Annotated in this window: 104 protein-coding genes and 1 tRNA gene (1 of these 105 running past the window's edge); 49 read left to right on the top strand and 56 right to left on the bottom strand. The window is 72.4% G+C overall.

Annotation, left to right across the window (positions count from 1 at the left end; translation table 11 throughout):
* Positions 1–267: 267 nt before the first annotated feature.
* From O7603_RS12265 to O7603_RS12230, 8 genes are all read right to left on the bottom strand, one after another.
* The gene (locus O7603_RS12265) at positions 268–1233 is read right to left on the bottom strand and encodes an aminoglycoside phosphotransferase family protein (protein ID WP_281575840.1); all 966 of its coding nucleotides are present in this window, start codon (positions 1231–1233) and stop codon (positions 268–270) included.
* Positions 1234–1338: 105 nt separating this feature from the next.
* On the bottom strand, positions 1339–1695 hold the full coding sequence (locus tag O7603_RS12260) for a VOC family protein (RefSeq protein WP_281575839.1): 357 nt from the start codon (positions 1693–1695) through the stop codon (positions 1339–1341).
* Between the two features lie 461 nt (positions 1696–2156).
* Positions 2157–2696 (bottom strand): MauE/DoxX family redox-associated membrane protein, encoded by a 540-nt coding sequence (locus O7603_RS12255; protein WP_281575838.1) that lies wholly within the window; start codon positions 2694–2696, stop codon positions 2157–2159.
* Positions 2690–3088 (bottom strand): hypothetical protein, encoded by a 399-nt coding sequence (locus O7603_RS12250; protein WP_281575837.1) that lies wholly within the window; start codon positions 3086–3088, stop codon positions 2690–2692. The genes O7603_RS12255 and O7603_RS12250 overlap by 7 nt, the downstream gene beginning before the upstream one ends.
* A 168-nt stretch (positions 3089–3256) precedes the next feature.
* Entirely contained in the window at positions 3257–3430 is a 174-nt protein-coding gene (locus O7603_RS12245) for a hypothetical protein (RefSeq protein WP_281575836.1), read from the bottom strand.
* A gap of 2 nt (positions 3431–3432) precedes the next feature.
* Complete coding sequence (locus tag O7603_RS12240) at positions 3433–3927, bottom strand: hypothetical protein (RefSeq protein WP_281575835.1); 495 nt, start codon at positions 3925–3927, stop codon at positions 3433–3435.
* A 21-nt stretch (positions 3928–3948) separates the two neighbouring features.
* Complete coding sequence (locus O7603_RS12235; protein ID WP_281575834.1) at positions 3949–4461, bottom strand: hypothetical protein; 513 nt, start codon at positions 4459–4461, stop codon at positions 3949–3951.
* 11 nt (positions 4462–4472) lie between these two features.
* Positions 4473–5111, bottom strand: coding sequence for a hypothetical protein (locus O7603_RS12230; RefSeq protein ID WP_281575833.1), 639 nt, complete (start codon positions 5109–5111; stop codon positions 4473–4475).
* 331 nt (positions 5112–5442) lie between these two features.
* On the opposite strand from O7603_RS12230, the gene O7603_RS12225 reads away from it, so the two are divergent.
* The 4 genes from O7603_RS12225 to O7603_RS12210 all read left to right on the top strand — a co-directional run bounded on the left by O7603_RS12225 (position 5443) and on the right by O7603_RS12210 (position 10343).
* Positions 5443–5538, top strand: a tRNA-Sec gene (locus O7603_RS12225).
* A 128-nt stretch (positions 5539–5666) separates the two neighbouring features.
* The gene (locus tag O7603_RS12220) at positions 5667–7394 is read left to right on the top strand and encodes a SelB C-terminal domain-containing protein (protein ID WP_281575832.1); all 1728 of its coding nucleotides are present in this window, start codon (positions 5667–5669) and stop codon (positions 7392–7394) included.
* A gap of 11 nt (positions 7395–7405) precedes the next feature.
* Complete coding sequence (locus O7603_RS12215; RefSeq protein WP_281575831.1) at positions 7406–8161, top strand: SUMF1/EgtB/PvdO family nonheme iron enzyme; 756 nt, start codon at positions 7406–7408, stop codon at positions 8159–8161.
* Between the two features lie 292 nt (positions 8162–8453).
* Positions 8454–10343 (top strand): glycoside hydrolase family 15 protein, encoded by a 1890-nt coding sequence (locus O7603_RS12210; RefSeq protein WP_281575830.1) that lies wholly within the window; start codon positions 8454–8456, stop codon positions 10341–10343.
* A 31-nt stretch (positions 10344–10374) separates the two neighbouring features.
* On the opposite strand, the gene O7603_RS12205 is transcribed toward O7603_RS12210, so the two are convergent.
* The 6 genes from O7603_RS12205 to O7603_RS12180 all read right to left on the bottom strand — a co-directional run bounded on the left by O7603_RS12205 (position 10375) and on the right by O7603_RS12180 (position 13819).
* Entirely contained in the window at positions 10375–10797 is a 423-nt protein-coding gene (locus O7603_RS12205; protein ID WP_281575829.1) for a YbaB/EbfC family nucleoid-associated protein, read from the bottom strand.
* Positions 10798–10842: 45 nt separating this feature from the next.
* Positions 10843–11406, bottom strand: coding sequence for a suppressor of fused domain protein (locus O7603_RS12200; RefSeq protein WP_281575828.1), 564 nt, complete (start codon positions 11404–11406; stop codon positions 10843–10845).
* 33 nt (positions 11407–11439) lie between these two features.
* On the bottom strand, positions 11440–12186 hold the full coding sequence (locus O7603_RS12195; RefSeq protein ID WP_281575827.1) for an HNH/ENDO VII family nuclease: 747 nt from the start codon (positions 12184–12186) through the stop codon (positions 11440–11442).
* The gene (locus tag O7603_RS12190) at positions 12179–12673 is read right to left on the bottom strand and encodes a hypothetical protein (protein WP_281575826.1); all 495 of its coding nucleotides are present in this window, start codon (positions 12671–12673) and stop codon (positions 12179–12181) included. Before O7603_RS12190 ends, O7603_RS12195 begins: the two co-directional genes overlap by 8 nt.
* 7 nt (positions 12674–12680) lie before the next feature.
* Positions 12681–13004, bottom strand: a complete 324-nt coding sequence (locus O7603_RS12185; RefSeq protein ID WP_281575825.1) for a hypothetical protein — start codon at positions 13002–13004, stop codon at positions 12681–12683.
* A 188-nt stretch (positions 13005–13192) separates the two neighbouring features.
* On the bottom strand, positions 13193–13819 hold the full coding sequence (locus O7603_RS12180; protein ID WP_281575824.1) for a TetR/AcrR family transcriptional regulator: 627 nt from the start codon (positions 13817–13819) through the stop codon (positions 13193–13195).
* A gap of 170 nt (positions 13820–13989) precedes the next feature.
* Between O7603_RS12180 and O7603_RS12175 the strand changes: the two genes are divergently transcribed.
* From O7603_RS12175 to O7603_RS12155, 5 genes are all read left to right on the top strand, one after another.
* The gene (locus O7603_RS12175) at positions 13990–14397 is read left to right on the top strand and encodes a Dabb family protein (protein ID WP_281575823.1); all 408 of its coding nucleotides are present in this window, start codon (positions 13990–13992) and stop codon (positions 14395–14397) included.
* Between the two features lie 79 nt (positions 14398–14476).
* Complete coding sequence (locus tag O7603_RS12170) at positions 14477–15913, top strand: MFS transporter (RefSeq protein ID WP_281575822.1); 1437 nt, start codon at positions 14477–14479, stop codon at positions 15911–15913.
* Between the two features lie 3 nt (positions 15914–15916).
* A complete protein-coding gene (locus tag O7603_RS12165; RefSeq protein WP_281575821.1) occupies positions 15917–16600 on the top strand; it encodes a hypothetical protein in 684 nt (227 codons plus the stop codon).
* A complete protein-coding gene (locus tag O7603_RS12160) occupies positions 16597–17163 on the top strand; it encodes a hypothetical protein (protein WP_281575820.1) in 567 nt (188 codons plus the stop codon). The genes O7603_RS12165 and O7603_RS12160 overlap by 4 nt, the downstream gene beginning before the upstream one ends.
* The gene (locus O7603_RS12155; RefSeq protein ID WP_281575819.1) at positions 17160–19499 is read left to right on the top strand and encodes a GMC family oxidoreductase; all 2340 of its coding nucleotides are present in this window, start codon (positions 17160–17162) and stop codon (positions 19497–19499) included. Before O7603_RS12160 ends, O7603_RS12155 begins: the two co-directional genes overlap by 4 nt.
* A 62-nt stretch (positions 19500–19561) precedes the next feature.
* Here O7603_RS12155 and O7603_RS12150 read toward each other — a convergent pair whose 3' ends face one another.
* Together O7603_RS12150 and O7603_RS12145 are read right to left on the bottom strand one after the other, a co-directional pair.
* A complete protein-coding gene (locus O7603_RS12150) occupies positions 19562–21610 on the bottom strand; it encodes a glycogen debranching N-terminal domain-containing protein (RefSeq protein ID WP_281576673.1) in 2049 nt (682 codons plus the stop codon).
* An 8-nt stretch (positions 21611–21618) separates the two neighbouring features.
* Positions 21619–21981 carry an SCP2 sterol-binding domain-containing protein gene (locus O7603_RS12145; protein WP_281575818.1) on the bottom strand — a complete coding sequence of 121 codons (363 nt, stop codon included), beginning with the start codon at positions 21979–21981 and terminating at the stop codon, positions 21619–21621.
* A gap of 309 nt (positions 21982–22290) precedes the next feature.
* On the opposite strand from O7603_RS12145, the gene O7603_RS12140 reads away from it, so the two are divergent.
* From O7603_RS12140 to O7603_RS12130, 3 genes are all read left to right on the top strand, one after another.
* A complete protein-coding gene (locus O7603_RS12140) occupies positions 22291–23331 on the top strand; it encodes a hypothetical protein (protein WP_281575817.1) in 1041 nt (346 codons plus the stop codon).
* Positions 23332–23432: 101 nt separating this feature from the next.
* Entirely contained in the window at positions 23433–25211 is a 1779-nt protein-coding gene (locus O7603_RS12135) for a glycoside hydrolase family 15 protein (protein ID WP_281575816.1), read from the top strand.
* Positions 25212–25285: 74 nt separating this feature from the next.
* Positions 25286–25666 carry a nuclear transport factor 2 family protein gene (locus tag O7603_RS12130; RefSeq protein WP_281575815.1) on the top strand — a complete coding sequence of 127 codons (381 nt, stop codon included), beginning with the start codon at positions 25286–25288 and terminating at the stop codon, positions 25664–25666.
* Between the two features lie 7 nt (positions 25667–25673).
* Here O7603_RS12130 and O7603_RS12125 read toward each other — a convergent pair whose 3' ends face one another.
* Positions 25674–26633 (bottom strand): nitronate monooxygenase, encoded by a 960-nt coding sequence (locus tag O7603_RS12125; RefSeq protein ID WP_281575814.1) that lies wholly within the window; start codon positions 26631–26633, stop codon positions 25674–25676.
* Between the two features lie 121 nt (positions 26634–26754).
* On the opposite strand from O7603_RS12125, the gene O7603_RS12120 reads away from it, so the two are divergent.
* The 3 genes from O7603_RS12120 to O7603_RS12110 are packed head-to-tail and all read left to right on the top strand — an operon-like array spanning position 26755 to position 30171.
* Positions 26755–27303 (top strand): PadR family transcriptional regulator, encoded by a 549-nt coding sequence (locus O7603_RS12120; RefSeq protein WP_281575813.1) that lies wholly within the window; start codon positions 26755–26757, stop codon positions 27301–27303.
* A complete protein-coding gene (locus O7603_RS12115) occupies positions 27278–28036 on the top strand; it encodes an ABC transporter ATP-binding protein (protein WP_281575812.1) in 759 nt (252 codons plus the stop codon). The genes O7603_RS12120 and O7603_RS12115 overlap by 26 nt, the downstream gene beginning before the upstream one ends.
* Positions 28033–30171 (top strand): FtsX-like permease family protein, encoded by a 2139-nt coding sequence (locus O7603_RS12110; RefSeq protein ID WP_281575811.1) that lies wholly within the window; start codon positions 28033–28035, stop codon positions 30169–30171. Before O7603_RS12115 ends, O7603_RS12110 begins: the two co-directional genes overlap by 4 nt.
* Positions 30172–30224: 53 nt before the next feature.
* On the opposite strand, the gene O7603_RS12105 is transcribed toward O7603_RS12110, so the two are convergent.
* Positions 30225–30653, bottom strand: a complete 429-nt coding sequence (locus O7603_RS12105; RefSeq protein WP_281575810.1) for an ester cyclase — start codon at positions 30651–30653, stop codon at positions 30225–30227.
* A gap of 136 nt (positions 30654–30789) precedes the next feature.
* Between O7603_RS12105 and O7603_RS12100 the strand changes: the two genes are divergently transcribed.
* Positions 30790–31257 (top strand): hypothetical protein, encoded by a 468-nt coding sequence (locus O7603_RS12100; protein WP_281575809.1) that lies wholly within the window; start codon positions 30790–30792, stop codon positions 31255–31257.
* Between the two features lie 42 nt (positions 31258–31299).
* On the opposite strand, the gene O7603_RS12095 is transcribed toward O7603_RS12100, so the two are convergent.
* Entirely contained in the window at positions 31300–31695 is a 396-nt protein-coding gene (locus tag O7603_RS12095; protein ID WP_281575808.1) for a VOC family protein, read from the bottom strand.
* Positions 31696–31790: 95 nt separating this feature from the next.
* Between O7603_RS12095 and O7603_RS12090 the strand changes: the two genes are divergently transcribed.
* The 3 genes from O7603_RS12090 to O7603_RS12080 are packed head-to-tail and all read left to right on the top strand — an operon-like array spanning position 31791 to position 32685.
* On the top strand, positions 31791–32270 hold the full coding sequence (locus O7603_RS12090) for a DUF2975 domain-containing protein (protein ID WP_281575807.1): 480 nt from the start codon (positions 31791–31793) through the stop codon (positions 32268–32270).
* A complete protein-coding gene (locus tag O7603_RS12085; protein ID WP_120681966.1) occupies positions 32270–32476 on the top strand; it encodes a helix-turn-helix transcriptional regulator in 207 nt (68 codons plus the stop codon). Before O7603_RS12090 ends, O7603_RS12085 begins: the two co-directional genes overlap by 1 nt.
* Positions 32477–32520: 44 nt before the next feature.
* Positions 32521–32685 (top strand): hypothetical protein, encoded by a 165-nt coding sequence (locus O7603_RS12080; RefSeq protein ID WP_281575806.1) that lies wholly within the window; start codon positions 32521–32523, stop codon positions 32683–32685.
* Between the two features lie 55 nt (positions 32686–32740).
* Here O7603_RS12080 and O7603_RS12075 read toward each other — a convergent pair whose 3' ends face one another.
* On the bottom strand, positions 32741–33949 hold the full coding sequence (locus tag O7603_RS12075) for a low temperature requirement protein A (RefSeq protein ID WP_281575805.1): 1209 nt from the start codon (positions 33947–33949) through the stop codon (positions 32741–32743).
* Between the two features lie 200 nt (positions 33950–34149).
* On the opposite strand from O7603_RS12075, the gene O7603_RS12070 reads away from it, so the two are divergent.
* Together O7603_RS12070 and O7603_RS12065 are read left to right on the top strand one after the other, a co-directional pair.
* Positions 34150–35676: an alkaline phosphatase D family protein gene (locus O7603_RS12070; RefSeq protein WP_281575804.1), complete on the top strand. Its 1527-nt coding sequence runs from the start codon at positions 34150–34152 to the stop codon at positions 35674–35676.
* Positions 35677–35688: 12 nt separating this feature from the next.
* Positions 35689–37020, top strand: coding sequence for a hypothetical protein (locus O7603_RS12065; protein ID WP_281575803.1), 1332 nt, complete (start codon positions 35689–35691; stop codon positions 37018–37020).
* 54 nt (positions 37021–37074) lie between these two features.
* Here the strand turns inward: O7603_RS12065 and O7603_RS12060 are convergent, their stop codons facing one another.
* Entirely contained in the window at positions 37075–37737 is a 663-nt protein-coding gene (locus O7603_RS12060; protein WP_281575802.1) for a hypothetical protein, read from the bottom strand.
* 175 nt (positions 37738–37912) lie between these two features.
* Here O7603_RS12060 and O7603_RS12055 point away from each other — a divergent pair, with 175 nt between their 5' ends.
* From O7603_RS12055 to O7603_RS12030, 6 genes are all read left to right on the top strand, one after another.
* Complete coding sequence (locus O7603_RS12055) at positions 37913–39130, top strand: HupE/UreJ family protein (RefSeq protein ID WP_281575801.1); 1218 nt, start codon at positions 37913–37915, stop codon at positions 39128–39130.
* A gap of 142 nt (positions 39131–39272) precedes the next feature.
* Positions 39273–41246, top strand: a complete 1974-nt coding sequence (locus O7603_RS12050) for a metallophosphoesterase family protein (RefSeq protein WP_281575800.1) — start codon at positions 39273–39275, stop codon at positions 41244–41246.
* Positions 41247–41338: 92 nt separating this feature from the next.
* Complete coding sequence (locus O7603_RS12045; protein ID WP_281575799.1) at positions 41339–42409, top strand: DUF916 domain-containing protein; 1071 nt, start codon at positions 41339–41341, stop codon at positions 42407–42409.
* 71 nt (positions 42410–42480) lie between these two features.
* Positions 42481–43395: an NADP-dependent oxidoreductase gene (locus O7603_RS12040; protein WP_281575798.1), complete on the top strand. Its 915-nt coding sequence runs from the start codon at positions 42481–42483 to the stop codon at positions 43393–43395.
* Between the two features lie 219 nt (positions 43396–43614).
* Entirely contained in the window at positions 43615–45594 is a 1980-nt protein-coding gene (locus O7603_RS12035; protein WP_281575797.1) for an ATP-binding cassette domain-containing protein, read from the top strand.
* 169 nt (positions 45595–45763) lie between these two features.
* On the top strand, positions 45764–46192 hold the full coding sequence (locus O7603_RS12030) for a DUF1801 domain-containing protein (protein WP_281575796.1): 429 nt from the start codon (positions 45764–45766) through the stop codon (positions 46190–46192).
* Here the strand turns inward: O7603_RS12030 and O7603_RS12025 are convergent.
* Positions 46149–47057, bottom strand: coding sequence for a hypothetical protein (locus O7603_RS12025; RefSeq protein WP_281575795.1), 909 nt, complete (start codon positions 47055–47057; stop codon positions 46149–46151). The two genes, O7603_RS12030 and O7603_RS12025, sit on opposite strands and share 44 nt — an antisense overlap.
* Positions 47058–47226: 169 nt before the next feature.
* A complete protein-coding gene (locus tag O7603_RS12020) occupies positions 47227–48216 on the bottom strand; it encodes a glycosyl hydrolase (RefSeq protein ID WP_281575794.1) in 990 nt (329 codons plus the stop codon).
* 398 nt (positions 48217–48614) lie between these two features.
* On the opposite strand from O7603_RS12020, the gene O7603_RS12015 reads away from it, so the two are divergent.
* Complete coding sequence (locus tag O7603_RS12015) at positions 48615–50933, top strand: trypsin-like serine protease (RefSeq protein ID WP_281575793.1); 2319 nt, start codon at positions 48615–48617, stop codon at positions 50931–50933.
* A gap of 76 nt (positions 50934–51009) precedes the next feature.
* Here O7603_RS12015 and O7603_RS12010 read toward each other — a convergent pair whose 3' ends face one another.
* Both O7603_RS12010 and O7603_RS12005 read right to left on the bottom strand, forming a co-directional pair.
* Positions 51010–51612 (bottom strand): dihydrofolate reductase family protein, encoded by a 603-nt coding sequence (locus O7603_RS12010; RefSeq protein WP_281575792.1) that lies wholly within the window; start codon positions 51610–51612, stop codon positions 51010–51012.
* A gap of 250 nt (positions 51613–51862) precedes the next feature.
* Complete coding sequence (locus O7603_RS12005; RefSeq protein ID WP_281575791.1) at positions 51863–54310, bottom strand: CehA/McbA family metallohydrolase; 2448 nt, start codon at positions 54308–54310, stop codon at positions 51863–51865.
* A 298-nt stretch (positions 54311–54608) separates the two neighbouring features.
* Between O7603_RS12005 and O7603_RS12000 the strand changes: the two genes are divergently transcribed.
* Positions 54609–55046: a hypothetical protein gene (locus O7603_RS12000; RefSeq protein ID WP_281575790.1), complete on the top strand. Its 438-nt coding sequence runs from the start codon at positions 54609–54611 to the stop codon at positions 55044–55046.
* A 114-nt stretch (positions 55047–55160) separates the two neighbouring features.
* On the opposite strand, the gene O7603_RS11995 is transcribed toward O7603_RS12000, so the two are convergent.
* Entirely contained in the window at positions 55161–57422 is a 2262-nt protein-coding gene (locus O7603_RS11995; RefSeq protein WP_281575789.1) for a catalase, read from the bottom strand.
* A 380-nt stretch (positions 57423–57802) separates the two neighbouring features.
* Here O7603_RS11995 and O7603_RS11990 point away from each other — a divergent pair, with 380 nt between their 5' ends.
* Positions 57803–59887, top strand: coding sequence for an NPCBM/NEW2 domain-containing protein (locus O7603_RS11990; RefSeq protein WP_281575788.1), 2085 nt, complete (start codon positions 57803–57805; stop codon positions 59885–59887).
* 71 nt (positions 59888–59958) lie between these two features.
* Here the strand turns inward: O7603_RS11990 and O7603_RS11985 are convergent, their stop codons facing one another.
* Both O7603_RS11985 and O7603_RS11980 read right to left on the bottom strand, forming a co-directional pair.
* A complete protein-coding gene (locus O7603_RS11985) occupies positions 59959–60843 on the bottom strand; it encodes an alpha/beta hydrolase (protein WP_281575787.1) in 885 nt (294 codons plus the stop codon).
* Positions 60844–60955: 112 nt separating this feature from the next.
* Positions 60956–61906, bottom strand: a complete 951-nt coding sequence (locus O7603_RS11980; RefSeq protein WP_281575786.1) for a sigma-70 family RNA polymerase sigma factor — start codon at positions 61904–61906, stop codon at positions 60956–60958.
* Between the two features lie 307 nt (positions 61907–62213).
* Between O7603_RS11980 and O7603_RS11975 the strand changes: the two genes are divergently transcribed.
* Positions 62214–63314, top strand: coding sequence for an aldo/keto reductase (locus tag O7603_RS11975; RefSeq protein ID WP_281575785.1), 1101 nt, complete (start codon positions 62214–62216; stop codon positions 63312–63314).
* An 80-nt stretch (positions 63315–63394) separates the two neighbouring features.
* Here O7603_RS11975 and O7603_RS11970 read toward each other — a convergent pair whose 3' ends face one another.
* The 6 genes from O7603_RS11970 to O7603_RS11945 all read right to left on the bottom strand — a co-directional run bounded on the left by O7603_RS11970 (position 63395) and on the right by O7603_RS11945 (position 69278).
* Positions 63395–64417, bottom strand: a complete 1023-nt coding sequence (locus O7603_RS11970) for a DUF4331 family protein (protein WP_281575784.1) — start codon at positions 64415–64417, stop codon at positions 63395–63397.
* 152 nt (positions 64418–64569) lie between these two features.
* Positions 64570–64857, bottom strand: coding sequence for a DUF1905 domain-containing protein (locus tag O7603_RS11965; RefSeq protein WP_281575783.1), 288 nt, complete (start codon positions 64855–64857; stop codon positions 64570–64572).
* 41 nt (positions 64858–64898) lie between these two features.
* Positions 64899–65603: a dihydrofolate reductase family protein gene (locus tag O7603_RS11960; RefSeq protein WP_281575782.1), complete on the bottom strand. Its 705-nt coding sequence runs from the start codon at positions 65601–65603 to the stop codon at positions 64899–64901.
* A gap of 151 nt (positions 65604–65754) precedes the next feature.
* Positions 65755–66435 carry a spermidine synthase gene (locus tag O7603_RS11955; protein WP_281575781.1) on the bottom strand — a complete coding sequence of 227 codons (681 nt, stop codon included), beginning with the start codon at positions 66433–66435 and terminating at the stop codon, positions 65755–65757.
* Between the two features lie 56 nt (positions 66436–66491).
* Complete coding sequence (locus O7603_RS11950) at positions 66492–68057, bottom strand: Na+/H+ antiporter (protein ID WP_281575780.1); 1566 nt, start codon at positions 68055–68057, stop codon at positions 66492–66494.
* 96 nt (positions 68058–68153) lie between these two features.
* Positions 68154–69278: a PQQ-dependent sugar dehydrogenase gene (locus O7603_RS11945; protein ID WP_281575779.1), complete on the bottom strand. Its 1125-nt coding sequence runs from the start codon at positions 69276–69278 to the stop codon at positions 68154–68156.
* 165 nt (positions 69279–69443) lie between these two features.
* Here O7603_RS11945 and O7603_RS11940 point away from each other — a divergent pair, with 165 nt between their 5' ends.
* Positions 69444–70130 (top strand): DUF305 domain-containing protein, encoded by a 687-nt coding sequence (locus O7603_RS11940; protein WP_281575778.1) that lies wholly within the window; start codon positions 69444–69446, stop codon positions 70128–70130.
* A 228-nt stretch (positions 70131–70358) separates the two neighbouring features.
* Here the strand turns inward: O7603_RS11940 and O7603_RS11935 are convergent, their stop codons facing one another.
* From O7603_RS11935 to O7603_RS11925, 3 genes are all read right to left on the bottom strand, one after another.
* Entirely contained in the window at positions 70359–72335 is a 1977-nt protein-coding gene (locus O7603_RS11935; RefSeq protein WP_281575777.1) for a hypothetical protein, read from the bottom strand.
* Between the two features lie 222 nt (positions 72336–72557).
* Positions 72558–72938, bottom strand: a complete 381-nt coding sequence (locus tag O7603_RS11930) for a YccF domain-containing protein (protein WP_281575776.1) — start codon at positions 72936–72938, stop codon at positions 72558–72560.
* 150 nt (positions 72939–73088) lie between these two features.
* A complete protein-coding gene (locus tag O7603_RS11925) occupies positions 73089–74129 on the bottom strand; it encodes a cation transporter (protein ID WP_281575775.1) in 1041 nt (346 codons plus the stop codon).
* Positions 74130–74245: 116 nt separating this feature from the next.
* On the opposite strand from O7603_RS11925, the gene O7603_RS11920 reads away from it, so the two are divergent.
* Positions 74246–75565: a hemolysin family protein gene (locus O7603_RS11920; RefSeq protein WP_281575774.1), complete on the top strand. Its 1320-nt coding sequence runs from the start codon at positions 74246–74248 to the stop codon at positions 75563–75565.
* 65 nt (positions 75566–75630) lie between these two features.
* The gene (locus O7603_RS11915) at positions 75631–76725 is read left to right on the top strand and encodes a hypothetical protein (RefSeq protein WP_281575773.1); all 1095 of its coding nucleotides are present in this window, start codon (positions 75631–75633) and stop codon (positions 76723–76725) included.
* A 42-nt stretch (positions 76726–76767) separates the two neighbouring features.
* Here the strand turns inward: O7603_RS11915 and O7603_RS11910 are convergent, their stop codons facing one another.
* From O7603_RS11910 to O7603_RS11890, 5 genes are all read right to left on the bottom strand, one after another.
* Complete coding sequence (locus O7603_RS11910) at positions 76768–77943, bottom strand: glutathione-independent formaldehyde dehydrogenase (protein ID WP_281575772.1); 1176 nt, start codon at positions 77941–77943, stop codon at positions 76768–76770.
* 10 nt (positions 77944–77953) lie between these two features.
* Positions 77954–78664: a YoaK family protein gene (locus tag O7603_RS11905; RefSeq protein ID WP_281575771.1), complete on the bottom strand. Its 711-nt coding sequence runs from the start codon at positions 78662–78664 to the stop codon at positions 77954–77956.
* A 174-nt stretch (positions 78665–78838) separates the two neighbouring features.
* The gene (locus tag O7603_RS11900; RefSeq protein WP_281575770.1) at positions 78839–79351 is read right to left on the bottom strand and encodes a hypothetical protein; all 513 of its coding nucleotides are present in this window, start codon (positions 79349–79351) and stop codon (positions 78839–78841) included.
* Between the two features lie 219 nt (positions 79352–79570).
* Entirely contained in the window at positions 79571–80401 is an 831-nt protein-coding gene (locus O7603_RS11895; protein ID WP_281575769.1) for an SDR family NAD(P)-dependent oxidoreductase, read from the bottom strand.
* A 99-nt stretch (positions 80402–80500) separates the two neighbouring features.
* The gene (locus tag O7603_RS11890) at positions 80501–80725 is read right to left on the bottom strand and encodes a hypothetical protein (protein ID WP_281575768.1); all 225 of its coding nucleotides are present in this window, start codon (positions 80723–80725) and stop codon (positions 80501–80503) included.
* 424 nt (positions 80726–81149) lie between these two features.
* Here O7603_RS11890 and O7603_RS11885 point away from each other — a divergent pair, with 424 nt between their 5' ends.
* From O7603_RS11885 to O7603_RS11875, 3 genes are read left to right on the top strand one after another with little or no spacing between them, the layout of a single operon-like run.
* A complete protein-coding gene (locus O7603_RS11885) occupies positions 81150–81539 on the top strand; it encodes a metalloregulator ArsR/SmtB family transcription factor (RefSeq protein WP_281575767.1) in 390 nt (129 codons plus the stop codon).
* 23 nt (positions 81540–81562) lie between these two features.
* Complete coding sequence (locus O7603_RS11880; RefSeq protein ID WP_281576672.1) at positions 81563–82042, top strand: SRPBCC family protein; 480 nt, start codon at positions 81563–81565, stop codon at positions 82040–82042.
* Positions 82039–82446, top strand: a complete 408-nt coding sequence (locus tag O7603_RS11875; RefSeq protein WP_281575766.1) for a VOC family protein — start codon at positions 82039–82041, stop codon at positions 82444–82446. The genes O7603_RS11880 and O7603_RS11875 overlap by 4 nt, the downstream gene beginning before the upstream one ends.
* A gap of 286 nt (positions 82447–82732) precedes the next feature.
* Here O7603_RS11875 and O7603_RS11870 read toward each other — a convergent pair whose 3' ends face one another.
* Positions 82733–83326, bottom strand: coding sequence for a TetR family transcriptional regulator (locus O7603_RS11870; protein WP_281575765.1), 594 nt, complete (start codon positions 83324–83326; stop codon positions 82733–82735).
* Positions 83327–83429: 103 nt separating this feature from the next.
* On the opposite strand from O7603_RS11870, the gene O7603_RS11865 reads away from it, so the two are divergent.
* Together O7603_RS11865 and O7603_RS11860 are read left to right on the top strand one after the other, a co-directional pair.
* Complete coding sequence (locus tag O7603_RS11865; protein ID WP_281575764.1) at positions 83430–83921, top strand: MarR family transcriptional regulator; 492 nt, start codon at positions 83430–83432, stop codon at positions 83919–83921.
* A complete protein-coding gene (locus tag O7603_RS11860) occupies positions 83918–85558 on the top strand; it encodes an MDR family MFS transporter (protein ID WP_281575763.1) in 1641 nt (546 codons plus the stop codon). Before O7603_RS11865 ends, O7603_RS11860 begins: the two co-directional genes overlap by 4 nt.
* 102 nt (positions 85559–85660) lie before the next feature.
* Here the strand turns inward: O7603_RS11860 and O7603_RS11855 are convergent, their stop codons facing one another.
* Positions 85661–86992, bottom strand: coding sequence for a low temperature requirement protein A (locus O7603_RS11855; protein ID WP_281575762.1), 1332 nt, complete (start codon positions 86990–86992; stop codon positions 85661–85663).
* Between the two features lie 273 nt (positions 86993–87265).
* On the opposite strand from O7603_RS11855, the gene O7603_RS11850 reads away from it, so the two are divergent.
* The 3 genes from O7603_RS11850 to O7603_RS11840 are packed head-to-tail and all read left to right on the top strand — an operon-like array spanning position 87266 to position 89566.
* Complete coding sequence (locus O7603_RS11850; protein ID WP_281575761.1) at positions 87266–87682, top strand: GntR family transcriptional regulator; 417 nt, start codon at positions 87266–87268, stop codon at positions 87680–87682.
* A gap of 10 nt (positions 87683–87692) precedes the next feature.
* Entirely contained in the window at positions 87693–88583 is an 891-nt protein-coding gene (locus tag O7603_RS11845) for an ABC transporter ATP-binding protein (RefSeq protein ID WP_281575760.1), read from the top strand.
* Positions 88580–89566 carry a transporter gene (locus O7603_RS11840; RefSeq protein ID WP_281575759.1) on the top strand — a complete coding sequence of 329 codons (987 nt, stop codon included), beginning with the start codon at positions 88580–88582 and terminating at the stop codon, positions 89564–89566. The genes O7603_RS11845 and O7603_RS11840 overlap by 4 nt, the downstream gene beginning before the upstream one ends.
* 68 nt (positions 89567–89634) lie before the next feature.
* Here O7603_RS11840 and O7603_RS11835 read toward each other — a convergent pair whose 3' ends face one another.
* Positions 89635–90210 carry a DoxX family membrane protein gene (locus O7603_RS11835; protein WP_281575758.1) on the bottom strand — a complete coding sequence of 192 codons (576 nt, stop codon included), beginning with the start codon at positions 90208–90210 and terminating at the stop codon, positions 89635–89637.
* A gap of 330 nt (positions 90211–90540) precedes the next feature.
* The gene (locus O7603_RS11830) at positions 90541–90822 is read right to left on the bottom strand and encodes a hypothetical protein (RefSeq protein WP_281575757.1); all 282 of its coding nucleotides are present in this window, start codon (positions 90820–90822) and stop codon (positions 90541–90543) included.
* A gap of 139 nt (positions 90823–90961) precedes the next feature.
* Between O7603_RS11830 and O7603_RS11825 the strand changes: the two genes are divergently transcribed.
* On the top strand, positions 90962–91507 hold the full coding sequence (locus tag O7603_RS11825) for a hypothetical protein (protein ID WP_281575756.1): 546 nt from the start codon (positions 90962–90964) through the stop codon (positions 91505–91507).
* Positions 91508–91553: 46 nt separating this feature from the next.
* Positions 91554–92708, top strand: a complete 1155-nt coding sequence (locus O7603_RS11820; RefSeq protein WP_281575755.1) for a low temperature requirement protein A — start codon at positions 91554–91556, stop codon at positions 92706–92708.
* 158 nt (positions 92709–92866) lie between these two features.
* Here the strand turns inward: O7603_RS11820 and O7603_RS11815 are convergent, their stop codons facing one another.
* The 7 genes from O7603_RS11815 to O7603_RS11785 form a co-directional block, all read right to left on the bottom strand.
* Positions 92867–95170, bottom strand: a complete 2304-nt coding sequence (locus O7603_RS11815; RefSeq protein ID WP_281575754.1) for a M64 family metallopeptidase — start codon at positions 95168–95170, stop codon at positions 92867–92869.
* 191 nt (positions 95171–95361) lie between these two features.
* A complete protein-coding gene (locus tag O7603_RS11810; RefSeq protein WP_281575753.1) occupies positions 95362–96477 on the bottom strand; it encodes a low temperature requirement protein A in 1116 nt (371 codons plus the stop codon).
* 154 nt (positions 96478–96631) lie between these two features.
* Positions 96632–97276, bottom strand: a complete 645-nt coding sequence (locus tag O7603_RS11805) for a TetR/AcrR family transcriptional regulator (protein WP_281575752.1) — start codon at positions 97274–97276, stop codon at positions 96632–96634.
* Positions 97277–97380: 104 nt separating this feature from the next.
* The gene (zwf, locus tag O7603_RS11800; protein ID WP_281575751.1) at positions 97381–98760 is read right to left on the bottom strand and encodes a glucose-6-phosphate dehydrogenase; all 1380 of its coding nucleotides are present in this window, start codon (positions 98758–98760) and stop codon (positions 97381–97383) included.
* A gap of 173 nt (positions 98761–98933) precedes the next feature.
* The gene (locus tag O7603_RS11795; RefSeq protein WP_281575750.1) at positions 98934–101753 is read right to left on the bottom strand and encodes a M14 family zinc carboxypeptidase; all 2820 of its coding nucleotides are present in this window, start codon (positions 101751–101753) and stop codon (positions 98934–98936) included.
* 148 nt (positions 101754–101901) lie between these two features.
* Positions 101902–103770, bottom strand: coding sequence for an adenylyl cyclase (locus tag O7603_RS11790; RefSeq protein ID WP_281575749.1), 1869 nt, complete (start codon positions 103768–103770; stop codon positions 101902–101904).
* 166 nt (positions 103771–103936) lie between these two features.
* Positions 103937–104458 (bottom strand): helix-turn-helix domain-containing protein, encoded by a 522-nt coding sequence (locus O7603_RS11785; RefSeq protein ID WP_281575748.1) that lies wholly within the window; start codon positions 104456–104458, stop codon positions 103937–103939.
* Between the two features lie 120 nt (positions 104459–104578).
* On the opposite strand from O7603_RS11785, the gene O7603_RS11780 reads away from it, so the two are divergent.
* The 4 genes from O7603_RS11780 to O7603_RS11765 all read left to right on the top strand — a co-directional run bounded on the left by O7603_RS11780 (position 104579) and on the right by O7603_RS11765 (position 108882).
* On the top strand, positions 104579–104902 hold the full coding sequence (locus O7603_RS11780; protein ID WP_281575747.1) for a nuclear transport factor 2 family protein: 324 nt from the start codon (positions 104579–104581) through the stop codon (positions 104900–104902).
* 52 nt (positions 104903–104954) lie between these two features.
* Entirely contained in the window at positions 104955–105743 is a 789-nt protein-coding gene (locus O7603_RS11775) for an FkbM family methyltransferase (RefSeq protein WP_281575746.1), read from the top strand.
* 77 nt (positions 105744–105820) lie between these two features.
* On the top strand, positions 105821–108220 hold the full coding sequence (locus O7603_RS11770) for a PEP/pyruvate-binding domain-containing protein (RefSeq protein ID WP_281575745.1): 2400 nt from the start codon (positions 105821–105823) through the stop codon (positions 108218–108220).
* A 71-nt stretch (positions 108221–108291) separates the two neighbouring features.
* Positions 108292–108882, top strand: coding sequence for a TetR family transcriptional regulator C-terminal domain-containing protein (locus O7603_RS11765; RefSeq protein ID WP_281575744.1), 591 nt, complete (start codon positions 108292–108294; stop codon positions 108880–108882).
* A gap of 339 nt (positions 108883–109221) precedes the next feature.
* On the opposite strand, the gene O7603_RS11760 is transcribed toward O7603_RS11765, so the two are convergent.
* The 3 genes from O7603_RS11760 to O7603_RS11750 all read right to left on the bottom strand — a co-directional run bounded on the left by O7603_RS11760 (position 109222) and on the right by O7603_RS11750 (position 114302).
* Positions 109222–110085, bottom strand: coding sequence for an ABC transporter permease (locus tag O7603_RS11760; RefSeq protein ID WP_281575743.1), 864 nt, complete (start codon positions 110083–110085; stop codon positions 109222–109224).
* Positions 110082–111056, bottom strand: coding sequence for an ATP-binding cassette domain-containing protein (locus tag O7603_RS11755; protein ID WP_281575742.1), 975 nt, complete (start codon positions 111054–111056; stop codon positions 110082–110084). The genes O7603_RS11760 and O7603_RS11755 overlap by 4 nt, the downstream gene beginning before the upstream one ends.
* Before the next feature lie 66 nt (positions 111057–111122).
* On the bottom strand, positions 111123–114302 hold the full coding sequence (locus O7603_RS11750) for a BTAD domain-containing putative transcriptional regulator (protein ID WP_281575741.1): 3180 nt from the start codon (positions 114300–114302) through the stop codon (positions 111123–111125).
* Between the two features lie 152 nt (positions 114303–114454).
* Here O7603_RS11750 and ctaD point away from each other — a divergent pair, with 152 nt between their 5' ends.
* On the top strand, positions 114455–114599 hold the 5' end (the start) of the coding sequence (ctaD, locus tag O7603_RS11745; RefSeq protein WP_281576671.1) for a cytochrome c oxidase subunit I. It continues 1850 nt past the right edge of the window; the window shows 145 of its 1995 coding nt (coding positions 1–145); its start codon is at positions 114455–114457; the stop codon falls past the right edge of the window.

The following is a 114599-nucleotide window of genomic DNA, read 5'->3' as shown; positions in this document are numbered from 1 at the left end:
AGCAGGATGATCTCCGGGAGGAGGGGCGCGATCGCCGCGGCGATCACCGATCGGCGTGCGGAAGCCATCATCTGGCACCACCTGCCCTGTTCCGCGGCCCGGCCATCCGGTTCGGCGGCGCGGCCGTCAGGATCGGGTGTTGCCGCGGCCGCGTTTGAGGCGGGGGATCTCACCCTTGCCTACGGGCGCGTTGAGTGTCCCTCCTGCGGTTCTCGCCCGAACCCATGTGCTGCCGGCACGTCCTGGATCCCGCCGGTCGGGAGAGGATCAGGCCGCGTAGCTGGGGTCGGCGACGGTCGCGGCGACGCGGGTCAACCAGTGCAGGTCGTTGGCCTGAGATTCTGGACTGGCCTCGGTATTGAGGATGCTGTGGAGAAAGGTGGCGGCATCGTCGAGGTGCCGTTCGCCGCGGTAGTAGCTCAGCAGGGTCTGGTCCGGTTCCAGCGGCCCATAGCCTCGGCGGAAGAGTTCGGCGCGGTGCGCGTTGATCGGGTGGTCACCGAAGTCCTGGCTGAAGACGAACATCAGGTCCCGCTCGCGCGGTGCGAGGATCGGCGCGTCCCAGTCCACGACGTACAGTGGACCGTCGCCGTCAGCGAGCAGGTTGCCGGGGTGGATGTCGGCGTGGCAGATGACGTTCTGGCCTCGTATCGCACGGGAGGCGAGTTCGTCGACAGTCTTCGACAACCGATGCAGCGCGGCGCCGTACCGATCCCAGAAAGCCCCGAGGGCCTCGCTCGCCGCGGCCTGCCCGCCGAGGGTTCGCAGCCGATCGCCGGCGCTCGATCGGTACGTCTCGACCGGTAAGACCGCGGCGATGTCGGCGCTCGGCGTGACCGCGTGCAGCCGACCCAGGAACTCGCCGTACTGGATCCACTGGCAATCGGTGAGGCCACGGTCCCACCGGCTGCCGCCGTCGTGGAACGGATAGAGCAGCAGCTGGTGGTCCCCGAACCCGCGACTGACTCCGCCGTCGGGCAGGTCGATCGGCGCCACGACCTGTCCGAGGCCTTGCGCTCGAAGGAAGCCGGGCAGCAGGACGGCCGCCCGAGTGAACTCGCCGCGGCGCATTTTCAGGAAGTAGCGCTTGCCGTCAGACGTGTCTACCCGGTACGCCCATGCGTGCCCGTCGAGCCCGATCGGCATGAACACGAGATCGGCAATGTCCACGGCCCAGCCTGCGGCCACCTCCGCCGCGAGCGACCGCTCGTCAATGCCAGGCCTGTCGATCACGGTCGAAGGGTCGCAGCCGGCAGTCCGGTCAGCAAGGCGATTCCGCCGGCCCCGAATTCACCGCCGTGGCGGCGTGGCGGGCCGGCGGATGTGTCAGCGTCAGCGTCAGCTGTAGTACTGGACCAGGCAGAACTCGTGGTCCTCCGGGTCGGTCATCACGACGACCACACCCTCGTCATAGTCGTGCCGTTCACCGGTGAAGCGGCCGCCGAGATCGATGGCCACCGCCATAGCCTCGTCGATGTCGTCGACGGAGACGTCGAGGTGAATCCGCACCTTGCCGGTTCGGGGCTCGCGCACCGGCTGGAACACCAGCCGCGGCTGAGGGTCGCCCCGCTCGCCGAGGTAGACCCAACCGTCCTGCGACGGCCCGGGCTCGCGACCGAGCAGGCGGCTCCAGAATCGGGCTACCCGCTCGGGGTCGAGGCAGTCGATCGTGACACCGGACCAGACCCTCGTCATGTCCTGATCCTGGCAGAGGTCCGATCGGCGACTCAACGCCCGCCGCGCCGCCGGTCGGTCGACAACCGCTGGCCGGGATGGCTGCGCTGCTCGCCGCCGCGGCGCGTCGGCAGGCCACGAACGAACTCGACGACGTCACCATCGACGTCGACCAGCCCGACACCAAGGTGCAGGTGTTCTGCGAGTGACACACGCACTGCGACGGACGCCCGCCCGGACCACGCGCTCGGGTGGCCGACCGGCGCCGGGGCGGTCAATCACGCAACCGTTCAGTGGGGCATCGCCCGTGCGTGACGCTCGGCCAGGCCGAGGAGACGCTGCCGATCGCTGTCCGGGTCGAACGCGTCGCGGAGTGAGACATCGCGGCTGTCCCGCGCTGTCGGCTGTCCGAGCGCCGGCACGTCGCGGCCGCTGCGCTGGACCATCACGAGTGCGGCGGGCAGGTATCCCTCCAGCACGTGTCACGCGCTGGTCGTCCGCAGCTCGGCGAGCGTGTCCAGGACGGCGACGAGATAAACGGCGAAGCCGGCGACCGTTGCGGCCGCGGCCAGCGCCCCCAGCCGCTCCGGCACGCCGAGGCCGGCCGGGGGCAGCGCCGCGGCCAGCCCAGCTGCCAGGGCAAAGCCGGCCGCCCGCACGATGGCGGGCGTACCCGCGCGACCGCGTTCGCCGAAGCAGCCACACGGCACTGTCCCGTAGCGCCGACGCAGCGCGAACAGGTAGGCGGCGAATCCGGCGTACTGGACGGCGGCGGCTAGACACGCGTACACCCAGGCGGCCTGGCCGCCGGCCAGGAGCGCGACCGCGCCGGCCAGGCCGGTGACCAGGTGGACGACCTCGATGCCGGCCGCCGCCGCGGCCCGGCGCAGACCGGACGGCAGCAACGCGTGCCGGTCCAGCGTGCGCCGCAGCGGAACCCGGGTCGCCAGCCGCTGGACGACGGCGGCGACCAGCAGCAGGTGGCCGGCGAGGGCCACCACCGCGAACGGGACGCTCACCATGTCCGATGCAACGCCAGCGCCACGACGAGCGCCAGGAAGCCGACCGCGACGAGCTGGCCGACCAGCCGCAGCACGTCGAGCAGTCGATCGTCCCAATCCGCCGGGTTCTCGTGGCTGGACCGGACCAGCGGCATCAACGCGCGCCCGATCCCGAATCCGAGACCGGCGGCGAGGCCCGGACCGACCCCGCCCACGAGCACCACCGCGGCGACGAGCGCGTGCGGCAGCGCGGTCGGCATGAACGTCCGGACGCCGGTGCCCATCTCGAACCCGAACTGGAGGGGTCCGGACACGTCAGCCTGCGGAATGATCGTCTGCGGCACGGCCCGGCGGTTCTGCGGCAGCGAGAGCGGTCGGCCGGCCACCTCGAACCCGAGGAGTACCGCCATCACGACCGCGAACGCACCCCAGCGCACCGCGCCTGGGACGACTGAGACGATCCCACCCAGGATCCCGGCGACGAGCCCGCTGAGCAGCGCACCGGCCAGTAGGCCGGTGACGAAGTACTTCTGCTGTCCTCGCCAGACCGACGACGTCAGCAGATCGGCGGAGTTGAAGCTTCAAACCGAGCCGGAGATGGAGTAGCCGGCGGTGACCCCGAGCAGCGTCCACACCAGCACGGTGAGCGCCAGCGGCCGAGCCGGGAGGACGGCCAGCAGGGTCGCCGCGCTCAGTGCGAGCGCGGCGACCGCTGGCGTTACCGGGTGTACGAGCGCTCGTCTGACCGTCGTCATGCTCAGGGGTTCGACCAGGAGCAGATGCGGAACGTGGCGCTGGGCTCGCCCCGTGCCTGCTGGTAGCCGTCGGCGCACCGGTACGGAGTGCCGTTGTGCGTCCACCGCCAGGCGTTGCGCTTACCGCCGGTCGGGCCGCATGCCTTGACCGGCCCGCTGGAGAAGACGCTGTCGTGGTAGTTGAGGAACCATCCGTCGCTGCCGCAGTAGTTGCGGCTGTACGGCCCGCCGACGCAGATGATGCCGTCGTAGGAGTAGACGCTGCAGTTGCCGTACTCGTTGCCCACCGTCGCGTGCGCCGGCTTCGAGCCGGACGTCGGCACCCAACTCAGCACGTTGAGCGCGAGCGCACCACCGAGAGCGCCGGCGGTCTTGAACAACGTGCGCCGCTGAGCCCGCAGCTTGGTGTGCAGCACGGCGCTGGCGGTCCCGGTGGCGCCGGCAGGAGCGGGGTCGTCGACGGATGGCACGTCGGCCCAGAAGTCCTTGTCGTTCATGGTGTCCTCCCGTGATGTTGGCTACGGCGCGTCGGCGGGAACGATGTCGAGCAGGTCGTACAGGTCCTCCGTGGAACCCACCACGCGGCGCCACTGCTCGGCGCCATCCGGGGCGTACTTGACGATCGACGGGGTCACGCCGACGGCGATCCGCCCGAGGAGGACGGCGTCCACGACGACGCGCACATGTTCGCCGGGGAACCAGTCGCGGCATGCGGCGTCGGCGGTCAGTACCGCCAGGTGCCCACCGGTGTAGCTGGCGGCCAGGCCGACCAACTCGCTCGCCCGGTCTCGGCATGCCGGACACGCCGAGTGGACGACCATGACGTAGGTCGGCTTGGCGTCCGGCGCGGCGAAGTCGGCCACCGTCCGCACGGCCGGGGCGCGAAACTGCGCCGGACCGCCGGCCGCCTGCGCCTCGACGAGGCCGGCCTGCAGGTCACGGATCATCTTCAACATCGCCGCGCTGGCGAACAGCAGGAGCACCACACCGAGCAGCGCCAGCACCGCGACCGAGTTGAACAGGTTCTGCATGCCCGGCCCCGCTAGGAGAGGCTGAACTTGACGGACCGGGCCAGCGATGCCAGCCCGTCGTGGGTGGGGTCGAAGGCGGTGACGAACGCGGCCGTGCTCTCGTTGGCCAGCAGCACCGTGCGCTGCGCGACGTTGCCGTCGGCGGCAAGGAGGTCGTCGCGCCACAGCTGCCCACCGGGCACGGTCTTGCCGCCGCTCTGCGGGATCTGCACCGTCGCGGTCTCCAACGGCTTCAGGGTCACCGTGCCGACGTCCGTGACGACATTGGCGCCCAGCGTGTATTCCACCGACGCGCCGGTGCCGCGGCGGGCGCGGATCACGATTCCGTCCCGGGAGTCGGTGATGGACAACGGGGCCAGCATCGCGGGCAGCGCGTCCAGGGAGACCTTGGTGCCGTGCACGTACGTGAAGACCTCGTGGAAGTCGCTCTGCAGCACCAGCGTCGTGCCGTCCTGCCCGACGTGCTCGATCGCGACCAGCCGGTTTCTGCCCAGGCTCGCTTCCCGGATGGTGACGGGCTCGGGATCCTTCCGGTAGAAGCCCTCCTGGCCGCCGCGGATCCCGGCGTGCAGCCGGTAGCGGTTGCTCTGATGCTGGACCCAGAGCATGTAGAGCCATGGCGCCGAGAGACCGTAGGGATTTCCGGACACGGTCAACGTCCGGCCGTCAGGGAAAGTTGTTTGCATGGCGCGCCCCCAGTTTGTAAACGCTTGCCAAGACGCAGCGATCGTATCGATTGACGTCCACATAATCCAGGCTCAGTAGTTGAGACGACAGTCGCCGATTCCCTTGCGCCGCAACATCGGAGCGGTCGCACCGCTCTCCCAAGCCTCGCCGGCAACGGCACCGCCGCCCGCGACCGGTTGCCAACAGCTCGCCAGACCGCACCCTGCCGACGCATCGACCGTCGTCAGGCTCATCGCGGCACACGGAGTCGTGCGTCGTGCTTATGATCGGCGTCGCGGGTCCGCGAAGCGGCCTGGAGGCGGGCGGGTGCCTGGTGGCCCTCACGGTCTTCAAAACCGATGCGGCCGGGTCGCCCGGTCGGGCGGGTTCGACTCCCGTACGCCTCCGCCACGCTCGTCCAGCCTCGAACCGGGGAGTTCCCGAAATGACGGACCCACGGCACGACACGTCACAGCGAGCCGTCGTCGACGCGGCGCCCACCGACGGCGTGGCAGCGGGCACCTGGCAGCGTTGATCCCATGCACGTCGTCGCCACCGCCGGCCACGTCGACCACGGCAAGTCCACGCTGATCCGTGCGCTCACCGGTATGGAGCCCGACCGGCTGGCCGCCGAACGTTCCCGCGGAATGTCCATCGACCTCGGCTTCTGCTGGACCACGACGGCCCAAGGCCAGACAGTGGCCTTCGTCGACGTGCCGGGACACGAGCGCTATCTCGGCAACGCACTGGCCGGGGTGGGACCGGCCCCGGCCGTCCTGTTCACCGTCGCGGCGGACGAGGGGTGGATGCCCCAGGCCGAGGAGCACCTGACCGGCATCGACGCCTTCGGCATCCGCCACGGCGTACTAGCCGTCACCCGAGCCGACCTCGCCGACCCGGCGACCGCCATGGCGCAGGCCCGCAACCGCCTGGCCCGTACCAGCCTGCGAGACATTCCGGCGCTGGCAGTCAGCGCCGTGTCCGGTGACGGCGTGGACACCCTGCTGTCCGTCCTGGACGATCAGCTCGCCCGGCTGACGCCACCGGGCCCCGCCGCGCCGACGCGGCTGTGGGTCGACCGCTCCTTCAGCGCCCGAGGATCGGGCACCGTGGTCACCGGCACGCTGACCGGCGGCACGATAACCGCCGGCGACGAGGTGTACGTGCCGCGACTGGATCGGACGCTGCGGGTACGCGGCCTGCAGTGCCTCGGTCAACCCGTGGACGACGCCCCGGCCACCGCGCGGGTCGCGGTCAACCTCCGCCACATCCACGCCGGTGACCTGACCCGCGGCGACAGCCTGGTGAGTCCGACGCACTGGCTCCGGGTCGCCACCGCCGACGTCCGCTGTCACGGCGATTCGGGTTACGACCTGCCGCGGGAGATCCTCGTACACGCCGGCACCGCCGCGATCGCCGCCGCCACACGACCACTGGGCGCGGACACCGTCCGCCTCCACCTGTCGACCCCGCTACCGCTGCACATCGGAGACCGGATCGCGCTGCGCGCGCCCGGTAGCCGCCGGATCACCGGGGCAACCGTCCTCGATCCGCAGCCTCCGGCGCTTCGCCGTCGCGGCGCAGCCAGGACGCGGGCCGCGGAGCTGGCAACCGCCACCGGAATCCCGGACACGAACGCCGAACTGGACCGGCGCGGGCCGGTCCGGGAGGGCCTGCTCCGCGCGCTCGGCGCGCCACCGGCAACCAGCCCGCTGGTCGGCGACTGGCACGTCTCGGCCAGCCACATCGCCACGATCGGGGCGGCCATCCACGCAGTCGTCCTCGCCGCGCCAGGGCCGCTCAGCGTGGAGGCGATCCGGCAGCAGTTGGAGCTTCCCGACGCCCGCCTGGTGGCGGGCCTGCTGCCCGACACGGTACGGCTGCGTGCCGGGCTCGTGGAGCCGACCAACGGCCCACCCCTCCCGCCGGGCGCCCAGGCTGCGCTCGACCGTCTGGAAGCCCGCCTGGCCGCGGCCCCCTTCGACGCGCCCGACGGGACGGAACTGGCCCACCTCGGAGTGGACCACGACACTCTGGATGCCGCCGTCCGTCAAGGCAGACTCGTCCGCATCGGCGCGAACTACCTCCTGCCGGACGCGCCCGACCGTGCCATCGAGGCGCTGCGCGGCCTGCCGCAGCCGTTCACCGCCAGTGAGGCGCGACTGGCCCTGCGCACCAGCCGCCGCGTGATCATCCCCCTGCTGGAACACCTCGACCAACTCGGCGCGACCGAGTGCCGTCCCGATCGCCGCCGCGCCATGAGCTAGCGTTCGGCGCCATGTGGACCGAGGAGATCGTGGCGGGGCGTCCGGCATGGCGGCACACCGCGTCGGGCGTGGTGTTCCGGGAGGTGCCGCGCGGCACGTTCCGCATGGGCCTGTCCGACGCGGAACTGGACGCGGTACGCGCCATCGAGCGCAGCGGCGGCGCCGAGGACGCTCTCGAGCCCTTCTTCGCCGGCGCCGGGGATGCCCGGCCGGTACGCGAGGTGCGGGTCGAACCGTTCCTGATCGCCCGGCACCCGCTGACGGTCGCGCAGGTCCGGCATTGGCTGCCCGAGTACGAGGACGACTACGCCGACACGGACTCCGGCGTGGCCCGGCTCGAAGACGACCTGGACGACCTGCTCGAGGCCCTGCCGTTCCGGCTGCCCAGCGAGGCCGAGTGGGAGTACGCGGCCCGGGCCGGCACCACCACGCTGTCCTTCCGCGGCGACGAGAAACCCAGCGAGGACCAGATCCTCGACGACTTCGGTGACGAGGAGCGGACAGCGGCCGGGGAGAACAGGTTCGGCTTGGCGGCGATGGGCTCGGCGAATGAGGTCTGCGCCGATGTGTGGATTCCCGGTTTCGCGGGCGCGCCGGCCGACGCCCGGCCACGCATTGGCGACGGCCACCGAACCGTACGCGGCGGCGCCGCCGACGTCTACCCGTGGCAGGGCTGCGACGAGTGGCTACTGCTGCTTTCCGCCACCCGGTACGAGCACGCCCAGTTCACCGCAGTCCGCCCGGTCGCACCACTGCCATCCCGTTGAGTCCGTCTCCTGCTGGACTTGACGGATACGCGGGTGACGAATGGCTGCGGTGGCTTGTCACGGCGGCGTGAAGGCAGTGGCTGAAGCGGACCAACGGTAATGCTGGGATGTCCTCCACCTCCGTGAGTTGCTTCTGCCCGGGTGGGGTCTCCTGTTCGCGACGGCATGCGCCGCGAACCTGACGGCATTCACCGCGACCCTCACGCGCGCCCTGACGATACGCGCCTGCTGGGCCTCGGCCAGCGGTTACGGTGAGGAGGGTTGCCGGAGTCCCGGGGGATGAGGTCGGACCGTGAAGTCTTATCCGTTCGTCGAGTCGCACGGCTTGATCGGCGACCTGCAGACGGCGGCGCTGATCGCGGATGATGGCACTCTCGACTGGTTCTGCGCGCCGCGATTCGACTCGCCCAGCATTTTCGGTGGACTGCTGGACATCAACAAGGGCGGCTATTTCCGAATCACGCCCCATGGAGTGGCCAACGTCCGAACCAAGCAGTTGTACCTGCCGAAGACACCGATTCTGATCACCCGTTTCCTGTCGCCCGAAGGGGTGGGTGAGCTGATCGACTTCATGCCGGTAGTCGGCGACGTCGCCACCGATCGCCATCGCATCTTCCGGCTGTTCCATGTGGTGCGCGGCGCCATGCGGTTCCGGATCGACGTCCAGCCCCGATTCAACTACGGTCTCGACCAGCACGAGCTCGAAATGCACACCGACGGTGTCGTCTTCCGCAGTCCGACGCTCGACATCACGCTGCATCGGGTCCGTCACCACGACCAGCCCCCGCAGGAAGTCGAGATCGAACGCGACGGCCACGGGGTACGCGCCTTCGTCACCCTGGGCGAGGGCGCCACCAGCGGGGCCATCGTCGAAACCGGGTCGACAGGGCCACCCCGGCTCATCGAGCCTCGTGAGATCCGTGCGATGTACGAGGAGACCCGCAGCTACTGGCGGAGCTGGATCGGCCGCTCCTGCTATCGCGGACGCTGGCGGGAAGCGGTGGAGCGCTCGGCGGTGACGCTGAAGCTCTTGACGTACGCGCCGACCGGTGCCCTGATCGCGGCGCCTACCGCCGGCCTACCGGAGCAGATCGGCGGGGCGCGGAACTGGGACTACCGGTACGCCTGGATCCGCGACGCCTCCTGGTCGGTCACCTCGCTGCTCAGTCTCGGCCTTACCGAGGAAGCGCGCCAATACCTTCGCTGGCTCAACGATCGGATCTGCGAGGCGGCCGGAGGGGCGACGCCGCTGCACCACCTGTACCGCGTCGACGGCTCGACCGACCTCGACGAGCATGCGCTCGACCATCTTGAGGGCTACCGAGGGTCCCGCCCCGTACGGATCGGCAACGCCGCCGCCGACCAGCTCCAGCTCGACATCTACGGCGAGGCACTGGGCGCCATCCACTTCGCGGACGCCTATGGACTGCGCAGCTCCTACCAGGCGTGGCTCAACACCGTGAAGCTCATCGACTGGCTCTGCGAGCACTGGGACAGACCCGACGAAGGGATCTGGGAGACCCGCGGCGGCCCCAAGCACTTCACCTTCGGTCGCCTCATGTCGTGGGTGGCTGTCGATCGGGCCATCCGCCTCGCCGAGCGGCACGGAGCACCCGCCGAGATCGACCTCTGGACCACCGCGCGAACCCGGGTCTACCGCCAGATCATGACCCGGGGATATCACCCCGCGCGCCGCGCGTTCGTGCAGCACTACGACAGCGACGTCCTGGACGCGGCGCTGCTCACGATGCCGAACGTCGGGTTCATCGCGCCCGACGATCCGATGTGGGAGTCCACGCTGCGCGCGATCGACGACGAACTCGTCTCCGACAGCCTCGTCTACCGGTACAACCCGTCCGCGTCGCCCGATGGCCTGGCCGGTAATGAAGGCACCTTCAGCATGTGCACCTTCTGGTATGTCGAGGCCCTGGCCCGCTCGGGCCGCATCAACGACGCGCTGATCGCCTTCGAGAAGATGCTCACCTACGGGACCCATCTGGGTCTGTTCGGGGAGGAGATCGCCCCGACCGGCGAGCAGCTCGGCAATTTCCCCCAGGCCTTCAGTCATCTCGCGCTGATCAACGCCGCGATCACCCTCGATCGTGTCATGGACGTCGCGCCCGCACCGTGCCGCGCGCCCCTCGAGTCCCTCGGTACGCTCGATCCAGCGGCTGAGAAATGACTCGTGGTGGCGCCGCTTGACCACCCGGTTGTCAGCGTGTCTCGTCGCGGCGGGCGGAGAGCCGGTTCTGCGCCTGCGTGATCGCCTCGATGAAGCCGCTCATCTGGCGTACCGAGGTTTCCTGCAGCTTCTCCAACTGCGCGCTGAGCGCGTTCGGGTCGATGGGCAGCGTGGAGTTCGCAGGAGCGGACGCCTGCAGGGAACGCAGGGCCTCGTTGACGGCGTCGCGGAGTTCCTCGGCGAGCGTCTCGGAGGGCAGACGCATCACGCGGGGGTCCAGGTCGATGCGTTCGATCTGGCCCCCGGTGACGGCGGTGACCTCGATCATGCCGTCGGCCGCGGTGCCGGTGCCGGTCACCGGCTCGCTCGCGGACCGGGCCATGTTCTGGCGGATGGTCGAACGGAGCGTCTCCAGGAGCTGCCCGAGGTCTTCGTTGCTGTGCGGGGCGGACACGGTGCGGTCACCATCCAAGGGTCGTGATCGGACGCGGGGCGTGGCTCAGATCGCCGACCGTCGGTGCATGTCGAGCAGATCGGTGGCCTGGTCCTCCCACGCGGTGAAGAGGGCGTCGACGCTGTTGTCCCGGGCGTAGGTGAGTTCCGCGCGCGTCGCCGGCAGCAGCGTGATCAGCTGTAGCTCCGGCTTTCCGTCGGCGTCCGGCAGAGCGTCGAAACCGTCGGCGGCGTACGGGTGGGTGCCGGCCACGACCCCGGCGATCTCGGTGCCGGGGATGACCGGGCCCTGATCCGCGGACATGATCACCTCGTCGAGCCCGAGCCCGGCGCGGCGCCCCATCACGATCTCGGCGGTCAACGGCACCAGCAGGTGTGCCTCCTTCCGCTGCTCCTCGTGCACGGTGCAGACCAGTTCCTGCGGCAGCACCACGGTGATCCGCTGGAATCGCAGGCCGTTGGTGACCACCGAGACGAGATTGTTCGGCGCGTAGCAGAAGAACAGGCCGTAGCCGCGGTTGCGGCCGAGGGCGGTCGGTTCCTCGAACTCCCGAGCCTCACCCAGGTAGCGCTGCAGGTGCGGCAGGAAGCCGGCGAATCGTTCGGTCATGGGAGGGATCCTTCCGGGCCCGGTGGCCGCTGCCTATCGTCGGATTCTGGGCCGGCTGGTGTCCATCGGCTCGGTCGAGCCGGAGGGAGACGAGCCGCCGTTACCCGTGGCCGCCGCGGTGCTGTCTGTCGTGGTGGTCTGCTGGGGCACCATGTGGTCGTAGTGACCATAGCCGGGTGCGGTGGATTCCGAGCCGTGGCTGACGTTCGTCGGCGGGTCCTCGACCTGATAGTGGTCGGGGTTGTTGTACTCGTCCCGGAACTGCTTGTTGGTCACCGTGCCGGGGTGGTCCTCGACGACCTGGATGAGCCGCCGGTACTCGGCGTCCTCGACGTGCCCGAAGTGGTAGACCGCGGGCTGGCCCGACGTGCTGGGCGGGTTGTCGACCGGGTGCGTGTAGCCGTTCGGGTCGGGCTGGCCGCGGTCGTTGAACAGGAGCGCGTTGCCGTCCGCGTCCCGCTTGCAGGGAATGATCGCGCCGGAGTTCGGGCAGACGAAGTCCTCGCCGTTGGGCGCTCGCTTGGCGTCCTTGAACACGGCGCGCTTGGTCGTGGTGCGCAGCTTGGGGCGATTCTCGGCCAGGACGGCAGGATCGGCCGGATCGTTGGGACGGTACTTGCGCCGCTGGGGCCGGACCTGCGCGCCGGCCGCCGGCAGCAGAGGTCCGCCGCCGGACGGTTGCTCGGGCGGGTCCTGGCGCCCCCGCCCGCCGCTTCCGCCGGAGGTCCGCCCGGAGCCGCCCGACCCCGATGAGCTGCCGCTGCCCCTGCGCCTACCCACCGAGCAACATCCCCACCGCCTGGTCGATCAGCATGCCGACGACGGCCCGCGCGATCGCCTGGAAGACCGGAATCTCCAGCAGCGACGCGCCGAACGTGACAACCGCCGTCGCGATCGCCTGCGCCACCTGGACCGCGAGGATGATCAGCTGGACGATCATCTGCACCTTGAGGAAGAGCACCACGGCGGCGCAGACCATCAGCCCCGCACCCAGCATCAGCGCGGCGGTGGCACCGCTCGCGATCGCCGGCACCGGGCTCTCGGACGCCTCCCACCAGGCGCGGAACGCGTTAATCGCGTCGCCGCTGTTCTGCGCGAGCACCGACAGCGCCGCGCCGGTCGAGTCGCTCACCGTCTGCTCGATGGTGCCGGCGAAGCCGAGCCACGTCCGGCCCATCTCGAACAGCGCGGTCTCGTCGGCGTCCGGCCAGTCGTAGCCGATCCAGCTCAGCGCCGTGACCAGCTCGCCGGGAAGCTCGAGTCCCATCGGCGGCCTACCCGAGCTGCCGGCTGATCGAGGTGAACATCCGGCCGACCTCGTCCTCGACGGCCTGGTACGCGTCCGCCATGTCGACCAGGTCGTCGCCACCGAGCGCCAGCTCGTCGGCGGCCACGTACAGGCAGCCGATGATGTAGTCGGCGGCCTGCTGGTAGGCGGGGCCGATCAGCGAAGCCAGGTCACCGCTGCCCCACGGCGCGCCGTAACCGGCGAGGGTCGCCTCGAACGTCTCCACCGCGTCGGCGAACCGGTTGCCGGCCTCGGCCAACCGGTTGCCGCCGTCGCGCAGCGGCTCGGGCACCACGTCGAATCCCGCCACAGCGTCCCCCTGTCCGACTGTCCTACATCGACGCTGCTCTCCGCGGGCGAGTCTACAAGAGCGGGTCGAGGGCGCTCCCGGTCGCGGCGAGCAGTGGGTCGGGGGTGGGGTTGGCCCGACAACTGGCCGGGCGGGGAGCCGGAGAGCAGTGTCGGGTGCAGGTGGTCACCAGGTGCCGTGGACCGCGCCTACCGGCGCCGGACGCCGCTGAGGACGAAGTCGGCGGTCCGCTCCAGGAACTCGTCGGTGAGGGGCTCGCCGAGCATGAGCCAGCGGAAGTAGAGCGGCCCGGCGGCGGCCTGTACCAGGTAGTCGGGGTCGAGGTCGTCAACAAGTTCTCCGCGCCTCATCCCGCGCAGGAAGATCTCCCGCGAGTGGCGGAACCGCTGTGGCCAGACCTTGTCGAGTACCTCGTGCACGCCGTCGTTCTGCGGGGTGCGGGGTCCGAGTTCGCGGATGAGCGCGGCGATCCACGGGCTGTCGAAGCCCCGTCGGATCTCCCGGAACAGGGCGAGCAGATCCTCTCGTACGCTGCCGGTGTCCGCTGGCGGTGAAACGTCCTCCTGCCGTTCGACGAAGGCCGCCGAGACGAGGTTGGGCTTGTCGCCCCATCGCCGGTAGATCGTCGCCCGGTTCACGCCCGCGCGCTCGGCCACCGCTTCGATGCGCAGGGCCGTGTAGCCGACCTCGCTCAGCTCGGCGATGGTCGCGTCCATGACGGCCCGCCCGACACGCGCCGTCCGTCCGCCCGGCCGCGCCTGGGCGGAATCGGTGGGCGGCGGGCCGACCTGCTCGTCCGGCGTTCTCCTCGGCACCTCATGGACGATACGCAGCGCGTCGGCTTGATGCCACGACCTGTCGCTTTAGTGTGACCGAGACGACTAAAGCGTCAGACTGTTGCGTTAGACCTTCCGCCGGGCTAGCGTCACTAACGCAACAGGTTGTCGCAATCAAGGCTCGGTTCACGGCAATGAGGAGAGACAGGATGATCTACCACCAGATCCGCATCTCGATGAAGCCCGACGCGCCCAAGGGCGACGTCGCCCACGCCCTCGAGATGCTGCGCCGGCTGGGCCGCGAGCTCGACGTGGTCGAGCAGTGGGCGGTCGGCCGCGACTTCGGCGGCGAGTTCGAGTACGGCGCGATGTACGCGCTGAAGGACATCGACGCCTACCGGGCCTACATGTACGCCCCGCTCCACCGCAAGATCGACGAGATCGGCCTGCCGCTGGTCGACAACATGGTGTCGCTTGACCTCACCGACGACGAGGATCCGGCGATCGGCGACAAGATCGCGCAGATCCACGCCGAACGCTTCGCCGGCGACGCCGCCCTCACGTCCCTCGTCGAGGGCCTCGGCTCCTACGAGGGCAGCGGAACCACGCCCGCGTAGCACCCACCTCGGTTGTCAGCCGGGGCGCCGGACGAACCTGTCCACGTCCGGCACCCCGGTCGCGCTCAGGAGGCCACACATGACCGGTCGTCCAACCCCGACATTCCTCGTCCTCGCCGCGGGGGCGTTGTCGTTCGCGATGCTGCAGTCACTGATCGCGCCGGTGCTGCCGACGATCCAGACCGAACTGCAGACGACCCAGGAGGCCGTCACCTGGGTGATGACGGCGAACCTTCTGTCGGCCGCCATATTCACGCCGATCCTCGGGCGGGTCGGTGACCTGGCGGGCAAGAAGGGCACCTACGTCGCCGTTCTCGCCGTCCTGGCCGCCGGCTGTCTCCTGGCGGCCTTCGCCACCGACCTCCGGACACTGGTCGCCGCACGCGTCATCCAGGGCGCCGCGGGGGCCGTCTTCCCGCTCGCGTACGGCATCATCCGGGACGAGTTCCCTGCGGCCCGTGTCCCCGCCGCGGTGGGCGCGGTCTCGGCAGTCATCGCCGCCGGCGGCGGCATCGGCATCGTGCTCGCCGGACCGATCGTCGCATCGTTGGGGCTCACCTGGCTCTTCATCATCCCCGCGATCGTCGTGATCGTGGCTGCCGTCGCGGGACACCTGGTCATTTCCGCGTATCCGCCCACGCGGCCCGGCCGGATCAACTGGCTCGCCGCCGCCCTGCTGGCCGGAGGTCTCCTCTGCCTGCTCCTGGCCACCAGCAAGGGCGCCGGCTGGGGTTGGGCATCCGCCCAAACCGTGACACTCGTCGTGACCGCGGCCGTCCTCGTCGGCGCGTGGGTCCGCACCGAGGCCCGGTCAACGCAGCCGCTGGTGGACATGCGCATCATGCGTCTTCCCACGGTGTGGACGACCAACCTGGTCGCCCTGCTGTTCGGTGCCGGATGGTTCGCCGTCTTCGCCTTCCTGCCGCAGTTCGTGCAGGTGCCCAGCACGGCCGGGTACGGCTTCGGCGCCGACGTCACCGAGGCGGGGCTACTGATGCTGCCGATGGTCGTCACCATGTCGGCGGCGGGAGTCATCAGCGGCCGGGTCGTGCGGTGGTTCGGCTCGAAGGCGCAGTTGGTCACCGCATCGGTCCTCAGCGCTTTGGCCACCGCCACGCTCGCCCTGGCTCATCAGCAGATCTGGCAGATCAGCTTCGCCACCGCGATGTTCGGACTGGCCGCCGGTCTCGCCTTCTCCGCCATGGCCAACCTCATCGTCGGCAACGTGCCCGCCGCCCACACCGGCGTCGCCAGCGGCATGAACGCCAACTTCCGCACGATCGGTGGATCCATCGGAGCTGCCCTCATGGGGGCCGTCGTCACGAGCGGCGTCCAGTCGACCGGTCTGCCCACCGAGGCCGCGTACGTCAGTGGCTTCCTGGTGCTGACGGCCACCTCGGTGGCCGCGGCAGCCGCCGCGGTGCTGGTCCCGGGAACCCGCCGGCCACCGCGGGCCGACGCCCCGGCGGACGGGCTGGCGGCGCCCCGGACCCCCGAACCGGCTCCACGCTCATGACCGGTGAATGTCGGCCCGGCCCGGCAAGCCCGACCCGAAGCGCGTTCGCGTTTCTCCTGCGGTCCCGGTGCGGAACTCGGTACGGTGTTGGCGTCGTTTGCGCAGCTGGGAGGGCGGGTGAGCCACGACTACGTTGCCTCGTGGGAGGGCTTCGCCCTCGCCCTCGTCGGGGCGGCGGCCGTGCTGGCCGGTCTCGTCTTCGTGGCTGTGTCGATCAACATCGACCGCATCCTGGCCATCCGCGGCCTGCCCGGGCGGGCCGGGGAGAGCGTGATCCTCTTCCTCGCCGTGTTGTGCGAGTGCGCCTTCGTACTCATCCCGAATCAACCGGTCTCGGCGCTCGGTCTGGAGTTGCTGGTCGCCGGACTGCTGGTCTGGGCTGTCGGTGTGGCGATCGCCGTCCCCGGGTTGCGCGGGCCGACCAGGCAACCGGCCAGTTGGCGTCTCACCCGCTTGATCGGCGTTCATCTGGCCACCGTGCCGGCCGCCCTCGCCGGTGCGTCGCTGCTGGGGTGGCTTCCCGGCGGGCTGTACTGGCTGGCCGGGGCAGTGCTCACCGCCCTTGTCGTCGCGACGGGCAACGCCTGGGTCCTCCTCGTCGAGGTGGTGCGCGACTCGCGCTATCGTCCCGCCGGGCAGGCGGGCGAGACACGCCGCGGATCGCCGGAGCGCGGCGAACCGGCATGAGCGACCAGCCGCGGCGGTTCGCCGAACGCCTCCTCCACCAGCTGCGCCGGGCTCCGGCCGGTCGGATCGCGGCGCTTGCTCACCGCGAGTTCCGCGACACGCTGACCAGCCGGCAGCGCTCGGCGTTGGTCGCCTATCTCACGTACGCGATCACCGTCGCGGCAGTCCGTGGCGTCACGGTCTCCGTCCGCAAGAAGCAGCTGGGACTGCGCGACGTGGTCGTCGGGCCCGTGCACATTCATCACTATCTGCCGGGCATCGCCCTGCTCGCCACGGCCGGGGCCCTCGGGGTGCGTGGGAGCGACAAGCTCGTCGTGCATTGCCTGGCCGGCGCCACCTACGGGGCAGGCTGCGGTCTCGTGACTGACGAGCTGCCGTTGCTCCTTGCCCTGCGCGACGTGTACTGGACCGAGGAAGGCCGGTGGGCGACGGAGCTCATCCTGTCGATCGTCGGCCTCGTCGGGGCCTACTTCACCGCTGTCCCGTTCTGGCGGGCGCTTCGCGTCGACCTGGCTGCCGTGCGCTGGAGAGCGCCGGTCAAACGGTCGGAGGAGGACGCGTGACGCCGACCGCAGCCAGCGCGTCGCGCGCCTCCGACGACGGAGAGTATCTGAGCCGCGACCACGTCGAGGCGCTCGTCATCGGCAGTGGCTTCGGTGGGGCGGTAGCCACCTGCCGGTTGGCGCAGGCCGGCGTGGACGTCGCCGTCATCGAGCGCGGTCGACGCTGGCGGCCGGGCACCTTTCCACGCGATCTGTCCCGTCTCGACGACGGCTGGTTGTGGGTGTGCGAGCACGGGCTCTACGACGTCCGGCCGCTCAACGACATCCTCGCGGTGCAGGCCGCCGGCTACGGCGGTGGCTCGCTGGTCTACGCCAACGTGGCGGCCCGGCCACCGCAGGAGGTCTTCGACGCGGCGCCGTGGCCCGAACCGTACAGCCGAGACATGCTTGAGCCGTACTACGACCTCGTGGCGCACATGCTGGACGTCAGGCCGATACCGCCCGATCCGCGGACCGGCGACCTGCCGCCGAAGACCCGGCTCATGGCACGCGCGGCCGACCAGCTGGGCTTCGCGGCCGGCTTCTTCCATCCCAACCTCGCGATCACGTTCGCGGACGAGGGCCCGGACCAGGTGAACAAGTTCGGCGTCCCGCAGCGCGGCTGCACCTTCGTCGGCGAATGCGACATCGGCTGCAACGTCGGGGCCAAGAACAGCCTTGACCTGAACTACCTGGCCCTCGCCGAGCGGCACGGCGCCCTGGTGGGCACGCGCACCGAGGCCGTACACCTGGCCCGCACCGACGACGGTGGCTACCGCGTCCGCCTGCGCGAGCACGGACGGCCCGGGGCGGGCCGTGACGGCGTCCGGCGCGACATCACCGCCAGATACGTGTTCGTCTGCGCCGGCGCGTTGGGAACCACCGAACTCCTCCTGCGGAGCCGGGACCAGTACCAGACCCTTCCGCATCTCCCTGCCGCGCTCGGCGAGGGGTACTCGGGCAACGGGGATTTCCTCAGTTTCGGGCAGGACATGCGGGAGGTGTTCGAGCCCGGGTCCGGGCCGACCATCACCACCGCTTCGGTGATCCGGGCCGGCGGACGAGAGAAGGACGAGGAGCACTGGTTCGTCCTGGAGGACGGCGGCTACTCCCAACACCTCGCCAAGCTCGTCCACGGGCTTGACCCCGCGCGCCTGCCACCGGAGGTGGGACGCGCCATCAGCACGGGCACCCGGCGGCTTCTCGCCGCCATCCGCGGCACCGGGGCAACCCTCGACCCCGACCGGCGTGACGTCGCCGTCCTGCTCGCCATGGGCCGCGACAACGCTGAGGGGCGCATCGAGTTGAGAGGCGCGAACCACCGCCTGCGCATCACCTGGGACACGACCCGTAGCCACCCGCTGTACGCCGAGGAGCAGGCATTCTCCGCCGACGTCGTGCGGGCGTTCGGCGGGCGTCCGTTCGTGACTCCGACCTGGCGGATGTTCCGTCAGCCGATCACGGTGCACAATCTCGGCGGCGCGCGGATGGGAACGGATCCGAGCACCGGCGTGGTGAACGCCGACGGTGAAGTCTTCGGGCATCCCGGCCTGTACGTCCTGGACGGCGCCGCGCTGCCCGGCCCGACGGGCGGGAATCCGTCCCTCACGATCGCGGCCGTCGCCGAGAGGTGCATCGAGGTGGCCATCCGACGCATCGTCGAGGGCACCCCGGACTGGGTGGCACCGCAGCGGGCACAGGTCGTACGCGGCCCGGTGCCGGAGGACGCGGCCACCCGGGCCGTGGTCGCCCAGCCGCCCCGGCGCCGATCCGGCGCCGGTGTGCGGTTCCGCGAGACCTTGCGGGGCGGCCTGATCACGTCGGCCGGTGACGGTGCGCCGGGCGGGCGGCGAAGGGTCGCGGTGCGGTTGCACGTCGAGGTACCGGACCTCGAACTGTTCCTGGCCGATCCGGCGCACACGGCACGCCTACGCGGAACGGCGCAGGTCGACGGGTTGACCGGGCAGCCCGCGCCGGTCGAAGGCGGCACCCTGCACCTCCTCCCGGCCGTCGACGGCGGGCCACGGCGCACGATGGACTACTCGTTGCCGTTCCGGGACGACCGGGGGGTGCGGTGGCTGCTCCGGGGGTCCAAGCAGGTGGGGCGGCACACGGGTCGGGGGCCGTGGCGGGCGACAACCGTGCTCGACGTGGCCCTCACCAGTCCGGACGACCGGTACGAGTCGTTGGTGCCCACCGGCCGGTTGACCATCTCCGTCGCCGACGTGGTGCGCCTGCTCGCCAGTCTTCGCGCCACCGAGACCACCGGCCGGGAAACGACGGCGACGGTCTTTCGATTCGTCCGGTTCTTCACCACCGAGGTCGCCCGCGCACTGCTCTCCCGACGGGTGAATTGAAAAGCCGCCCACCGGCTGCCCCGTCGTCGACGCGCCGCTGCCGAGGGGTGGTTTCCCGCAACCTACGACTCGACCATGACCGTGCCGCGGCCGTAGGCGTCGCGGCGACCCCACCGCCCGGGTATGTCGAGCAGCTCGATGTGACCGATGTGCTGGGGAAGGGCCGGATTGACCACCAGATTCTCACCTGACGTCTCCAGGCCCAGCATCGTTCGCAAGAGCAGCAGGGGCGCTCCCGCCGACCAGGCCTGCGGGCTGCAGGCGGTCGGAAACTCGACCGGATACCGCGTACGCGTACGGTCGTGCCCCGCGAACGCCTCCGGCAGTCGCCACCCGAAGTAGGGGGCCGCGTCGAGGATTCCGGCGGCGACGCGGGCAGCCTCCGCCTCGTAGCCGTAGCGACGCAGCCCCCACGCGATGAACGAGTTGTCGAACGGCCAGACCGTGCCGACGTGGTAGCCGACCGGGTTGTACCTGCCCTCACCCGTCCCCAAGGTGCGTACCCCCCAGCCTGAGAACAGTGCCGGACCGAGCAGGTGCCGCACCACGGCGTCCGCCTTCTCCGCGTCGACGATGCCGCTCCAGAGCAGGTGCCCCATGTTCGAGGCGAGCGCGTCGATCCTGCTGCCGTCGGCGTCCAGGCCGAGGGCGTAACACTGCCGTTCGTCGAGCCAGAACTCGTCGTTGAAGCGCCGTTTGAGATCGGCGGCCTCCGCCTCCAGCTTCTCGGCGAAGGCCCCGTCGTCCCAGAAGAGGCGAGCCAGCCGGGCGGCACGCGTCTTCGCGTCGTACGCGTAGCCCTGAAGCTCGCAGGTCGCCCGCGGAAATCCGGGCAGCCGACCGTCCCGGTAGGAGATCGCGTCCCACGAGTCCTTCCAGCACTGGTTCTCCAAGCCGGTCTGCTCATTGCGACGCCGATAGGAGAGGTAGCCGTTGCCCATGAGGTCGCCGTGCTCGTCGATCCACTCCAGCGCCGCCCGGGCCTCGTACTCGAACTGGCGCACGAGGTCGGCGTCGCCGGTCCACCGTTCGTACTCGTCGAGCAGCACGACGAACAGCGGTGTCGCGTCCGCGCTGCCGTAATAGGGCGAGTGGGGCTGCTCCTCGAACGCGGCCGTCTCCCCGAACCGCAGCTCGTGGACGATCCGTCCGCGTTCCTCCTCGCGGAAATCGTCCCGGCGGGTTCCCTGCCGCGATCCCAGCTCCCGTAGAGCCGTCGCCGCGAGTTCCGGCTGGAACGGCAGCGCCTGCAAGCTGGTGAAGATGCTGTCGCGCCCGAAGATGCTCATGAACCACGGCAGGCCGGCGGCCGGCAGGCTCTGCCCCGCGGAGGTGGGCGCCACGAAGCGCAGCGCGGCGAGGTCGACCAGGCTGCGTTCGTACGTGTGCTTCAACGGATCCCAGTCACACTCCAGGCGCGGCGCCCTCGCCAGCCAATCGTGCAGATCCTCGGCCCTAGTCCGGCCGGCGCGCGCCCGACTCTCCTCCGGCATCAACCGCAGCTTCCGTCCGGCCAGGCCGATGATCGTGGGGACTACCCGTAGCTCCGTCGTCCACTCCTGCTTCGGCTCGATGTGGACGGTGAAGGTCAGTCCATGCTCGTCGACCTGAGCCGGTGCCGTGGCCGAGACGACGGTCTGGCGGTGGAACTGCTCGCGGGTGTACTCGAGCACCAAGCGCCCGTCCTCCGCCTGCGCGTGGTACGTGCCCTTCTTCGCCAGGGAACCCTTGACCTCGAACAGATCGGCGAAGTCGCAGGCCGCCCGGAATCGGACCGTGAGGTCGACCGGCTCCTCGCCGTGGTTGAGGATCGTGAGCTCCTCGCGGAACCCCTCGGATACCGCGCGCTGGCGGATCACCGAAACCTTCGGGTCGACGCCCACCCGTCCGGAGTCCAGGACGAGGAAGAACCGGGTCTCGAAGTACTGCAGGTCATCGAGCGATTGAGCGGTCAACCGCCTACCGTCGATGGTCATGACCCACGTGGACAGAAAACGGGTGTCAAAGGAGAAGAGCCCACTCGGGTCGGTGGGCGAGGCGTCGATGTCACCACGGGTGTCACTGACCACGAACGTGTTTCCGGCCAGGATGTTGACCCGGTCTCCAGCCATCGCCACGGTCATCCTCCGCTCGTGGCCAGCCACCTCTCGGCCGACGCGTGTGGCCCGGGAAAGAGCCGTTCGAGCAGAACGAGCAGCGCGATGTCCCCTTCGGCGGACATCTCGCCGCGGAGCAACGCGGTCATCAGGTTCTGTCCGCCGCCGGCGATACGGTCGAACAACTCCCAGCCGGCGCGCACCACTCCGTCGGCTTCCATGTTCTCCCGTGACACCCGGATTGCGCCGTTGTCGACCCTGACGTACCAGTGTTGGGTGCAGAGCCCCCGCACGATCTCGAAACGCACCGTGCCGGTCGCCTTCGCCAACAGCGGCTCGAATCCGCGCCGGTCCAACGCGTCGAAGAAGGCTTCGGTGCGACTCATGACGCCGACTACCCTTCAGTCCGCGCCATTAAGCCTGGAGTTCGGCCGGCACGGGCCGACGGCAGCGGGCTGCGCTCGCCGCTCCGGCCGATCGTGCGGGTCGTTGCGACGTTCGGCCTGCGGTGATGACGTCACGACAGGTCTCGTCGCCTTTCGCGGGATGACGGTATGGACTTTTGGCCCATGGTGAGTAAGGTCAACTAGCTGTCCGCACCTGCGCTCACCCGGAGGCCGGCGACCGTGGCCGAGAGATCGACCCCTCGTTCCGCCGAACGGGCTGACCAAGATCACGACGACCCGGCGCGAGTCGTGGACAGCTGGATCTCTCGACGCTCGCGGCTGGAAGCAAGTGATTCCGACCCGTCGTTCGGCTGGCAGAACAGCGGCGCGCCGCAGGGGCACGAGGCCGTGTCCGCCCCGTACGAGGAGGCGTACCCGCCCGCGGACGCGTACCCGGAGCCCGAAGCGCGACACGCACGGCACCGGGCGCACCCGCCGCACGAGGCTGAGCGCGAGCTGTACGAGCAGGCCCAGCGGTGGGCGGAACCGCAGGCCTACCCGGAAGCGGCGTACTACGCGCCCGACCAGTACGACGCGCAGCAGGTCGGGTACGCCCAATCGGAGGCGGACCACGCCCACGAGGACCCCCGCGACGGTCACGCCAGCCGCGACGAGTACCGCCAGGGGGCGGGCGCCCCGGACCCGAGGGCGGACGAGGGGCGGCCCGGGCGCAAGCACGCTCGGGACGTCCCGGTTCCCCCGCCGCCGGCCACCCACCGGCGGCGCTGGCTGATCCCGGTCGGCGCGCTCGCGTTGGGGGCGCTGCTCGGCTCTCTGATGTTCACCTGGGGGGCCGGTCGGTCGCCGGAAGGCGGACTGCCCGTGGCGGCGGCCACCATCCCGGCGGGCCCGGCCGACGAGCCGATCACCTTTCCGGAGCTCTCGTCGACGCCGCCCGACTCCGCGACACCACCCAGCCCCTCCGCCACGCCCAGCGCCACACCGTCGGTCACGCCGTCCGCCACGCCCAGCGCCACACCGTCGGTCACGCCGTCCGCCAGGCCGACCCCGACGCCCGGTGGGGCCACGCCCACACCGACCGCGAGCGCCGGCCCCGTCCTGCTCGGCCCGTCGGGCAGGCGCGGGGTCGAGAACATGGCGCAGCGGTACTGCGATCAGCACGTCGGCGGGTCGGCGGACGCCCGCAGCGACGGTCGTTGGCAATGTACGAGGCTTCTCTCCTCGTCCATCGTCGACATGGACGTCGCCTGCCGCGACTCGTACGATCCAGCCGCCTTCGCACGGAACTCCGACCCGGGTGACGCGTACGCCTGGCGGTGCTTCCGCTGATCACTCCGGACCGACCGGTCGTCTAGCTGCTCGACGTGGTGGGCAAGCCGGGCGGCTGAGCCACGAGGCATAGCGGGCCAGAACCGGGGTAGTCGCGCCGGGTGTCCGAGTTCGCCATCGCCGACTACGGTCTGCTGTCCGACTGCGCGTCGGCGGCGCTGGTCAGCCGGGGCGGCTCGATCGACTGGTGGTGCCCGGGCCGGTTCGACGCGCCGTCGGTCTTCGGCCGGCTGCTCGATCCCGAGGCGGGGCATTGGGCGCTCAGTCCGGTGGCGGCCGGGTCGGGTGGGCGCAGTGAGCGGGCCTACGTCGACGGCACGTTGGTGTTGCGGACCGTGCACCACACCGGCGGCGGCAAAGTCGCGGTGACCGAGGCGCTGGTGGCCGAGCCGGGCGCGCGCGGGCACGAACTGGGCCGCAACTCGCCGGCGGTGCTGGCCCGGGTCGTCGAGGGGCTGACCGGCACGGTGCGGATGCGCTGCGAGTTCGTTCCCCGTCCGGAGTACGGGCTGGTCACGCCGTATCTGCACTGTGCGGGCGGCCGGGTGCAGGTCGGCGCGGGTCCGCTGGAACTGACGCTGCGGGCTCCGGTGCGCCTGGACTGTGCGCACGGCCGGGCGTACGGCGAGTTCGACGTCGTCGCCGGCCAGGTGCTGGGTTTCGACCTGGCACACGCGCCGGCGTACGGCCCCCCGCCGCGGGAGTTGGATCCGGTGGCGTCGCTCGCCGACACGGTGGAGGCGTGGCGCGCTCTGCGGGAGATGCACGAGTACGACGGCCGCTACGCCGACCTCGTCCGGCGCAGCGCCCTGGTGGTGCAGGGCCTGACCTACCGGCCCAGTGGTGCGGTGGTCGCCGCCGTCACCACCTCGCTGCCGGAGCGGCTCGGCGGCAGGGACAACTATGACTACCGGTACGCCTGGCTGCGGGATTTCGACGTGACGATGCGCGCCCTCTGGGTGGCCGCCTGCCCGGACGACACCAGCCGGCTCTTCGACTGGGCCGCCCGCTCCGCCGGTCGCAGCGGCGACGAACCGGTGCCGATCATGTACGGGGTCGCGGGCGAGCGGGACCTCTCCGAGTATTCCCTCGACCACCTGCGCGGGTACGCCGGCAGCCGCCCGGTGCGGGTCGGCAACGACGCCTGGCGGCAGCGGCAGCAGGACGTGCCCGGCGGCGTGCTGCTCAGCGCGTATCTGATCCGCGACCGGCTCGGCGAACTCTCGCCGGAGTCGCAGGCGCTGCTGGTCGGTCTCGCCGAGCAGGCCACCCAGTGGCGGAAGGCGGACGCCGGCATGTGGGAGGCACGCGGGCCGGGGCGGCACTACCTGGCGTCGAAGGCGTTGTGCTGGGGTGCGCTGGACGGCGCGGTCAAGCTCGCGCCGATGCTCGGCCAGCGCGCGGATCCGCAGCGATGGGCGGCCATCCGCGACGAGATCCGGACCGTGGTGCTGCGGGACGGCTGGAACGAGCAGGTCGGCGCCTACACCGGAGCCATCGGCTCCGCGGAGCTGGACGCGTCGGTCCTCGTCCTGCCGTTCACCGGCATCGTGTCGGCCACCGAACCCCGGATGCGCGCCACCATCGACGCCATCGCGGAGCGGTTGACGACCAACGGGCTGGTCCGGCGCTGGCCCGACGACCCGGCCGGCTTCGTGGTGTGCACGTTCTGGCTGGTCGAGTGTCTGGCGATGGCCGGCGAGATGGAGCGCGCCACCGACCTGTTCGAACGCACCGCCGCCCGCGCCAACGACCTCGGGCTGTTCGCCGAACAGATCGACCCCCACACCGGAGCGCACGTCGGCAACACCCCGCTGGCGCTCTCCCACGCCGGTCTCATCGGCGCGGCCTGGCGGCTCACCACGCCCAGCTTCCGTTGACCCACGGGGCAGTGTCGCCACGCATGGCCCGAATCCCCGGTCGGACGCCTCGTTCCGTGGCAAGGTGGGTGCTCGTGGACAGAGAGCAGGTGACCGGCTGGCTCGGGGCCTACGAACAGGCGTGGCGGGCGCCGGGGACGGAGCGGCTCGCCACGATCTTCACCGCGGACGCGAGCTATCTGCAGGGCCCGTACCGGACGCCGGTCATCGGCCTGCCGGACATCGCCAGGATGTGGGAAGACGAGCGCGAGGGCCCGGACGAGGTGTTCCGGATGAGGAGCGACATCGTCGCGGTCGACGGCGACACGGCGGTGGTGCGGGTGGAAGTCCGCTACGGCGACCCGGTCGACCAGGAGTACCGCGACCTGTGGGTCATGCGTTTCGCCGCGGACGGGCGCTGCAGGTCGTTCGAGGAGTGGCCCTTCTGGCCGGCGCAGCCGACCGCCGGCGGCTGACCCTCGGTCACTGCCGTCCGGCTCGGGCCAGGGCCTGCTCGGCCTGAGCGGCGAGGGCGGCAACAAGATCAGCCGCCGGGGGCAGGTCGGTGACGAGGTCGAGGGCCTCGCCGGCCCAGATCGGCAGAGGCGGCAGCTCGCCTCGCGCCACCCCGGCCTGATACGCCTGTTGCGCCCCGGCGTCGGCGGCGAGTTCGACCTCCCGGTCCCGCCACTGGTCAAGGTACGGATGGCCGAGCGTGCGCGCCGTGTACTTCGACGGCCAGCGGGACCCTCGTGCGATATCGAGGACGCGGCTGCGCTCCGTGTCCTGCCCGCGTCCGCGGACGATCGCCTGGGAGATCGAGGGGTCGACGAGGGCCTCGGTGGTGGCCTGGAATCGGGTGCCGATGAGCGCCCCGGCGGCCCCCAGCGCCAGGGCGGCGGCCACGCCCCGGCCGTCGGCGATCCCACCGGCCGCGAGCACCGGCACCGGTGCCGCCAGGTCCACCACGATCGGCACGAACGGCAGCGTGGAACGCCCCTGCCGGGCGCCGTGCCCACCGCTCTCGGTGCCCTGCGCCACGATGACGTCGGCGCCCAGGTCCACCGCCTCCCTGGCCTCCTCCAGGTCGGTGACCTGAATGATCAGCGCCGCGCCGGCGTCACGGACGAGTTCGACGAACGGCCTCGGGTCTCCGAAGGACAACATCACAGCGGCGGGGTTGTGCTCCAGCGCCTGCTCGACCGCCTCGACACCCGCCGCCCAGCTCAGGAACCCGACACCCCACGGCTTCGCGCATTCCGCCACGATCGGCAGCTCGCGGGCCAGCCAGTCCCGATCCCCGTTCGCACCGCCCAGCAACCCCAGCCCGCCGCCGCGAGAGACGGCCGCGGCCAGCGCGCCACCGGCCGATCCGCCCATCGGCGCCACCGCGATCGGGTGCCGCACGCCGAACAACGTGGTGAAAGCCGTCGACAACGCCATGGCCGTCATCATCGCCCCGCTGACCCCTCGCGGCCAGGATCTTCGCGCCCGCCGACCGTGCGACCTCTCGTCGATGCCGAACGTATTGTCTGCGGGTATACCCGATGGGTATAGTCCGGACGTGACCATCTCCTACGCGTTGCTCGGGCTGCTCGAGGGGGCGAACCGGCACGGCTACGACCTCAAGCAGTCGTACGACCGGCGGTTCGCCGCCGCCAAGCCGATCCGGTTCGGCCAGGTCTACCGCACGCTGGCCCAGCTCGAGCGCGACGGCCGGGTGACGGTCGTCGGGGTCGAGGCCGGCGCCGGGCCCGACCGCAAGCGCTACTCCATCACGCCCGAGGGCGTCACCGACCTCGACAGCTGGCTGGCCGAGCCGGAGGCGCCGCAACCCCAGCTCCAGTCCGTGCTGTTCACCAAGGTCGTGCTGGCGCTGATGTCCGGCCGCCCGGCGGCCGAATACCTGGACGCGCAGCGGACCACGCATCTCGCCGCGATGAAGGAGCTGACCGCGGCCCGGCGCCGGGCGGGGTCCACGCAGGACTCTCTGCTCCACGACTACCAGCTGTTCCACATCGAGGCGGATCTGCGCTGGCTCGACCACACCGAGTCGCGCCTGTCGACCCTGGCCGAGGAGGTGCGCGATGGCACCGATTCTCGTCGGGCGTGAGCTGCACAAATCCTACGGCCTGACCCCGGCGCTGCGTGGCGCCAGCATCGCGGTGGACGAGGGGGAGATCGTCGCGGTGATGGGGGCCAGCGGCTCCGGCAAGTCGACCCTGCTGCACTGTCTCGCCGGCGTCCTCGGACCGGACAAGGGCGAGGTGTACTTCGCCGGCAAGCGGATCGACCGGCTGCCGGACCGGCGCCGGGTGCAGTTGCGGCGTGGCGCCTTCGGGCTCGTGTACCAGTTCGGGCAGTTGGTGCCGGAGCTGCCGGCCGTGGAGAACATCGCGCTCCCGCTGCTGCTCGCCGGGCAACCTCGGCGTACGGGTGTCTCCGAGGCGCGGGCATGGCTGACCCGGATGGGCCTGTCCGGCCTGGGGGACCGCCTGCCGGGCGAACTCTCCGGCGGGCAGGGCCAGCGGGTCGCCCTGGCGAGGGCGCTGATCGGGCGGCCGAGGGTGGTCTTCGCCGACGAGCCGACGGGCTCGCTCGACTCGGTCGGCGCCGACCAGGTGATGGAGTTGCTCGTCGACACGGCGAGAGAGCAGGGCAGCACCGTGCTCGTGGTCACCCACGAGCCGCGCGTGGCGGGTTTCGCCGACCGTACGGTCCTGATGCGCGACGGCGTCGAGTCGGTTCGGGTCAACATCGTCGATCCGACGGTCGCCACCGGTGGTGACTCGGTGCGGGTCACCGCGTCGGACGTGGACCTGCCGGCCGACAGGATGTCGTGGTGAGCCGGACGCTGCGCCTCGGGCTGCGGCTGGCCCTGGGCGGTGGCCGGGAAGGTCTCGTCCGACTGGTCTTCATGGCGGTCGGGGTCGGCCTCGGCGTCGCGCTGCTGCTGCTTAGCCTGACCGCACCGCACGCCCTGTCCGGCCGGTTCGAGCGCATGGCCTGGCAGGACGCGGCCTACTCCGCGCTGAGCCCGGAGACCGACGACGACCCGGTCGCGGAGTCGGCCGACGGGGCGCTGTTCCTCGCGGTGAGCGACTACCACGACGGTCGGCCGATGACCCGCGCCTACCTGGCGGCGCTCGGGGACGACCCGCCCGTGCCGCCGGGCCTCTCCCGCGCGCCCGGGCCGGGCGAGATCGCCGCATCACCGGCACTGGTCCGACTGCTGGGGTCCACTCCGGACGAGGAACTCGACGCCCGGTTCCCGGGCCGGGTCACGATGGTGATCGGCCCCGAGGGGCTGGCCCACGACAACGAGCTCGTCGGTGTCATCGGCCGGACGCCGCAGCAGTTGGCGGGCGTGCGCTCGGTCGGCGAGGTGCACGGGTTCGCCGAGGTACGCCCGGGCGGGTGGGCGATCGTCGCCATCCTGGCGTTCTTCGTGCTCGCGGGCTCGACGCTGGTCCTGGTCCCGGTCGTGATCCTCATCGTCGTGGTGACCCGGGTCGCCTGGCGGCAGCGGGAACAGCGACTCGCCGCGATCCGGCTCGTCGGCGCCACCCAGTCCCAGATCTCGCTGGTGGCCGCGGCCGAGGTCGGGGTCGCGGCCGTCGGGGGATCCGCCCTGGGCTGGGCGCTCTACGAGGTGGGCCGGCGGACACTGTCCGCCACCATCACGTTCCAGTACGGGCACTTCTGGCTCCCGGACGTGGCCGTGCCACCGTCCTGGCTGGTCGGGATCCTGCTGGGCGCGCCGCTACTGGTGATGCTCACGGCCATCGCGTCGCTGCGCGGCGTCCACGTGCGTCCGCTCGCGGTGCAGCGGCAGTCGCGGCGGCGCCGCCCGTCGCCCTGGTTGGTCGCGCTGCTGGTCCTGGCGCTCGGTGGACAGTTCGCCGTCCTGCCCTTCCGGGACCGGCTGACGGCACCCACCGAGGACGGGTCCCCACCGCCGCTCGCGGCGATCGGGGCGCTGCTGGCCCTGTCGGCCGTCGTGGGCTTCGTCCTCGTCGGGCCGTGGCTCGTCACCGTGGTCGGCCGGGGCGTCGCACGGCTGAGCCGGTCAGTGCCCAGCCTGCTGGCCGCACGCCGCATCGCCGAGAACCCGCAGGCCACGTTCTACTCGGTCGCCGCCGTAGGGCTGGCCGCCCTCGGACTGGCCTACCTCAGCTGCACGGTCGCGATCACCGCCGGTCCGAACACGTCCGGCGACCTGGACGGGCCGTGGACCGCGTCGATGCGCCCCGGCGTGGTCTCGGTCATGACCGGCGGCGTGTCGACCGAGACGGTCCAGCCGTTGCTGTCCGACGGCGCGGTGGCGCTCCGGCGGGGCTACGGCGGTGACCTGACCGTACGATGCGCCGAACTCACCCGCGTGCTCTCCGTCACCTGCCCGTTGACTCCGAACAACGGGTTCGCCGAGCAGTTCTCCGACTCCAGCGCCTCCATCGACCTCATCCTCGTCCCCACCGATGGGTCGCTGGCGGCGGAGAACCGCGTCCGGACCCGGGCGGCGAATCTCGTGCCGAACGCGATCATCAACAGCAACCGTGACCCCATCGACTACAACCTGGAGACGTTCTTCCGGGACCTGGACCGCCTGGCGGCGGTGGCCGCCCTGTTCGTGCTGCTCGTGGGGGCCTTCGGGCTGGCGGCGTCGATGGTCGGTGGTGTCGTCGAGCGCCGGCGGCCGTTCGCGCTGCTGCGCGCCTCCGGCGTGTACCTCGGCGAGCTGCGCCGCGCGGTGATGCTGGAGACCGCGGCGACCATGGCGGTGGTATCGGTCGCCGGTGTCGGGATCGGCATGCTGCTCGCGTACGGCTCGGCCCGCCAGGGCGGTGTGGACTGGCGCTGGCCGGTGCCGGAGATGTACGCCTTCATCGGTGGCGGAGTGCTCGCCGCGCTGCTCTTCTCGACCCTCGCCCTGCCCCTGCTGAGCCTCACCACCCGGCACGACACCGTCCGCTTCGAGTAGCCCCCGAACGGCGACAGTCGGTGGTCGGGTTGTGCCGGCGGGCCGCGCACCCGTCAGGAATCGTCCCGGAGTTGGGCGAGCAGACCGGCCCGGTCGATCTGCATCCAGTACTCCGTGATCAGCCCGTCCTCGACCTGGTAGACGACGGAGTTGATCTGGCGCACGGTCCGGCCGGTCGGGAGGATCCCGTCCACGGTCTCGAGGTGACGGCCCACCTGAGCCAGCCGGACATACGCACGCGCGCCATCAACCAGGAACTCTTCGACGGTGACGTCGAAGGCACCCCAGGTGGCGGTCATTTCTCGGACGTGCTCGGCGTAGTCGTCCGGGGTCCGTTCGATGGTGGCCAGGTCCTCGGACTGCACCTGGTGGGCACGCACCACCGGGCTCATGAACTCCGCCGCCCGCTGCGGCTCTCGCCCGGAGCGGACGTGCCGAAGGAAGTCCCCGACGACGCGACGCGTCACCTCGCTGTTGCTCATGACGTCACCCTGGCATCGGCGCGATCGGGACGGGAAGCGTGTCGCGAGGTGCCCTCACTCACCCCACACGGACGTATGCTTGCCGGCCGAAGATCGAACGATGGTGGGGCGTGTGCCGGTGAGTCGGGTCCGCGTGGTGAGCCACGCTGTCATGGTGGCCGTGGTGGGCTTGTCCGTCGGCGGCTGTGGCCGGCTGGGCGACGCCATGTCGGGGGATCCCGCCCGCGACTGTCATCCGGATCCGGAGACGGTCGCCGCGCTGCGTCAGGAGCCGGTGTTGACCCGGACGCCACCAGGCGCCGTCCCGACATCGGTAACCGAGTCCGTCAGCTGCGGTTGGGACGGTACGCACACGCCCGACCTTGGAATGCTCGAACGGGAGATCGCCGGCGCCGGCGCCGCCGGGGACGTCTCCCGCTTCTATGCCGATCTCGCCCGATCCAGCGGCTGGGAGGCGTTCGACCAGCCCAGCCACGTCTACGACGCCAACAAGTCGGACGGGACGGCGTGCACGTGGCTCCTCCAGGTGCTCAGCGCCGCCGAGGGGACATATCGCGTGCGGATCACCTACACGCCTCGGGACCTGCGCCCCACCTGCCTCTGACTCCGCTCGCTGACTCCGCGCGGATCTCCCGACGGACGCGGCTCAGCCGGTCGCCCGGCCCGGCGCCGGCCGAGGGCAGAGGCAGAACGGGTGGCCGGCGGGGTCGGCCAGCACGCGGAAGGCCGCGCCGTCGGGTTGCCCGGCCAACATCGTCCCACCGAGTTCGAGGACCATCCGCTCGGCCTCGTCCAGGTCGTCGACGCGCAGGTGCAGGTGGAACTGCATGGACGAGGCGGGGTCGGGCCAGGTCGGCGGTTGGTGCCCGGGCGCCAACTGGAACGAGAGGTGCAGTGGAGCGTCCGCACTCGGCCCGATGGAATACCAGTCCGGGGAGGCGTACACGACCGGCCAGCCGGTGACCGCGCTGTAGAAGGCGGCCAGCGCGGCCGGGTCGGGGCACTCCAGGGCGATGCCGCTGAGTTGGCCGATGCCTGCCACGCGCTGAGCGTACCGCCGCGTAGCGCGAGGAGGTGGCTGCCGCCTGATGAACCGAACCTATTGACTTTCGATAGGTAACGAGCGAAACTCGATACATGTTGACAGAGCACCGCGCGGTGGGCCCGCTCAAGATCTTCCTTGCGTTGCTGTTCGGGATCCTGGTCGTGTTCCAGACCCTCTCGCTTCCCGGGCAGTTCGCGCACATGGCCGAGGAGTCCCCGGACTCTGCCTACCTCAGGTGGCCGGCGACCGCCGTGACGGTGTTCTGGGTGCTGTGCATCCAGGTGGTGATCGTCTGCACCTGGAAGCTGCTCACCCTGGTCAAGAAGGACCGCATCTTCAGCGAGGCCTCCATGGCGTGGGTGGACGCGATCGTCTGGGCGATCGTCGCCGCCTGGGTGGTGCTGCTGGGCGTGTTCCTGTACGTCGGCGTCAACGCGGACGACCCCGGGCTGCCGCTCCTGCTGTTCCTGATGCTGGTCGGGGTCGCGGTGCTGGGGCTGCTGATGGTGGTGATGCGCGCGCTGCTGCGGCAGGCCACCACGCTGCGCACCGACATGGAAGCGGTGATCTGATGCCCATCGTCGTGCGCATCGACGTCCAACTGGCCAAACGCAAGATGAGCGTCGGCGAGTTCGCCGAACGCGTCGGGCTCACCCCGGCCAACGTCGCCGTGCTGAAGAACGGCCGTGCCAAGGCCGTCCGGTTCAGCACCCTGGAGGCCATGTGCCGGGTGCTCGACTGCCAGCCCGGCGACCTGCTCGAGTGGGTCGACGAATGAACCGTGACACGCCGGCGGGTTCCGTCGCCGAGAAGGAGAGCACCATGAAATACGTCCTTGCCCTCGTCGCCCTCCTCGCCATCGCGATCGGCGTCGGCGGCATCCTGTACGGCGAGGCCGATGACTCGCCGGGCCTCCAACTCCTGGGTGGAGCGCTCGTGGTCGGCGCGTTCGCGTTCGGCGTGCGGATCGCCCGACGCGACAGGTAGCGCGGGGCGGCACGCGGATGGTGTGGGTGCCGACGCGGCGTCGGCGCCACCGCCGTCAGGCGCGCAGGGCCTGTCGCAGGTCGGCGTAGCGCACCGTCTCCGCGGCGATGAGGGCCGCGAGGATGACGACCACGACGGCCAGCCCGACCAGCGGCGGAAGGGCGGCGGCGGCCGGCAGCCACGCCAGGAGGGCCAGGGTGGTGACCAGCCGCCCGACGTGTGGCCCGTAGTGCATGCGGTTGGCGAACAGCAGGTGACCGACGAGGTAGGCGGCGAGCCCGCCGCACAGGGCCGCCGCGTAGAACCACCCGAGAGGCTTGGCGTCGCCGGCGTGGGCCAGGACTCCCTCGATGCCGAGCGCCGCGAGGATGATGCCGGCGATGATCGGGAAATGGCCGTACGTGTACGCCTCGGCCGCCAGCAGCGTCCGCGCCTGTCCCTGCGCCTGCTCCAGCCGGTGCTCGTAGGCGGGTGACACCAGGTCGAAGTAGAGCCACCACAGGCCGATGGCGGCGGCGATGCCCAGGACGGCCGCGACAATGAGCGGCGCGTTGATCGGCTGGTTCGCGGCGCCGACGCCGATCGCGAGGATCGACTCACCGATCGCCAGGATGACGAACAGCCCGTGTCGCTCCGTCCAGTGGCTGGCGCTGTGGACGCGCCAGTTGCCCCGGCGCGAGGTGAGGTAGACGACGCCCCAGTCCACGGCGAGGGCACCCGCGAACAGCAGGGTCTGGCGCCAGCTGCCGAGGAGGGCACCCGCCAGCAGCAGGGCGGCGCCCGCCAGGGTGGGGATCCAGGTGATGGCGAGTTGATGGCGGAGGCCCGGATCGCCGGCCGCCGCCACCGTGTACACGATCAGGTGAACGGCGCGGACGACGAGGTAGGCGCACACCAGGACCAGCGGGCCGTCCAGGCCGCCGGGCGCGTCCTGCCACGCCTCCGGGATGGTCAGGTCGACGACGAAGATCGCGGCCATCGCGACCGACATGCCCAACCGGAGCAGACCGCTGTCGGCGCGGGCCTGGTTGCCGAGCCAGGTGTACCCGGACCAGGTCCACCACAACAGCGCGAGCAGCAGGAGACCCTGGACGACGCCGACCGCGCTGTGGGCCTCGGCCAGGTAGCCGGTGACGCGGGTGACCGCGAAGACGTAGACCAGGTCGAACAGCAGCTCGAACCGGGTCACCCGCTGCCCCTCGCCGGTCTGGTCGACGCCACCGAGGACCCGGCGGCCCCTTCGACGGCCACTCCCGTCCGGCATCCCGGCCTCCCGCTCTCGGCTCGATCCGACGTACCGATCAAACCGGTTTTCCGGGGAGCAGGCGGCCGGTTCGGCGTTCCCCTTGGGCCGTGTCACGGAGGGTGACGACACCAGACGGCCTTGGCGCGGACAGCGTCGTGTCACCTCAGATTCCGCGCCGCACCGGACGCCGTTCATCGACGATGTTGAAGGTATGGCACATGACAAGGCTTAGCCGTCGCATCTTCGTCCTCGGTGGACTCGCCGCCGCGGGCGCCGCGGTCGCACCCTGGCAGGGTGCCCGGGCCGCGGTGCCGTACCCCTTCAAACTCGGTGTGGCGTCCGGCGATCCGGCGCCGGACAGCATCGTCCTCTGGACCCGGCTGGCGCCCTCACCGCTCAACGCCGACGGGCAGGGCGGCATGGCCAACGCCGACGTGACCGTCGACTGGCAGGTGTCGACCAGCGCGAGCTTCTCCTCGCTGGTCGCCTCCGGCTCGGTGGTCGCCCGCTACGCCGACGCGCACTCGGTGCACGTGGTCGCCGGCGGGCTCGCGGCCGACTCCGACTACTACTACCGCTTCCGGGCCCAGGGACACATCTCCGCGGTGGGGCGGACGCGTACCGCCCCGGCGGTCGGCACCTTCGGCCGCGACCTGGTGATGGCCTTCGCCTCCTGCGCCCACTACGAGGCCGGCTACTACACGGCCTACCGACGGATGGCCGAGGAGAACCCCGGTCTGATCCTGCACCTCGGCGACTACATCTACGAGGGCGGCGTCAACACCTCCGCCGTCCGGCAGCACGTCGGCAGCGAGATCGTGTCGCTGGCCGACTACCGCCGCCGGTACGCGCTCTATAAGTCGGACCCGGATCTGCAGGCGGCGCACGCGGCGGCGCCGTGGCTGGTGGTGCCGGACGACCACGAGGTGGAGAACAACTACGCCAACATGGTCCGCGCCGACAGCAGCCCGACGCTGACCGCCGCGCAGTGGACCGCCCGGCGGACCGCGGCGTACCGGGCGTACTACGAGAACATGCCGCTGCGGCCGTCGTCCGCGCCGAGCGGCAACAGCATCCCGCTGTACCGCCGCGTCCGCTGGGGGCAGCTCGCCACCTTCCACATGCTCGACACCCGCCAGTTCCGCGACGACCAGGCCTGCGGCGACGGCTGGAAGGTCTGCACGGACGCCGACCTGGCCGCCCGGTCGCTGACCGGCGCGACGCAGGAGGCCTGGCTGCTCGACGGGCTGGCCCAGCACTACGGGACCTGGGACATCCTCGGCCAGCAGGTCTTCTTCGCCCGACAGTTCGAGGCCAACGGGGCGGCGAACATGGACGCCTGGGACGGCTACCGGGCCTCCCGCAGCCGCATCCAGACCGGCTGGCAGCAGCGCGCGGTGCGCAACCCGCTGGTGCTCACCGGCGACGTCCACCGGGCCTGGGCCAACGATCTCAAGGCCGACTACGCGAACCCGTCCTCCGCGACGATCGGCACCGAACTGGTCTGCACCTCGATCACCTCGGGTGGCAACGGCAGCGGCAGCACCACCATCCCGAACGCGGCGACCAACCCGCACCTCAGGTTCCACTCGGACCGGCGTGGCTACGTCCGGACCACGATCAGCCGCAGTCAGGTCCGCGCGGACTTCCGCGCGGTGAGCACGGTGACCGAGCACGGCGCGGCGGCGTCCACGGTCCGTTCGTTCGTCATTCTCGACGGCCAGCCCGGCCTGCAGGCCGGGTAGGAGGAGTCACCGATGAGCACATTCACGTCACTGCTGGCCGCGTCCGTTCTCGCGGTACCGGCCGTCACCCCCGTCGGCGCGCTCGCCGCCGGGCCGACCGCAGTCACCGCCGCGGCGGTCACCTGGACCACGGCGAACAGCACCGCCACCGGCGACCAGGACGTGCCCGCCATCGCCATGAACCGCAACGGTCACGTCGCGGTCGTGTGGGAGGACGACCGGGACGGCACTGCACCCGAGGACGACATCCACAGCGAGATCTACCTGCGCCTGTTCACCAACGGCACGTCCGCCTACGAGGTGAAGCTGTCCGGCGGCGGCACCAGCGGGGCCGCCTGGCGGCACATCAGCCCGGACGTGGGGCTCGACGACCGGGGCAACGCGGTGGTGGTCTGGGCCGCCGACGGCGACGGCAACGGCGTCTACAACATCCAGTACCGGGTGGTGTCGCCCGCCGGCGCGGTGCTCGGCTCGGGGCAGGTCAACGCCAACGACGCCGGCCAGCAGATCTGGCCGAAGGTGGCGGTCGACCCCGACGGCGCGCCCACCACCGCGGCGGTCGGCTTCGCCGTGGTCTGGGAGGACGTGCAGGGCAGCGCTCCCGCCACCGTCAAGGCCGCCGGCTACACGGCCGCCGCCACGAAGGCGTACGAGGTGACGGCCTCGCAGACGACGGGCGCGCACCACCGCCCCGACGTGGCGGTTTCCGCCTCCGGCGAGGCGCTGGTGGTCTGGGACGAGGACGCCGACGCGAACGGCGCGTACAACATCGGGCTGACCCGGCTGGCGCGGTCCAACGGGTCGGTGGTGCTGTCGCGGCGGACGGCCAACACGCAGAGCGGCGGGCAGCAGCAGCGGGCCTCGATCGCGGCCAACTTCGCCGGTGACTTCACCGTGGCGTGGGAGTCCGACCACACCGGCACCCGGGGCGTCTGGGAGCGCTCGTTCACCGCCGCCGCAGTCGCGCGGCACGCGGAGGTCGAGGTCTCCACGGGTACCGGCGCCACGGCCCCGGGCGTCGGCATCGACGACCAGGACAACGTCGTGGTGGGCTGGACGGTGCGGGGGAGCACCCCCGACGTGTGGGCCCGGGGTCTCAACCCGGACGGCACGGCCACCGGCCGGCTGGCGACCCAGGCGTTGAGCCAGACGACGACGGGCCGCCAGGAGCAGATGGCGGTCGCCGCGTCCCCGTGGGGCGAGGTCGCCGCCTGCTACACCGACGACAACGACGGCAACACCTTCGACCAGGTGCTCCTCGGCCTCGGCGCGACGAACTCCACCTGGCTGATGTCGGCCGAGGAGCTGCGCCGGCTGAAGGCGCGGGCCGCCACGACGGGCTGAGCCGAAGTGTGGCTCGGTGACCTCGCCGGATCCGGCGAGGTCACCGAGCACGGGTCAGTCGAGCCAGACCACGATCCCGGTCAGGTCGTGGAGCACGGCCGCGACACCCGCCCGGACGGCCGCCGCGCAGCGCTCCGGGGTGAACGAGTTCGGGTCGTACGTCGAGGACATGCCGAGCCCTTCACCCCGGAACGACGCGCCGGACCAGTCGACGGCGGTGACGTTGTGGGTGGGCTCGGCCAGTTCCGCGCCCACGACGAGGAACTGCTGCGACAGGTGGCTCGCGGTGACCAGCGCGAGCGGGTCGACGAGGTCGTTGCCCGCGCTCACGATGAGGTCCGGGCGCATGTCGACGGCCTTCACGATGCCGGGTACGGGGTCGTGCGCGTCGGCGACCACGGTCCGGAGGTCGGCGTCCTCGTCGTCGGCCCAGCCCTTCACCGCCGTCACGAGGGCCTTGGTCGTGGGCTCGTCACCGACGGTGAGCAGCACCACGCGGTAGTCCTTCGACGGGTGGACCCCACTCCACGAGCCGGGCCGGGGCGTGAGGGTCCCCTCCGGCGCGGGCCGGGTGGACGGGTCGACGAACCCCGGGCCGAAGGTGCCGACGGGGGAGGGCTTGGCATGCGGCCGCGACCAGTCGTCGCCGGAGCCGCATCCGGTGATCAGTGCGGTCGCGGCGGCCAGCATGGCAACGGCCCGAAGCGGGCGACGCAAGGCGGAGTCCTCTCCGGCGAGGGGGAAACTGCGGATACCTTCTTATCCCAATTCCGGTCGCCGTGAAATCGGCGGGCCGCCGTTCCCGCGGTTTGTTCGCCGGTGGTTCGCCGACGGTGGGACTGGTGTTCATCCCTGGCGTGCAACGTGCACTCGCCAAAAACGAGGGAGCACCATGTCGCGTACCATTCGCCGTGCCGTTATCACCTTCGTCGTCGGAATCGTGGCCGCGTGGCTGACACTTCTGGGTGCCACGCCGGCGCTTGCCCATGGATTTTCGTCGACGGTTTACGCGAACATCACACCGGGAGACGAGGGTCACATTCGGACGGAGTTGGAACTCGAATACGACCTTTTCGTCGTCTCCGCCGCCGACTACGAGCACGACGACCCGCTCTTCAAGGCGGGCACCGCCGCGTTCGAGGCCGGTGACGCCGCCGCGCAGGCCGCGGCGCTCAACACCCACCTGGCGGCGGCCGCGAGGTACGTCACCGAGCGCTTCTCGGTGACCTCGGGCGGCGGCGCGTGCGCGCCGACGCGGGTCGGCGACGTCACGATGGGCGTGCAGGAGGGTGTGCCGTACGCGCGTCTGCTGCTCGACTGGGCCTGCCCCGAGCAGGTCGACGCGCACGAGGTGCGCAGTGGTCTGTTCCCCGACTCCGAGGGCTACGTCAAGGGCACCAAGACGATCGTTACCTACGACCTCGACGGTCACTCCGGCAGCGCCGCGCTCGACGCCGATAGTCCGTCATTCTCGACCGGCCAGGCGTGGTACGACCGCTTTCGGGAGTTCTTCGTCCTGGGCGCCGAGCACCTGCTGACGGGGATCGACCACATCCTGTTCCTGCTGGCGCTCATCGCCGGGTCGCGGCGCCTGCGCGAGATCGTGCTCGCGGCCACGAGCTTCACCCTGGCGCACTCGGTGACGTTCATGGTCGCCGCCCTGGGCCTGGTCGACGTGCCCGCGGCGGTCGTGGAGCCCGTCATCGCGCTGTCCATCGCCGTGGTCGCCGGCTGGCACCTGTGGGGGATCTGGCGGCGCGGCGACCACGCGACGGACCTCGAGACGGCCGGAGGCGGCCACTTCAGCCTGGACCGTTCGGGCTGGCTTCGGCTCGGCGTCGTGTTCTGCTTCGGCCTCGTGCACGGCCTGGGCTTCGCCGGCGCGTTGGGCATCGACGAGGCGTGGTCGTGGACCCTGCTGTGGTCGCTGCTGGTGTTTAACGTCGGCATCGAGGCCGTGCAGTTGGCCGTCATCGGAGTCGTCTTTCCGGTGCTGATTGTGGTGCGGCGCACATTCCCGAGAGTCGGCCTCTGGGTCACCGGCGCGATTGCTGCTGGCGTGTCCATTATGGGCCTGGTCTGGTTCGTGCAGCGGGTTCTCGCATCCTGAGACACTGGCAGGAATTCCGGGACGTGCAACTGTCTGCCAGATCGCATTCATGGCCGGTTCATGATGCGGGTAAAGCGTGAGGAGGCTTTTTCGTTGCCTCGGGAAAGCATCCCGTATCCCATCGAAAAAAGGAAAGTAATCGATGGAATTCAGCACCACGACGCGAGCCTCCGGGCTGGTGCGGCGTCGCGTGGCCGCAGGGGCCACCGCGGGCGTGCTGGGTCTGACCGTAGCCCTCGGTAGCGGCCTGTGGGCCGCCGCCAGCGCGGCCGACCCCACGACGCTCAGCGGCGTCGTCCTCGGTGTCGGCGCCAACGAGACCCAGCGGATCGTCACCTGGTACTCGTCGGCCGACACCGCGCAGAAGATCCAGGTCGCCCCGACCGCCGAGATCGTCAACGGTGAGTTCCCGGCCAACGCCGTCAGCTTCGACGCTGTCGGTGGGGCGAACACCTCCACCAGCGGTTTCAACCGCCACGCCACGATCACCAACCTGCGGGAGAACACGGCGTACTCGTACCGTGTCGGCTCCGAGGGCAGCTGGTCGCCGGCGTACTCGTTCAAGACGCAGGACTTCGAGGGCGACTACGACTTCCTGTTCTTCGGCGACCCGCAGATCGGCTCGTCCGGTGACCGGCTGAAGGACCAGGCCGGCTGGGAGGAGACCCTGAAGGTCGCCACCGGCGCCAACCCGAACGCCGAACTGCTGGTGTCGGGCGGCGACCACGTGGAGAGCGCCAACGACGAGGGCCAGTGGACCTCGTTCATGGCGCCCGACCAGCTGCGTCAGTATCCGCTCGTCGCCACCATCGGTAACCACGATGTCGGCGGCAAGTCCTACGAGCAGCACCACTTCACCCCGAACACCGACCGCTCGGCCCAGTACTACAGCGGGGACCAGGCGACCCGGTCCGGCGGTGACTACTGGTTCGTCTACAAGGACGTGCTGTTCATCGACATCAACAGCAACAGCTACGTCAACCCCGCCGACGGCTCCCTCGGCGGCGACGCGGCGCACGTCGCGTACGTCACCGACGTCGTCAACAAGCACGGCGCCGAGGCCAAGTGGAAGGTGCTGGTCTACCACCACTCCATCTACTCTCCGGCCAGCCACGCCACCGACAGCGACAACAAGCAGCGGCGTGAGGACTTCACGACCGCCTTCTCCAACCTCGGCATCGACATGGTGCTGCAGGGTCACGACCACAGCTACTCCCGCAGCTACGCCATCAAGAACGGCCAGAAGGCGAACCCCGCGGAGCAGCCCGGCGCGGCCGAGGTCTACCCCGGTCCGGGCGGCGTCATCTACGTGACGGCGAATTCGGCCTCCGGCTCGAAGTACTACGACATCAAGAAGCCGGACAGCAGCGGTACGGGCATCCGAGGCAACGGACCCGATCCGCTGGACCCGAACAAGTACTGGTACAACTCGGTGCAGAACCAGGAGCACGTCCGCAGCTACGTCAAGGTGCAGGTGCGCTCGAACAAGCTGGTCCTCGAGAACGTCCGCAGCGGCACCTGTTCGGCGCCGAACGCGGCGGTCGAGAAGGGCCTGTCCTGCACCAACACCCCGGAGGGGCAGCCGGTCGGCTCGATCGTCGACAACGTGACGGTGCACCCCTACCACGGCTCGGGCCAGGACATCCAGGTCAACGTGCCCAACCCGGCCCCGGGTGAGTTCGGCTGGACGATCGACGGCTACAACGGTCTGGTCGACCTCGGCACCGCGCAGGAGCGCGACGGCGCCTACTTCGCGGCGAACGGCAAGATCAACCCGATCCTCGTGTCGGACAGCCGCCGCTCGCTCGCCCCGTGGTCGATCTCGGCCAGCGTGGGTGACTTCACCGACGGCGACAAGACCTTCTCCGGCTCGTACCTGGGTTGGACGCCGTACGTGCTCGACGCCGGTGCCGGCGCCGAGGCCGGGGCTCCGGTCCTGTCGTCCTACGACGACCAGGGCAAGGGCCTCTCGGTGTCGAGCGGTCTCGGCTCGGCCGCGCAGGGCCACCCCCGGGGCGGGGCGAAGCTCGGCGCCGACCTGGATCTGAAGATCCCGGACAGCGTCACCAAGGGCAGCTACCGCACCACCCTCACGATCACTGCGCTGAGCAGCTGATCGAACCGGCTCCATCGTGCGGGGTAGGCGCCTTCGGGCGCCTACCCCGCCACCCGTTCGCCACCTTCGCAAGATCACCCAGAGGACGAGAGATGCACGCGCCCGTACCGCGCTGGAAGACCAGGACCGCCACGCTCCTCCGTACGACCGCCCTGTCCCTGCTCGCCGTCGTCGCGGCCGCCGGTGTCGGCGCCGGCCCCGCCCTGGCCGCCGACGGCGACGTCGCCTGGACGGTCCGGACGGCCTCCAACGGTTACGGGGCCGACCGGTCCAGCTACAGCTACAACGTCAACCCCGGTGGTGTGGTCGAGGACGCCATGGTGGTGGCCAACCGGGGACCGGCGCCACTGACCCTCGCCGTGTACGCCGCCGACGGCTTCACCACCGACGCGGGCCAGCTCGACCTGTTCACCAAGGACAAGAAGTCGATCGCGATCGGCGCCTGGGCCCACGCCGGCACCGCCACCGTCACCATCCAGCCGGGAAAGACCGCCCAGGTCCCCTTCACCATCAGCGTCCCGGGCAGCGCCACGCCCGGTGACTACGTCGGCGGAGTCCTCACCTCGCTGACCCAGCCCGACCAGGCGCAGGGCGTCAACGTGGACCGGCGCCTCGGCATCCGGATCAAGATGCGCGTCGGCGGCGAGCTGAAGCCGAGCCTCGCGGTCGAGGACGTCCACGTGGACTACGCCGGCACGGTCAACCCGTTCGGCAAGAGCGACGCCACCGTCACCTACACGATCCACAACACCGGCAACGCGGCCCTGTCGAGCAAGCAGAACGCGACTGTCGCCGGGCCGTTCGGGTGGCTGCGCACCCAGGCCGGCGCGATCCAGGCGTCCCCGGAGCTGCTTCCCGGCGAGAGCTGGAAGGTGACGGTGCCGGTGGACGGCGTCGCGCCGGCGGTCTGGCTGGCGGCGACCACGACCATCACGCCGCTGCTCACCGACGCTTCGGGCTCCACCACCTCGCTGGAGCCGGTCCGTGCCACGGCGCACGGCCTGGCCCTCCCGTGGACGCTGGTGCTGCTGGTCGTCGTGGTGGTCGCCGTCGTGGTCGTGGCGCGCCTGCTCGCGCGGCGCAACCGGGCGCGGCGCAAGCGGCACGAGGACGACCGCGTGCAGAAGGCCGTCGAGCAGGCGCTGCGCGACCAGACCGCGTGAGAGCGAAGCCGGCTGTTGCCAAGCCGGAACCGCCGCGGCGAGGATGAGTGCCACGCGGAGGGAGTGATCACGTGCGCGCGGTGGCGGTGACGGCGGTCGGCGGTCCGGAGGTGCTCCGCCTGGTCGAGTGGCCCGAGCCGGTCGTGGGGCCGGGACAGGTGCTGGTGCGCGTCCGAGCGGCCAGCGTGAACCCCGCCGACCTGGGCTCCCGCGCCGGGGTCGTGGTCGGTGCACCCATCGCGCCGCCGTTCGTGCTGGGCTGGGACTTCGCCGGCGAGGTCGTCGGGTGTGGCGACGGGGTCACCGACCTGCGTCCCGGCGGGCGGGTCGCCGGCATGGTCACCTGGTACGAGACCCGGGGCGCCTTCGGGGCGTACGCCGAACTGGTCTCGGTCGACCGGGACTCGGTGGTCCCGATCCCGGACGACCTCGATCCGGCCGCCGCCGCGACCGTCCCGTTGAACGCGCTCACCGCGCGGCAGGCGCTGTCGCTGATGGACCTTGCCCCCGGCTCGACCGTACTGGTCAACGGGGTGAGCGGCGGCGTGGGCGGGTTCGCCGCCCAGCTCGCGGCGCGGGCCGGGCACCGGGTGCTCGCGGTGGCGGGCCAGGGCGACGAGGAGTGGGTGCGCGGCCTCGGCGTCGCCGAGGTGCTGCCCCGCACGACCGACCTGGCCACGGTCGGGCCGGTCCCGGCCGTCCTCGACGCGGTGCCGGTCGGTGCCCCGGCGGCGGCCGCGGTCGCCGACGGCGGCGTGCTGGTGACGACCCGTCCGACGCCGCCGGTGGATCCGGCCCGAGGGGTCCGCCAACACCTCGTCCTGATCCGGCTCGACCAGCCGATGCTTGCCGAGCTGATGGCGGCGGTGGCGGACGGCTCGCTGCGGACCCGGGTGGCGGCGACCGTGCCGCTGACCGACGCGGCGCACGCCCACCGGCTGGTGGAGGCCGGTGGGCTGCGCGGCAAGGTCGTCCTCGTCCCGTAGCGACCGGGTCGGAACGGCGGACCCGGACGAAGCCGGGCCCACCGCTGCGGCTCCGTGCGCTGGCCGAGAAGGAACAGCACCAGCGTGCCCCGCCGCGCTTGCGCGACTTTTTCGCCTCGATAACTGTCGGTGTCGTGGCTGATGCTATGAGCTACGAGAGGTGTCCTGGGCTCCAGAGGTTCACGACGACGGCCTGCCCCACCGCCAGGGAGGTACTCCATGACCGACACCGCCACCGCCGACGAGCAGCGAACTCCGACTCGGCAACCGGGCCCGGTCCGGGCGGAGTCCGTGTTGCCGGAGTTGCGGGCGATGTGGTGGGAGACGGGGGTGCGGGCGCGGGCGGAGGCGGGTCTGCTCGCCGTGTTCGCCGAGCTGCCCCGGCTGGTCTGGGGGGCGCTGCGGGTCAGCTGGCGCGCCGACCGGGCCCGCACCGGGGTGGTGGCCGCCGCCACGGTCGGCGCCGGGGTGATGGCCGCCTTCGGCCTGCTGGCGACGCAGCGCGTGCTGGTGGAGCTGTTCGCCAACGGGCCGACCGCGGACAAGGTGGTCGCCGCGCTCCCCGCGCTGGCGGCGCTGGCGGGCGTGACGGCCCTGCGGGCGGGCATGGGGACGGCGATGGGCTACGCCCAGAACGGGCTGAGCCCGAAGGTGGACCGGGAGGTCGAGCGGGGCTTCTTCGAGGTGACCACCGAGGTGCGGCTGGAGGCGTTCGACGCCGACGCGTTCGCCGACGACATGGAACGCGCGTCGCGCGGCGCCGAGTCGACGACCGACCTCGTGGAGGCGTCGATGAACCTGCTCGCCGGGCTGGCCGGCCTCCTCGCCGTCACGGTCGCCGTCGTGGTGATCCATCCGCTGCTGCTGCTGGCGTTGCTGGTCGCGACGGTGCCGAACGCCTGGGGGTCGCTGCGGGCCGGTCACCTGCGGTACGAGACCTACGCGGCCGGCTCGGTCCGGCGGCGGCGGATCTGGCTGCTCCACCGGCTGATGGCCGAGCGCGCCTCGGCCCCGGAGCTGCGCTCCTACGGGCTGCGCCGGTTCCTGCTCGACCAGTACGACCGGGTGATGGGCGTCGAGACCGACATCCAGCTCCGGCTGGCCCGCCGGGTCACCACGACCACCACGGTCGGGGCGATGATCGGGGGAGCCGCCACCGGCGCGGTCTACGTCCTGCTCGGGCTGCTGCTCGTCGACGGGCAGATCCCGCTCGCCGCGGCGGCGACCTGCGTGATCGCCGTGCAGGCCGCGCAGCGCGCGTTGGCCATCGTGACGGTCCACGTCGACCGCGTCTACACCGAGGGCCAGCACTTCGGCGACTACACCGGGTTCATGTCCCGCGCCGCCGCCTACCTGCCCGACCCGGCTTCGGACACGCCCGACGACGTGCCCGGTCCCGCGCCCGAGCCGCTGCGGGAGTTGGCGGTCCGCGACGTCAGCCTGCGCTACCCCGACCGGGACGCCCCGGCCGTCGACCGCGTGTCGCTGACGATCGAGGCGGGGCAGACGGTGGCGTTCGTCGGGGAGAACGGCTCCGGCAAGACCACCCTGGCCGCGATGATCGCCACCCTGCGGGCGCCCGACGAGGGCGTCATCTGCTGGAACGCGCGGCCGCTGTCCGAATGGGACCCGCAGGCGCTGCAGGCCCGCATCGCCGTGGTCACCCAGGAGTACCACAAGTGGCCGTTCACCGCGGCGACGAACATCGCCATCGGCGACGTCGACACCGAGCCCCGGCAGGACCGGATCGAGACCGCCGCCGCCCTCGCTGTCGCCCACGACATGATCAACGAGCTGCCGCACGGGTACGAGACGCTGCTCGACCGCACGTTCGCCAAGGGCCAGGACCTCTCCGGCGGCCAGTGGCAACGCATCACGGCCGCCCGCGGCTTCCTCCGCGACGCCGAACTGTTGATCATGGATGAGCCGTCGTCCGCCCTCGACCCCCGCGCCGAGGACGCGCTGTTCCAGGCCATCCGGGACCGGCGCGGCCGGGCGACGACGATCCTCATCACCCACCGGCTGGCCAACGTCCGTCACGCCGACCGCATCTTCGTCCTGCACCAGGGCGCGCTGGTCGAGGCCGGGAGCCACGACGAACTCGTCGCCGCCGGCGGCCGCTACGCCGAGTTGTTCGCCCTCCAGGCCGCCGGCTACGACGCCACCCACACGGACCCCGGCGCCGCACGTTTCCGATGAGCGGCCTGGACGAGCGCCCTGCGGCCTTGGGCGAGGCGCGCCCTGCGGCCTTGGACGAGGCGCGCCCGCGGCCCGAGCGGCGAACCCTGCCGGCGCGGCGCGGCGCCGGCGACGCGCGGGAGCGCGGGTGTCGGCCTCCGTGTCGTATCCGTCTGGGAGCATGACCGGCATGGCGACTTCGAAGCAGCCGGTGACCGTGCCGACCGACGCGAGCGTCGACGACTTCCTCGCCGCGGTCCCCGACGAGCGCCGTCGCGCCGACGCGGCGCGCCTCCGCGCGATCATGGGGGAGCTGACCGGCGAACCCGCGGTGATGTGGGGCCCGAGCATCGTCGGCTTCGGCAGCTATCGCTACACCTACGAGAGCGGGCGCGCGGGCGACTGGCCACTGGTCGGCTTCTCGCCGCGCAAGCAGCAACTCGTCGTCTACCTGGTGGGCGGCTTCGAGGAGCGGCACGCGTCGGTGCTCGCCCGGCTCGGCCCGTACAAGGCCGGGAAGGGCTGTCTCTACCTGAAGCGGCTCGACGGCGTCGACGAGGGCGCGCTGCGTGAGCTCATCGACCGGACGGTGCGGGTGCACCGGGGCGTCGGGCGATAGCGACCGCGACCGCGCAGCCGAGCACCAGCGTGGTGAGGATGACGGGCACCGCGTAGACGATGCCCGGGAACATGCCGACGCCCGGATAGTTGGCGGCCACCAGGGTCACCGCCCCGGCCACCAGCGCCACCAGGGGCACCTGCCACACCGTTGCCCGGCGGCGGGGCCCGCGGACCACGGCCGCGACCGCTCCCGCCGCCCCGACCAGCAGCACCACCGTCCCGACCGCATACCAGGTCAGGTCGAGTGGGCGGGGGTCGGTGCTCAATCGCGGGGGCAGCTCGAAGTAGTAGCCCTCGCCTCCCTGCGGATACCCCAGCCGGTGCCACCCACCGGCGACGTCTCGGTAGAGCACGCCGTCGCGGCCGTTGGCGACGAACACCACATGGCCTTCGCCGACCTTGTGCACGACCAGCGACCGTGACGACAGGTGGGCCGCCGGATCGCCGAGTTCCGGCAGCGCCCGCGCGAGCCGGCGGTACTCGGTACCGCTGATCTCCCACGCCACGGTGTACCCGGCTGCATCGCCGCGCCGGTGGTCCACGCGCAGTTGGCCGGGCACCACGCGGTAGCAGTCGTCGTCCGCGCAATCCTCGGTGCGGGCGGGCCGCGGCTGGTCGATGGACCGGTCCTCTCCCGAGCCGCCGTCGTCCAGCCCCCAGAGCGTCGATCGGTGGTGGCCGCCGACCCGACTGTCGACCCGCACCTGCACCGTGTCTGCTCCGTTACCGTCCCGGACCTCGGTCACCTCGTAGAGGTTCGGGCCACGGGCGAGTGGGACGAGGACGGGGGCGGCGACGGCGAGGCCGCAGACCGACAGCACGACCGCGACGAGCGCACCCAGGATCACCCGTTGCTGACTCATGGCGTCACGGTGCCCGACGTGGGCGGACCGTTGGGTCTCGCGACTGTCACGTTCCCGCTACGTACCGCTGTGTCGCCCGCCCGCCCGCCCACTGCCCGGCCCGCCCGGCCCGCCGCCGCCGCGGCGGCCAGGGTCGGCGAGTCGCACCGGGCGGGCTCCGTCAGTGGCGTCAGCGCGCGGCCCGGAAGGCGCGGCCCACCGCCGTCGCCTCGACGCCGGTCCGGAAGAGCCCGGTCTGGTCCTTGTCCGTGGCGGGCAGGCCGAACCAGGCGTACCGGTGCAACCAGGGCAGCCCGCTCAGCATCCGGGTCGCGGCGGTGAGGAACGCGGCCTGCTGGTCCTGGCGGGGGAACCGAACCCCGTCGGCGAAGTCGATCAGCGCGAACTCGGTGAGCCAGATCGGCAGCCCGTACCGGTCGTGGACCGCCTCAAGGTAGGACCTGAGCTGGTTGACCGCGTTGGTGGTCGAGAAGTCGCCGCCGTACCAGTGCAGGGCGATGAAGTCGACCCGGTAGCCGCGCTGCTTCGCACCGGACATGAACCGGTCGAGCCACCCGCCTGGCCGGTCCCCGCCCCAGGCCACCGCCGGGCTGCCCAGCGGGAGACCGGTCGCCTCCAGTTGCGGCCACAGGTCCAGGGCCTGCTCCACGCTCATGTTGGCCTGGCCGCCCATGTCCGGCTCGTTGAACCCGAGCAGGTAGCGGCCGTTTCCCCTGGCCTGCTGCAGGTTGCTCGCCGTGACGCTCTTCGCCCCCCAGATCATCGGCACGAACTCGGCGCCCTTCGGGGTCGTGACGCCCTGATGGCCGACGTTCCAGGTGTAGTACCAACCCGCCGTGGAGTTGGCCAGGGCCTGGCTGACGCCGTCGAACGTCCAGACGCCGACGCCCTTCTTCGTCGAGGTGACCGAGGGCGCCGGGGCGGCCGGCCGGGCCGGCGTCGGCTTCGTCGAGGGCTTCGGCGTCGGCGTCGAGGTCGCCGGGGACGGCGTCGCGGCAGGCATGGTCGCCGCGGGCGGGCTGACGAGTGGAGTCGCGGACGGCAGCGCCTCGACCGCCTGCGTCGCCGTCGCAGCTGGTGTCGATCCGCCCGGCCGGAACACGACGATCGCCCCGGCCGCCAGGACGGCGACCGCGGCAGCCGCCAGGACCGGTGCCACCACCCTCTTCGAGGTCCGGCGCCCCAGGCCACCCGACGGTGCCGCGTGGGCACCCCGTCGCGCCCCGCCACCCGAGGGCCCGGTGCGCCCGCGTGCCTCGTCGGTGTCGGCGGCACCCCGACCTGTTCCGTGCATCGTCTCCACTCCCTGGGGTCGCGCCGTCGTCGGCGGGGGGCGCCGGTGGAAATCCCACCGACGCCTCCCCTCAGGAGACCGGCCGGCCGCGCGGGGATAACAGTTCTCCGCGCCGGCGAGCCGCAGTCGGTCCATACCGGACGCTCGGGCGATGAATTGCCCGCTTCATCCTCGCGGGGCGCGGCGACGCATCGACGTCAGTAACCTGCGGTGGCCGGCCGGACACCGGCGGGCAACAGTCACGGGAGACGGGAAGAACGATCTTGTCACGTAGGTCTGCACGCACCTGGGGCGCGGCCCTGCTGGTGGCCGGGCTGGCCGCCGGAGTGCTCGCCGGCGGCGCCGCCTCGGCGGTCTCGGGCGGTGAGGACGTCCCCGACGGCGGCTACCCGTTCACCGCCAAGGTGACCTTCGGCGACCTGCGCAGCTGCACCGGCGCCCTCGTCGCCAGCCGGTGGCTCGTCACCGCGAAGACCTGCCTCACCGACGGCACGACTCCGGTCGTCGAGGGAGCGCCCAGCCGTCCGACGAGCGCGCTCGTCGGACGGACGAACCTCGCCGGCGCCGCAGGGCACCGACTGGCGGTCACGACCGTCGTTCCACACCCGACCCGCAACGTCGCGCTCGCCGAGCTGTCCGCACCGGTCACCGACGTGGCGCCGGTGGCGTGGTCCGCCGCGCCGCCCGCGGCCGCGGAGACCCTGCGCGTCACCGGCTACGGCCGCACCGCGACCGAGTGGGTGCCCGACCGGCTGCACACCGCCACGTTCAGCGTCGGCACGGTGGGCGCCACGACGATCGACGTCACCGGCACCTCCGCCGGGGCCACGATCTGCAAGGGGGACGCGGGCGGCCCGGCCTTCCGTGAGAGCGGCGCGCAGGTCGAACTGGTGGCGCTCAACAACACCAGCTGGCAGCACGGCTGCCTCGGCGAGACCGAGACACGCGTCGGCGCCACCCAGACCCGGCTCGACGACCTGGGCGACTGGTTCCGGCAGAGCACCCGCTACCAGCCGTACGCGCTGTCCAACACGGTCGTCGGGGAGTTCACGCGGGACGGCCGCGACGACCTGATCGCCGTGGAGCCGGGCACCGGCCGGCTGTGGCTCCGCCCCGGCACGTCCACGGACCTGGTCTGGGGCGACCCGGTGCGGATCGAGCCGGAGACCAACTGGAGCGGCTACCGCGACCTGGTCGCCGGCCAGTTCGACGGCGACGCGTACGACGACCTGCTCGGCATCGAGACGTCCACCAACACCCTCTGGCTGTTCCCCGGCACGCCCGGCGGCGGGTTCGGCGACCGGGTGGTGGCCGGCGTCAACTGGCAGGACGTCAGCGACCTGGTCGTCGGCCGGTTCAACCGGGACGGCTACGAGGACCTGGCCGGCGTCCAGCTCTCCACCGGCAAGCTCAAGCTGTACCCTGGCACGGCCGCGGGCGGCTCACTCTGGGGCACCATCGACGACATCGGCTTCAGCGGCTGGACGGGCAAGCGTGAGCTGGTCGCCGGTCGGTTCAACCGGGACAGCTACGACGACCTGGTGACGGTGGACAAGGCCAGCGGCGACCTCATGATGTACCCGGGCACCGCCGCCGGCGGATCGAACTGGGGCGCGGTGGCCACCATCGCCACCGGCGGGAAGGGGCTGACCGCGGTCGCGGCCGGCCGGCTCAACCCGGACGGCTACGACGACCTGATCGCGGTCGAAGGTGACCAGGTGTGGCTCTACCCCGGCACGACCGCCGGCGGCGCGCTGGGCGCCCGGGTGCAGCCGGTCGGCCGCGTGCCCTCCCTCCAGCCGCACGGCCTGCTCGAGACCGTGACCGGTGAGTTCAACCGCGACCAGTACGCCGACCTGATCGGCGTCGAGAAGGGGACCGGGCGGCTGTGGCTCTACCCGGGCACCGGCGCCGGCACCTGGGGCCGGCGGATCGCCGTCGGCAGCGGCTGGAACGGCTACCGGGACCTCACGGTCGGTCGCTTCAACCGCGACGCGTACGACGACCTGCTGGCCATCGAGATGAGCACGGGCAGCCTGTGGCTCTACCCCGGCACGGCGGCCGGCACCTACTGGGGCGGGCGCGGTGACAAGCCGGTCGGGACGAACTGGCTGGGGCTGGAGCGGCTGACCGCGGGCCGGTTCAACGCCGACGAGTACGACGACGTGGCGGGCGTGGAGAAGTCCACCGGGAAGCTGCGGCTCTACCCGGGGACCGCCGCCGGCAGCAGTTGGGGCGCGAGCGCCATCATCGAGTCCGGCAACTGGAACGACCTCGGCGCGGTGGCGCGCGGCCGGTTCAACCGGGACGCGTACGACGACATGGTCGCCGTGGAGAAGGCGACCGGCAAGCTGTGGCTCTACCCCGGCACCGCCGCCGGAGGCTCGCTCGGCGGTCGGGTCGAGATCGCCGCCGGCGGCTGGGCGGGCCGTGACGAGCTCGCCGCGCTCCGGTTCGACCAGGACAGCTACGACGACCTCGTCGCGGGGGAGGCCGCCACCGGGCGGGTCCTGCTCTATCCCGGCACCCCGGCGGGCGGCGGTGCGTGGGGCGACCCGACGGCGTTCGGGCCGATCTCCTGACCGGCCGAGGCTGACACGTGTGGGGCTGACGGCGACCGCCGTCAGCCCCACACACGTCTGGCACCGGGGCGGCGCGTCAGCCCGCGCTGCGGACCCGGTACGCGAGGTGCGTCACGCCGGTGCCCTCGACGACGCGCGTCGGCCCGTCGAGCAGGACGGGCGCGATCCCCAGGTCGGCGAAGAGCGGGATGCCGCCACCGAGCAGCACCGGCACGAGGTCGACGTGGACCTCGTCGAGCAGGCCGGCCTCGATGACCTGCGTCGCGATCGTGCCGCCGTTGACGCCGACGTGCTTGTCGCCCGCGATGGCCTTCGCACGCGCGATCGCGCGCTCGATGCCGTCGGTGACGAAGACGAACGACTCGTTCTCGCGCTCCCAGCCGTCGGGCACGTGGTGCGTGACGACGACGACCGGCACGTCCATCGGGTGCCGGCCACCCCACCCCTTGGTGATGTCGAACAGGCGGCGGCCGACGACCAGCGCGCCGGTCCTCTCGTTCAGCTCGCGCAGGTGCCGCGCGCTCGCCGCCGAGGTGCGGAAGGTCATCGTCGGATCCGCCGTCGGCGTCTCGACGTCGCCGTTGGCGTACCACTGGAAGAGGTGTTCGAACCCGCCGTGGGACGCGTCCGCGATGTAGCCGTCGAGCGACATCGTCGCCCCGGTCATGACCGTCGTCATCGATCCGCTCCTTCGTCTCCGTCGGCCCGGCCGGGCCGCCCTCTACCCGGTGGTCGAGGCCGGGGGAGCCCCGTTCGACATCCGACCCGGAGATTTCTCGATCGGGTCGCCGCAGGACCGTGCCAGGAGGGGACGGGCTCAGAGCATCACGCCGAGCGGGCCGCCGGTGGGTGATCGGGTATTCACCGTGAATGTCAGCCGGTGGCGTGGGTGGGGCGCCGACGCGGCCGGCCGGCGCCCCACCGCCCCGTCAGTGCTGCCGCACCAGGTAGATCTCCTGGGTGCCGTCGCGCTGGCTGCGCTCGGCGCGGCGGTCGCTGGTGAAGACCACCACTCCGTTGTCGACGGCCGGCCAGGTGTTGTTGCCGAGGGTGCCGGCCGGCAGCGGAGGCGTCCAGCCCGACGCCGTCCGGCGGGAGGTGAGGACCTTCCAGCGCCAGTCGGCGGAGCGGGAGTCGTACCAGACGACGCGAATCGCGCCGTCGGGGTCGGCGGCGACCCGGGGCCGCTGGCTCATCGCGTTCGGGTCGAGCGCGACAGCCTCGGCAGCGGACCAGGTCACGCCGTCGGTGGACCGGCTCGCGCGCAGGGTGAGATTCACTCCGGCGGCGGAGAGCGCCTTAGTCTCCCAGACCACCACGTACGCGCCGTCCCGGTCCACCGCCACGGCCGGGTGCCGGTCGGCGGCGTCGTCGTTGGCGCTGACCCGCACCGGCGAACCCCAGCGGCGGCCCGAACCGGGCCGCACCGCGGCCAGGATCTCCCAGTTGTCGGGGTTGGTGCCGCCGCCGGCGGGCTGGCCGGCGGGCGGGGTGTGACCGGTCCAGCCCGCGTCGGGGTCGAACCGGTTGTCCTGCCAGGTCACCACGATCCGCCCGGCCCGGGTCACCGCGACCGCGGGGAACAGGGAAGCCGGGTGGATCGGCGAGCGGGCGTCCTCGGGCGTGCCGGGGACGATGACCTTGCCGGCCGCCGAGACGTTGACCGGTGCCCGGTCGACGCCGACGACCTGGACGTGCACGTCGAACGCGCCGCCGCTGTTCTCCGCCCAGGCGACCACCGGGTGCCGGCCGTCGAGGACGGCGAGCGCCGGCTGCTCGGCGCGACCATGCCCGGTGCTCAGCTTCACCGCCGGCGCGAAGCTGCGGCCGCCGTTGCCGCTGTGGCGCAGCCAGATGCCCGGCCGGTGCGGCCGCTCCTGGCCCCGCGCGTCCTGCCAGACCACCCAGACGTCGTCGCCGGAGGCCACCACCCGCGGAGCCCGGGCCGTGCCGGACTGGCCGGACAGCGTTTCGCCCTTGTCCGCGTGCCGGTCTCCGTGCCCGTCGAGCCGGCGGTAGACCACCGCCGTCCGGTGACCCTCGTGGACCTCGGCGACGACGTGGGTGATCCGACCCTCGACGGCGACGTCGGCGAACCCGGCGAAGCCGCTCCGCTCGCCCAGCACCAGGTCGGCCCGGTCGGCCGCGCCGGCGGGCGCCGGGAGCGCGATCTCGGGAGCCGGTACGGCGGGCCGTTTCACCGACACGAAGACCGGCGACGTGGCGGCGCGCAGCTGGTCGGGCAGGTTCGGGTCGGCCTCGCGCCCGGAGAGCTCACCGGGGGCGCGGACCTCCACCCGGTACCAGGTGTGGTCGCCGCTCAGCGTGAGCGGGAGCAGGTAGGTCTGGTCGTCGGCCGCCGGGACGTAGGTGGCGACCGGCCCGGCCGAGCGGCCCGGGGCGGCGTACACGAGCACCCGCATGCCGGCGGCGGCCTTGACCCGCACCCGCAGCGTGGCCCGCTTCGGCAGGCGGCGGTCGCCGACGATCACCTCGTCGCCGCCGATCGCCTCGAAGCGGCCGTCGCCGTCCACGTCGGCCTCGATCGTCGCGAAGGGCCCGTCCGGGCCGAGTGACAGCGTCGTACGACCGGCCTTCAGCGCGTCGAGGATGGCGCGGACCGAGCGCTCGGCGGCGAAGACCCAGGTGGTGGGCCGCCCCGGAGCGCTGGCCGGGCGCAGCTCCTTGAAGTGGCTGTCGCTGGCCGCGACCCCACCGAAGCGGAAGCCGTGGTTCCAGCGGTTCTCGGCGTACTCGATCTCGACGTCCGGGTTGCTGCTCGCGTTCCAGAGCTCGACGGCGTCGACTCCCTGGGCGCTGGCGTTGTCGTTCGGCCCGGTGGCCGAGGTGTACTCGCCGTCGTCCGGGTGGGCGACGGACCAGAACGCGTTCTGCGCGTGCGCGTCCCAGATGGACTGCTGAACGTGCCGGAACGCCGCCGAGCCGGGCGGGTTGGCGCCGTCCACCACCGTGTCGACGGCGCCGAGCACGACGGCGTGCGGCGAGCCGTTCACCTCCTCACCGGTGAGGAGCAGCAGCTTGTCCGAGCGCCACAGCGGGTCCCAGTGCTGGTCGAACGTGCGGTGGTCGGTGAGCGGCAGGAAGGCCAGGCCGACCGACTCGGCGTAGCTGATCTGGTCGCTGACCGGGAGGTTCCCCGGGTCGCGCTGGTCGGACAGCTGACGCGGCGCGCTGCCGTCCGACGAGTGGTCGTCGTGGACGTGGGTGTCACCCGGCAGCCACATGCCCTCCGGCTCGCCGTGTCCGCCGTGCTCGCGCTCGTCGCCCGCGTCCGCCTGGGCGGCGGTGCCGGGCAGCAGCCCGGCGGCGGCGACGGCGCCACCGATGGCGATGAACCGCCTGCGATCAAGTTCCATGTCGCCCTCATCTCCTGCGAACCCGCGCCATCGGCGCGCGGGTCCGCGGCTCGGGCGTCGGTGGGTGAGTTCGGTTGATCATGCGAGGACGACGCTAGCCAGCGGATCGTGCCGGTCTCGTGAATCATCCGTGAAGACGGCATGGCGACGAACGGAGCTACCGCGAAGTACCCGTCGTCAGGCCGCAAACCCGCACCGCGTTGCCGCGCTGTGGCAGGCTCCAGCCAGGGCTGCGGTGTCACATCCAGGCCCGCCCGGCCGTCCGGCCTGACGGGGGCGAGGCGGGAGAGGAGCGCGCATGTCGGCGACGAAGAAGCTCCTGGTGCGGGGATCGCCCGGACCGCAGCCCGGCCGGTGGTGGCTCGTGTCGGCGCTGTTGGCCGCCGTCGTGGCGGGCCTGCTGCTCGTGCTGCTTCCGGTGAGCACGACGGTCGAGTCCCGTGCGCGACCGTCGTCGCCGGCGGCCACGCCCACCGCGGCACCGGTGGCTCCCGAGGAGAGGCGGCGGGAGAGCCTCCTCGCCCGGGACGGTTGGCGGGTGGCGGCTGTCGCCGCCGTCCCGGTGGCGCTGTGCGCGGCACCGCTGCTCGCGCCACGGCGGGGGCGGCGCGCGGTGGCCGCGGGCACGACGGGTCTGCTCGCCGTGGGAGTGCTGGTCGGCGCGGCGTCGGTCGGCCTCTTCTTCCTGCCGAGCCTGCTGCTGATGGGCGTCGCCGCGGCGAGGCTGCGGGCGTGAGAGGCGTCGCCCGGTGACATCGTGACCGAGCGCTGCCGCGCTCGTCGACGGCCCCAGACGCCTGGGGTCGTCCTCCCGGGAGGGAGGACGACCCCGCGAGGGCGACCGGCGGCCTCAGGCGATCGACGCGGGGAACCGTTCCCACACGCGGTGGGCGGCCATCAGCCGCTGCACGTCGGCGAGCACGTCCGTCCCGCTGTCGCCCGTGACGACGCCGGGCGTGTCGGTCAGGCCCGCCTGCCGCAGCGCGGGCACGCCGGCCCCCCAGGCGCCGATCGCTTTGGCGTGCCGCCAGGCCTCGTCGATCAGGAGCAGGACCCGTGGATCAGTCGCCACCGTGTTCGTCGCGCCGGCCTTGTCGTCGCGCGCGGCCACCGCGTCCGGTGCCGGTGCCGGGGTCGCGGCCAGCAGCACCGCGTCGAACTCGACCGATCGGGCGGTCGCGAACGTCCGCTGCACGGGCAGGTCGCCCACCCGGCCGCCGTGCGGGGCGATCAGAAGCGGCACCATGCCGGCGGCGGTCACGGCCCGGCGTACCTGGCCGACCGCGTCGAGGTCGCTGTCGGAGTCGACGACGATCCCGACGGTCCGGCCGTCGGCCGGCCACTCCCTGCCCACCTGCGACAGGGCGGGGCTGGGCTCGACGTCGGCGAGCGGCACGGTCGGCTCCGGCGCGGGCAGCCCCAGCCCGGTCGCCACCTGCCGGCACAGCACCGGGTCGATGTTCGCGAGGCACTGGAGCTGACGTTCCCGCATCGCCTGGTGGTAGCACTTGCCCAGCTCGAAGGTGTAGGCGCGGACGATGTGCTCCTTCTCGACCGGCGACATGCTCAGCCAGAACAGCCGGACCTGGCTGAAGTGGTCGTCGAACGACGACGGGTTCGCGCGTACCTTGGGCGCCTCCGCCACCGTGACCGGCACGTCGACGAATGCGTTCTCGCCGTCACCGGCGCGGAACGGGTTGCCGCCGTCGAGGGAGTTCGGCCGGTACGGCGCGACTCCCGCGTGGACGGCGTGCTGGTGGAAGCCGTCTCGCAGCATGTCGTTGACCGGAGCGTGCGGGCGGTTGATCGGGATCTGCGGGAAGTTCGGGCCGCCGAGCCGCGTGAGCTGCGTGTCGACGTACGAGAAGAGCCGCCCCTGGAGCAGCGGGTCGTTCGTGACGTCGATGCCGGGCGGCAGGTGGCCGAGATGGAAGGCGACCTGCTCGGTCTCGGCGAAGAAGTTGGTGGGGGTCCGGTTGAGCGTCAACCGTCCCACCGGCTGGACCGGTGCGAGCTCCTCCGGCACGATCTTCGTCGGGTCGAGCAGGTCGATCCCGGCGAAGGTCTCCTCCGGGGTGTCGGGGAAGACCTGGATGCCGAGTTCCCACTCGGGGAACGCGCCGGCCTCGATTGCGTCGTACAGGTCCCGGCGGTGGAAGTCCGGGTCCACACCGCCCAGGAGTTGCGCCTCCTCCCAGGTCAGCGAGTGCACGCCCAGCTTGGGCTTCCAGTGGAACTTGGCCAGCGCCGTCTCCCCGGCCGCGTTGACGAGGCGGAAGGTGTGCACGCCGAAGCCCTCCATCGTCCGGTACGAGCGCGGGATGCCCCGGTCGGACATGTTCCACATCGTGTGGTGCTGAGCCTCGGTGTGCAGGGACACGAAGTCCCAGAACGTGTCGTGCGCGCTCTGGGCCTGCGGGATCTCCCGGTCGGGATGCGGCTTCGCGGCGTGGATGATGTCCGGGAACTTGATGGCGTCCTGGATGAAGAAGACCGGCATGTTGTTGCCGACGAGATCGAAGGTGCCCTCGTCGGTGTAGAACTTCGTCGCGAAGCCGCGGGTGTCGCGGACCGTGTCGGCCGACCCGCGCGAGCCGAGCACCGTGGAGAACCGGACGAAGACCGGCGTCTCTCGGCCCTTGGCGAGGAAGCCGGCCCTGGTGACGCCCTCGGCAGTGCCGTAGCTCGTGAACACGCCGTGCGCCCCGGCGCCACGGGCGTGCACCACCCGCTCCGGAATGCGTTCGTGGTCGAAGTGCGTGATCTTCTCGCGTAGGTGGTGGTCCTGGAGCAGGACCGGGCCGCGCGGCCCGGCCTTCAGCGAGTGGTCCGTGTCACGCAGCCGCGCGCCCTGCGCGGTGGTGAGGAAGGCCCCCTGCTGACCGTTCGCGGTCGCGGGCGCGCCGGTCTCGGCTCCGGTGGGCGTACGGGTCTCCGGTGAACCCTGTTCCTTCTTCGGGGGCAGTGGGTCGTGCGGTGCGGTCGGCTCGTCGACGGTCGGCGCGGCGCTGCCCGGCGCGCCGGGCACATCCGGCGTCAGGGCGTCGGCCACCTTCCCCGCGGCGGCCTCGACGACGTCCTTGACCGCCTTCGCGGGCTTGCTGGAATCCACTGGACGAATACCTCCATGGAGCTGGGCTGAGCAGGCCTTTTCGCCCTACCCCCGGTCCCGCCGGCGAAACACGCGACCCCGCCGGTCCTGGCCCGCTGCCCAGGCACTCCACACACCGAGGGCGACCATCCACAGTGCCGGCACGCGGAAGCGGGGTCGTCGTCACCGCCACCGTCCGGCCTCGCGACCTGGTCGAGCCGAATGCCCACCGGTCGCCGACCAGCCATGAACTCGTAATTTACGAATTAATATTGACACCTTGCCGTAACGCATGCAAGATCCTGGAAACAAAGCTCAGGAGTGCCGGCGGTGCGGCGCCTCGCGTCCGCGCCGCCGGCCCGTGGCGTCCGCCCGTCCCCCCGGCAGCAAAGGATTCCAATGTGAAACGACCTGTGCTCACCGCCCTGTTCGCGCTCACGGCCGGTCTGCTGACCGTGCCCGCACCCGCCCAGGCCGCCCCCGCGGCCGGCCCGGGAGCCGGCGCGGCGCCGGCCGCTCAGCAACTGCTGAGCCCCACGCCGTACCAGGGCTGGAACACGTACTTCGGCCTCGGCGGCAACTTCTCGGAGCAGTCGGTGCGGGAGGTCTCGGACGCCCTGGTCGACCGCGGTCTCGCGAAGGCCGGCTACGACATCGTCTGGCTGGACGGCGGCTGGCAGGACCCGGAGCCCCGGACCGCCGCCGGTGACCTGCAGGCCGACCGGACCCGCTTCCCGAACGGGTTGAAGCCGCTGGTCGACTACATCCATGGCAAGGGCCTGCGGGCGGGCATCTACACCGACGCCGGACCGTACATCCCGGGCAAGTGCGGGCTCGGCAGCGGCGGCTACTACCAGCGCGACGCGGACCAGTTCGCCGCCTGGGAGTTCGACGCGGTGAAGGTGGACTTCCTCTGCGGGATCGCCGCGGACCTGGACCCGAAGACGGTCTTCACCGAGTTCGCGCACGCGCTGCGGAACAACGCCAGCGGCCGTCAGATCATCTTCAACCTGTGCAACCCGGTGACCTCCCCCGACTGGGGCGACTACCCGGAGGAGCAGCAGTCGACGTACTCCTGGACCTACGCGCCGGCGATCGCGCAGTCCTGGCGCACGTACACCGACGTGGGCTTCGTCGGGGACATCAAGTTCAAGGACGTGCTGCGCAACTACGACGCGAACGCGCGGCACCCCGAGGTCGCCGGACCGGGTCACTTCAACGACCCGGACTACGTCGCGCCCGAACTCGGGATGACCGACGAGGAGTTCCGTACGCAGATGTCGCTGTGGGCCGTCGCCGCCGCGCCACTGGTGATCGGTAGCGACGTCCGCAAGCTCAGCCAGACCTCGGTCGACATCCTCGCCGACGCGGACATGCTCGCCGTCAACCAGGACAAGGCCGGCGTCCAGGCCGTCCGCGTCGGTCCCGCCGGCACGACCGAGACCTGGGTGAAGCGGCTCGCCGACGGCGGCCGTGCCGTGGTGCTGCTCAACCGGGGCGAGAGCCCGACCGTGCAGACCACCACGGGCGCCAAGATCGGCCTGTCCGGGTCGCGGTTCACCGTGAAGAACGCCTGGACCAACACGGTCACCGAGAGCGCCGGCACGATCAGCGCGGCCGTGCCCGCCCACGGCGCGGCGCTGCTGCGGATCACACCGGCCCGCGGCCTGCCGGGTGTCCCGCACGTGACCGCCAGCCTGCCCAAGGTCACGCAGGTCGGCGGCGCTCCGACGCCGGACGGTTCGGCGCCGGTGCTCGCCGGCGGCGACGAGGCGCGGGTCGAAATCGCCGTGCGCAACGACGGCCTGCTGCCGGTGTTCACGCCGAAGGTCGTGCTGGCGACGCCGGCCGGCTGGACGGTCCGGCCCCTGAACCGGGCGCCGCTGCTGCTGGCTCCGGGCGGCCGTACCACATACGCGTTCACGGTGTCCCCGCCGGCCTCCGCCGCCGCCGGCACCGCGTCGGTGACCGCGACCACGTCGTACGACGTGCTCGGGCACGGTCGGCTGAAGCAGCAGACGGCGTCGAGCCTGGTGATCGCACCGGTGCCACCGGACGGTGCGGTCGTGCTGTCGCACCACACCTGGATCAGCGCCACCAGCGGCTGGATGAGCCCGACCGTCGACCTCAGCGTCGGCGGCTGGTCCCCGATCAGCATGCTCGGCCAGGTGCACCCCACCGGCCTCGGCGTCGCGTCCCCGTCCACGGTCCGCTACTACGTCGGCGACCAGTGCAGCCGGCTGACCGCGCTCGTCGGCATCGACGACGCGGTGCGCAACGTCGGCCCCGAGGGCGGGACCGCCACCTTCCAGGTGGTCGGCGACGGTCGGGTGCTGTTCGACAGCGGCGTGGTGACCCGCGACGCCACCCAGCAGGTCGACGTCGACCTGTCCGGCGTCCGGGTGCTCGACCTGGTGGTCGGTGACGCCGGCGACGGCGGCTACAACGACCGTGCCAACTGGGCCGGCCTGAACGCCACCTGCTGAGGAACGCCGGCGCTGACAGCGGACGGTCGCACCCGGGTGACGTCTCACCCGGGTGCGACCGTCGCCGACGCTCAGCGGTCCAGCAGCTCGACGACCGCCGCGGCGAACTCCGCCGGCTGCTCCAGGTGCCCGAAGTGGCCGCTGCGCCCCAGCACCACGAGGCGCGAGTCCTTGATGCCCTCGTGCAGTTGCTCCGCCCACCGCGGGCCGCAGATGAAGTCGTCCGCGCCGACGATCACCACGGTCGGCGCGATGATCTCGCCGAGCCGGTCCCGGACGTCGAACGGTGTCGGGTCCTGGGCGCCCGCCGGCTCCGCCCAGACCCGGACCGCCGCCTGGAACGCGGCGAACTCGTCCTGGCGGGACCAGAAGTCCGCGAAGTAGACCGGCATGGCGGCGCGGAGGGCGGCGCTCAGCGCGTCGTCGTCGGTGGCGGTGACGGCCTCCTGGAAGGCGGCCGGGACCGCGGCGGCCTCGGGGCGGTCCGGGTGCCGCTGCGGGTACGCGGCCAGACCGGCCATCGCCTCGGCCCAGAACTCGGCGCCGGTGACCGCCGAGGTGTCGTAGAGGACGAGGCCGGCGACCCGGTCCGGGTGCGCCAGCGCGTACGTCTGGACGACGAAACCGCCGTGCGAGTGGCCGAGCAGGTGGACCCGGGGCACGCCGAGGTGGTCGACCACCGCGCCGAGGAACCGGACGTACGTGTCGAGGCGGTAGTCGTCCCGGCTGGCGAGCCGCCCCGAGGCGCCGGTGCCGACCGGCTCGACGTACACCGTGGTGAAGTGCTCCTCGATGCGGGGCATCCGCAGGTACGCCCAGGCGATGCCGGGGCCGCCGCTGTGCACCACGCACACCGGGCCGGTGCCGGCGACGTGGTAGACCTGCCGGACGCCGTCGACGGTGAACTCGTGCGTGCCCGGGGTGAGGACGCCGGCGTCGTGGCTGGTGGAACCCATGACTTGTCTCCCGATCCGTGGCCCGCGCGGTGCCTGCCCGCGCGGGAGTTGGGTGTTGGCGCGGACCGGACGCGTGGGCCGACCGGAAAGTTCGCCCGGCGGCGAGGATTTCTCAGGCAGCCGCCGGCTGGGCGCCCGCCCGGGCCGGGGTCGGGTGGAAGAGCCGCATCTGCCGCACCCGTCCCTCCCGCAACAGCTGCAACCAGAGCGCGCCGGGCGGGCAGTGGTCCGGGTCGTCGGGCGGGCTGATCAGGTCGGTCTCCCAGATCAGCACGTCGCGGCTGGCCACGACGTTGCGCAGGCGCTGGCGTACGCCGTCGGCCAGGTCCTTCGCCATGCCGCGGACCGCGAAGTCGCGGCCACCGCGCCGCCCGCCGGGGACCAGCAGCTCGGCGTCCGGCCACCAGCTGTCGCGGACCACGCGGTCGAAGTCCCCGCGCATTGCCGCGGCGATCATGTCCCGGCCCTCGCGCCACCGCGCGTCGGCCGACGCCGTCGCGTCGGCGTGCGCCGCCGTCGCCGACGTGTGCAGACCCTCGGCGAGCGTGCGTCGGGCGTGGCTGAGACGGCTGCGGACGGTGCCGACCGGCACCCCGCACAGGGCCGCGATGTGGTCGTACGAGGACGCGTCGCTGAAGTACCGGAGCAGGGTCACCAGCCGGTCGGGCTCGGAGAGGCCGCCGATCGCGTGCCAGACCCAGTCGCGCAGCGCGCCCCGGTCCAGCGCCTCCTCCGGGGTGGGCGTGCCGGCCGGGAGGGCGAACCACTCGGGCTCGGCGACCGGCGTCGGTCGGGACGCGCGCAGCGCCATCCGGCAGTTGTTCCGGACGATGGCCCGCAGCCAGGAGCCGACGGACGCGGGGTCACGGACCTCGCCGACGCGGCGCAGCGCCACCACCATCGCGTCCTGCACCGCGTCCTCGGCCTCCGGTCCGTAGCCGAGCACGCTCAGGGCGACCGCGCGCATCCCGGCCTCGTGGCGTCCCAGCAGCACGCCGAGCGCGGCCACGTCGCCCGACTGGGCCAGCCGGACGAGGTCCGCGTCGTCTTCGGCCACGCTCATGATTCGCTCCACCCGTCTTGATCGCGGTGCTCGGCGCCGGGCGGCCGGCGTGCCGGTCAGGAAGCCGAGTCGATCGTGCCGCGACCGGACGGCGGGTTGCCCGCCCGCGTGCCCGGGCTGTGGCGGAGCTAACGGGGCGGGGACGGTTCCTCCGCCCGTCCCGCGCCGTCCGCGCCCACGTGGATGGCGACCCGCCGCGGTCGCCAGCTTTTGGACTTGCCGGTCCAATTTTGCCGGAGCACCGTTGCGGACCGGGAGCCCGACCCGGGCTGTCGTGAGTCGTCCGACGAGGGAAGCTGAGATACCAATGCACTACTACCTGCTCGGCCGGTCCGGGCTGCGGGTGAGCCGCCTGGCGCTGGGCACGATGAACTTCGGCACCGGCGGCTTCCACGCCGCGTACGGCAAGACCGAGGCGGAGGCCGAGCCGATCTTCCGGCGCTACCTGGAGGCCGGCGGCAACTTCATCGACACGGCGGACTTCTACACCGCCGGTGAGAGCGAACAGATCCTCGGCCGGCTGATCGCGTCCGCCGGAGCGCGCGACCGGCTCGTGCTGACCAGCAAGTTCACCAACACCGTCGACCCCGTCGACCCGAACGCCAGCGGCAACGGCCGCAAGCACATCATCCGCGCGCTGGACGCGTCGCTGCGTCGGCTCGGCACCGACTACCTCGACCTGTACCTGCTGCACACCTGGGACCGGATCACCCCGGTCGAGGAGGTCGTGCGTACCTTCGACGACCTGGTGCGGGCGGGCAAGATCCGGTACGCCGGCCTGTCCGACGTGCCCGCCTGGTACGCCGCCCGGGCGCAGAGCGTCGCCGAGGCGCACGCGCTGACGCCGATGATCAACCTGCAACTGCCGTACTCCCTGGTCGCCCGGGGCATCGAGCCGGAGTTCCTGCCGATGGCGCAGTCGCTCGGGATGGGACTCACCGCGTGGAGTCCCATCGGCGGCGGACTGCTCAGCGGCAAGTACCGGCGGACCGAGGACGGGCTGACCGGTGCGGGTCGGCTCGGCACCGCGGGCGCGAACGGGCGACCGGTGAGCGACCGGGACTGGCGGGTGATCGACGCGCTCGAGCGCGTGGCCGGCGAGCTGGGCCGGAGCATGGCCCAGGTGGCAATCAACTGGGTGGCGACCCAACCCGCCGTCGGCTCCGTGATCATCGGGGCGAGCAGCCCCGATCAGGTCGACGGCAACCTGGCCGCGCTCGACTTCGCGATCCCGCGCGAGCTGCGCGCCCGGCTCGACGAGGCCAGCGCCGAACCGCTGGCCGGGCCGTACGCGATGTTCACCCCGGAGTACCAGTCCTGGATCGTCAGCCCGGGCCTGGGCGTCGGCGACAAGCCGGCCGGGTACGCCCCGCCGGTGTGGAACGGCGCCGCCCGGCCGGTCGGCTGACACCACCGTGGACGCGGCCGCCGGCCCCGGGGTCCCGACCCGGGGGCGGCGGCCGCGAGGGCGGGCGTCCGTCGCGGCGGTCAGGCCGCCACGACGTACGGGAAGGTGTCGGAGCGGGCGTCCTTGGTCACGTCCGAGGTGAGCCCGGAGGTCATCCCGGTGTTCAGCACCAGCGAGAACATCACCTCGGGCACGTTGTCCAGCATGGTGCGCCCGTTGCGGACCGCGAAGCCGTAGTTCGCCGGAGTGCCGATCTGGTACGTCAGCAGGTCCGGGTAGACCGCCCGGGCCACGCTCCAGCCGTACGCCTCCGGGTCCGGCGCGGTCCCGTTCGCCGCCACGACCCGTCCGACCGTCGCCGCAATCCCGGAGCCGTCCGCCCGCAGGTCGTCGCAGGGGTGCCGGACGTTCGCCGGGTCGGAGAAGTCGACGTCGGTGGGCCAGAAGATGGGCCACATCATGGGGTGGCCGGCGCGGTTGATCTGCCGCCACCCGCCCGCGTCGGTGGCCAGCATGGTGCGGCACCAGACGCCGATCGGGCCGCTGTCGCGCAGCGTCTTCTCGCCCTTGGCGACCTCTAGGACGATCGACTCGACGGTGGTGCCGGCGAAGGTGTTCTTCGCGTTCTCCGGCCGCCACGACTTCCGGTCCAGCTTCGCGCCGTTCTTGAACGCGTCGTTGACGGTCGCGAGCTGGTCGAGGTCGATGAAGAACGGGTCGCGGATGCGGCCCGCCCACAGTCGGAGGGTGTCCGTGCTCGCGGTCTCGCCGGTCCGGCCTTCCACCAGCATGGTGCCGGTCGCCCCGTCGTCCCGCGCCTCGGCGCCGGTCACCGCGTGCAGGGTCATCGGCTGCCGGCCCTGCGCGTCCGCGTCCCCGAAGGACAGCCGGTAGGTCAGGTCCTCCATCTCGTGCCCGTCAAAGTGGATTTTGAACTCGTAGCGCGACTCCGTCTGGAAGCCGGACTTGATGTCGGCCCCGGTGATCGAGCTGTTCACGTCCATGACGAACACGGTGCCGCGCTCGCCGTCGAAGACGAACAGGTCGTTGATGTAGAGCTGGCCGCTCTGAGCGGCGTGGGGGGTGTCGAGGTGGTGCGACATCGGCTGACTCCCGGCAATCACGGCTTTTTGGACGAAACCGAACTTACCGGCGAGACTCCCGCCGATCGCGCCATTGCCGGATTCCGGCCCACCCCGCCGAGCACACGCCGTGACGAGGCCGGCCCCCGCAGCGGACGGTCGCCCGCCGAGGATCAGACGTCGACGGAGAGGCGCACGGTCACGAGGTCGCCCATGTCGAGCCCCTCGGCCGCGCGCACCCGTGTCTTCACCGGTACGACGTACCGCCCGTCCTTCGGGAAGAGCGACGTCCGCCACTCGGTCTGCCCGATGCGCGCCACGACCGGGATCATGCCCCAGCCGTAGCTGACGGACGCCGACGTCGCCTCCAACGCGCCGCTCTCGACGGCCGGGACCGTGACGAAGTACCACGGCGCCGGGCCCCTCCAGAACCAGATCTCGCCACGGAACTCCACGTCCATCCGGCCAGGATAGGGCCGAGCGTCGATGCCCGTGTCCCCGGTCAGTTGATGATCGTCGTCGCGCCGCCGCCGCTGCCCCGGTCGTCGAGGAGGAGCGGAGCACGGCCACCCACCGTGTAGCGGATGTGGGTGACCTGTGGCGCGTGGAGCACGCGGGTCGGCGTCAGCTCGATCCCCTCCTTCTCGGCGAGGTCGAGGTCCGCGTCGAACAGCCGCAGGCCGGTGCCGAGCACGACCGGCACGATGTGCAGTTCCAGTTCGTCCAGCAGGCCGGCCGCGAGCACCTGCCGGACCAGGCCGCCACCCCCGGCCACCGCGACGTCGCGGTCGCCCGCCGCGGCGCGCGCCTGCTCGACGGCACTGACCAGGCCCTCGGTGACGTACGTGAAACTGGTGCCGCCCCCGCGCACCAACCGCTGGCGGGGCCGGTGCGTGACGACGAAGACCGGCGCGCGGAACGGTGGCTCCTCCCCCCAGGGCACCTCGCCGCCGTCGGCCATCCGCCGCCCCATCACGTACGCGCCGGCGGCCGCGAACGTCTCGGCGATCACCTCCGAGTTCGTGTCCTGCTCCCCGCCGGCGAAGCCCTGCCGTTCGCGCCAGGCCATCGCGTCGGTCGCCCAGCGGGTGACCCGGAAGAAGCCGGCGCTCTCGGCCGACGCCATCCAGTCGCCGTCGCCGGTGTGCCGCGGGCCCGCGTAGAACCCGTCCAGCGACACCGACAGCTGTGCGGTCACCTTCGTCATCTCGCGTCGTTCCTCTCCCTGGTGCGGCACCCGGTCGGACGCCGCTCACCGATGGGTCGGAGTCGACGGCACAGACCCGACAGGCCAGGGGTGTGACGCCGGTCACTGCGGGCGATGTTCGGCCGCCGACTGACGCGAGGCTGGTCGGGCCTCAGCCCGCGCGGCCCGGCCGGCCCGGACCGCCGCGACGGGCCAGGTAGACCATGTCCGGCTCACCGCGGGACACCGCGACCGGGTGGGCGGTGACCGGGCCGATCACCGCCGCCAGGCGGTCGGCGTACCGCGGTGCCGCCGAGGCGCTCCAGATGGCCAGGGTGCCCCCCTCGGCCAGACGGTCGCGCAGCAGGGCGATGCCGTCCGTGTCGTACAGTGCCGCGTTCTGCGCGAAGACCGTCCAGTCCGGGCCGTTGTCGGTGTCGAGGCAGATGGCGTCGAAGACCTCGCCGGTGCGGCGCAGCCACGTCACGATGTCCTCGTTGACGACCCGCACCCGGGGATCGTCGAGGGCGTGGGCACTGTAGGCGGCCAGGCTGCGGCGGTGCCAGTCGATGATCGTCCGCTCGATCTCCACCACGACGATCTCCGCGGGCAGCGCCGACGCGACGGCCTCGGCCAGCGAGAAGCCCACGCCGAGCCCGCCGATCAGGACCCGACCCCCCGGCCGCAGCAGGTCGAGCGCCGCCCGGACGAGCAGCCGCTCCGACGCGCCCGCACGGGTGTCCATGAGGAACACCCCGTTGCTGATGATCTCGAAGTGACCGGCGTGCTCCCGGAGGACCAGCTCACCCCGCGCGGTCACCGCCCGCTCGACCACGGAAGCCGCTTCCCCCATCGGGTCAACCTATGCCACCCGGATCCGGGCCGGCGCCGAATTTCCCGCGCCGGCGGTCACTCCGGCGTCTCGCGCCGGGCCAGGCGTACCTCCTCGATGTCCAGCCTGGCCTGCACCTCGCGCAGCACGGCGTCGTCGATGCGGCGCTCGTCGCGCAGCCGGACGACGGCGGCGCGCTTGTGGGCGAGCACGGCCAGGCGCAGCGCGCTGTACTGCTCGTCGTACCGCAGCGCCACGTCGTCGTCGCCCTCGCCGCGGCTGGCGCGCAGCACCCGCAGGCGCTTCCGATATTCCCGGCTCAGCCGCTCGACGACGTCCGGGTCGGTGTCGAGGTCGGCGGCGACCCGCGGAATCGCGGCGAGCGCCTCCTCGGTGGCGACCGTCTCGGCCAGGTGCCGCTCGTGCTCGGCGGTCGTGTCGCGGGGCAGCCGGGCCCAGCGCACCACGACCGGCAGCAGCAGACCCTGCACCACCAGCGTCACCACGATGACCCCCGCCGTGACGAACACGATCGTGTCCCGGTCGGGGAACGGCGCCCCGGATCGCAGCGTCTGCGGCACCGCGAGCGCCGCGGCGAGCGACACGGCGCCGCGGAACCCGGCGATCGCGCTGACCAGCCGGGCGCGGGCGGCGACCCGGCGCCGTCGCTGCTGAGGGCGCCGGTCCACCAGGCGGATCAGGTACGGGGTGGTGAAGTGCCAGGCGAAGCGCACGCCGATCACGGTCGCCGAGACGACGCCGACCGCGACCAGCCCGCGGGCGAGGTCGACACTGGTCAGACCACGGACGGCGGACTGGACCTCCACCCCGATGAGGACGAACAGCGCGCCGTTGAGCACGAACGTGGACAGGGACCAGAACGCCGTCCCCTGCTGGCGGGTGTCGGCGCTCACCTCGCGGGGGCCGGCCTGGCTCAGCCACAGCCCGGTCACCACGACGGCGAGCACGCCGGAGGCGTGGATCCTCTCGGCGGCCAGGAACGCGGCGAACGGGGCCAGGAGGGAGACCAGGTTGTCCTGCAGCGGATCGTCGAGCCGTCGGCGGACCTGGAGCAGCAGCCACGCGGTCACCACCCCGACCAGTGCGCCTCCGCCGTACGCGACCACGAACAGCCACGAGACGTGCGCCGTGCCGAGGCTCTCCTCGCCCACCGTGATGCCGACGGCCAGCCCGTAGATGACCAGCGCCGTGCCGTCGTTGACCAGGCTCTCCGCGCGCAGCACGGTGACGGTGCGACGGGGCAGCGCCCGGGCGAGCACCCCGACCGCCGTCGCATCGGTCGGCGCGACGGCCGCGCCGAGCACCCACGCCGGCCCCCACGGCAGCCCCAGCGCGTGCGCCACCGTCGCCACCGCGGCGGCCGTACCGATTACCAGCACGGTGCTCAGCAGGACGATGACCCGCAGATTGCTGCGGATCTCGCGCAGCGAGGTGGTCAGGCTCTCCCAGAACAACAGGGCGGGCAGGAAGAGCAGCAGCACGATCTCGGGTGGCAGGTGCACGTCGCGCAGCGCGGGCGCGAACCCCAGGAGCAGGCCGGAGCCGAGCAGGAGCACCGGCGGGGCGACCCGGAGGCGACGCGCGAGGACGCTGGACACGAGCAGCGCCAGACCGACCACCACGACGAGTTCGAGACCGAGCAGGACCTACCTCCCAGCACACCGCGCCGTCGGCGCTTCGCGGTCCGCCTGATCAGGGCCTGACCGGCCGGTTTGAGCCTAACGTGCGGGAAAGCGCAGAATGCGGTCGTCGCCGTCGCGGACGTCGCCGCGCCCGTCGGTGTTCGAGGTGGTGACCCACAGCGCGCCGTCCGGCGCCACCTGCACCGTCCGCAGGCGGCCGTGGCGCCCCTCCAACCGCGCCGACGGCTCGCCCGCGGTGTCCCCGTCGAGCGGGACGCTCCACAACCGCTCGCCGCGCAGCGCGGCCACGTACGCCGTGCCGTTGGCGATGGCCAGGCCCGACGGCGAGGCGTCCCGGACCGGCCACGTGACCAGCGGGTTCGTGTACCGCCCGCCGGCGGTGTCGCCGCGTCCCTCCACCTCGGGCCAGCCGTAGTTGCGTCCGGGCTCGATGCGGTTCACCTCGTCCAGGTCGTTCTGCCCGAACTCGGTGGCGAACAACCGGCCCTGGGTGTCCCAGGCCAGACCCTGCACGTTGCGGTGGCCGAGGCTGTACACCGGCGACCCGGCGGTCGGGTTGCCGGGGGCCGGCGCGCCATCGGGGGTGAGGCGGAGAATCTTGCCGTTGGGGCTCGCCGGGTCCTGCGACCGGTCCGTGTCGCCCGCGTCGCCCGTGCCCACGTACAGCATGCCGTCCGGGCCGAACGCGATCCGCCCGCCGTTGTGGTTACGTGCCTTGGCGATGCCGTCGAAGATCACCTCGGGCTGCCCGCCGTCGAGGCGGAAGCGGACGATCCGGTTGTCTCGCTCGGCGGTGAAGTAGGCGTAGACCAGGTTGTCCTCGGCGAAGCCCGGCGAGACGGCGAGGCCGAGCAGCCCGCCCTCGCCACCGGCCGTCACGCCCGGCACCTCGTAGACCTGCGCGGGGTCGCCACCGCCGAGCGCGATCCGCAGCACCCGGCCGGTGTCCCGCTCGGCGACGAGGGCATCGCCGCCCGGCAGGAACGCCAGACCCCACGGCACGTCGACGCCCCGCGCCACCTCCTCACCCGCGTCGAGGTCAGGGGCTCCGGTCGGCGCGCTCACGGCGCTGCTGGTAGCGAGGTCGGTGGGAGCCGGGCCGGAGTCGTCCCCGCCGCCGTCACATCCCGCGGCGGCGCTCATCGCGAGCAGCGCCCCCCACGCCCACCGCCACCGCCTGCCTGCCGTGCTGCCTGCCATGCTGAACCTCCGAGGCTGGGGGAGAGGCCGGTCGGTCCGGCGGTCACGTCGTTCCAGTGTCCGCGAGGACGACCGTCGAAGCCAGACGATCAGCGCGGCCGAGAAGTTTACCGGCACGGTCGGGGCCTCGCCGGGTAGCGGCACTTCGGCTACGGTGATCACATCGTGTTCTCCTCGCGTCGCCGTGTCCTGACCGCCGTGGTGGCCGCCGCCGTCACCCTCGGCGCGGTGCTGTTCGCGATCGTCCAGCTCACCGGCGACGACTCCGACGCGCGGCCGGCTGCCCCCACCCGGGTGGTCCAGCCCGGCGCACCGGGCCAGACCAGCCGGACGCTATCCCCGGCCGAGCAGGCCCAACTGCCCCCTCCGCCGACCCACACCGCGGCGGACACGCAGTTCATGCAGCACATGATCGCGCATCACGCGCAGGCGCTGGAGATGACCGCCCTCGTCGCCGACCGCGCGGCGAGCAGCGAGGTGCCGCTGCTCGCCCGGCGGATCGAGACCTCGCAGCGCGACGAGATCGCGCAGATGCAGCGGTGGCTCACCGAACGCGGCGAGGAGGTTCCGGGACCGCACGCGCACCACGCCGGGCACGACGCCGTGATGCCGGGAATGCTCACCCCGGAGCAGTTCGGCCTGTTGCGGCAGGCCCGGGGCGCCGCGTTCGACCGGCTCTTCCTCGACTTCATGATCCGCCACCACAACGGCGCGCTGACGATGGTGCAGCAGCTCTACGCGGCCGGCGGCGGGCTGGAACCGGCGAGCGACCGGTTCGCGCGGGAGGTCACCGCCGACCAGGGCATCGAGATCCGCAGCATGCAGCAGCTGCAGGCCCGACTCGCCGGCTGACCGCCGGACCACGGGCCGACCGCCCGCACCACGAACCACGATGTGCCCGCCGGGTTTGCACCGCGCATGCTGCCTGGTCATCCGCGAGTCAACCGGCCCGACGCCCCCGCCGGCTCGGCGGACCGACGGCGCGGCGCGTCGAACGACGAGGTGCGCGCCCACGACGAGGGGCGCGCCCCGCCGAGTCGTCGGCGGGACGCGCCCAAGTTGCGGGCCGTTGGTGGCGCGTCAGTCGAGACCGGAGCACTGGCCGGTGGCCGGCCCCGACACGGTGTTGGCCGCCGCCAGGTTGATCGGCGCCGGCGAGTTGCCGGTGCAGGCGAGCGGGCCGCGCACCGTGCTGTCGGCGATGATCGGCTCGACGGAGCCGGTGCGGCTGCCGGTCACCACGGCCGGCCCGTGGATCTCGGATTCCACGATGGCCGTGCTGCCCCGGGTGCCGGTGATGCTCACCGGACCGCGCACGGTGCTCTGGTAGAGGTGCACCGCGGCGGCGTTCGACGCGGAGACCGGGCCGGAGATCGACGAGTCGATCGCCAGCAGCGAGGCGCCCGGCCGGACCGTGACCGGGCCGGAGACGGTCGCCCCGTCGAGGCAGGTGACCCCGTTGACCGTCAGCGGCCCGTTGTGCCGCGCCGTCATGGTCGAGGTGCACGTACGGGCCAACTGGTCGAAGCGGGCCCGGGCCACGGCGAAGCTCGGCGCCCAGCTGATCGTCGTCTGGTGCTGCGCGTTGAACTGCGGCAGCTGCACCTCACGGGCGGCGGCGATCTCCGCCTGCGTCAGGTGCTCGCTCGGCCGGAGCCCGAACACGTCGAAGCCCCGGGCGATCTCGCTGCCGTAGATCTGGCCGTTGTACCAGTACGCCGACCAGAAGCCGCCGAGGACCGTCGAGGTGGGACTGATCGGCCCGCGGTCGAAGTAGGCGATTTCCTTCGGGTGCGCCGAGTCGGTGAAGTCCATCAGCGAGATGCCACCCTGGTACCACGCTTGGACGAGGATGTCCCGGCCCGGCACGGGGATCAGCGAACCGTTGTGGGCGACGCAGTTCTCCTGCGCCGTCTGCGGTACCGGCAGCTTGTAGTAGCTGGCGAACCGCATCTTCCCGTCGACGATGTCGAAGATCGCGTTGGCGCCCCACTGCGGCTGGTCGGTGGTCCGGCACCGGGCACCGGTGCCGCCGCCCCACTCGTCGGTGAAGACGACCTTCTTGCCGTCGTTGCTCAGCGTCGCCGAATGCCAGTACGCGAAGTTCGGGTCGGCGACCTCGTCGATCCGCACCGGGTTGGCGGGATCCGAGATGTCGATCAGGATGCCGTTGCCCTCACAGGCGCCCGCCGCCAACCCCAGCTCCGGGTAGGCGGTGATGTCGTGACAGGCGTCGGTCACCGGCGACGGGCTCCACGACCCGCCGGACGGGTGGGTCGGCGCCGGCGGGGTGTTCTGCAGGCCGTCGACCGCGCCGGTCTCCGGGTCCGCGAACAGGCGCGGGCCGCTCACGAGCGCGGCCTGCTCGGGCGCCGCGACCGGAACCTTGATGACGTCGATCCGCCACCGGGCGGGGTTGTCGCCCGACGCCGGGGTGTTGTTGCAGCCGGCCATCGTGCTGGCCGGACGGACGCCGGCGGTGCCGGAGACGTACACGTAGACGTTCGCGCTGTCGTCCGGGTCGGTCACCAGCGAGTGGGTGTGCGAGCCGCGGCAGGTCTGCACCGCCGCCACCTGCACCGGGTTCGCCACGTCGCTGATGTCGAAGACGCGGACGCCCTGGAAGCGGGTGCCGACGCCCGCGTTCGTGCCGCAGTCGAGCCGGCCGCGGGTTTCCTCGACCGACATGAAGAGCAGGTTGCCGTGGACGGAGAGGTCACCCTGCCCACCCGGACAGACCACGTTGGTCACGATCGTCGGGTTCGCCGGCTGCGAGACGTCGTAGATGTTGAATCCGTTGTAGTTGCCCACGAAGGCGTGGTGGCCGCCGAAGGCGAGGTCCGACGAGACGTAGCCGAAGTCGCCCGGGTTGGCCGGGTTGACGAAGCCGGCGGGCTTGTCCCGGTGCGCCAGCTGTTCGAGGTTGCTGATCGCGCTCTGCGCGTCCAGCCAGCCGGACCCGAGGCCGATCCGCGGGTCCGGTTCGGCCTCCTGGCCCGACGCCGTGCCCGGCAACAGGGCGACGACCAGCGCCACGGTGGCCGCCGCGCCGAACATCCGGCGTCTTCTGCCTGACGGTTTCAATCGAGTCATGCGTATGCCTCCACGCGATGCCCCCACTGGTGGCCGGCGTGCTTCGGGGCGTGTCGCACGCCGCGGTAGTAAGGACCGTACCGCCTACCGACCGGTTAGGGATCATGGACATATTCACGATGGATGCGAAACCGTTGATATCGAGAGGGGCTCCGCGAAACAGCGGCCGGGCCGCGCCCGCGCGCGCTACGGGGCGTCGACCACCTCGCGCCCGAGGGGCCAGAACGCCGCGGGGACGAGCTTGAAGTTGGCGACGCCGAAGGGGATCCCGATGATCGTGACGCACAGGGCGACCCCGGCGATGACGTGGGACAGGGCGAGCCACCATCCCGCCAGTACCAGCCACAGGATGTTCGCGAGTCCCGAGGCGACCCCCGCGCCCGGCTTCGGCACGAGCGTACGGCCGAACGGCCACAGCGAGTAGACCGCGAGCCGGAGCGACGCCACTCCGAACGGGATCGTGACGACGAGGAGGAAGCAGATCAGCGCCGCGATGCCGTAACCGAGGGCCAGCAGGGCCCCGCCACCGAAGACGAGCCACAGCACGTTCAGCAGGAAGCGAATCACCCTTCCAGCATGACCACCGTCCGCCACGGGTCGGTGCGGGCGCGGGGCCGGCCGGTCGACCCGGCCCGTGGCCCGCCCGCGAGGCGCGGTCGATGGCCGGCCCGGGCGGTGCGATCGGTGGTCGGCCAGACGCCGCCCGGGGCGCCGGGTTCAGAGCGCGAGGACGGCCGTCATGGCGGCGTAGCTGGCCAGCAGGAGGATGCCCTCGAAGCCGAGCCGGCCCCAGCCGCAGGTCTGCCGGATGAGCAGGCCGCCGAGGAGGGTGGCGGTCATGAACAGGCTGGTGGTGGTCGCGAGCAGTTCCTGGTCGCCGGCGCTGTGGTAGATCGACCCCTGCCGGTAGGCGACGTCGCCGGCGACGAGGGTGAGCACGTCGAGGATGTTGCCGCCGAGGACCGCGGCGATGGCCAGGGTGACCGCGCCGCGGCGGACGGCGGCGATGGCGGTGACGGTCTCCGGTAGCGCGTTCACCACACCCATGAGCACCGCACCGACGAACCCGGCCGTGAGGCCCGTGACGTCGACCAGGCTCTCCGCGGCGAGCGCCACGAGCCACCCGCTGGCGGCGACGAGCAGGCCGACGACCGCGAAACGGCTCCACAACCACCGGGGTGAGCGGCGGTTCAGCGGGCTCTCGTTGTGCGGGACGTCGGGCCGGGTCTCGGCGGTGGCGATGGCCTGCCACATCGGTTGGGCGCCCGCGCGGCGGATGAGGACCAGTCCACCGACGTACGCGGCGACGATGACACCGGACATCGGGTCGACACCCGCGATGGTGGTCTCCGGGATGTAGCTCGCCAGCAGGGCGAGGGCGAGCAGTGCGATGAGCAGGCAGCCGGAGAGCACGTTCGACAGGGAGGCGGCGGCGTGTTCGAGGTTGGCCCGCCGGTGGAAGGCGTCCGCGACGGCGACGGCGGTGGTCTGGGCGGCGATCCCCCCGACCGCGTTGCTGTAGCCGAGGCTGGCCTCCCCGCTGCCCGCGGCGACGATGGTCATGATGATGCCGGACAGGCCGGTGACGATGCCGAAGAACACCACGCCGAACAGCGCCTCGCCCCAACCGGTGCGATCGGCGAGCGCGTCGCCGAGGCCGGCCAGCCGGATGCTGCCCGCGACGGTGACCGCGCCGGCGAGGAGGAACACGGCGGCAGTCCACGGCAGGGGCCAGGGCAGAGCGGTCGGATCCGGCACGCCGGGTGGTTCCCCGATCCCGGCCGGTAATGCGCCGATGGGCCGTTCGGCGGCAGGAGGCTGCCGCTACGGTGGGTGTCCGGGACGGTCCGGGCAGAGGAGGCGTCGAGCGGGGCATGGGCGGCTATGGCGCGCAGCTCGCGCTGGTGCTCGTGTTGGTGCTGGTGAACGCGGTGTTCGCGGGCAGTGAGATGGCGCTGGTGTCGCTGCGGGAGAGCCAGTTGCAGCGACTGGGGCGGGCGTCGCGGGGCGGGCGGGTTCTCGCCCGGCTGGCACGGGACCCGAACCGGTTCCTGGCCACGATCCAGATCGGGATCACGCTGGCCGGGTTCCTGGCCTCCGCGGCGGCGGCGGTGTCGCTCGCCGCGCCGCTGGTCGGGCCGCTGGGGTTCCTCGGCTCGGCGGCGCGGCCGGTGTCGATCGTCCTGGTGACGATCGTGCTGACCTTCATCACCCTCGTCCTCGGTGAGCTGGCGCCGAAGCGGATCGCGATGCAGCGGGCGGAGGGGTGGGCGCTGCTGGTGGCCCGGCCGCTGGACGCCCTGTCGACGATCTCCCGTCCGGTGGTGTGGCTGCTCGGTCGGGCGACCGACGCCGTGGTCCGGCTGACCGGCGGCGATCCCCGCGCCCGGCGGGAGGAGGTCAGCACGGAGGAGCTGCGGGACATGGTCGCCGCCCAGCGCAGCCTGACGCCCGAGCACCGGATGATCATCAGCGGCGCGTTCGAGGTCGCCGAGCGGATCCTGCGCGAGATCCTCGTGCCCCGCCGGGAGGTGGTGTCGCTGTCCGCCTCCCTGTCCGCCGGGGAGGCGCTGCGGGAGTTGGGCGCCTCGGGCCAGACCCGGGCGCCGGTCGTCGGGCGTGGCGGTCTGGACGACACGCTCGGCGTGGTGCACATGCGGGACCTGCTCGACCGGAGCGGACCGGTGGGCGACCACGCGCATCCGGCCCTCTACCTGCCGGAGACGCTGAAGGTCACCGAGGCGATCCGGGAGATGCGCCAGCAGCGCCAGCAGTTCGCCCTCGTAGTCGACGAGCGCGGGTCCATCGACGGCATCGTCACGATGGAGGACCTGGTCGAGGAGATCGTCGGGGAGATCTACGACGAGACCGACCGGGACGTGCAGTCGGTCGTCCGGGCCGCCGACGGGTCACTGCTGCTGCCCGGCGGGTTCCCGCTGCACGACCTGCCCGACGTGGGCGTCGACCTCGACGGCGAGACGCTCGAAGCGGGCGATTACACGACGGTCGCCGGCCTGGTCCTGGCCCACCTCGGCCACATCCCGAAGACCGCCGGGGAGGTTGTGCAGGTGCCGGGATTCACGGCGGAGGTGGCGGAGGTGACCGGCCGGGCCATCACCCGGGTCCGGCTCCGCCCGGCTCGCTCCACGGCGGTCGACGGCGGTCGGGTGGGCGGGGACGGGCCGGCGTCCTGACGGAGGAGGCCCGTCGCCGGCAGATCCGGGGCGAGCGGGACCGGCGGTGCGGGGGAGGGTGGACGATGCGGGGAGACGGTGCAGCGAGCCGGTGGCGGCGCGTCGCGGTGGGCGTCGCGGCGCTGCTCGTGGGCGCGGCGGCGGTTCCGGGTCGGGCGGTCGCCGAACCGTCGGCCGGGCCGGCCCCGGCCACGCCGGTCTGCGAGGTACGGGATCCCCGGCTGACCGAGATCTCCGGGTTGGCCGCGACAGACGGCGGGTTCGTCGTGGTGAACGACGGCGCCGACGACGAGTCCCGCCGCCGGATCTTCTTCCTGCGGTCGGACTGCGCGGTGCTACGGGCCGTGCCGTACCCCACGCGGCCCCGGGACACCGAGGACCTGGCCGTCGGCGCGGACGGCTCGATCTGGGTGGCGGACGTCGGCGACAACGACCGTTCGCGGCTGACGGTCGCGGTCTGGAAGCTCGCGCCGGGAGCCGACCGGCCGGTGCTGTACCGGATGGCGTACCCGGACGGCCCGCACGACGCCGAGGCGTTCCTCCTGACGGGCGACGGCCGGCCGCTGATCGTGACGAAGTACTCGGCGGGCCTGTACGCCCCGGCCACCGCCCTGCGGCCCGGTGCGACGGTGCCCCTGGCCCGCGTGGGACAGGTGCGGCTGCCGGCCACCACGACCAGCAATCCCTTCGGCGGGCTCGGCCGGACGGCCGTCACCGGCGCCGCCACCGCGCCGGACGGGCGCCGGGTGGTGCTGCGCACGTACGCCGACGCGTTCGAGTTCGAGGTCACCGCAGGGGACGTGGTGGCGGCCCTGACCGGCGGCACCCCACGGATCACGCCCCTGCCCGACGAGCCGCAGGGCGAGTCGATCGCCTACCACCGCGACGGCCGATCCGTGCTCACCGTGTCCGAGACGGCCGACCAGCCACCCGGGACGGCGCCCCGGATCCTGCGCTATCCGCTGGGCGGCCCCGCACCGGCGACCCCGGCGGAGCCCACCCCCGCCCCGGCGGAGCCCACTCCCGCCGCGACCGCCACGGCGAGCGGTCAGCGGGACGTCGTGGCCCACCCCGCCGCGATCGTGGCGGCCGGGGCTCTCGGGGTCGGCGCGGTGGTGATCGTGGGCCTGGTCGCGGTGCGCCGGTCGCGCCGCCGCTGACCGTCGACGGCCCGGACGGCGGTGGGCAGGTGGCGCGGCGGGTCAGGGGTGCAGCACCGCCTTGATCACCCCGTCCTCCCGCTGGTCGAAGCGGCGGTAGAGGTCCGGCGCCTCGGCCAGGGTGCCGTGGTGGGTCACGACGACGCCCGGCCGGGCGCGGCCGGAGACCACCAGGTCACGCAGCCGCAGCGTGTAGCGGCGGTCGTGGGTACGGCCGAACCGGACCGCGACGCCCTTGCTGAACAGCGTGCCCCACGGCGCCGTCAGGTCCTCGTGGCCGCTGGCGCCCGGCCGCGGGTGCGTGTCCTTGTCCGGGTACACCCCGGCGACGCCGATCGCGCCGGTCGGGTTGACCAGCCGGGCCGCGTCGGCGATCACCTGGTCGGGGCGTTCCCGCTGGGGATGTTCGCGGTCGCGGGCCTGGAACCCGACCGCGTCGATGACCTTGTCGACGCCGCCCAGCTTCTGCTCGCCGAGGGGCAGCCCCGCCCGAGCCCGATGCTCGCGGATCTGCGCGACCGGGTCGCCGCGGCGGAAATCGATCGGGGTCGCCCCGAGCTCGCCGGCCTTGTCCAGGCGGGCGTCCACCGCGTCGACGGCGTAGACGGCGCGGGCGCCGAGGATCAGGGCCGAGTACGCGCTCAGCAGGCCGATCGTGCCGGCGCCGAACACGGCCACCGTGTCACCGGGTTCGACGCCGGCCAGGGTGGCCGCGGCGTGCCAGCCGGTGACGAACGCGTCGGCGAGCAGCACGAAGTCGTCCTCCCGGGCGTCGCCGGGCTCGCCGGGCAGGTGGACGCAGTTGGCGTCGGCCCACGGCACCCGGAGTAGGTCGGCCTGGGCGCCCCGGTACGGGCCCATCCCGGCGTACCCGTACGCCGCGCCCGGCGCCTCGGCCCGGGCCCGGAGGCAGGCGGCGGAGAGACCTCGGGCGCACATCGCGCAGGTGCCGCAGAACAGGTGCGTGGGGATGACCACCCGCGCTCCGGGGTGGACGGTCTGCACGGCCGCGCCCACCTGCTCGACCACGCCCAGCGGCTCGTGACCGAGCACGAATTCGGCTGTCGCGCCGGTCCGCCCGTCGTACATGTGCAGGTCGGTGCCGCACAGGGCGCTGGAGGTGATCCGGACCAGGGCGTCGGTGTCCGCCTCCAGCGTCGCGTCGGGCACCTCCCGTACCCCGACCGTCCGGACGTCTTCGTAGACGACAGCTCTCATCCGTGCCTCCTCACCCGGCGGGCCGGGCCCGCGCCAGCGCCAGACCCGCGGCGACCACGACGGCGACCACCAGCGCCGCCGCCAGGGCGGGCGTCCAGCTCGGTGCCATCTGCAACGTCAGGCCGCCGAGCGCCGCGCCGGCGAAGACCCCGAGCAGGCGACTCACCCCGCCCGCGCCGGTGGTGACGCGATGCGGATCGAGCACCACCCCCCGTACCAACTCGGTGAGCGAGCCGGTCAGGTACGTCGTGGCGGCGCCGCGCAACCCGACGCTGAGGGTGATCGCGCTCTGCACGCCACTCGCCGCCGACGCCGTGCCGAGTAGTGCCAGACCCTCCGCGTACCCGGTGCGGCCCCCGCTGCGCCACCAGCCCACCGCGACGGCGACGAGCAGCAGGGACTGGCCCGCCGCCACCACGCCGGTACGTCGGTGCCAGCCGGGTCGGACCCGGCGCAGCGGCAGCGTGCCCGCGGCCACCCCCAGCGCGTACCCGCCGACGGCGGTCACCCCGCCCGCCATCAGGTGGCTCTTCGCCGTGGCGACCGCGTGGCCGAGCTGCACCAGGTTGCCGGTGATCACGCTGGCGAAGAAGCCGCCGAGCCGGGTCACGCAGAAGACGTCGATGCAGCCCGACGCCGCCGCCAGCACCACCAGCAGCCGGACCACCGCGGGCCTGGGCAGGGCTCGGTCCTCGACGTGGCCGGCATCCGGCCCGGTCACCCGTGTGTCACCCGTCCGACCCGCCTCTCCGCCCTCGCGCCGCGCGGCGAGGGCGGACTTCCCGGACGTGGGCCGTTCATGCCACCGGCGGTCACCGCCGCCACGGCGAGGTCACCGCCGGCGGAGGTGACCGCCGGCGTGCCGCCGCCATCGGGAGGTCAGGGGGTCGCCGGGTCAGCGGAGCCGACGGAAGGCGTCGACCGCGGCCTGCGGGTCGTCGAGGCTGACCACGAAACTCCGTCCCGACGTCGGCTCCAGCCAGAGCGCCGGCCCGCTGCGGATCAGCACGGTCCGCCGCCAGCAGCCGGGCCACGGACACCACCACACCGTCCACGGCCGTGCCGACGCCTGGACCGCGCGCATCCGCCGGATCTGCCGGAGCGGCACCGCCGCGTTCGGGCCGCGCAGCAGCGGGTGCCGGACCAGCACCTGGTAGGGCGTGAGTTCAACGGTCAGCCGGCTCATCGCCAGCGCCGAAAGCCCAGCTGCCAGTGCGGCGACCACCAGCGCGGCGCCGGTCGCCGCGCCGGCCAGTCGTACCGGCAGTGCCGCCGACCGGGTGGCCGCGAGACACAGCAGCGAGCCGCCCAGCAGGGCGGGCACGGTGAGCGCCACCACGACGCCCGGCCAGCCGCCGCCGGCGGTGCCCCGCCAGGTTCGGCCGGCACCACCACCCCAGCCGGTCACCGATGGCCGTCCCCCGGCCGATTCGCGGGCTACTCTCACCGGCTCGACGCGACGCCGCCGGTCCGACCGCCGAGCGCCGGTCGCCTTCCCGGCCGCGGCGACCACGGGCGGGGCGACCAGGGCCGTCGACCCGGCCGGGGCGACCACGGGCGGGCCGACCGCGGCCGGCGCGGCACGGTACGAAGCGCCACACACGGCCGCCACATCGCGCCCGCCGACTCACGCCGCACGGGCGGAGGCCTTCAGCCCGAGGATCCGTTCGGTCAGCTGCCAGAGCCGCTCCACCGCGGCCCGGTCGGTCACCAGCTGGGCCGGCGCCGCCGGCAGCAGCCCCTCGTAGTAGCCGCCGCTCGTCGGCGCCACCTCGCTGGTGGCCGCGTGCAGCACGGCCAGCGCGCCGTCGGAGACCGGGGCGCCGCTGCGCCCGTAGGCGGGCATCAGCCGCGTCCGCACCACGCCGGGGTGGACGTTCGCCACGGTCACCTCCGCGCCGGTCCGACCGGCCAGGGACACGCCGAACATGGTGAGCGCGAGCTTCGCTTGGGCGTACGCGGCCAGGGTGGAGTAGTGGACGCTGCGGTTCAGGTCGCTCCACGCCAGGCTGCCCATCCGGTGCAGGCACGAAGACACGTTCACCACCCGTGCTCCGTCGGCGGCGCGCAGCACCTGCGCCAGCGACCGGGTCAGCAGGTACGGGGCGAGGTAGTTGACCTGCCACGACATCTCGTTGCCGTCGAGTGTGACCGCGCGCCGCGTCGGGCCCAGCAGGGCCGCGTTGTTCACCAGCAGGCGCAGCCCCCCGGGCCGGGCGGCGACGGTGGCGGCCAGGGACCGGACCTGGGACAGCCGGGCGAAGTCCGCGACCAGCAGCTCCAGCCGCGCCGGGTCGACGCCGGTCTCGGTCAACCGTCGCGCCGCCTCCCGACCCTCCACCTCGTTACGGGCGTGCAGCAGGACCTGCCAGCCGGCTAAGGCCAGCTGCCGGGCCACCTCCTGGCCGATGCCGCTGGTGGCGCCGGTGACCAGCGCGGCCCCGGGTACGTCGATCATGGGATTCCTCTCGGCCGGGCCGGTCTCAGCTGTTGGGGCGTCTGCCATGGTTGGCCTTCTTCTTCCGGCGGTGCTTCTTGCGGCTGCTGCGCTTGGACATCACAGGTCCTCTCTGCGGCCGAGCAGGGCCCGCCCGGGGTGTGACCGCATCGAGTCCGCGCGCTCGATCGCCTCCAGACACGCCGAGGCCAGCTCGGCGGCGGTCAGGTCGTACATCGCGTGAGGGTTGATGCGAAACGCGCTCAGGCGACCGTCCCGCCGCACGGTGACCTCGACGTATCTGCCGCGGTCGGTGACGGTGACGGCGCCGCTGTCGTCGTGCACGGCTGCGCTCTCTTCGGGAAGGGGGCGCGCGGCGGACCCGGGCCGAACCGGACCCGGATCCGCCGCGCGACGCGGTGGAAGCGACGGGGCTACGAGCGTCCGCAGCCCGGATGCGGGGGACGGTCGTGCGCTGTCTGGGCCGCAGGGACCGTCCGTACGCCGCGGTCGGGCTCGTACACGCCCGCCGGGATGCGTCGCAGGGAACTGGCCACCGTCGTCCTTCTCACCTCGGTCGGGGGATTGCCACCCCGACGTCGCCCAGCACATCGCAGCCTGGCCCGCCCGGGCAAGGATCTTCACGCGCTCCAGACGCCCGAGGCCCTCGATTTCACGCCGCCGATACGCCACGCCGTCCGGGCGGCTTGACCCGGGGGCATGGACCAGGTAGAAACCAATTGGTTATAGAACCGGGAGGTTATGCAGAGTGACCGCGGATCTGCTGGACGCGACGTTCGCGGCCCTGGCCGACCCGACCCGGCGGGCCATCCTCGCCCGGCTCGCGGCCGGCGAGGCGACGGTCGGCGAGTTGGCCGCTCCCTTCGCGATGACCCAACCCGCCATCTCCAAGCACCTGAAGGTGTTGGAGCGCGCCGGCCTGGTCAGTCGGGGGCGGGACGCCCAACGGCGACCCTGCCGGCTGGAGGCGGGCCCGTTGCGGGAGGCCACCGCCTGGCTGGCCGACTACCGGGACTACTGGGCGGAGAGCTTCCAACGCCTGGACGCCCTGCTCGACGACCTCCAGCGGCCGTCGCGCTCCGGTCGTCCGACCGGCGCCCCGGGCGACCCCGCCGGCGACGGCGGCGAACCGCGGTGACCGGGCCGGGCGAGCCGCCGGTGGTGCGGACGGTGGGCGACCGGGAGCTCGTGCTCAGCCGGGTCTTCGACGCGCCGGCCGATCTGGTGTTCGCCGCGTTCACCCGACCCGAGCTGCTGGTCCGCTGGTACGGCGCGCGGGGGTGGCGGCTGGTCGGGTGCGACGTCGACCTGCGCGTCGGCGGACGGTGGCGGTTCCTGTCCCGCGGCCCGGGCGGCGACCGGATGGTCCAGAGCGGAACGTACCGGCGGATCGAGCCCCCGCACCGGCTGGTCTACACCGAACTCTTCGACGACCAGTCCTACCCGGGGGAGACGCTGATCAGTCACGAGTTCACCGAACGGGCCGGCCGGACGACGGTGACCAGCACCCTGCGCTACGCCACGCCGGAGGGCCGCGACACCGTGCTGCGCTACCCGATGGTCCGCGGCGTCGGACAGAGCTACGTGCGGCTGGACGACCTGCTGCACCAGGAACCCACGACACGAGGAGTGACGACATGAACTGGACGCTGGAAGTGGTGATCGTGCCGGTCTCCGACCTGGACCGGGCCAAGGAGTTCTACGCCGACCGGCTCGGCTTCGTGGTGGACCACGACACCGTGATCAACGACGACGCGCGGCTGGTGCAGCTGACCCCGCCCGGATCGGGCTGCTCGATCGTGATCGGCAAGGGGGTCGTGCCCGACATGCCGCCGGGCTCGCTCAAAGGGCTGCAACTGGTGGTGCCGGACCTGCAGAAGGCCCGGGCGGAGCTGGTCGAACGCGGCGTCGAGGTCAGCGAGATCCAGGTCATCGGCGTCAACCCGAGTCCGGTGCCGGACCCGCTGGACAACGTCGGCTTCGTCTTCTTCGCCGACCCGGACGGCAACGCCTGGGGCGTCCAGCAGATCTCCAGCCGTGCCTGACGCCCGGCCGGCGGTGCCGAACGGGTGACGCCGGGCGACGCGGTCGCCCGGGCGCCGACGGTCGCGCCGTCGACCGGCGGTAGGCCCGCCCTTGCGCGCGGCCCTCAGTCGCCGGCCGGTCATCACTCCCGGCCGTGGCCCGTATCCGGCGGTCGGCCATCGCCCCCGCGCGCGTCGTCACCCGGCGGTCGGCCATGGCCCCCGCGCGCGTCGTCACCCGGCGGTCGGCCGCCGCCCCCGCGCGCGCCATCACCCGGCGATCCGCTGCCGCTTCCGCCGTGGCCCGTCAGCCGGCGGTGCCCGGGGCCGCGGCGCCGAGCGCGGCGCGGACCGTGTCGAGCAGCGGCCGGTCCGGGTGGTCGATCCAGTGCTGCACGGCGATCCGCACGGTGGTCAGGAAGGCCGCGGCCATGACCCGGGACCGCAGCGCCACGTCGTCACCGCCCAGCCGGGTCGCCAGCTCCGCAGCCACCTCGCGCTCGATCATGGCGTAAGCCGCCACCTGGTGGGCGACCAGGCCGGGGTGCCCGCGGAGCTGCCGGCGTTGGGTCAGCCAGTCCGGGTCGGCGTCGAGGAAGGTCTCCTCCGTCAGGAGCAGCGCCGCCCGGCTGAGGGCCGTCCACGGCGGCGCGCCGGACGGCTGTTCGTGGATCAGCTCCAGCAACCGGCGCAGCCGCATGGTGTCGCCGTGGAAGAGCGCCTCCTCCTTGCTGGAGAAGTAGTTGGAGAACGTGCGCCGGGACACGTTCGCGGCGTCGGCGATCGCCTCCACGGTCACTCGGTCGAGCCCCTGCTCGGCGGCGAGCCGCAGGGCCGCCTCGTGCAGGGCGAGGCGGGTCGCCGCCTTCTTGCGTTCCCGCAGCCCGCTGCCCTCTTCCACGGCCCCGAGGGTACGTGACGCGCTTCTCAATGTGCAAACTTGCCGAATGCGCAAGATCGGTAGATGATTGCGTGAGGCAACCAACTGAGGGTAGGGAGGAACCGTGGACAGCACCGTGCGTGATCTCGGCCTTCGGCTGCACGACCTGCTCCGGACCGTCCGGCTGCTCAAGCACCGCCGGGCCGACGAACGCCCGGCGGTGCCGGCGGGCCTCGTCGGCACCCTCCTGCAGATCGACCGGCTCGCCACCGGCTGCCACGCCCGGGAACTGGCGGCCCGGACCGGGCTCGACCCGTCGACCGTCAGCCGCGCCGTCGCCGCGCTCGTCACGCACGGCCTCGTCGAGCGCCGGCCCGACCGCACCGACAAGCGGGCCAGCGTCCTGGCGGTCACCCCGGCCGGCCGGGCCGCCCTGGCCGACACCTACGGCTGGTACGGCGAGGTGCTCGACCGGGCGCTCGCCGACTGGACTCCCGGCGAGGTGGCGGCGCTGAACACCGCCCTCGACCGGTTCACCCGCGACATCGAGGCCGTCCTCGCCAACCACGAGACCGCCGCCCTCACCAACAACGACAACCTGGAGGCCGCGCGATGAGCGCACCCACCACCACCGCCGGCGTCGAGCCGATGAGCCATCGGCGGACGCTCGAGGCACTCAGCGGCCTGCTGCTGGTGCTCTTCGTCGCGATGCTGAGCAGCACGGTCGTCTCGACCGCGCTGCCGAAGATCATCGGGTCGCTGAACGGGTCGCAGACCCAGTACACCTGGGTGGTCACCGCGACCCTGCTGACGGCGACGGCGACCACCCCGATCTGGGGAAAGCTCGCCGACCTGTTCAACAAGAAGCTCCTGATCCAGGTCGCCATCGTGGTGTTCCTGCTGGGCTCGGTCGTCGCCGGCTTCGCGCAGAGCGCCGGCCAGCTCATCGCCGCCCGCGCCTTCCAGGGCATCGGGGTCGGCGGTCTGCAGGCCCTCGTCCAGGTGGCGATCGCGGCGATGATCCCGCCCCGTGAGCGAGGCCGGTACAACGGCTACCTCGGTGGTGTGATGGCCCTCGCGACGGTCGGCGGCCCGCTGCTCGGCGGCCTCATCGTCGACACGTCCTGGCTCGGCTGGCGCTGGTGCTTCTTCGTCGGCGTGCCCGTCGCCATCCTCGCGCTGGTCCTGCTCCAGGCCACCCTGAACCTGCCCACCGCGCGTCGGGAGAACGTCAAGATCGACTACCTGGGAGCGACCCTCATCGCCGCCGGCGTCAGCCTGCTGCTGATCTGGATCTCCTTCGTCGACAGCTCGTTCGCCTGGGTCTCCTGGGAGACCGCGGCCATGGTCGGCGGCTCGATCGTCCTGCTCGCCCTGGCTGTCTGGGTCGAGTCCCGCGCGGCCGAGCCGGTCGTCCCGCTCTCGATCATCCGCGAGCACACCACGGCGCTGGCCATCCTCGGCAGCCTCGCGGTCGGCATGGCCATGTTCGGCGGCGCCGTCTTCCTCGGCCAGTACTTCCAGATCGGCCGCGGCTACAGCCCGACCGAGGCCGGCCTGCTCACCATCCCGATGATGGCCGGCGTGCTGCTCTCCTCGATCATCGCCGGCCGGCTCATCACCCGGACCGGACGGATCAAGCCGTACATCGTCGTGGGCTCGATCGTGCTCGTCGCCGGGTTCGCCCTGCTCGGCACCATCGACCACGAGACCTCGCTGTACCTGGTCGGCGCGGCCATGTTCATCGTCGGCACCGGCGTCGGCATGACCATGCAGAACCTCGTTCTTGCCGTGCAGAACACCGTCGCGCTCAAGGACATCGGCGCCGCCAGCTCCAGCGTCGCGTTCTTCCGGTCCCTCGGCGGCACCATCGGCGTGTCGGTGCTCGGCGCGGTGCTCGCCCGGCGGGTCACCGACCAGATCACCCACGACCTCGCCGCCGCCGGGTTCCCGACCTCCGGTGACGGGGCCGGCAGCAGCAACCTCAACATCACCGCGCTGCCCGACGCGGTCCAGCACATCGTCCGGGCCGCGTACGGCGACGCGACGGGGCACATCTTCCTGATCTCGGCCGCCATCGGCGTCGTCGGGGTGATCGCCGCGCTCCTGCTCAAGCCGGTCACCCTGCGGACCAGCCTCGACCTGCCGGACAGCGCCCGGTCGGCCGCGGTCGCCGCGGACGCGGTCGACGGCGCGCCCGCCTTCGACCAGGTGCCGGTCGACGCCACGCCGGAGGGCGCGTCCCGCCGCTGAGGCTCGGCGACACCGAACCGGGGCCGCCCTCGTCCGACGACGGGGGCGGCCCCGGCCCGTTCGGGAGCCGGCGGCCGGCGTCGACGGCAGCCTCGGGCCGGGTCACTCCTTGACGCCCGGCGGCTTGCCGTTGTGCCAGCGGGCGCGGTACGCGACCTCGTGCGCCTCGTAGGTGGTTTTCTCCTCCAGAACGGCCTCGTGCAGGGCGCGCCGGGAGTCCGCGAACACCACCGCCTCGATCGTCACGAGAGCGACGCAGATCGTGGTGAGCACGGTGAGCGCGACGAGGGCGGGCACGTGCTGGCAGAGCACCAGACCGCCGGCCAGCGCGACGAGCGCACCGATCCGCGTCCAGCTGACGGTACGCAGCGCGCGCAGCTGGAACAGCAGGTCCGCGCCCAGGTAGAGCATCACCCCGCCGAACAGCAGCGGTACGGCCGGCCCGTGCGCCGCCTCGCCCAACCCGCCGACCGGGTCGGTGATGGTCCGGACGACCTCCTCCGCGCCGATCGCGAACAGGATCACGCCGGCGATCATCGGAAGGTAGAGATAGGCGTACGCGTCCCGGGCGATGGCGATCCGCGGGCCGTCCTGGGCGGCGTGCAGCGCGATCCGGGCGGCGGGCCCGACGAAGTCGAAGTGCGCCCACCACAGCGCCGCCGTGAAGATGATGCCGAGGATGGCCGCCGGGATCGCCTCCCAGGCCACCGGCTTGCCGATCAGGTTGCCGCCGACGCCGACGGAGATGACCGACTCGCCCAGCGCGATGATCAGGATCAGGTCGTAGCGTTCCGTCCAGTGCTCCGCGGAGGGCAACTCCCAGCCCCAGGTGCCGGCGACCAGCCCGCTGCCGTACTGGATGACGACGACCGCGACCCACAGCCCGTCGCGGACGAGCACGGCCGTCCCCATGTCGTCGATGTGCTGGGGGACGAGCGCCGCGATCACCAGCAGGACGGTGGTGACCACGATCTCCGGGATGAACTGGAGCATCTTGCGGCGCTGGTGCGACCTACCGCGTACGGCGTGCAGGTAGAGCAGCAGGTGCACGACGCGGATCGCCACGTAGCTGAGCGCGACCAGCATCGGCCCGGCGATGCCGCGCCCCGGGTCGTCGAACGCCTGGGGCAGGGCCAGCGCGAAGGTGAACAGCGCGGCCATCCCGAGCACCATCGCCACCGGGACGAAGCCCTCGCCGAGCCGGACCCGGCTGGCCACCACGCTGTGCACCACCCAGCACCACCAGAGCACCGCGAGCACCAGCATGGCGTGCAGCAACTCCCGTGGGGTGACGTTCGCGGCGGTGGCCCGGGTGATGATGAAGAAGGAGACGACGAAGACTAGGTCGAAGAAGAGCTCGAACTTGTCGGCCCGGGTGCCCGGGGCGATGGGCACGGCCGGGCCCAGCTTCCCGCGCCACCGGTTGCCCTCCACCGGCTGAGTCTCGCAGCGTGAAACACCGCGCCGGGGCGGAATCGACCGGCGCGACCACCCCCACCCGGTTCCGGGCGACCGGCCCGGGGCAGCCACGACCGGGACCGCGCTCCTGACCCGGCGGAGGACACCGGCGCGCCGCGACGGGGTCGGCCCTGACCCGGCGGAGCCGACACCGGCGCGACGCGCCGGTGTCGGCCTTGACAGTCACTCCCCGAGGAATCATCCTCAACTTGTCCTACTGGCGTAGGACAATAGAGAGGATCGTCTCGAGTGATCGAGTTTGTGCTGGACAGCCGGTCCAAGGTGAACACCTACATGCAGCTGGTGCAGCAGGTGAGGCAGGCGCTGCGCGTCGGCCTGCTGGTCCCGGGCGACCAACTGCCGAAGGTCCGTGACGTCGCGCAGTCCCTGGCGATCAACCCGAACACCGTGCTGAAGGCGTACCGGGAGCTGGAGATCGAAGGTTTGGTGGCCGGCCGGCCCGGCGTGGGGACGTTCGTGGAACGCAGCCTCGCCGGCGCCTCGCTGCCCAACCAGGCCGAGCTGCGCGCGGACCTGGTGGCCTGGCTGCGCCGGGCGCGGGCCGCCGGGCTCACGCCCGAGGACGTCATCGCGCTGGTGGAGACCACCATGCGGGCCGCACTCGCCGACGACACACCACAGAAGGAGCCCGCGCGAGCGGAATGAGAGGACAGAGATGGACATCGTCCTGGAAGCCGACCAGCTAGGTAAGCGGTACGGACGCAACTGGGCGCTGCGCGACTGCTCGCTGCGCCTGCCGGCCGGGCGGATCGCCGCCCTCGTCGGGCCCAACGGCGCCGGCAAGAGCACACTGCTGCACCTAGCGGTCGGCCTGCTCCGGCCCGACGCGGGGGCGGTCCGGGTGTTCGGCGAGTCGCCGTACGACAACACGAACAGGCTCGCGGACATCGGGTTCGTCGCCCAGGACACCCCGCTGTACCGCGACTTCACCGCCGCGGAGCTGGTCACCGCCGGCGGGAAACTGAACCGGCGGTGGGACGGACCGCTGGCCCGCAACCGCCTCGCCCAACTGGGCATCCCACCCGACCGGCCGGTCGGCAAGCTGTCCGGCGGGCAACGCGCCCAGGTGGCCCTCGCGCTCGCGCTGGCCAAGCGGCCCCCGCTGCTGCTGCTCGACGAGCCGGTCGCCAGCCTGGACCCGCTGGCCCGCCGGGAGTTCCTCCAGTCGCTGATGGGCAGCGTCGCCGAGTCCGGCACCACCGTCCTGCTCTCCTCGCACCTGCTGGCCGACCTGGAGCGGGTCTGCGACTACCTGATCGTGCTGAACGCCGCCCGGGTGCAGCTCGTCGGCGGGGTCGACGACATCGTGGCCGAGCACCGGCAGCTCGTCGGCCCCCGGCACGACGGCGGGCCGATCGGCGGGGTCGCGGCGGTGGTCCGGGCCAGCCACACCGACCGGCAGTCCACCCTGCTGGTCCGCACCGACGGCGACATCACGGATCCCGCGTGGACCGTGCGCGAGGTCAGCCTCGAGGACCTCATCCTGGCCTACCTCGCCGACGGCGACACGACGGCGAGCCACACCGAGTGGGGGGTGCCGGCATGATCTGGCTGGCCTGGCGGCAACACCGTAAGCAACTGCTCTTCACCGCCCTCGCGTTCCTGGCGCTCGCCGCCCTGATGGTCCCGATCGGCCTGGCGATGCGGCACACCTTCGGCGAGCTGGGGCTGCCGCAGTGCGTCCGAGACCTGGCCCGCGCCGACGTGGCGACGGCGACCGTGGACTCCTGCGACGCGGGCTTCCGGCGCTTCACCAACCAGTACGGCGCCCTGAACCTGGTGGCCGTACTGCTCGTCGTCCTGCCGGCACTGGTCGGCCTGTTCTGGGGCGCGCCGCTGGTCGCCCGCGAGGTGGAGCACGGCACGCACCGGTTCGCCTGGACCCAGGGCGTCAGCCGTCGGCACTGGGCGCTGGTGAAGTTCGGGCTGGCCGGCGCGGTCGTGCTGACCCTCTCGGTGCTGTACGGGCTGGGCATGTCGTGGTGGGTCGACCCGCTCACCAAATCCGCGCAGGAGGGCCGGCTCGGCTTCATCGTCTTCGACCTCCAGGGTGTCGTGCCGGTCGGCTACACCCTCTTCGCCGTGGCGCTGGGCATCTTCGCCGGGACCGTCGGCCGCCGGATGCTGCCCGCCATGGCCATCACGCTGTTCGGCTACATCGGGGTGCGGGCGGCGGTCGCCCTGCTGGCCCGGCCCCGCTACCAGCCCGCCGAGACGGTCACCTTCCCCATCATCGGGGGCGAGCCGCGCGAGGCCCGGGGCGACTGGATCCTCTCCAGCGGGATCCGCAACGCCGACGGGAAGATGGTGCTGAACGACACGACCATCATGTGTCCGCCGGCCGACCAGATGCCGGAGGGCCGGACCTGCGGGACCGAGCTGGGGATCGGCCCCGGCGCGTACAACTGGCGGCTGTACCAGCCGGCGGACCGGTTCTGGCTCTTCCAGTACATCGAGACCGGCATCTTCGTCGCCGTCGCCCTGCTCCTGATCTACCTGTCCGTCCGGGCGATCCGGCGGATCGCGTAGCGCACACGGGGGGAAGGCGGCACCCGTCTGGGTGCCGCCTTCGCGGGTCGTCCGTCACCTGTCGATCGTCACCGGAGGAAGGGCAGCCGCCGCACGAGCCCCAGGCGGGCCCAGTACCGGCCCAGACCGAGCGTGTTCCCGGCGGTCGTCAGGGCCAGCACGGCGAGGACACCGGCGTAGATGAGGTGGTCGTCCACGAACGGGTTGTTCTCCGGGGGCAGCACGGCCGTCCACATCATCAGCAGGAGCAGCGTGCCGGCCGCGGCCGCGATCCGCGTGCCGATCCCGAGGATCAGGGCGGTGCCGATGGCGGCGAGGCCGATCATGAAGAGCCAGTCGGCCCAGGCGGCGCCGGCGAACGACCGGTAGACGTCGGCGAACGGGCCGGCGACCGCCTTGCCGAGGAAGCCCTCGGTGGGGCTGGCGCCGTTGATCCAGGCTTTCGTGGCCGCTGTCTCGTGGCCCAAGCCGAACATCTTGTCGAGGAAGGCCCAGAGGAAGGTCCAGCCGAGGGCGAGGCGGAGACCGGCGAGGACGTACCTGGCGGCCTTCTGCCGGGTCGTCTCGGCCGGGGTCGCGACCGGCGGGCGGGCGGTGCGGTTGGCGGTCCGGTTGATTGTCGGACGCTCGGCGATGGCGGTCATCTCGCCGCTCCTTTCAGCTCTCGTTCCACCTCCATTGCACCGGTCGCGGGTCGCTCACAGCAGTGCCGGGGGACCACAGGCGGCGGGACCTTCGGCCCCTCCCGCCGGGCGTCGGTCCGGCCGGCCGACCCGCCGCGCGCCGGCTGTGGTGCACCCCGTCGCGCAGGTCCTCGTCGGTCATGACCAGATAGACGAGCGGGCAGTCCCGCGGGCCGGTCACGTCCACCTGGCACAGCGTGCACGGCTCACCGGGTCGCAGCGGGCACTTCGCGTCCGGCCTCGGCCGACGACCACTCACGGCTCCAGCCTCCGCGCCGCGACCGCCGCCGGTCAGGGCCGTTGGTCCGGCCAGGACTGCTCGCGGCGGGCGACGCCGGTCAGGCCACGGGCGGGATGGCAGCGTCGGCAGCGTGGCCGCCGGCTTGCCGGCGATCCGGGCGTGACCGTCGGCGGCTCCGGCGACCGCGCCTCGAAGAGCGCGAGCATCCCCCGCATCCGCGGGACCGACTCCCGCGCACCCACCGGGTGCAGCTCCGTGATGCCGGGGCTGGTGAGACGGACCTCGACACCGGCCTCGGCCAGCGTCCCCACCAGTGATTCGGCCCCGTTCACCCGCCCGCCACCCCGCTACCGGCGCTCGACGGCGGCAGCGTATCCGTCCATAAGCGTCAGAAACGCCGAAGATCCGTCTACCGTAATCGTTCGGGTGCCGGTAGCTACGCCACCGACCTGCCTGCGGGGGTGAGTGGAGATGGGTCAGTCGGACGACGTCGCCGTGCACGGCTATCCGGCTCGTCGTCTCGACATCCGGGTCGACCGCCCCTTCGCCCAGTTCCGCGGGGAGTACGAGCGGGCCGTCCCGCCGTACGACAAGGAGGCGTTCGACGCGTTGGTGGCGCGCCAGGCGCCCTGGTCCGACGTGCTCGACCTGATGCGGGAGCGGGCGCCGCACGGCTTTCTCATCTACTGGAGCAGCGACGACGTCCAGCCGATGATGCGGCTCGCCGGCGACTCGGCGCACTGTGTCGAGTACCTGATGGGCAACCACACCATCGCCGAGCGGATGTTCCGCCACGACCCGGCGGCCATGCTGTACGCCCCGCTGCGGACGACCATCAGCGCCGACGCGGCCGGCGGGGGCACGCGCTTCACCATCGAGCAGCCCAGCTGCCCCATGTCGTCGTTCGGCCAGCCGGGAATCACCGAGGTGGGCCTCGACCTGGACCGCGAGGTCGCCGACCTGCTCGCGTACCTCGGCGTGGCGGTGCCGGAGCAGCTGCGGTGCGGACAGACCTAAGCCGGACATGCTGACGCCCAGCGGGACGCGCCGATTCGGAGAGGCCGTGGTCCCGCGTGGGGCGACGGTCCTGGAACTGCTGTTCGACATCGTCTACGTGTTCGCGCTCGCCCGGCTCGCCGGGCGCGTGGCGGACGACCTGACCATCGTCCGGCACAACCTGCTGTCCGAGGCGGGCCAGACGCTGCTGTTCTTCACGGCGATGTGGATGATCTGGTCCCTCAACGCGCTGATGACCAGCATCTACGATCCGCGTCGCGCCGACATCCAGGTCGTGCTGCTGGCCGTGATGTTCGGGACCCTGGTGCTGGCCGTCTCGCTGCCCCAGGCGTTCGGCGAGCGCGGGGTGATCTTCGCCGTCACGTACGTCGTCATCCAGGTCGGGCGTCCGCTCTACCTGACCCTGGCACTGCGCCGACAGGCGGAGTGGCGGCAGCCGGCGCGGGTGCTGTGCTGGCACGTGGTGTCCGGCGTGCTCTGGATCGGCGGCGGGGCCAGCGGCGGGCTCGGGCGCGGCATCTTCTGGACCGCCGCGCTCGCCATCGAGGTCCTCGGCAGCGCCCTGAGCTGGCCCGCGTTCCGGCTGGGCACGACCCGGCAGGGGTACACCCGGGTCGGCTACGACCACCTCGCCGAGCGGTACAACCAGTTCTTCATGATCGCGCTGGCCGAGGTGGTGCTCGAGGCCGGCGCCGCCATCAGCTTCCCGGGCCTGTCACCCAAGCGGACCCTCGTGCTCGTCGCCGCGTTCGTCGCCGTCGTGGCCTTCTGGCGGGTCTACTTCTACCACGTCGGGTCGGGACAGCAGCAGTCCTCCGGCTCCAGCGGGGTGGGCCTGCGGCTGTCCCACTGGTCGAGCTTCAGCCTGCTGCTCATCGTCGGCGGGGTCATCTGCACGGCGGTCGGCCTCGGGCAGGTCGTCGAGGATCCGGAACCTCCGATCGACTGGGCTCTGGTGGTGGTCATCTTCGGCGGGCCGGCACTGTTCCTGATCGGCCGGGCCTATCTCGAACAGCCGGCCGGACGTGCCCGGTGCCCCGCGGTCTACCTCGGCCTGCTGGCCCTGGGCGTGGTGGCGCCGGTCATGCTGATGCTTCCGCCGTTCGCCGCGGCCGTCGCCGCGTCGACGATCTTGGCCGGGGTCGCCGTCCTCGACTGGCGGGTCCATCGGCACGGGCCGCAGACGAACCCGCCCCTGTAGCGGGCGACCCTCAGCAGGAGCTCGCCGTGCCGAGGAGCACCGAGCCGCGGCCGAACGGCACCACGGCGCGTACCGGTCGAGGATCGGCCCGGACGCGCCCCGGCCCCGCCCCCGACCTGGTCGATCGGGTTGCGGGGCCGGGACGGCACTGCGGCGGGTCACCGGGCGCGGCACTGTCCCGACGCCGAGCCCCGGACGGTGTTGGGTGCCCCGAGGTCGACCGGCGCCGGGCTGTTGCCGGAGCAGGCCAGCGTGGCCACCTCGGTGCCGGCGACGATGGGCGCCGTCGTGCCGGTGACGTTGCCGGACAGGACCATCGCGCCGGCCACTCGCGCCCCCACCACCGTGACGTGGCCGGTGGTGCCGGTCACCGAGACGGCACCCCGGACGCTGGTGTTCAGCAGTTCGACGGCGGTCGCGCCGGTCGCCGCCAGACTGCCGGAGACCGCGGACCGCTCGGCCACCAGGGCGGCGCCGGGCCGGACGACGACCGCTCCGGACACGGTCGCGTCGCGCAGGCAGGTGACGCCGGAGCTGACCACGAGCCCGCCCGGGTGCCGGCCGGAGACGACGTCGGTGCAGGCCGGCGGCGCGGGAATCAGCGTGGCGACGAACGAGCCGGCGGGCCCGATGTTGCCGACGGCGTCGATGCCCCGGTACTCGATGGTGTGCCGACCGTAGCCGGGGGAGCGCTGGGCGAACGGCGACACGGACAGGCCGCCCGAGCCGAGGTTGCCGTAGACCAGACCGTCGACGTCGGTGCCGGTGGCGGTGAACAGGAACGGCGCCCGCGCGTCGGTGGGCCAGCCGTAGTAGTTGTGCCAACCGTCTCCGTCGAGGCGGAACTCCGAGGTGACCTGCCCCGGGCCGCCGTCCGTGCCGGTCAGCTCCATGCTGAACGGGCCGTTGTACACGTACTCGGTGGGCCGGCCCGGCCGCGCGGTGGTGAGCAGCGGCGCCGAGACGTCGTAGTCGACCTGCGGCCGTGCCGCGTCGACCGCCCACTCGCGGGTCACCGACTCGTGCGTCACCGGGTCGCTCAGCGTGGCGACGAGCCGGTGGCTGCCGCCGCTCAGGTCGAGGGCGGCCAGTTCCAGGTCGCCGTCGTGGCCCGGGTTGGCCACCGGACGGCCGTCGACGGCCCAGCTCACCGCCGGCACCCGGTCGGTCGGGTGGGTGCTCTGCACGTACACGACGTCCTGCGCGCCGACCGGCCGGTCGGTCGCGGTCGACGCCGTGATCGCGAGGGGCCCGCCGGCCGCGGGGGTGGTCAGCGCGGTGTCGACTGTCCAGCTCCGGCGCTGGGTGAGCGCGGGCGAGTCGCGGACCGCCGGATCGCGGACGAACGGCGTCGGGTCGGTCACCGTGGCGGTGACGGTGTGCCGCCCCGGAGGGAGCCGGAGCGACCGCAGGTCGAGGCTGCGGGCGTTGCCGGTGCCCGGCACGGCGGCGCCGTCGACCGACCAGGTGACGCTCAGCTCGTGGCTGACCGGGTGCAGGGTCTCCACCCAGACGACCCGGTCGGCACCGATCGGCGTGTTCGTCGGCGTGCCGTCGGACAGGATGGTCACCTTGGCCGCGATGCGCTCGGTCATCCGTTCGCGCGCGACCTGGTCGAAGTAGAAGCCCAGCGACTTCATCATCGAGTGCTGGCTGGGACGCCACACGCCCTTCTGCAGGTAGAGCCCGCCCTCGTAGCGGCCGATCGTGCCGCCGGACTCGCTCGGCTCGCCCAGCCAACGCCACCACTTGGTCCGGGTGTCCCGCATCTGCTGCTCGGTGAGCACGGTGTGGTGCACCGAGGAGGGCTCGCCCCCGGTGTACGTGTCGCCGGGCACGGCACGTGCGTAGTAGTCGTACTCGTCCTGCAGGCCGCCGAGCGAGTGCCCCAGCTCGTGCGGACTGATCAGCGCGGAGAGGGCGTTGCCGCCGGAGGCGGTCGCGTTGGTGCCGCCCGCGCCACCGTAGGTGTTGCTGTTGGCCAGCGCGATGAGCTGGCGGTTGCCCGGGTTCGTGCCGGTCGCCAGGTTGGCGTACGTGTTCGCCGCGGAACCGTTGACCGTCAGCAGACGCTGCACGCTGCCGGGGTTGCAGCCGCCCCAGAAACCCATGCCCAGCACGGTGTTCCGTCGTGGGTCCGAGAGGCCCGGGTCGCAGTCCACGCCGGACTCCGCCGAGATGATCTCCACGGCGTAGACGTTGACGTAGCTGCGGTACGACTTGAACGGCTCGATGGTCCAGAGGGTGTTGAGGTGCTTGTCCACGTGTGAGCGGAACGTGGGCAGGTCCGCCTCGGTGTAGCCGTCGCCGAGCACCACCAGGTTGAACCGCTTCGCGGGATCCCCGGTGACCTGAATCGGCACCACGGTGGCGCTGCCCACGTCGGCCGCGACCGCCGGCGGCGCGGCCACCAGCCCCGCCGCGACCATCGCCACCGCACACAACCCTGCTCGGATCTTCACACGCGCCCCCTACGTCCGCCGCACGGGACGCCCGCGGCCCACTGGTGCCCGGCCCGGGACGCCTCGCCCGCCATCGACCACGATCATTCGGACGGTACCCGGCCGACGGCCGGCGGCATAGTCCTCGGACCCGGACGACGGCGCGCGGCGTCTCCTCCAGCGTCGAGTTCGGACGTCGACCGTGGTGCCGGTTACCGCCGTGACCGGACGAACTGCCCGGCGGCGACCCCCAGCAGCACCACGGTCGCGACCACGCCCAGGGTGAAGCCCGGCAGCCCCCGCGTGGCCGCGGCTGCCGCCGCGATGACGACGACACCGGCGACGTGGGAGAACGGGACCCGGCCGAAGACCTGGTGGTCGAGCGTCGCCCGCCCGACGAGGAACAGCGCGGCACCGCCGAGGACGAGCGCGGCCAGGATGGCGTCCGAGCGCTCCAGAGGGTGCTGGATGATCCGGTCGAAGCCCGCCGCGATGCCGACCACCCCGACGATCATGAGCCAGTGGGCGTACGGGTTGACCTGCACTAGTCGGTCCCGGTGGGCAGACCGCTCGATGGCGTTCCGCAGGATCGCTCCCGTCCGGCGGGCGTAGCTCCACCAGAGCAGGACGGCCGCCACGAACGCGGTGAGGAACGCGCCGATGCGGTCGGCGGTGAACGGCATGCCGCTCAGGGTCAGAACGGTGACCAGGACGAGCTCGCCGAGGGCCAGGATGTAGATCTGCTGGTAGCGCTCCGCGAGGTGCTCCGGCGCCACGTCGTACTGCGGCAGCGGTCGCCGACCGGGTATCGGGAACCGGAGACCGAACGCGACGTAGTCGACGAGGAGCGCGACCAGCCAGACGGCGAGCCGCGTGTCCGGGTGCGGGAGCAGGCCGCCGACGATCCAGAGGACGCCCGAGACAGTGGTCCACAGCAGGACCCGTAACGGGCGTTCTCGCTCGCGCCGGCCGCGCAGGGACGGGATGAGCACCAGCCCGCGGCCCCAGTTGATCCCGGCCCACGTGGCGCCGAAGACCAGACCGTGGCCGCCGAAGGCGGTCGGCAGGGCGGCGGACATCAACATTCCGCCGAACATGACGCCCAGCACGACGAACTGGATGGGGCGTTTCTGAAGGCTGTAGAGGTCAGTGAACGAGGTCGTGGTGACCCAGACCGCCCACAGCGTGGACAGCGCGAGCAGCGCCTGACCGATACCCGTCCACGTCTGCGCGGCGGCCATCTTCTGCGACGTCAGGATCAGGGTGGCGATGAGTGCGAGGTCGAAGAACAGCTCCAGCAGGTCCGCCCGCTGCGGTGCACCCGACATGCGGATCACGGACCGACGTGCGTCCTCCATCACAGCGGCCCCCGCGGTGCGCCCGGCCCGGTCAGCCCACGCTACGTCGCGGTCCGTTGCGTCCGAGCCGGAACGCGGAATCGCCCGGCGAGCGTCGATCATCCCCTGCCGCCGACGACGAGAATCAGGCGGTGAAGGTCTCGATGTAGCCGATGGCGGCGTCGGTCGCGGCGCGGAACGGCTCGGTGGAGCGCCGGACCTGGGTGAGCAGGAGGCCGCCCTGGACCGCCGCGAGCAGCGCGGTGGCCAGCTGGTCGACGTCGGCGTCCGGGACGAGCGCGCCGCGTTGCCGCATCCGGCGCAGCCCGTCCCGGATCGGCGCCTCCCAGCGGTCGAACGCGGCGACCAGGTCGTCGCGCATGGCGTCGCAGGACTCGACCAACTCGCTGGCCAGCGAGCCGACCTCGCAGCCGCCCGCGCAGTCGCGCTGCTTCTGCACCTCGATCGCCGCGGCGCACCAGGCCCGCAGCGCCTCGATGCTGTCCAGCCGGTCGAGCAGCGGCTGCTGGCCCTGGAGGGTTCGCTCGATCTGGTAGCGGATGACGGCGCGCACGAGGTCGTTCTTGTCGCCGAAGTAGTGGTAGATCTGCGAGGCGCTGACCTTGGCCGCCTGCTGCACGTCGGGGATGCTCGTGCCCGCCACGCCCTTGCGGAACATCAGCTCCGCCGCCGCCCCCACGATCCGCGCGCGGGTCCGACGGCCAGCCGCCGTCAGCCGTGGCGCGGACGGCGCCGAGCCCGCGGTGGAGGCGGTGTCGACCGGCGTCATCGCCCCAGCCTACCGCCGAGTAGGTAGCGCTGCCGGTGCCCGCCGCTCCCCGTGGCGGCGGGCGGGTCCGCGTCGGTGCGGGCACACCCGCCGGGCTCGTGAGGTCAGCGCAGGGTCGGGGAGTGCCACCGTCCGGCCAGTGCGTCCGCGTCGGCCGGGCCCCAGCTGCCCTTCGGGTAGGAGGCGACCGGCTCCGGCAGGTCGAGGATCGGCTCGACGATCCGCCACTCCTGCTCGATGGCCTCCTCCCGGGCGAACCGCAGGTGCCGTCCGTCCAGGGCGTCGTCCAGCAGGCGCTCGTACGCCTCGCGGCGCTCGCCGAGCGCGGCGTCGAAGTCGACCGGCAGCTCCACCGGCCGGCTCGCCACCTCGGCACCGGGGTCCTTCGCCTGGATCGACAGGGTGATCCCGTCCCCGCGGCCGAGCCGGAAGCGCAGCAGGTTCGGCTGCGCCGCGGCCCCGTCGACGGCCGGGACCAGGTCCTGCCGCGGCGCCTTGAACTCCACCACGACCTCGGTGGCCGTGCCGGGCATCAGCTTGCCGGTGCGCAGGTAGAACGGCACCCCCGCCCAGCGGGGGGAGTCGACGCGCAGCCGGGTGGCCACGAACGTCTCGGTGTTGGAGTCCGCCGCCACCCCCGGCTCGTGGCGGTAGCCGGCGTACTGCCCCCGGACCGTGGACTCCGGTGCGAGCGGCGCGATCCGGCGCAGCGCCCGGATCTCCTCCTCGCGGAAGGCGGCGTCACCGGCCCTGGCCGGAGGCTCCATGGCGAGCAGGGCGACGACCTGGAGCATGTGGTTCTGCAGCACGTCCCGGGTGGCGCCCATCCGGTCGTAGAACCCGGCGCGGCCCTCGGTGCCGAAGACCTCGGACAGGGTGATCTGGATGTTTTCGATGTGCTCCGCGTTCCAGAGCGGCTCGAACAGCCGGTTGGCGAACCGGAACACCCGAAGGCCCTCGACCGACTCCTTGCCCAGGTAGTGGTCGATCCGGAAGATCCGCTCCGGGGCGAACGCGGCCCGCAGCGCGTCGTTCAGCGCGTGCGACGACTCCAGGTCGCGGCCGAACGGCTTCTCGACGACCACCCGGCCGCGCGCGGCCAGCCCGGCGGCGGCCAGACCGTCGACGACCGCGCCGAAGACGGCCGGCGGGATGGCCAGGTAGAACAGCGGCCGCTCGGCGGCCGCGAGCGCCTCGGCCAGCCGCCGGTAGGTGTCCGGGTCGGCGTAGTCGCCGGAGACCATGGTCAGGTTCCCGGCGAGCCGGTCGAACACCTCGTCGTCGAGCCGACCGTGCGTCTCCAGCACCGACTTGCGGGCCGCCGTGATCAACTGCTGGTCGTCCCAGCGGGAGCGGCCGACACCGATCACCGGCAGGTCCAGCCGACCGCGCCGGGTCAGCTCGTAGAGCGCCGGGTAGAGCTTCTTCGCCGCAAGGTCTCCGGTCGCCCCGAAGAGCACGACGGCGTCTGAGCGCAGGTCCATCGCAACGTCCACCTCATGTTGGAATCAGCTTTCCAAGACTCCTGCGCGCCCATGACGGCGTCCATCGAGGGGGGCGTGACCTTCGCGACACGGCCCAGCGGTCGTCAGCCGCCGGGCCCCGCACCCGGCAGCCCGGCCGACCCTCGACAGGCCGGCCGAGCCGCCGGGGTGCGTCAGGCGACCACCGACCGCAGCGGCACCCGGGCGTCCCGCAGGGCGCGGACGAGGTCACCCAGGAACGGGTGCTCGTCGGCCAGGAGGCCCTCCGGGTTCGGGATCACCAGGTAGGCCGAGCCGCCCGCCGCGGACGTCCGGGCCGCGCCGGTGAACCGCTCGACGATCGTCCGGGTCCGGGCCAGGTCGGCGTTCGCCACCTCGATCGTGATCGGCCGCCACTCACCGCCGAGGTTCTCCGCGACCGGCGCGGCGGCCGCGGCGGCCCGCGCCGGATCCACCGCCGTCGCGGTCGGCGGCGCGCCGCGGCCGGCCGGGCCGGCGCCCGCCGGCGCGAGCAGCGCGTTGGCCACCAGGTGCAGCCCGTTCTCGTTGTACGCCCGGAACAGCGGATTGAACGCGAACAGCACCGCCCGGCCGTCGCCGGTCGGCTCGTCGACCACCGCCGCCGTCCCGCGCAGCGCGTCCACGCCGACGGTGTAGCCGTTGGCCCAGAACGTGTCCCCGGTCGGGTACCGGAGCACGTTCGTCCCGGTGGTGCTCGGGTTCAGGATCGGATCGTTGTTGTTGAACTCGAAGTCCTCGGCCGGCCGGCCCGCCGCGACCGGGCTGCCGTGGTCGACGTCGACCCGCAGGTGCGAGCCGATCACCTGGTAGCCGGTCGGCCTCGCCTTCTCGGTGGTCGAGGTGAGCCCGGCGGCCCGGGCGAGCCGGGTGCCCTCGTTGCGCAGCCCGACGTACGTGTGTCCCTGGGCGATCCAGGCCCGCAGGTTGGCCTGCCCGGCGGCGGTGAGCCCGCCGGTCGCGCTGCTGCCGTCCGGCACGAGCAGCACCGTACGCCCGGTGAACGTCGCGGTGTTGTCGTTGATGTCGGCGGTGGTCACCGGGGTGAGGTCCAGCCCCCACCGCTCGCCGAGCACGTACCGGGCCTCACCGTGGGATCCGGCGGTGGTGGAGATGCCGGTGCCCTGGAACAGCCCCACGTCGGGCAGCTCGAGCCGGGTGCCGGCGGCCGGCCCGCCCGGGGTCAGGGTCACGCCGAGTGACTCGGCCAGCTCGTCGACCTCCCGGGTCAGCCTGTTCGCGGCCAGCCGGGCCACGCCGCTGCCCTCGTCCCGGACCAGCGGTACGCCCCGGCCGAGCAGCCGGAAGGTCAGCTCCGCCGCCGCGGCGGAATCGAGGGGGTAGCCGTACGAGCCGCGGTGCCAGGCCGGCGCGGTCCGGCCGCCCTCGATCCGCCGGACCAGCTGGGCCCTCGGTCGGACGTCGTCCCCGGTGTAGAGGGTCGGCACCCCCATCAGCAGGGGGTTGCTCCACGACGAGACGTCGTAGAAGTAGGGGAACGGGGTGTACGGATCCTCGCCCATGATCGCCTGGATCCAGTGCTTCTGCGGCTGGTCCATCGGGATCCAGTACGCGCCCTTCGGCACGGTCACGTTGCTGGCGGTGCGACCGCCGAAAACGTGCGCGCTGCGCACCCGGGTCGGCTGCTGCACCTCGTACACCTCGACGTCCATCCGGCGCAGCCGCTCGACCAACTGCCGTACGTCGGCCAACTGGCGGTGGGGCAGGAGGAAGTACGACCGGATCGTGATGTCCGGCACCGGAAACTGGACCTCGTTGGTGGGCTGCACCACCTCGTTCGGCTCCAGCGCGCCGGCCCGGCCCTGGGCGAGCGCGTCCGTCCAGATCCGGTAGTAGTCGGTCAGCACCTCGTACCTGTTCGCGGCGGCCCAGCCGAGCGTCGACCACTGGGTGTGGAACTGCTGCTGGACCCGGTCGGCGACGGCCGACGCGCTGCCCTTCTCGAAGGTCATGCCGGCGGCGCCGAAGCCGGCGGCCGGCACCGTGTCGCCGTAGCCCATGAAGAACAGGTCGTAGGTGTCGTAGTTGAAGTAGCATTCGCTGGTGACGACCTCGTCGCAGGCCCCGTGGTAGCCGAAGCCGGCCTTGTTGGCCGCACCGATCCGGTTGATCCAGTCGACCGCCTCGCCGGCGATCTCGTGGTGGATCGGGTCGGCGTTGGGCGGGAAGAAGTACTGCCGCCCGCCCATCTCGTGCGCGTCGACGAAGACCTGCGGCGGGTACCGCCGCATGAGCTCCAGCTTGCTGTCGGTCTCCTGCTGGGTGCGCGCGAACCAGTCGCGGTTCAGGTCGAAGCCGAACTCGTTCTGGCGGCGGCTGGCGTCGCGGCCGTCCGGGTTCTGGGTGGGGACGATGATCGTGACCAGGTTGTCGTTGCGCTCGGCGACCGCGCAGGACAGGCCCGCGGCCAGCTCGTACAACGTCTTGAGCGCCGCGTCGGCGCCGCTCTTCTCGCCACCGTGGACGTTGCCGGTCACCCAGACGATGGCGGGGCTGTCGGCAGCCGTCCGCGCCGCCTCCCTCCGGCTCGTCCGGCGCGGATCCCGCAGGTCCCGGACGTCGTCGGCGATTTTCCGCAGCGCGGCCGGTCGGACGTTGCGCTCGTTCGACACCACCGCGTACGGCAGTGGCCGGCCGAGCACGCTGCTCCCCAGCACGCCGGTGACCACCCGGTCCGAGGCGGTGTCCACGGCGCCGAGGTAGGCGCGGATCTCGTCGTTGGTCACCACGCGATCCTGGCCGATGCCGAGCGGGAAGCCGAGGGCGGTCTCGGGGCTGGGCACGGTGGACAGCCGGGCGGTGGGATTGGTGCTGCAGGGGGCGGACGAGGGAGGCCGGGCTCCGGCCGGCGCACCGCCCAGCACGGGCGTCAGGCCGACCAGGAGCGTGATCGCGGCGGCGCTCGCCAGCCGCCGGGAGGAAATTGTCCAGAACGGACGGGTCGACGGGGCCATGCGTGTTTCCCTTCTCGGGAAAGGCTCACATTGACCGCAGCCTATGGTCGGCGACTTCGGGGGGTCAAGATCGGCCGGTGGCGCGCCGCGAACGGGGGCGGGCCGGCGCTTCCGCGAAGCGCCGGCCCACGTCAGTGCGTGATCCCGTTTACGGGAGCGGATACTCCGCGAGGTAGACCGGCGCGCCGACCCGGGTGGTGTCGGCCGCCTCGCCCACGCCGTTGACCACGTGGTCGATCGTGCCGGCGCTGAGGTTGACGGTCATGATGTGGTGCAGCCGCACGCCCGGCCGCTCCGGGACCTCGAAGCCGTTCTCGGTGTGGATCGACGGGTTGTTCTGATTGAAGACGTACACGCCGCCGCCGTGGAGGGTGTGCCGGCGCACCCGGTCACCCACCTTGTAGCCGGCCCAGCCCTCCACGTCGCCGTTCATCCAGTCGGCCTGCGTCGGCGGGTCGTACGGCAGCTCGTTCTGGTAGAGGATCGTCGTGCCGTCGTCGCCGTTCCACACGGTGTTGTACCGCTGGAAGTGCTCCACGAACAGGCCGGTCGCCGTCACGTGGTCGCCGTTGATGACGGCGCCGTAGCGGCCGGTGTTGGTGCGCCAGCGGTCGGTGTCGCCGTTGACGCCCTCCGTGAAGCCCTCCACGCCGTGGTCGCCGCGCCAGACCCAGGTGTGGTCGATGAGCACGTGGTCGCTGTTGACCTCCAGCGCGATGTTGGTCCGGCCGATGTGCGGGCCGCCGACGCGGAAGTACACGTCGGACAAGGTCGTCGGGTTCGCCGGGGTGCTGTGGTCGCGGCCGTGCTTGTCGCCGACCCGGAGCAGGACCGGCGATTCCCGCAGGCCGGCGTCGATGGTCACGCCGGCCACGACCACGCCGGGGACGTCGGCGACCTCCAGCGGTACCGCGCCGTTCATGGCCGTGAGGGTGGCGTGGCCCAGGCCGAGGACCACGGTGTTGGCGCGCTTGACCTCGATGCTGCGCGCGATGTCGTAGACGCCGGGGGTGAGCAGGAGGTGCTTGCCGCGGGCGAGCTGGCTGTTGATGTGGCGTACCGAGTCGGACGGCTTCGCGACGAAGAAGTCGTCGATCGGGATGCTGCGACCCGGCGTGATCCCGTTCGCCCAGGAGACGCCCCGGCTGTTCCGCTGCACGGCGGGCACCCGGACGTTGTACCGGCCCTTCCCGTCGACGTACAGGTACGGCTTCTCCCGGCTGAGCGGGGTGGTGTCGAGCGTCGTGTACGGGGGGGCGGGGAAGCCGGCGTCGTCCGGGGCGCCGACGACACCCGCGAAGACCTGGTTCCACACCGCGTTGGACCAGCTGGCGACCTCGCTGTTGCGGGTCAGCCACTGCTGCTGGGAGCCGTTGGTGGTGGCGGGCAGCCGCGAGTCGGCGATGAAGCCGCCGCTGGCGTACTGCGGGCCGGCCGTGCAGTAGTCCATGAGGGACAGGCCACCCCCGGTGACGTTCAGACGGCGCATCGACACGGCCTGGGACACCGCCCAGAAGTTCGCCGACGACCGGCAGCCGTCCTGCCCGGCCGCGTTGATGGTGAGCGAGAGGTTGGACAGGGTGCGCCAGAAGTTGACCAGCGCGAGACAGTTGCTGGTGCCGCCGTCCTGGAGACAGCGGTTGTAGACCTCGATCTTGCCGTTGATCTGGACGTCGGTCGGCGAGGCGCCCAGGCCGGCGACCTCCGTGTAGTAGCCGACCTTGATCTGCAGCGGCTGCTCGGGGGTGCCGTAGCTGCCCGGCTTGAACAGGTACGCATACCGCTCGGTGCCCATCTCGTTGCCGACCTGCCGGGCGTGCGTGGCGTCGAGGGTCGCCTGGATCTCGCTGACCGGCATGCCCGGATCGAAGACGGTCACGTTAGGTCCGAAGTCCGGGGCACCGTGCCGGGGCGGGCCGGCGGTGGCGGCCGTGCTCGTGGTGCTGACCGCGGTGGTCAGCGCGAGACCGAGAATGAGCGCCCGGCGGAGCCGCCGAACGCCGAGGGACTGTCTCATCCGGATCGTCCTCTCCACCGCGCCGGACGGCACTCCGGACGCGGCGACGTGGGTGGGGGAGGGCGCTGAGAGCGCTCTCTCGCCATCGACTTGTATTACGTCGCGAATAAAGGGATCGGCATGTTTCTACCCTGTGAACAGGGCGGCACGCTACGGCCGCGGGTGCCTAATTTCCCTCGCCCTGCTCCGGCGTCGACCGCTCGGGCAGCACGCCCGCGTAGCGGGCGCGCATGATCTCGCCCGCCGCGGGGCCGGCGGCGAAGACGAAGTTCTCCGGGTCCAGTTGCCGTCCGGTGGCTCGATCCACCACGACCGGCTCGACCTCGATGCCGGTCTCCCGATCTACGAGGATCATGCTGCGCTGACCGGGCTCCAGTCGGGAGTTGCCCCACGCGGCCAGCGCCACGATCACCGGACGGAGGCTGCGGCCCAGTTCGGTGAGGACGTACTCGTAGCGGTCGGGGTGGGTCTGGTAGCGGCGACGCTCGAGCAGGCCGTTGGCGGTGAGCGTCCGGAGCCGGCTGGTCAGGATGCTGGAGGAGATCTTCAGGTTCTCCTGGAACTGGTCGAACCGGGTGTACCCGTCGAACGCGTCGTGAAGGATCAGAAGGGTCCACCACTCGCCGACCACGCCGAGCGTGGCGGAGAGCGGGCACTCGCGGTCCTCCAGGCGGATCTTGCCAGCCATCGTGCCCCTCGTCGAGTAGGTGCTAATGTCGAAGCGACTCACTTCTAGTTTCGCAGTAACTGTACAGACGCCGCCGCGCGTCCGTCTCGTGCTGCCCGTCGGAGAGGACAGGCCACTCGCATGACCACCGCACCCGAGACCATCCGCCGCTACTTCGAACTGGCCGGCCAGCCCGACAAGGACGCCTACTTCGCCCTCTTCGCCGACGACGCCGTCGTGGAGGACGAGGGGAAGACCTACCGGGGCATCCAGGAGATCCGCGCCTGGCGCGGCGAGGTGCCGCTGGTCTCGTACGAGATCACTGACGTGCAGGACACCCCGGAGGGCACGGTGGTGACCGCCACCATCACCGGCGACTTTCCCGGCAGCCCCTTCGCGGGGCTGCGGTTCCGGTTCGAGGGGTACGACGGGGGCCGGATCCGGCGCCTGCGCATCGCCCCCTGACGGCTGCCCGAAACCGAACATCTCTCCATTCCGGCCGGGCTAGATTCCTTCAATGGATGCCCGAACCGGCGCGATCGAGGGGCTGAAGGCGGATCCGGCCACCGTCTCGCTCCGCCGCTCGCTCGAGGTCTACTACGGCGACCCGGCGCGCGAGGCGGCCATGGACGCGTTCTACGCACGATTCGTCCGGACCGGCGACCTCGTCTTCGACGTCGGCGCCCACGTGGGCGACCGGGTCGGCAGCTTCCGGCGGCTCGGCGCCCGCGTGGTCGCCGTGGAGCCGCAGGCTCCCTGCACCCGGGCCCTGCGGGCCATCTACGCCGCGGACGACGCGGTGACGGTGGTGGAGGCGGTGTGTGGCGCCCGGGAGGGACGGCTCTCGTTCAACGTCAACTCCGCCAATCCCACGATCTCCACGGCGTCGTCCGAATTCATCCGCGCCGCGGACGGTGCGGCCGGGTGGGCGCACGAGCGGTGGGACGCGCGGATCGAGGTCGCGTCCGTCACGCTCGACGGGCTCATCGCCGAGCACGGCGTGCCCGCCTTCGTGAAGATCGACGTCGAGGGCTTCGAGGACGCGGTGCTGGCGGGTCTGTCCCGCCCGCTGGCCGCCCTCTCCTTCGAGTTCACCACGATCGAGCGCGCGGTGGCCGAGCGGTGTCTGCGTCGCGTCACCGCCCTCGGGTTCCACGCCTTCAACCTGGCGCTCGGCGACGAGATGGGGTTGGCCTTCGCGCAGTGGATGTCCGCACCGCGCATGGCGGCGCACCTGCGGTCCCTGCCGCACGAGGCCAACTCCGGCGACGTCTACTGCCGATCGCGGTCCCATTTGCGGCGCTGACCGGTTGACATTGCACTTGCATCGCGAAACGCGTACGGTTGTTTGCAATGCAACTGTATTGCAAAGAGGGGTTCGCCATGCGTGTGATCACGTTGTCCGAGCTGGCCGGCGGGATGAACGACCTGGTCGGCGGCAAGGCGGCCGGGCTGGGGGAGTTGGTCCGACTCGGCGAGCGGGTGCCCGACGGCTTCTGCGTCACCACGGCCGCGCACCAGTCGGGCGTGCTGCCCGAGGCGGAGATCGCGGCGGCGTACCGGCGACTCGGCGGCGGACCCGTGGCGGTCCGGTCCAGCGCGACCGCCGAGGACCTGCCCGACGCGAGCTTCGCCGGCATGCAGGACACGTTCCTGAACGTGAGCGGGGAGGCGGACCTGCTGTCGGCGATCGAGAAGTGCTGGCACTCGTTGCACACCGACCGCGCGATCGCCTACCGCGACGCCCACGAGATCGACCACCGCAGGGTGCGGATGGCCGTGGTGGTGCAGCGCATGGTCGAGCCCGCGGTGGCCGGGGTGCTGTTCACCGCCAACCCGGTCACCGGCCGCCGGACCGAGATGGTGGTGGAGGCCGCCGTCGGCCTGGGCACGGCCGTGGTGGACGGCACCGGCGACGTCACCCGGTACGTCCTCGACGGCACCCCACCAGTGGGCCGGGGCCCGCTGACCGCCGCCCAACTCGACGAGCTGCGGCGGGCGGGCGAGCGGCTCCAGCACCACCGGGGCGGGCCGCAGGACGTCGAGTGGGCGTACGACCACGACGGAGTGCTCTGGCTCCTGCAGTCGCGGCCGATCACCACCCTCTTCCCCCTCCCGCCGCCCACCGACGATCCCGAGCCGCGCGTCTACGTGGAGTTCGGTCACGTGCAGGGCATGCTGCGGCCGGTCACCCCGATGGGCATGTCCACCCTGAAGTCGCTGATCGCGGCGATGCTGGCCAGCATCGGGCTTCGCGTCGAGATCACCGACATCGGCGGTCGGCTGTACGGCGACCTGACCGAGCCGGTGCGCGACCGCTCCGCGCGCAAGCGCCTGGTCAAGCTGATGGCGGTCGACTTCGGTCCGCGCGCCCAGGCAGTGGTGGAGCACGTGCTCGCCGACCCCCGCTTCGCGCCGCGACCCGGCCGCCGAGGCGACCGCAAGGGCGGCGGACCGAGCGCCCGGACGGCCGTGCGGGCGCTGACCGGGGTCACCCGGGCGCTGGCCCGGCCGGAGGCCGCCCGCGCCCGCCTGTTCGCGGAGATCCGGCGGCTGGAGCTCGACTCGGCCGCGCCGGCCGCACTCGACACCGCCGCCGACCGGCTGCGGTTCGTCCAGGCGCAGGACACGTCGGCGAGCCCCGACGACCTCGTCTGGCCGATCGTCGCCGGCATGTTGGCGGCGACGCTGCCGGGCCATCTGCTCAAGGGTGTGGCCAGCCGCGACGAGATCGACACGGTGCTCGGCGGGATGCCGCACAACGTCACCATCGAGATGGACCTGGCGCTGTGGCGGCTCGCCGACCAGGCCGGGGCCCACCGCGAGCTGCTGCTGACCACGCCGCCACAGGACCTCGCCGACCGGTACCGGCGCGGGACGCTGCCGGACGTCGGGCTCGCCGCGTTCCTCGACCGGTACGGCCACCGGGCCGTCGCCGAGGTCGACCTCGGGGTGCCCCGTTGGGCCGAGGATCCGGAGCCGGTCTTCGCGATGATCGCCAACTACCTGCGGGTCACCGACCCCGAGCAGGCCCCCGACCGGCGCTTCGCCCGTGCCGCGGCCACCGCCGAGACCGCCCTCGGGGACCTTGTCGCCCGGGCCCGCCGCCGCCGGCCCGTCCGTGGCCGGATCGCCGGATTCCTGCTGCGCCGGGCACGGGCGCTGGCCGGCCTGCGTGAGGCCGGCAAGTTCGGCGGCCTCTACCGGCTGCGCGAGATGCGCCGGCAACTGCTGCTCATCGGCGCCGAACTGACCGACGCCGGCCTGCTGGCCCGGCCGGACGACGTCATGTTCCTGACCCTCGAGGAGGTGGCGGCCGCCGTCGGGGAGGGCGTCGACCACCGGCCGACCGTCACCGCACGCCAGGCGGTGCACCAGCGGGAGCTGCGCCGGCGCACGGTCCCGGTGGCCGTCCTGTCCGACGGCACCGATCTGGAGGCGGTCCTACCCAGGTCGTCCGGGGCGGCCGGGGTCCTCCGTGGCGTCGGCGCCGCGGCCGGCGTGGCGACCGGTCCGGCGCGCGTCGTCCGCGACCCGGCCACCGCACGGCTGGAGCCCGGCGAGATCCTGGTCGCGCCCACCACGGATCCCGGCTGGACGCCGCTGTTCCTCACCGCCGCCGGGCTGGTCACCGAGACCGGCGCCGTCATGGCGCACGGCCCGACGGTGGCCCGGGAGTACGGCATCCCGGCCGTCATCTCCGTCCCCGACGCCACCCGGGCGATCCGCACCGGTGACATCGTCACCGTCGACGCCGCGGCCGGCACGGTGACGGTGGCCTGACCTGCGAGACGCCGGTCGCCGGCGCCCGGCGACGACCAACCGCCGAAACACCTCGTGACAGCATGGGGGCCATGCCCAAGAAGGTCGACCGCCACGAGCGGCGCACGCTCATCGCCGACGCGTTGATGCGAGTGGCCGCGCGGCAGGGCGTGGAGGCGGTCAGCCTGCGTCACGTGGCGGCCGAGGCCGGCGTCTCCGCGGGCATGGTCCAGCACTACTTCCGCACCAAGGACGAGATGATGGCCTTCGCCATGGCCGTCGTCCGAGAACGCAACCAGGCCCGGGTCACCGAGGCGGTCGCCCGGCTCGGCGCGGACCCGCCGCCACGGCTGCTGCTGCGTACGCTGATCGCCGCGCTGCTGCCGCTGACCGAGGAGTCCCGTGCGGACGGACGCGTCGCCCTGGCGTTCCTCGCCTACGCGGCGGTCCGGCCCGAAGCCGCCGTCGGCCTGACCGAGGACACCCGGCAACTGGTCGCCTTCGTGGCCAGCCTGCTCCCGGGGCCGCACCCGGACGAGCGCGCGGCCGGCCTGCTCGCGCTGATGGAGGGGCTCGGCATCTACCTGCTCGGCGGCCAGTACGGCGCCGAGCAGGCACTGGCCGCGTTGGACACCCACCTCGACGTCCTCTTCGCCACGGCCCCGCCCGCGACCGCCGGGTAGCAGCTCGCCCCCGGGCGAGCCCCGGTGGGCAGGTGCTGGCCGGCGGGGCCGCCGCTGCTGCCCGCGGGCAGAGCAAGGAGACGGTATGCGCGCACGAGCGTGATGACTCAGAGGCATAAATATGCCGGTGAGTCATCACCCTCGTGAAGGCAGGGCCCGGCGGCGCCGCCACCGTTGACGGTCGTTGTGCCGCTCGCGGGGTCCTGCTGGGTCGGTCCGCGTGCCGCCGGTGGTCTCGTGCGCGGCGTTCGTGGGCCCCGATGGCCCGTCAGGTGCGTGCCGGCCGGCCCGGGTCGGGCGCCCGGGCCGGCCGGCCCGCACGGGGGAGAGGCCGGCTGCTCAGCGGCTGAGCCGCCGGTAGCGGCGAATCGCCAGCGGCGCGGCCAGCGCGATGATGAGCAACGGCCAGCCGACCGCCAGCGGCAACGGGTGCTGCGCGGCCCACGACTCGCCGCCGATGCCCGGATTGCCGAACAGTTCGCGGGCCGCCGCCACGGTGGCCGACAGCGGGTTCCACGCGGCGACCGCGCCGAGCCAGTCGGGTAGCAGGTCCGGGGCGACGAAGACGTTGGAGAGCGCGGTGAGCGGGAAGGCCAGCGGAAACACGATCACCCCGACCGTGTCCGGGTTCGGCACCACCAGACCCAGCAGGATGCCCACCCAGGTGAACGCCAGCCGCAGCAGCAGGATCAGACCCACCGCCGCCAGGGCGTCGCCCAGCCCGTTGCGCCACTGCCAGCCGACGAGCAGCCCGCAGACCACCAGGGTGGTCAGCTCCAGCACGGCTCGGACGAGGTCGGCGCCGGCCCGCCCGGTCAGCAGGGCGGAGCGGGCCATCGGCAGCGAGCGGAACCGGTCGACCACGCCGCGGCTGGCGTCGAGGGAGACCTGCGAAGCGGTGGCGCCGAGACCGTAGAGCATGGTCATCACGAACACGCCGGGCAGCAGGAACTCCCGATAGCTGCCGTCGCCGGGTACCGCCATGCCGCTGCCGAAGACGTAGCCGAAGACCAGCACGAACATGATCGGCAGGCTGAAGTAGAGGACGATCTCCTCGGGCGACCGGATGACGTGCCGCATGTTCCGCCCGGTCATCACCCAGCCGTCGGCCACGGCCCAACCGACCCGGGCCAGCGGACCGGCGGACGACGGTTCGGTGGCGGCCCCGACCGGTCCGCTACGCGTGTCGAGTGCGGTGGTCATGCCGCCACCTCCGTCCGGCCCTCGCCGGTGGAGTGGCCGGTGAGCCGCAGGAACGCCTCGTCCAGCGTGGGCCGGCGCAGCACGACGTCGTCGACGGCGACCGCCGAGTCCTGGAGTGCCCGCATGACGTCGGCCAGCGCGGCGATCCGGTCGACGACCGGCGCGCCGAGCTGACGGATCTCCGGGTCCACGGTCACCGTCGCGCCGGTGATCCGCTCGACGATGCCCGCCGCGACCGGCAGCTCCGCCGCGTGCCGGACCACCAGTTCGATCCGGTCCGCGCCGATCCGCCCCTTCAGCTCCGCGGAGGTGCCCTCGGCCACCACCCGGCCGGCGTCCACCACCGAGATCCGGTCGGCGAGCTGGTCCGCCTCCTCCAGGTACTGGGTGGTGAGCAGCACGGTGGTGCCCTCGGCGACGAGCGACCGGACAGCGTCCCAGAGGCCGTTGCGGCTGCGCGGGTCCAGGCCCGTGGTCGGCTCGTCGAGGAACAGCACCCGCGGCGTGGTGATCAGGCTGGCGGCGAGGTCGAGCCGCCGGCGCAGCCCGCCCGAGTACCCCCCGGCCGAGCGGTCCGCCATCCCGGTGAGTCCGAACTGGTCGAGCAGCTCGTCGGCCCGTCGCCGGGCCGTCCGGGCCGGCAGGTGCCGGAGCCGGCCGAACAGCACCAGGTTCTGCCGCCCGCTCAGGGTCTCGTCGACCGCGGCGTACTGTCCGGTGAGCCCGATCAGGGCGCGGACCTGGTCCGGTCGGCGCGCCACGTCGTACCCGGCCACGCGGGCGTGACCGGCGTCGAAGCGCAGCAGGGTGGCCAGGATCCGTACCGCCGTGGTCTTGCCCGCGCCGTTGGGGCCGAGCAGCCCGCAGACGGTGCCGGCGGGCACGGTCAGGTCGAACCCGGCGAGCGCCGTGGTCCGGCCGTACGTCTTGCGAAGTCCCTCGGCCACGACGGCCGATGTCTCGTCTCTCATGCCGGCAGCGTGGCCGCCCGCGCTGACCGGCCACGCACCGTGCGCTGACGGCCGGTCGTACCGCCGTCAGCCGGCGTCCAGCAGCGCCACCGCCTGCTCCCGGCCGAGACCGGCGCCGCGGGCGAAGGCCCGTTCGAAGGTCACGTCGCCGACGGCGGCCCGGGCCGCCGCCGCCACCGGCGTGCCCTCGGCCGCGTCACCGGCGCCGGTACCGCTCAGCAGCGCCGACACCGCGCCGAGCAGCAGCGCGGCCCGCTCGCCCTCGCCGCGCCGCAGCGTCGGTCCGATCAGGCCCTCCACCGCCGCGCTCACGGTTGGCACGTCCCAGACTCCGATGGTCGCGCCGAGCACCTCCCGGTAGCGGACGCGCGCCGTCGGCGCGTCGCCGACCGCGTCGGCGATCTGCCCGAGGGAGACCAGCGCCGCGAGGCGGACCACCTCGGCCCCGAACCAGCCGGCCGGACACTCCGCCACGGCCTGTTCGCAGAGCCGCCGCGCCAGGTCGAGGTCGCCACGTCGGCGGGCGATCTCACCGAGCCCGTAGTGCGCCGCGGCGACCAGCTCCGGCGCCCCCGCCGGCTGCGCGACCGTCACCACGCGCCGATAGTCGGCGGCGGCCCCGTCGAGGTCACCCACGCCGATCCGGCCGTCCGCCCGGGTACGCAGCAACTCGGCCAGGTCGAGCGCCGAGCCGAGCTCGTCGGCCAACCGCAGGGCCTCCGCCATCGGCGCGGCGGCCGCCACCGGGTCGCCGACCCGGTAGGCCGTCTCGGCGAGCGTGCTCAGGACGAGGATCATCCCCCACCGCTCGCCGATGGTTCGGAAACCGTGGAGGGCCGCCGTCAGCTCCACGCGGGCCTGGTCGTACCGGCCGTCGATCAGCCACACCATCGCCGTGCCGAGCGACCCCAGCGCCCGGCTCCACGGGTCGGCGCCGAGCAGCTCGTCCCGGCCCTCGGCGGAGTGCAGCACCGATATCCGCTCCGGTGGCGGGGGGCCGACGGCCGTCCCGGAGAGATAGAGCAGGAACGGGTGCCGAGGTGGTCGGCCCAGACCCCAGAGGATTTCGCTGGCCGGGCCGACGTGCGGCGGGCTCGCCCCGCCGAAGCCGCTCACCGCGGCGACCAGCAGGCAGAGCGCGTACTCCTCGGTGAGGCCGGGCGGTGGCCCGCCGAGCCGGTCGACGAGCCGGCCGGCCAGCGCCGCCCCCTCGCCGCGCAGGCCACGCAGCCACCAGTAGAACGACAGGGCGGCGACCAGCCGCAGCCCGGTGTCGGTGTCGTCGCCCAGCACCGCCCGGCGCAGTGCGGCGAGCAGGTCGTCGCGGTCGGCGTCCAGCCGTCGCAGCCAGTCCAGCTGCGTCGCGCCGCGCAGCCCGGCGTCGCCCGCCCGGGCCAGGTCGAGGAAGTACGCGGCGTGCGCCCGGCGGAGTTGCTCGGCCTCGCCCGCCTCGGCGAGCTGTTCCGCGGCGAACACGCGCACGGTCTCCAGCATCCGGAAACGCCCGTCGGCCGCGTCCACCAGCGACTTCTCCACCAGGCTGGTCAACACGTCGAGCACGTCCGCGTCGAGCGGCGCGCAGATCCGCTCGACGGCGGTCAGGTCCGCGCTTCCGGCGAAGACGCTGAGCCGGCGTGCCAGCCGCCGTTCCGGCTCGTCCAGCAGGTCCCAGCTCCACCGCACCACCGCGCGCAGGGTCTGGTGTCGGGGCTCGGCGACCCGGCTGCCCCGGTTGAGCAGCCGGAACCGGTCGTCGAGGCGCGCGGCCACCTCGGTGACCGGCAACGCCCGCAACCGCGCCGCGGCCAGCTCGAGGGCGAGCGGCAGGCCGTCGAGCGTACGACAGATCCGCAGCACCGCCGCGACGGTGCCGGCGTCGACGTCGAACCCCGGCGCCACGTCCGCGGCGCGGTCGGCGAAGAGCCGGACGGCGGAGTACTCCCGCGCCAGTTCGGGCGGGACGTCCTCGACGGGTGCCGGTAGGCCGCCCACCGGGCAGAGCGTCTCACCGGTCACGCCGAGAGGTTCCCGGCTGGTGGCCAGGACGCGGACCGCCGGAGCGGCGCCGAGCAGCCGCGCGGTGACCCGGGCGGCGTCGTCGACCACGTGCTCGCAGTTGTCGAGCAGGAGCAGCAGTCGCCGGTCGGCGAGGGCCGCGACCAGCCGGTCGGTGACGTCCCGCGGGCCGCCGGGCAGGCGCAGCGCCGCGTCGCGCAGATCGAGTGCGGCCAGCACCGCCGGGGCGACCTCCGCCCCGGCGGGCAGCGCGGCCAGCTCGACCAGGCAGACGTCGCCGCCGTGCCGCTCGGCGGCCGCCAGGGCCAGCCGGGTCTTCCCGGCGCCGCCCGGCCCGTGCAGCGTGACCAGCCGGGCCTCGCCCAGCAGCCCGCCGACCCGGCGCAGCTCGTCCTCCCGGCCCACGAAGCTGGTCAGCTGACCGGGGAGTGGAGGCAGCTGGGGCGCGGCCGCGTCGGCGGGGGGATCGACCTCGTCGCGCAGCAGGGTCGCGTGCAACGCGACCAGGTCGGGGGACGGGTCCGTGCCCAGCTCCTCGGCGAGCAGGCGGCGAAGGTCCGCGAACGCGGCGAGCGCCTCCGCCCGACGGCCGTCCGCGTGCAGCGCCCGCATCAGGTGTCCGTGCAGGCGCTCCCGCAGGGGGTCGGTGGTCACCAGCTCCCGCAGCTCCGTCACCAGCCGACCGGTGCGCACCGCTTCCGGCTCCGCCGCCGCCAGGGCCAGCTCCGCCTCGATCCGGTCCTCGATCGCGGCCAACCGGCGGTCCCGCAGTCGGGCCGCCTGCGGCGGGGCGAACGGCGCGTCGGCCACGTCCGCCAGTGGTTCCCCGCGCCACAGGTCGAGCGCCTCCCGCAGCAGGCCGGCCGCCCGGCGCGGATCGCCGGCCGTGAGGGCGGACCGTCCGCCGTCGGCCAGTCGGGTGAACCGGTGCGCGTCGACGTCCTCCGGATCCACCGCGAGCCGGTAGCCCGCTGGGTGGAACTCGACCGGGTCGACCGGTCCGGTCGAGAGCACCTGGCGCAGTCGGGACACCTGCGACTGCAACGCGTTCGCCACTCCGGCCGGCGGGTCGGCCCCGTACAGGCCGTCGACGAGGCGTTCCCGCGGCACGACCCGCCCGGCGTCGAGCAGCAGCAGCGCCAGCAGGGCGCGCAGCCGCGGCCCGCCGACGGCGAGGCGGCGACCGTCGGCGGGGTACACCTCGGTCGCGCCCAGGATGCCGTACCGCACGGCGTCGATTGTCGCTCAGGCGTCCCCGACCGCCCGCGTGCCGTCGCTGGCGTGGGCGGTGGGGGCCTTTTGCCCGACTCGCACTCCTTGTGAGGTTCCGTGTGTCAAGGTCGGAGGGATTGTTCGCGAAGACGACGTTCTCGGAGAAGATCATGCCGAAGCGGGCGAGTACGGTGTCGGCCCAGGACCGTCAGCCGGCGATCCTTGCCCCGGCGGAGTTCGGCGGGTATCCCGGCCCGTTCCGCGAGGCGATCCCCGGCAACAGCCTGCTCAAGCTGCTCGGCACCACCGACGCCA

Origin of the sequence: Micromonospora sp. WMMD812 (genome assembly GCF_027497215.1) — a bacterium.
In the GTDB taxonomy this organism is placed as follows: Bacteria; Actinomycetota; Actinomycetes; order Mycobacteriales; family Micromonosporaceae; genus Micromonospora.
The sequence above is the reverse complement of the archived record's forward strand: the minus strand, read 5'-3'. Positions and strand labels throughout refer to the sequence as shown.

Bases quoted from the DNA above. Each gene is read 5' to 3' on its own strand.
- O7603_RS12260 (WP_281575839.1), bottom strand. From the start codon at position 1,695: ATGACGAGGGTCTGGTCCGGTGTCACGATCGACTGCCTCGACCCCGAG.
- O7603_RS12255 (WP_281575838.1), bottom strand. From the start codon at position 2,696: ATGGTGAGCGTCCCGTTCGCGGTGGTGGCCCTCGCCGGCCACCTGCTG.
- O7603_RS12245 (WP_281575836.1), bottom strand. From the start codon at position 3,430: ATGACGACGGTCAGACGAGCGCTCGTACACCCGGTAACGCCAGCGGTC.
- O7603_RS12240 (WP_281575835.1), bottom strand. From the start codon at position 3,927: ATGAACGACAAGGACTTCTGGGCCGACGTGCCATCCGTCGACGACCCC.
- O7603_RS12235 (WP_281575834.1), bottom strand. From the start codon at position 4,461: ATGCAGAACCTGTTCAACTCGGTCGCGGTGCTGGCGCTGCTCGGTGTG.
- O7603_RS12220 (WP_281575832.1), top strand. From the start codon at position 5,667: ATGCACGTCGTCGCCACCGCCGGCCACGTCGACCACGGCAAGTCCACG.
- O7603_RS12215 (WP_281575831.1), top strand. From the start codon at position 7,406: ATGTGGACCGAGGAGATCGTGGCGGGGCGTCCGGCATGGCGGCACACC.
- O7603_RS12200 (WP_281575828.1), bottom strand. From the start codon at position 11,406: ATGACCGAACGATTCGCCGGCTTCCTGCCGCACCTGCAGCGCTACCTG.
- O7603_RS12190 (WP_281575826.1), bottom strand. From the start codon at position 12,673: ATGGGACTCGAGCTTCCCGGCGAGCTGGTCACGGCGCTGAGCTGGATC.
- O7603_RS12175 (WP_281575823.1), top strand. From the start codon at position 13,990: ATGATCTACCACCAGATCCGCATCTCGATGAAGCCCGACGCGCCCAAG.
- O7603_RS12170 (WP_281575822.1), top strand. From the start codon at position 14,477: ATGACCGGTCGTCCAACCCCGACATTCCTCGTCCTCGCCGCGGGGGCG.
- O7603_RS12160 (WP_281575820.1), top strand. From the start codon at position 16,597: ATGAGCGACCAGCCGCGGCGGTTCGCCGAACGCCTCCTCCACCAGCTG.
- O7603_RS12150 (WP_281576673.1), bottom strand. From the start codon at position 21,610: ATGGCTGGAGACCGGGTCAACATCCTGGCCGGAAACACGTTCGTGGTC.
- O7603_RS12145 (WP_281575818.1), bottom strand. From the start codon at position 21,981: ATGAGTCGCACCGAAGCCTTCTTCGACGCGTTGGACCGGCGCGGATTC.
- O7603_RS12125 (WP_281575814.1), bottom strand. From the start codon at position 26,633: ATGGCGTTGTCGACGGCTTTCACCACGTTGTTCGGCGTGCGGCACCCG.
- O7603_RS12115 (WP_281575812.1), top strand. From the start codon at position 27,278: ATGGCACCGATTCTCGTCGGGCGTGAGCTGCACAAATCCTACGGCCTG.
- O7603_RS12105 (WP_281575810.1), bottom strand. From the start codon at position 30,653: ATGAGCAACAGCGAGGTGACGCGTCGCGTCGTCGGGGACTTCCTTCGG.
- O7603_RS12090 (WP_281575807.1), top strand. From the start codon at position 31,791: ATGTTGACAGAGCACCGCGCGGTGGGCCCGCTCAAGATCTTCCTTGCG.
- O7603_RS12085 (WP_120681966.1), top strand. From the start codon at position 32,270: ATGCCCATCGTCGTGCGCATCGACGTCCAACTGGCCAAACGCAAGATG.
- O7603_RS12080 (WP_281575806.1), top strand. From the start codon at position 32,521: ATGAAATACGTCCTTGCCCTCGTCGCCCTCCTCGCCATCGCGATCGGC.
- O7603_RS12075 (WP_281575805.1), bottom strand. From the start codon at position 33,949: ATGCCGGACGGGAGTGGCCGTCGAAGGGGCCGCCGGGTCCTCGGTGGC.
- O7603_RS12070 (WP_281575804.1), top strand. From the start codon at position 34,150: ATGACAAGGCTTAGCCGTCGCATCTTCGTCCTCGGTGGACTCGCCGCC.
- O7603_RS12065 (WP_281575803.1), top strand. From the start codon at position 35,689: ATGAGCACATTCACGTCACTGCTGGCCGCGTCCGTTCTCGCGGTACCG.
- O7603_RS12055 (WP_281575801.1), top strand. From the start codon at position 37,913: ATGTCGCGTACCATTCGCCGTGCCGTTATCACCTTCGTCGTCGGAATC.
- O7603_RS12050 (WP_281575800.1), top strand. From the start codon at position 39,273: ATGGAATTCAGCACCACGACGCGAGCCTCCGGGCTGGTGCGGCGTCGC.
- O7603_RS12045 (WP_281575799.1), top strand. From the start codon at position 41,339: ATGCACGCGCCCGTACCGCGCTGGAAGACCAGGACCGCCACGCTCCTC.
- O7603_RS12035 (WP_281575797.1), top strand. From the start codon at position 43,615: ATGACCGACACCGCCACCGCCGACGAGCAGCGAACTCCGACTCGGCAA.
- O7603_RS12030 (WP_281575796.1), top strand. From the start codon at position 45,764: ATGGCGACTTCGAAGCAGCCGGTGACCGTGCCGACCGACGCGAGCGTC.
- O7603_RS12025 (WP_281575795.1), bottom strand. From the start codon at position 47,057: ATGAGTCAGCAACGGGTGATCCTGGGTGCGCTCGTCGCGGTCGTGCTG.
- O7603_RS12010 (WP_281575792.1), bottom strand. From the start codon at position 51,612: ATGACGACGGTCATGACCGGGGCGACGATGTCGCTCGACGGCTACATC.
- O7603_RS12005 (WP_281575791.1), bottom strand. From the start codon at position 54,310: ATGGAACTTGATCGCAGGCGGTTCATCGCCATCGGTGGCGCCGTCGCC.
- O7603_RS12000 (WP_281575790.1), top strand. From the start codon at position 54,609: ATGTCGGCGACGAAGAAGCTCCTGGTGCGGGGATCGCCCGGACCGCAG.
- O7603_RS11985 (WP_281575787.1), bottom strand. From the start codon at position 60,843: ATGGGTTCCACCAGCCACGACGCCGGCGTCCTCACCCCGGGCACGCAC.
- O7603_RS11980 (WP_281575786.1), bottom strand. From the start codon at position 61,906: ATGAGCGTGGCCGAAGACGACGCGGACCTCGTCCGGCTGGCCCAGTCG.
- O7603_RS11975 (WP_281575785.1), top strand. From the start codon at position 62,214: ATGCACTACTACCTGCTCGGCCGGTCCGGGCTGCGGGTGAGCCGCCTG.
- O7603_RS11970 (WP_281575784.1), bottom strand. From the start codon at position 64,417: ATGTCGCACCACCTCGACACCCCCCACGCCGCTCAGAGCGGCCAGCTC.
- O7603_RS11965 (WP_281575783.1), bottom strand. From the start codon at position 64,857: ATGGACGTGGAGTTCCGTGGCGAGATCTGGTTCTGGAGGGGCCCGGCG.
- O7603_RS11960 (WP_281575782.1), bottom strand. From the start codon at position 65,603: ATGACGAAGGTGACCGCACAGCTGTCGGTGTCGCTGGACGGGTTCTAC.
- O7603_RS11955 (WP_281575781.1), bottom strand. From the start codon at position 66,435: ATGGGGGAAGCGGCTTCCGTGGTCGAGCGGGCGGTGACCGCGCGGGGT.
- O7603_RS11945 (WP_281575779.1), bottom strand. From the start codon at position 69,278: ATGGCAGGCAGCACGGCAGGCAGGCGGTGGCGGTGGGCGTGGGGGGCG.
- O7603_RS11935 (WP_281575777.1), bottom strand. From the start codon at position 72,335: ATGTTCGGCGCGGCGGCCACCGTGGCGCTGGTCGTCGCCCTGTTGCCG.
- O7603_RS11920 (WP_281575774.1), top strand. From the start codon at position 74,246: ATGGGCGGCTATGGCGCGCAGCTCGCGCTGGTGCTCGTGTTGGTGCTG.
- O7603_RS11915 (WP_281575773.1), top strand. From the start codon at position 75,631: ATGCGGGGAGACGGTGCAGCGAGCCGGTGGCGGCGCGTCGCGGTGGGC.
- O7603_RS11910 (WP_281575772.1), bottom strand. From the start codon at position 77,943: ATGAGAGCTGTCGTCTACGAAGACGTCCGGACGGTCGGGGTACGGGAG.
- O7603_RS11895 (WP_281575769.1), bottom strand. From the start codon at position 80,401: ATGATCGACGTACCCGGGGCCGCGCTGGTCACCGGCGCCACCAGCGGC.
- O7603_RS11875 (WP_281575766.1), top strand. From the start codon at position 82,039: ATGAACTGGACGCTGGAAGTGGTGATCGTGCCGGTCTCCGACCTGGAC.
- O7603_RS11860 (WP_281575763.1), top strand. From the start codon at position 83,918: ATGAGCGCACCCACCACCACCGCCGGCGTCGAGCCGATGAGCCATCGG.
- O7603_RS11845 (WP_281575760.1), top strand. From the start codon at position 87,693: ATGGACATCGTCCTGGAAGCCGACCAGCTAGGTAAGCGGTACGGACGC.
- O7603_RS11840 (WP_281575759.1), top strand. From the start codon at position 88,580: ATGATCTGGCTGGCCTGGCGGCAACACCGTAAGCAACTGCTCTTCACC.
- O7603_RS11835 (WP_281575758.1), bottom strand. From the start codon at position 90,210: ATGACCGCCATCGCCGAGCGTCCGACAATCAACCGGACCGCCAACCGC.
- O7603_RS11825 (WP_281575756.1), top strand. From the start codon at position 90,962: ATGGGTCAGTCGGACGACGTCGCCGTGCACGGCTATCCGGCTCGTCGT.
- O7603_RS11810 (WP_281575753.1), bottom strand. From the start codon at position 96,477: ATGTCGGGTGCACCGCAGCGGGCGGACCTGCTGGAGCTGTTCTTCGAC.
- O7603_RS11805 (WP_281575752.1), bottom strand. From the start codon at position 97,276: ATGACGCCGGTCGACACCGCCTCCACCGCGGGCTCGGCGCCGTCCGCG.
- zwf (WP_281575751.1), bottom strand. From the start codon at position 98,760: ATGGACCTGCGCTCAGACGCCGTCGTGCTCTTCGGGGCGACCGGAGAC.
- O7603_RS11795 (WP_281575750.1), bottom strand. From the start codon at position 101,753: ATGGCCCCGTCGACCCGTCCGTTCTGGACAATTTCCTCCCGGCGGCTG.
- O7603_RS11790 (WP_281575749.1), bottom strand. From the start codon at position 103,770: ATGAGACAGTCCCTCGGCGTTCGGCGGCTCCGCCGGGCGCTCATTCTC.
- O7603_RS11785 (WP_281575748.1), bottom strand. From the start codon at position 104,458: ATGGCTGGCAAGATCCGCCTGGAGGACCGCGAGTGCCCGCTCTCCGCC.
- O7603_RS11780 (WP_281575747.1), top strand. From the start codon at position 104,579: ATGACCACCGCACCCGAGACCATCCGCCGCTACTTCGAACTGGCCGGC.
- O7603_RS11775 (WP_281575746.1), top strand. From the start codon at position 104,955: ATGGATGCCCGAACCGGCGCGATCGAGGGGCTGAAGGCGGATCCGGCC.
- O7603_RS11770 (WP_281575745.1), top strand. From the start codon at position 105,821: ATGCGTGTGATCACGTTGTCCGAGCTGGCCGGCGGGATGAACGACCTG.
- O7603_RS11765 (WP_281575744.1), top strand. From the start codon at position 108,292: ATGCCCAAGAAGGTCGACCGCCACGAGCGGCGCACGCTCATCGCCGAC.
- O7603_RS11760 (WP_281575743.1), bottom strand. From the start codon at position 110,085: ATGACCACCGCACTCGACACGCGTAGCGGACCGGTCGGGGCCGCCACC.
- O7603_RS11755 (WP_281575742.1), bottom strand. From the start codon at position 111,056: ATGAGAGACGAGACATCGGCCGTCGTGGCCGAGGGACTTCGCAAGACG.